At 70.3% G+C, this 113257-nt stretch carries 112 protein-coding genes, 1 tRNA gene, 1 other RNA gene and 1 pseudogene (1 of these 115 only partly in view); 63 read left to right on the forward strand and 52 right to left on the reverse strand.

Features of this window, described 5'->3' with window-relative positions; all coding sequences use genetic code 11:
- Window positions 1-237: 237 nt before the first annotated feature.
- Window positions 238-1029 carry a DddA-like double-stranded DNA deaminase toxin gene (locus LX16_RS13180; RefSeq protein WP_158645586.1) on the forward strand — a complete coding sequence of 264 codons (792 nt, stop codon included), beginning with the start codon at window positions 238-240 and terminating at the stop codon, window positions 1027-1029.
- Window positions 1026-1289, forward strand: coding sequence for a hypothetical protein (locus LX16_RS13185; RefSeq protein ID WP_147138642.1), 264 nt, complete (start codon window positions 1026-1028; stop codon window positions 1287-1289). Before LX16_RS13180 ends, LX16_RS13185 begins: the two co-directional genes overlap by 4 nt.
- Window positions 1290-1564: 275 nt before the next feature.
- Here the strand turns inward: LX16_RS13185 and LX16_RS13190 are convergent, their stop codons facing one another.
- Window positions 1565-1960 carry a hypothetical protein gene (locus LX16_RS13190; RefSeq protein WP_147138643.1) on the reverse strand — a complete coding sequence of 132 codons (396 nt, stop codon included), beginning with the start codon at window positions 1958-1960 and terminating at the stop codon, window positions 1565-1567.
- Window positions 1961-2286: 326 nt separating this feature from the next.
- Here LX16_RS13190 and LX16_RS13195 point away from each other — a divergent pair, with 326 nt between their 5' ends.
- The 4 genes from LX16_RS13195 to LX16_RS13210 are packed head-to-tail and all read left to right on the forward strand — an operon-like array spanning window position 2287 to window position 5114.
- Window positions 2287-2820, forward strand: coding sequence for a DUF1772 domain-containing protein (locus LX16_RS13195; RefSeq protein ID WP_147138645.1), 534 nt, complete (start codon window positions 2287-2289; stop codon window positions 2818-2820).
- On the forward strand, window positions 2801-3256 hold the full coding sequence (locus tag LX16_RS13200; RefSeq protein ID WP_211354494.1) for a hypothetical protein: 456 nt from the start codon (window positions 2801-2803) through the stop codon (window positions 3254-3256). Before LX16_RS13195 ends, LX16_RS13200 begins: the two co-directional genes overlap by 20 nt.
- Window positions 3253-4434, forward strand: coding sequence for a sensor histidine kinase (locus LX16_RS13205; RefSeq protein ID WP_147138647.1), 1182 nt, complete (start codon window positions 3253-3255; stop codon window positions 4432-4434). Before LX16_RS13200 ends, LX16_RS13205 begins: the two co-directional genes overlap by 4 nt.
- The gene (locus tag LX16_RS13210; protein ID WP_147138649.1) at window positions 4431-5114 is read left to right on the forward strand and encodes a response regulator transcription factor; all 684 of its coding nucleotides are present in this window, start codon (window positions 4431-4433) and stop codon (window positions 5112-5114) included. The genes LX16_RS13205 and LX16_RS13210 overlap by 4 nt, the downstream gene beginning before the upstream one ends.
- On the opposite strand, the gene LX16_RS13215 is transcribed toward LX16_RS13210, so the two are convergent.
- Entirely contained in the window at window positions 5075-5746 is a 672-nt protein-coding gene (locus LX16_RS13215) for a flavin reductase family protein (protein WP_147138652.1), read from the reverse strand. The two genes, LX16_RS13210 and LX16_RS13215, sit on opposite strands and share 40 nt — an antisense overlap.
- A 109-nt stretch (window positions 5747-5855) precedes the next feature.
- Between LX16_RS13215 and LX16_RS13220 the strand changes: the two genes are divergently transcribed.
- Together LX16_RS13220 and LX16_RS13225 are read left to right on the forward strand one after the other, a co-directional pair.
- Window positions 5856-6824, forward strand: coding sequence for a hypothetical protein (locus LX16_RS13220; RefSeq protein ID WP_147138654.1), 969 nt, complete (start codon window positions 5856-5858; stop codon window positions 6822-6824).
- Between the two features lie 75 nt (window positions 6825-6899).
- Complete coding sequence (locus LX16_RS13225; RefSeq protein WP_147138656.1) at window positions 6900-7865, forward strand: hypothetical protein; 966 nt, start codon at window positions 6900-6902, stop codon at window positions 7863-7865.
- 26 nt (window positions 7866-7891) lie between these two features.
- Here the strand turns inward: LX16_RS13225 and LX16_RS13230 are convergent, their stop codons facing one another.
- Window positions 7892-8668 carry a hypothetical protein gene (locus tag LX16_RS13230; protein ID WP_147138658.1) on the reverse strand — a complete coding sequence of 259 codons (777 nt, stop codon included), beginning with the start codon at window positions 8666-8668 and terminating at the stop codon, window positions 7892-7894.
- 234 nt (window positions 8669-8902) lie between these two features.
- Here LX16_RS13230 and LX16_RS13235 point away from each other — a divergent pair, with 234 nt between their 5' ends.
- A complete protein-coding gene (locus LX16_RS13235; protein ID WP_147138660.1) occupies window positions 8903-9577 on the forward strand; it encodes a TetR/AcrR family transcriptional regulator in 675 nt (224 codons plus the stop codon).
- Between the two features lie 42 nt (window positions 9578-9619).
- Here the strand turns inward: LX16_RS13235 and LX16_RS27600 are convergent.
- Window positions 9620-10648 (reverse strand): annotated as a pseudogene (locus LX16_RS27600) (serine hydrolase domain-containing protein); the annotation flags it as partial.
- A gap of 150 nt (window positions 10649-10798) precedes the next feature.
- Window positions 10799-11503, reverse strand: coding sequence for a YqeB family protein (locus LX16_RS13245; protein WP_211354495.1), 705 nt, complete (start codon window positions 11501-11503; stop codon window positions 10799-10801).
- A gap of 108 nt (window positions 11504-11611) precedes the next feature.
- On the opposite strand from LX16_RS13245, the gene LX16_RS13250 reads away from it, so the two are divergent.
- A complete protein-coding gene (locus LX16_RS13250; RefSeq protein WP_147138662.1) occupies window positions 11612-11989 on the forward strand; it encodes a YbaB/EbfC family nucleoid-associated protein in 378 nt (125 codons plus the stop codon).
- Window positions 11990-11999: 10 nt separating this feature from the next.
- The gene (locus LX16_RS13255) at window positions 12000-13283 is read left to right on the forward strand and encodes a hypothetical protein (protein WP_147138663.1); all 1284 of its coding nucleotides are present in this window, start codon (window positions 12000-12002) and stop codon (window positions 13281-13283) included.
- 2 nt (window positions 13284-13285) lie between these two features.
- Here the strand turns inward: LX16_RS13255 and LX16_RS26900 are convergent, their stop codons facing one another.
- Entirely contained in the window at window positions 13286-13456 is a 171-nt protein-coding gene (locus tag LX16_RS26900; protein ID WP_170283858.1) for a hypothetical protein, read from the reverse strand.
- Window positions 13457-13481: 25 nt separating this feature from the next.
- Here LX16_RS26900 and LX16_RS13260 point away from each other — a divergent pair, with 25 nt between their 5' ends.
- From LX16_RS13260 to LX16_RS13275, 4 genes are all read left to right on the forward strand, one after another.
- Window positions 13482-14012, forward strand: a complete 531-nt coding sequence (locus LX16_RS13260) for a CGNR zinc finger domain-containing protein (protein WP_147138665.1) — start codon at window positions 13482-13484, stop codon at window positions 14010-14012.
- 103 nt (window positions 14013-14115) lie between these two features.
- Window positions 14116-14946, forward strand: a complete 831-nt coding sequence (locus LX16_RS13265; protein WP_147138668.1) for an SAM-dependent methyltransferase — start codon at window positions 14116-14118, stop codon at window positions 14944-14946.
- 45 nt (window positions 14947-14991) lie between these two features.
- A complete protein-coding gene (locus tag LX16_RS13270) occupies window positions 14992-15312 on the forward strand; it encodes a hypothetical protein (RefSeq protein WP_147138669.1) in 321 nt (106 codons plus the stop codon).
- Window positions 15313-15513: 201 nt separating this feature from the next.
- Window positions 15514-16449 carry a hypothetical protein gene (locus LX16_RS13275; RefSeq protein WP_147138672.1) on the forward strand — a complete coding sequence of 312 codons (936 nt, stop codon included), beginning with the start codon at window positions 15514-15516 and terminating at the stop codon, window positions 16447-16449.
- 10 nt (window positions 16450-16459) lie between these two features.
- Here LX16_RS13275 and LX16_RS13280 read toward each other — a convergent pair whose 3' ends face one another.
- The gene (locus tag LX16_RS13280; protein WP_147138674.1) at window positions 16460-17005 is read right to left on the reverse strand and encodes a DUF488 domain-containing protein; all 546 of its coding nucleotides are present in this window, start codon (window positions 17003-17005) and stop codon (window positions 16460-16462) included.
- A gap of 115 nt (window positions 17006-17120) precedes the next feature.
- Here LX16_RS13280 and LX16_RS13285 point away from each other — a divergent pair, with 115 nt between their 5' ends.
- From LX16_RS13285 to LX16_RS13295, 3 genes are read left to right on the forward strand one after another with little or no spacing between them, the layout of a single operon-like run.
- Window positions 17121-17702, forward strand: a complete 582-nt coding sequence (locus LX16_RS13285) for a TetR/AcrR family transcriptional regulator (RefSeq protein WP_211354496.1) — start codon at window positions 17121-17123, stop codon at window positions 17700-17702.
- Window positions 17703-17706: 4 nt separating this feature from the next.
- Window positions 17707-19440, forward strand: coding sequence for an ABC transporter ATP-binding protein (locus LX16_RS13290; RefSeq protein ID WP_147138676.1), 1734 nt, complete (start codon window positions 17707-17709; stop codon window positions 19438-19440).
- Window positions 19437-21350 (forward strand): ABC transporter ATP-binding protein, encoded by a 1914-nt coding sequence (locus LX16_RS13295; protein ID WP_147138678.1) that lies wholly within the window; start codon window positions 19437-19439, stop codon window positions 21348-21350. Before LX16_RS13290 ends, LX16_RS13295 begins: the two co-directional genes overlap by 4 nt.
- Window positions 21351-21491: 141 nt before the next feature.
- On the opposite strand, the gene LX16_RS13300 is transcribed toward LX16_RS13295, so the two are convergent.
- Entirely contained in the window at window positions 21492-21947 is a 456-nt protein-coding gene (locus LX16_RS13300; RefSeq protein WP_147138680.1) for a GNAT family N-acetyltransferase, read from the reverse strand.
- Window positions 21948-22131: 184 nt separating this feature from the next.
- On the opposite strand from LX16_RS13300, the gene LX16_RS13305 reads away from it, so the two are divergent.
- From LX16_RS13305 to LX16_RS13320, 4 genes are all read left to right on the forward strand, one after another.
- Window positions 22132-23367: an MFS transporter gene (locus tag LX16_RS13305; protein ID WP_158645587.1), complete on the forward strand. Its 1236-nt coding sequence runs from the start codon at window positions 22132-22134 to the stop codon at window positions 23365-23367.
- 112 nt (window positions 23368-23479) lie between these two features.
- Entirely contained in the window at window positions 23480-24127 is a 648-nt protein-coding gene (locus LX16_RS13310; RefSeq protein ID WP_147138684.1) for a PadR family transcriptional regulator, read from the forward strand.
- Between the two features lie 222 nt (window positions 24128-24349).
- On the forward strand, window positions 24350-25546 hold the full coding sequence (locus tag LX16_RS13315) for an FAD-dependent oxidoreductase (RefSeq protein ID WP_147138687.1): 1197 nt from the start codon (window positions 24350-24352) through the stop codon (window positions 25544-25546).
- Between the two features lie 255 nt (window positions 25547-25801).
- Entirely contained in the window at window positions 25802-27028 is a 1227-nt protein-coding gene (locus tag LX16_RS13320; protein WP_425304433.1) for a magnesium and cobalt transport protein CorA, read from the forward strand.
- A 4-nt stretch (window positions 27029-27032) separates the two neighbouring features.
- Here LX16_RS13320 and LX16_RS13325 read toward each other — a convergent pair whose 3' ends face one another.
- The 3 genes from LX16_RS13325 to LX16_RS13335 all read right to left on the reverse strand — a co-directional run bounded on the left by LX16_RS13325 (window position 27033) and on the right by LX16_RS13335 (window position 29411).
- Entirely contained in the window at window positions 27033-27500 is a 468-nt protein-coding gene (locus LX16_RS13325) for a DUF805 domain-containing protein (protein WP_147138689.1), read from the reverse strand.
- Window positions 27501-28419: 919 nt separating this feature from the next.
- On the reverse strand, window positions 28420-28698 hold the full coding sequence (locus LX16_RS13330) for a hypothetical protein (protein ID WP_147138690.1): 279 nt from the start codon (window positions 28696-28698) through the stop codon (window positions 28420-28422).
- Window positions 28695-29411: a hypothetical protein gene (locus tag LX16_RS13335; protein ID WP_147138692.1), complete on the reverse strand. Its 717-nt coding sequence runs from the start codon at window positions 29409-29411 to the stop codon at window positions 28695-28697. The genes LX16_RS13330 and LX16_RS13335 overlap by 4 nt, the downstream gene beginning before the upstream one ends.
- A 564-nt stretch (window positions 29412-29975) precedes the next feature.
- Between LX16_RS13335 and LX16_RS13340 the strand changes: the two genes are divergently transcribed.
- Window positions 29976-30836, forward strand: coding sequence for a helix-turn-helix domain-containing protein (locus LX16_RS13340; protein WP_147138694.1), 861 nt, complete (start codon window positions 29976-29978; stop codon window positions 30834-30836).
- Window positions 30833-31108 carry a DUF397 domain-containing protein gene (locus tag LX16_RS13345; RefSeq protein WP_147138695.1) on the forward strand — a complete coding sequence of 92 codons (276 nt, stop codon included), beginning with the start codon at window positions 30833-30835 and terminating at the stop codon, window positions 31106-31108. The genes LX16_RS13340 and LX16_RS13345 overlap by 4 nt, the downstream gene beginning before the upstream one ends.
- Before the next feature lie 98 nt (window positions 31109-31206).
- On the opposite strand, the gene LX16_RS13350 is transcribed toward LX16_RS13345, so the two are convergent.
- The 8 genes from LX16_RS13350 to LX16_RS13385 all read right to left on the reverse strand — a co-directional run bounded on the left by LX16_RS13350 (window position 31207) and on the right by LX16_RS13385 (window position 36789).
- Window positions 31207-31644, reverse strand: coding sequence for a hypothetical protein (locus LX16_RS13350; protein WP_147138697.1), 438 nt, complete (start codon window positions 31642-31644; stop codon window positions 31207-31209).
- The gene (locus LX16_RS13355; RefSeq protein ID WP_147138701.1) at window positions 31631-32284 is read right to left on the reverse strand and encodes a hypothetical protein; all 654 of its coding nucleotides are present in this window, start codon (window positions 32282-32284) and stop codon (window positions 31631-31633) included. Before LX16_RS13355 ends, LX16_RS13350 begins: the two co-directional genes overlap by 14 nt.
- 29 nt (window positions 32285-32313) lie before the next feature.
- Window positions 32314-32571, reverse strand: a complete 258-nt coding sequence (locus LX16_RS13360) for a hypothetical protein (RefSeq protein WP_147138703.1) — start codon at window positions 32569-32571, stop codon at window positions 32314-32316.
- Window positions 32572-32719: 148 nt separating this feature from the next.
- Window positions 32720-34747 carry a protein kinase domain-containing protein gene (locus LX16_RS13365; protein WP_147138705.1) on the reverse strand — a complete coding sequence of 676 codons (2028 nt, stop codon included), beginning with the start codon at window positions 34745-34747 and terminating at the stop codon, window positions 32720-32722.
- Between the two features lie 201 nt (window positions 34748-34948).
- Entirely contained in the window at window positions 34949-35668 is a 720-nt protein-coding gene (locus LX16_RS13370) for a hypothetical protein (RefSeq protein WP_147138707.1), read from the reverse strand.
- 18 nt (window positions 35669-35686) lie between these two features.
- Window positions 35687-36151, reverse strand: a complete 465-nt coding sequence (locus LX16_RS13375; RefSeq protein ID WP_147138709.1) for a hypothetical protein — start codon at window positions 36149-36151, stop codon at window positions 35687-35689.
- Window positions 36148-36477 carry a hypothetical protein gene (locus LX16_RS13380; RefSeq protein ID WP_147138711.1) on the reverse strand — a complete coding sequence of 110 codons (330 nt, stop codon included), beginning with the start codon at window positions 36475-36477 and terminating at the stop codon, window positions 36148-36150. The genes LX16_RS13375 and LX16_RS13380 overlap by 4 nt, the downstream gene beginning before the upstream one ends.
- Before the next feature lie 6 nt (window positions 36478-36483).
- Window positions 36484-36789 carry a YbaB/EbfC family nucleoid-associated protein gene (locus LX16_RS13385; protein WP_158645588.1) on the reverse strand — a complete coding sequence of 102 codons (306 nt, stop codon included), beginning with the start codon at window positions 36787-36789 and terminating at the stop codon, window positions 36484-36486.
- A 127-nt stretch (window positions 36790-36916) separates the two neighbouring features.
- Between LX16_RS13385 and LX16_RS13390 the strand changes: the two genes are divergently transcribed.
- Window positions 36917-39970: an ATP-binding protein gene (locus LX16_RS13390; RefSeq protein ID WP_147138715.1), complete on the forward strand. Its 3054-nt coding sequence runs from the start codon at window positions 36917-36919 to the stop codon at window positions 39968-39970.
- On the opposite strand, the gene LX16_RS13395 is transcribed toward LX16_RS13390, so the two are convergent.
- The 3 genes from LX16_RS13395 to LX16_RS13405 all read right to left on the reverse strand — a co-directional run bounded on the left by LX16_RS13395 (window position 39936) and on the right by LX16_RS13405 (window position 43240).
- On the reverse strand, window positions 39936-40562 hold the full coding sequence (locus tag LX16_RS13395) for a hypothetical protein (protein WP_147138717.1): 627 nt from the start codon (window positions 40560-40562) through the stop codon (window positions 39936-39938). The two genes, LX16_RS13390 and LX16_RS13395, sit on opposite strands and share 35 nt — an antisense overlap.
- A 99-nt stretch (window positions 40563-40661) precedes the next feature.
- Complete coding sequence (locus LX16_RS13400; protein ID WP_147138719.1) at window positions 40662-42851, reverse strand: alpha/beta hydrolase; 2190 nt, start codon at window positions 42849-42851, stop codon at window positions 40662-40664.
- A gap of 131 nt (window positions 42852-42982) precedes the next feature.
- Complete coding sequence (locus LX16_RS13405) at window positions 42983-43240, reverse strand: hypothetical protein (RefSeq protein WP_147138721.1); 258 nt, start codon at window positions 43238-43240, stop codon at window positions 42983-42985.
- A gap of 120 nt (window positions 43241-43360) precedes the next feature.
- On the opposite strand from LX16_RS13405, the gene LX16_RS13410 reads away from it, so the two are divergent.
- The 3 genes from LX16_RS13410 (at window position 43361) to LX16_RS13420 (ending at window position 45186) form a co-directional block, all read left to right on the forward strand.
- Entirely contained in the window at window positions 43361-44287 is a 927-nt protein-coding gene (locus LX16_RS13410; RefSeq protein ID WP_147138723.1) for a GNAT family N-acetyltransferase, read from the forward strand.
- A gap of 90 nt (window positions 44288-44377) precedes the next feature.
- Entirely contained in the window at window positions 44378-44713 is a 336-nt protein-coding gene (locus tag LX16_RS13415; RefSeq protein WP_147138725.1) for an ArsR/SmtB family transcription factor, read from the forward strand.
- The gene (locus LX16_RS13420) at window positions 44710-45186 is read left to right on the forward strand and encodes an SRPBCC domain-containing protein (RefSeq protein ID WP_147138728.1); all 477 of its coding nucleotides are present in this window, start codon (window positions 44710-44712) and stop codon (window positions 45184-45186) included. Before LX16_RS13415 ends, LX16_RS13420 begins: the two co-directional genes overlap by 4 nt.
- An 82-nt stretch (window positions 45187-45268) precedes the next feature.
- On the opposite strand, the gene LX16_RS13425 is transcribed toward LX16_RS13420, so the two are convergent.
- From LX16_RS13425 to LX16_RS13445, 5 genes are all read right to left on the reverse strand, one after another.
- The gene (locus LX16_RS13425) at window positions 45269-45856 is read right to left on the reverse strand and encodes a hypothetical protein (protein WP_147138730.1); all 588 of its coding nucleotides are present in this window, start codon (window positions 45854-45856) and stop codon (window positions 45269-45271) included.
- Window positions 45857-45940: 84 nt separating this feature from the next.
- Window positions 45941-46441: a hypothetical protein gene (locus LX16_RS13430; RefSeq protein WP_147138732.1), complete on the reverse strand. Its 501-nt coding sequence runs from the start codon at window positions 46439-46441 to the stop codon at window positions 45941-45943.
- Window positions 46442-46528: 87 nt separating this feature from the next.
- The gene (locus tag LX16_RS13435; RefSeq protein ID WP_147138734.1) at window positions 46529-46984 is read right to left on the reverse strand and encodes a nitroreductase/quinone reductase family protein; all 456 of its coding nucleotides are present in this window, start codon (window positions 46982-46984) and stop codon (window positions 46529-46531) included.
- A 447-nt stretch (window positions 46985-47431) separates the two neighbouring features.
- A tRNA-Ala gene (locus tag LX16_RS13440) sits at window positions 47432-47504 on the reverse strand.
- Window positions 47505-47880: 376 nt separating this feature from the next.
- Complete coding sequence (locus LX16_RS13445; RefSeq protein ID WP_147138737.1) at window positions 47881-49416, reverse strand: dolichyl-phosphate-mannose--protein mannosyltransferase; 1536 nt, start codon at window positions 49414-49416, stop codon at window positions 47881-47883.
- A 239-nt stretch (window positions 49417-49655) separates the two neighbouring features.
- Between LX16_RS13445 and LX16_RS13450 the strand changes: the two genes are divergently transcribed.
- Window positions 49656-52832, forward strand: a complete 3177-nt coding sequence (locus LX16_RS13450; RefSeq protein ID WP_147138739.1) for an AfsR/SARP family transcriptional regulator — start codon at window positions 49656-49658, stop codon at window positions 52830-52832.
- Window positions 52833-52902: 70 nt separating this feature from the next.
- On the opposite strand, the gene LX16_RS13455 is transcribed toward LX16_RS13450, so the two are convergent.
- From LX16_RS13455 to LX16_RS13470, 4 genes are all read right to left on the reverse strand, one after another.
- On the reverse strand, window positions 52903-53826 hold the full coding sequence (locus tag LX16_RS13455) for a hypothetical protein (RefSeq protein ID WP_147138740.1): 924 nt from the start codon (window positions 53824-53826) through the stop codon (window positions 52903-52905).
- A 13-nt stretch (window positions 53827-53839) separates the two neighbouring features.
- Complete coding sequence (locus LX16_RS13460) at window positions 53840-54256, reverse strand: hypothetical protein (protein WP_147138742.1); 417 nt, start codon at window positions 54254-54256, stop codon at window positions 53840-53842.
- Window positions 54257-54282: 26 nt separating this feature from the next.
- Window positions 54283-54777 (reverse strand): hypothetical protein, encoded by a 495-nt coding sequence (locus tag LX16_RS13465; RefSeq protein WP_147138744.1) that lies wholly within the window; start codon window positions 54775-54777, stop codon window positions 54283-54285.
- Between the two features lie 142 nt (window positions 54778-54919).
- Window positions 54920-55261, reverse strand: a complete 342-nt coding sequence (locus LX16_RS13470) for a hypothetical protein (RefSeq protein WP_147138745.1) — start codon at window positions 55259-55261, stop codon at window positions 54920-54922.
- 329 nt (window positions 55262-55590) lie between these two features.
- Between LX16_RS13470 and LX16_RS13475 the strand changes: the two genes are divergently transcribed.
- Window positions 55591-56871 (forward strand): AfsR/SARP family transcriptional regulator, encoded by a 1281-nt coding sequence (locus LX16_RS13475; RefSeq protein WP_147138747.1) that lies wholly within the window; start codon window positions 55591-55593, stop codon window positions 56869-56871.
- Window positions 56872-57330: 459 nt separating this feature from the next.
- On the opposite strand, the gene LX16_RS13480 is transcribed toward LX16_RS13475, so the two are convergent.
- From LX16_RS13480 to LX16_RS13490, 3 genes are read right to left on the reverse strand one after another with little or no spacing between them, the layout of a single operon-like run.
- Window positions 57331-57609, reverse strand: a complete 279-nt coding sequence (locus LX16_RS13480) for a hypothetical protein (protein ID WP_147138749.1) — start codon at window positions 57607-57609, stop codon at window positions 57331-57333.
- 2 nt (window positions 57610-57611) lie between these two features.
- Window positions 57612-58589: a class E sortase gene (locus tag LX16_RS13485; protein WP_147138751.1), complete on the reverse strand. Its 978-nt coding sequence runs from the start codon at window positions 58587-58589 to the stop codon at window positions 57612-57614.
- Window positions 58586-59416: a DUF881 domain-containing protein gene (locus LX16_RS13490; RefSeq protein WP_147138753.1), complete on the reverse strand. Its 831-nt coding sequence runs from the start codon at window positions 59414-59416 to the stop codon at window positions 58586-58588. Before LX16_RS13490 ends, LX16_RS13485 begins: the two co-directional genes overlap by 4 nt.
- Window positions 59417-59626: 210 nt before the next feature.
- Between LX16_RS13490 and LX16_RS13495 the strand changes: the two genes are divergently transcribed.
- A complete protein-coding gene (locus LX16_RS13495) occupies window positions 59627-59890 on the forward strand; it encodes a cell division protein CrgA (RefSeq protein ID WP_147138755.1) in 264 nt (87 codons plus the stop codon).
- Window positions 59891-60072: 182 nt separating this feature from the next.
- Here the strand turns inward: LX16_RS13495 and LX16_RS13500 are convergent, their stop codons facing one another.
- Window positions 60073-61245: a thiolase family protein gene (locus tag LX16_RS13500; protein WP_147138757.1), complete on the reverse strand. Its 1173-nt coding sequence runs from the start codon at window positions 61243-61245 to the stop codon at window positions 60073-60075.
- Window positions 61246-61293: 48 nt separating this feature from the next.
- Here LX16_RS13500 and LX16_RS13505 point away from each other — a divergent pair, with 48 nt between their 5' ends.
- Together LX16_RS13505 and metG are read left to right on the forward strand one after the other, a co-directional pair.
- Complete coding sequence (locus LX16_RS13505; protein WP_211354497.1) at window positions 61294-61764, forward strand: PH domain-containing protein; 471 nt, start codon at window positions 61294-61296, stop codon at window positions 61762-61764.
- A 300-nt stretch (window positions 61765-62064) separates the two neighbouring features.
- A complete protein-coding gene (metG, locus tag LX16_RS13510) occupies window positions 62065-63858 on the forward strand; it encodes a methionine--tRNA ligase (RefSeq protein ID WP_147138759.1) in 1794 nt (597 codons plus the stop codon).
- 93 nt (window positions 63859-63951) lie between these two features.
- Here metG and LX16_RS27955 read toward each other — a convergent pair whose 3' ends face one another.
- Window positions 63952-67125 (reverse strand): AfsR/SARP family transcriptional regulator, encoded by a 3174-nt coding sequence (locus LX16_RS27955; RefSeq protein WP_147138761.1) that lies wholly within the window; start codon window positions 67123-67125, stop codon window positions 63952-63954.
- 143 nt (window positions 67126-67268) lie between these two features.
- On the opposite strand from LX16_RS27955, the gene LX16_RS13520 reads away from it, so the two are divergent.
- From LX16_RS13520 to LX16_RS13530, 3 genes are all read left to right on the forward strand, one after another.
- Entirely contained in the window at window positions 67269-68390 is a 1122-nt protein-coding gene (locus LX16_RS13520; RefSeq protein ID WP_147138763.1) for an alkene reductase, read from the forward strand.
- A gap of 40 nt (window positions 68391-68430) precedes the next feature.
- On the forward strand, window positions 68431-68988 hold the full coding sequence (locus LX16_RS13525; RefSeq protein ID WP_147138765.1) for an NAD(P)H oxidoreductase: 558 nt from the start codon (window positions 68431-68433) through the stop codon (window positions 68986-68988).
- Between the two features lie 123 nt (window positions 68989-69111).
- The gene (locus LX16_RS13530) at window positions 69112-69753 is read left to right on the forward strand and encodes a class I SAM-dependent DNA methyltransferase (RefSeq protein ID WP_147138767.1); all 642 of its coding nucleotides are present in this window, start codon (window positions 69112-69114) and stop codon (window positions 69751-69753) included.
- A 27-nt stretch (window positions 69754-69780) separates the two neighbouring features.
- Here the strand turns inward: LX16_RS13530 and LX16_RS13535 are convergent, their stop codons facing one another.
- Both LX16_RS13535 and LX16_RS13540 read right to left on the reverse strand, forming a co-directional pair.
- Window positions 69781-70950: a hypothetical protein gene (locus LX16_RS13535; protein ID WP_147138768.1), complete on the reverse strand. Its 1170-nt coding sequence runs from the start codon at window positions 70948-70950 to the stop codon at window positions 69781-69783.
- Window positions 70951-71002: 52 nt separating this feature from the next.
- Window positions 71003-71380: a DUF4267 domain-containing protein gene (locus LX16_RS13540; protein WP_147138771.1), complete on the reverse strand. Its 378-nt coding sequence runs from the start codon at window positions 71378-71380 to the stop codon at window positions 71003-71005.
- A 96-nt stretch (window positions 71381-71476) separates the two neighbouring features.
- On the opposite strand from LX16_RS13540, the gene LX16_RS13545 reads away from it, so the two are divergent.
- A complete protein-coding gene (locus tag LX16_RS13545; RefSeq protein WP_147138773.1) occupies window positions 71477-72052 on the forward strand; it encodes a TetR/AcrR family transcriptional regulator in 576 nt (191 codons plus the stop codon).
- A 58-nt stretch (window positions 72053-72110) separates the two neighbouring features.
- Here LX16_RS13545 and LX16_RS13550 read toward each other — a convergent pair whose 3' ends face one another.
- A complete protein-coding gene (locus LX16_RS13550; RefSeq protein WP_147138776.1) occupies window positions 72111-73397 on the reverse strand; it encodes a M20/M25/M40 family metallo-hydrolase in 1287 nt (428 codons plus the stop codon).
- 266 nt (window positions 73398-73663) lie between these two features.
- Between LX16_RS13550 and LX16_RS13555 the strand changes: the two genes are divergently transcribed.
- The 8 genes from LX16_RS13555 (at window position 73664) to LX16_RS13590 (ending at window position 80112) form a co-directional block, all read left to right on the forward strand.
- Window positions 73664-73960, forward strand: a complete 297-nt coding sequence (locus LX16_RS13555) for a hypothetical protein (protein WP_147138778.1) — start codon at window positions 73664-73666, stop codon at window positions 73958-73960.
- Window positions 73957-74643, forward strand: coding sequence for a hypothetical protein (locus tag LX16_RS13560; RefSeq protein ID WP_147138780.1), 687 nt, complete (start codon window positions 73957-73959; stop codon window positions 74641-74643). Before LX16_RS13555 ends, LX16_RS13560 begins: the two co-directional genes overlap by 4 nt.
- Before the next feature lie 122 nt (window positions 74644-74765).
- On the forward strand, window positions 74766-75068 hold the full coding sequence (locus tag LX16_RS13565; RefSeq protein WP_147138782.1) for a hypothetical protein: 303 nt from the start codon (window positions 74766-74768) through the stop codon (window positions 75066-75068).
- Between the two features lie 16 nt (window positions 75069-75084).
- On the forward strand, window positions 75085-76689 hold the full coding sequence (locus LX16_RS13570) for an alpha/beta hydrolase (RefSeq protein ID WP_147138784.1): 1605 nt from the start codon (window positions 75085-75087) through the stop codon (window positions 76687-76689).
- 156 nt (window positions 76690-76845) lie between these two features.
- Window positions 76846-77337 (forward strand): hypothetical protein, encoded by a 492-nt coding sequence (locus tag LX16_RS13575; protein WP_147138786.1) that lies wholly within the window; start codon window positions 76846-76848, stop codon window positions 77335-77337.
- 149 nt (window positions 77338-77486) lie between these two features.
- Window positions 77487-78194 carry a purine-nucleoside phosphorylase gene (deoD, locus tag LX16_RS13580; protein WP_147138787.1) on the forward strand — a complete coding sequence of 236 codons (708 nt, stop codon included), beginning with the start codon at window positions 77487-77489 and terminating at the stop codon, window positions 78192-78194.
- Between the two features lie 35 nt (window positions 78195-78229).
- Window positions 78230-79078, forward strand: a complete 849-nt coding sequence (locus LX16_RS13585) for a hypothetical protein (protein WP_147138789.1) — start codon at window positions 78230-78232, stop codon at window positions 79076-79078.
- Between the two features lie 80 nt (window positions 79079-79158).
- Complete coding sequence (locus tag LX16_RS13590; RefSeq protein ID WP_147138791.1) at window positions 79159-80112, forward strand: hypothetical protein; 954 nt, start codon at window positions 79159-79161, stop codon at window positions 80110-80112.
- A gap of 37 nt (window positions 80113-80149) precedes the next feature.
- Here the strand turns inward: LX16_RS13590 and purM are convergent, their stop codons facing one another.
- From purM to LX16_RS13605, 3 genes are read right to left on the reverse strand one after another with little or no spacing between them, the layout of a single operon-like run.
- The gene (gene purM, locus LX16_RS13595; protein WP_147138793.1) at window positions 80150-81235 is read right to left on the reverse strand and encodes a phosphoribosylformylglycinamidine cyclo-ligase; all 1086 of its coding nucleotides are present in this window, start codon (window positions 81233-81235) and stop codon (window positions 80150-80152) included.
- On the reverse strand, window positions 81232-82731 hold the full coding sequence (gene purF, locus LX16_RS13600; protein ID WP_147138795.1) for an amidophosphoribosyltransferase: 1500 nt from the start codon (window positions 82729-82731) through the stop codon (window positions 81232-81234). Before purF ends, purM begins: the two co-directional genes overlap by 4 nt.
- A 12-nt stretch (window positions 82732-82743) precedes the next feature.
- A complete protein-coding gene (locus LX16_RS13605; protein ID WP_147138797.1) occupies window positions 82744-84735 on the reverse strand; it encodes a carboxypeptidase-like regulatory domain-containing protein in 1992 nt (663 codons plus the stop codon).
- 174 nt (window positions 84736-84909) lie between these two features.
- Here LX16_RS13605 and LX16_RS13610 point away from each other — a divergent pair, with 174 nt between their 5' ends.
- The 11 genes from LX16_RS13610 to LX16_RS13660 all read left to right on the forward strand — a co-directional run bounded on the left by LX16_RS13610 (window position 84910) and on the right by LX16_RS13660 (window position 95950).
- Window positions 84910-85275: a sterol carrier family protein gene (locus tag LX16_RS13610; protein WP_170283859.1), complete on the forward strand. Its 366-nt coding sequence runs from the start codon at window positions 84910-84912 to the stop codon at window positions 85273-85275.
- Between the two features lie 33 nt (window positions 85276-85308).
- Window positions 85309-85402, forward strand: an RNA gene (ffs, locus tag LX16_RS13615) — signal recognition particle sRNA small type.
- A gap of 91 nt (window positions 85403-85493) precedes the next feature.
- On the forward strand, window positions 85494-86726 hold the full coding sequence (gene purD, locus LX16_RS13620; protein ID WP_147138800.1) for a phosphoribosylamine--glycine ligase: 1233 nt from the start codon (window positions 85494-85496) through the stop codon (window positions 86724-86726).
- Between the two features lie 208 nt (window positions 86727-86934).
- Window positions 86935-88872: a DNA polymerase III subunit gamma and tau gene (locus LX16_RS13625; protein WP_345740762.1), complete on the forward strand. Its 1938-nt coding sequence runs from the start codon at window positions 86935-86937 to the stop codon at window positions 88870-88872.
- Between the two features lie 112 nt (window positions 88873-88984).
- Window positions 88985-89329: a YbaB/EbfC family nucleoid-associated protein gene (locus LX16_RS13630; RefSeq protein WP_147138804.1), complete on the forward strand. Its 345-nt coding sequence runs from the start codon at window positions 88985-88987 to the stop codon at window positions 89327-89329.
- Window positions 89330-89335: 6 nt separating this feature from the next.
- Window positions 89336-89932 (forward strand): recombination mediator RecR, encoded by a 597-nt coding sequence (gene recR, locus LX16_RS13635; RefSeq protein ID WP_147138806.1) that lies wholly within the window; start codon window positions 89336-89338, stop codon window positions 89930-89932.
- A gap of 217 nt (window positions 89933-90149) precedes the next feature.
- Window positions 90150-91817 carry an ABC transporter substrate-binding protein gene (locus tag LX16_RS13640; protein ID WP_147138808.1) on the forward strand — a complete coding sequence of 556 codons (1668 nt, stop codon included), beginning with the start codon at window positions 90150-90152 and terminating at the stop codon, window positions 91815-91817.
- A gap of 93 nt (window positions 91818-91910) precedes the next feature.
- On the forward strand, window positions 91911-92915 hold the full coding sequence (locus LX16_RS13645) for an ABC transporter permease (protein ID WP_147138810.1): 1005 nt from the start codon (window positions 91911-91913) through the stop codon (window positions 92913-92915).
- Window positions 92915-93871, forward strand: coding sequence for an ABC transporter permease (locus tag LX16_RS13650; protein ID WP_147138811.1), 957 nt, complete (start codon window positions 92915-92917; stop codon window positions 93869-93871). Before LX16_RS13645 ends, LX16_RS13650 begins: the two co-directional genes overlap by 1 nt.
- Window positions 93872-93875: 4 nt before the next feature.
- Window positions 93876-94886: an ABC transporter ATP-binding protein gene (locus tag LX16_RS13655; protein WP_147138813.1), complete on the forward strand. Its 1011-nt coding sequence runs from the start codon at window positions 93876-93878 to the stop codon at window positions 94884-94886.
- Window positions 94883-95950, forward strand: coding sequence for an ABC transporter ATP-binding protein (locus LX16_RS13660; protein ID WP_147138815.1), 1068 nt, complete (start codon window positions 94883-94885; stop codon window positions 95948-95950). Before LX16_RS13655 ends, LX16_RS13660 begins: the two co-directional genes overlap by 4 nt.
- Before the next feature lie 212 nt (window positions 95951-96162).
- On the opposite strand, the gene LX16_RS13665 is transcribed toward LX16_RS13660, so the two are convergent.
- The gene (locus LX16_RS13665; RefSeq protein WP_147138817.1) at window positions 96163-96999 is read right to left on the reverse strand and encodes an alpha/beta fold hydrolase; all 837 of its coding nucleotides are present in this window, start codon (window positions 96997-96999) and stop codon (window positions 96163-96165) included.
- A gap of 57 nt (window positions 97000-97056) precedes the next feature.
- Here LX16_RS13665 and LX16_RS13670 point away from each other — a divergent pair, with 57 nt between their 5' ends.
- The 3 genes from LX16_RS13670 to LX16_RS13680 all read left to right on the forward strand — a co-directional run bounded on the left by LX16_RS13670 (window position 97057) and on the right by LX16_RS13680 (window position 99110).
- A complete protein-coding gene (locus LX16_RS13670) occupies window positions 97057-97299 on the forward strand; it encodes a DivIVA domain-containing protein (RefSeq protein ID WP_147138818.1) in 243 nt (80 codons plus the stop codon).
- 124 nt (window positions 97300-97423) lie between these two features.
- A complete protein-coding gene (locus tag LX16_RS13675; RefSeq protein WP_147138821.1) occupies window positions 97424-98785 on the forward strand; it encodes an AAA family ATPase in 1362 nt (453 codons plus the stop codon).
- Window positions 98739-99110, forward strand: coding sequence for an RloB family protein (locus tag LX16_RS13680; protein ID WP_158645589.1), 372 nt, complete (start codon window positions 98739-98741; stop codon window positions 99108-99110). Before LX16_RS13675 ends, LX16_RS13680 begins: the two co-directional genes overlap by 47 nt.
- Before the next feature lie 350 nt (window positions 99111-99460).
- On the opposite strand, the gene leuA is transcribed toward LX16_RS13680, so the two are convergent.
- From leuA to LX16_RS13700, 4 genes are all read right to left on the reverse strand, one after another.
- The gene (leuA, locus tag LX16_RS13685; protein ID WP_147138824.1) at window positions 99461-101167 is read right to left on the reverse strand and encodes a 2-isopropylmalate synthase; all 1707 of its coding nucleotides are present in this window, start codon (window positions 101165-101167) and stop codon (window positions 99461-99463) included.
- A gap of 306 nt (window positions 101168-101473) precedes the next feature.
- Window positions 101474-101923: a GNAT family N-acetyltransferase gene (locus LX16_RS13690; protein ID WP_211354498.1), complete on the reverse strand. Its 450-nt coding sequence runs from the start codon at window positions 101921-101923 to the stop codon at window positions 101474-101476.
- 68 nt (window positions 101924-101991) lie between these two features.
- Entirely contained in the window at window positions 101992-103119 is a 1128-nt protein-coding gene (locus tag LX16_RS13695; protein WP_147138828.1) for an MBL fold metallo-hydrolase, read from the reverse strand.
- 189 nt (window positions 103120-103308) lie between these two features.
- Entirely contained in the window at window positions 103309-103965 is a 657-nt protein-coding gene (locus LX16_RS13700) for an HAD family hydrolase (protein ID WP_147138830.1), read from the reverse strand.
- Between the two features lie 403 nt (window positions 103966-104368).
- Between LX16_RS13700 and LX16_RS13705 the strand changes: the two genes are divergently transcribed.
- Window positions 104369-104557, forward strand: a complete 189-nt coding sequence (locus LX16_RS13705) for a hypothetical protein (RefSeq protein ID WP_147138832.1) — start codon at window positions 104369-104371, stop codon at window positions 104555-104557.
- 331 nt (window positions 104558-104888) lie between these two features.
- Here the strand turns inward: LX16_RS13705 and LX16_RS13710 are convergent, their stop codons facing one another.
- Both LX16_RS13710 and LX16_RS13715 read right to left on the reverse strand, forming a co-directional pair.
- Window positions 104889-105461, reverse strand: a complete 573-nt coding sequence (locus LX16_RS13710) for a nitroreductase family protein (RefSeq protein WP_158645590.1) — start codon at window positions 105459-105461, stop codon at window positions 104889-104891.
- 103 nt (window positions 105462-105564) lie between these two features.
- Window positions 105565-106380, reverse strand: a complete 816-nt coding sequence (locus tag LX16_RS13715) for a hypothetical protein (RefSeq protein WP_147138837.1) — start codon at window positions 106378-106380, stop codon at window positions 105565-105567.
- Between the two features lie 279 nt (window positions 106381-106659).
- Here LX16_RS13715 and LX16_RS13720 point away from each other — a divergent pair, with 279 nt between their 5' ends.
- From LX16_RS13720 to LX16_RS13730, 3 genes are all read left to right on the forward strand, one after another.
- Window positions 106660-107925: an aspartate kinase gene (locus tag LX16_RS13720; RefSeq protein ID WP_147138839.1), complete on the forward strand. Its 1266-nt coding sequence runs from the start codon at window positions 106660-106662 to the stop codon at window positions 107923-107925.
- A gap of 5 nt (window positions 107926-107930) precedes the next feature.
- Entirely contained in the window at window positions 107931-108986 is a 1056-nt protein-coding gene (locus LX16_RS13725) for an aspartate-semialdehyde dehydrogenase (RefSeq protein ID WP_147138842.1), read from the forward strand.
- Window positions 108987-109276: 290 nt separating this feature from the next.
- Window positions 109277-109663: a hypothetical protein gene (locus LX16_RS13730; RefSeq protein ID WP_147138844.1), complete on the forward strand. Its 387-nt coding sequence runs from the start codon at window positions 109277-109279 to the stop codon at window positions 109661-109663.
- Window positions 109664-109813: 150 nt separating this feature from the next.
- Here LX16_RS13730 and LX16_RS13735 read toward each other — a convergent pair whose 3' ends face one another.
- From LX16_RS13735 to topA, 3 genes are all read right to left on the reverse strand, one after another.
- Window positions 109814-110887, reverse strand: a complete 1074-nt coding sequence (locus LX16_RS13735) for a DUF5685 family protein (protein WP_170283860.1) — start codon at window positions 110885-110887, stop codon at window positions 109814-109816.
- A gap of 138 nt (window positions 110888-111025) precedes the next feature.
- Window positions 111026-111808 carry a CPBP family intramembrane glutamic endopeptidase gene (locus LX16_RS13740; RefSeq protein ID WP_147138848.1) on the reverse strand — a complete coding sequence of 261 codons (783 nt, stop codon included), beginning with the start codon at window positions 111806-111808 and terminating at the stop codon, window positions 111026-111028.
- A gap of 151 nt (window positions 111809-111959) precedes the next feature.
- Window positions 111960-113257, reverse strand: partial view of a type I DNA topoisomerase gene (gene topA / locus LX16_RS13745; RefSeq protein WP_211354500.1) — the final stretch only. The gene runs 1492 nt beyond the window's last position; the window shows 1298 of its 2790 coding nt (coding positions 1493-2790); the start codon falls outside the window, past its right edge — the gene reads right to left on this strand; its stop codon occupies window positions 111960-111962.

Here is a 113257-nt window from a genome sequence, read left to right on the forward strand (position 1 = left end):
CCACAGGTAGGCCAGCAGGGCGACGAGCAGCACGACCGCGACAAACGTAATCATGTCTGTCCATATACCCGTGGGCCGTCGCGCGGGAACTCCGCCGCCGGACCGACCACGATGGTCACCGGTGCGGCCGGCGGCCGACACCGACCGCTGCGCTTCGGGGTGTGACCGCCAGTTCCCATGCCATCACCCGTCCTGCCATGATGTGCCGGTGACGGTTGGGCGATGAGGAGTGCGTGCGTGGCGGGCATTGAAGACTTCACCGCCGCCATCGCCATCGCCTTCGACCGGCTGAACGACGCCATCGCGGGCATGGAGTCGGCCCGATCGGCCGCCGGGGAATCCGCCACGTCGTTGCAGGCGGCGGGCGCATACGGCGCGGCCGACATCATGGCTCGGGTCGCCGAGGTCATCGGCGAGGCCGTCGACACCCTGGCCACTGGGAAGACGAACACCGAGGAAGCCGCCGCCATCGCACGCGCCGCCATGGAAACCACCGACGGCGGCGATACACCGGCAGGAACGACACCACCACCAGACGGTGGACCACCTGCACCGACACCGACCCGGCCGCATCCCAACGCCGCCGACACGCGGCATGTCGCAGCGGTCCGGCGTATCGGATGGCCCAAGAACGCCCAGGGGCGGACCAACGCGCGGGCGTTGGTGTTCGACAAGAACGGCGAACAAGTCGGCGACGTCTGGAAAGCGACACCCGACGGCGAGGCCAACGACCCCCGCCACTACCGCGAACCCTGGCGCTCCGATGTGCGGTATACGATCCGGTACCACGTGGAAGGCCAGGTGGCGGCCATGATGCGACGAACCGGCATCACCGAGGCAGAGGTGTACCTCAACATTCCCCCGTGCGGTACCCGCGACGATGATTGGTCATACCAGTGTCATGACAACATCAAGAAGATTCTTCCCAAGGGCTACACGATGACGGTGTGGGCGGTGCGGGAACGGGAGGCGCCTACATGGTCGCCGCAGAAGTACACCTACAAAGGCAATGGAGAGGCCCTGGCATGAACGAGGACACCGACTACGCCGTCGTTACGACCGACCCCGAAACGCAGGCGATCATGCGCGCACAGGATCTCGATTCCATCGACCTGGCCCGTTGGGCGGTTTCGCACGGCATGACCCCGCCCGGGTACCGGGAGGGGCAACGAATCCCCGCCATCATCGAGGTATTTCCCCCTGAGAACCCCGAAGGGGTCTACGCCTGGGATGTTCACGAGCTCGACGACGCCGAACTCGGTGAAGGTCTCCCACCCTACGACGACTGACCGGCCGCAACCATCCACATGCGATGTACGCGGTGCCGAAACCCGTACATGATCCGAGACCCCTATGATCTGCCGTGGCGGGTGTCCGCCCTGGCCTCGGGTATGTCGATCGACGTACCGGGTCGTTTCAAGACGGACGCGTGGCCCCGCGCTCGCCGCCCACATGCGTGAGGCATCGAATAACGGCCCCGCGTCCGACTCCGACGGCGTCAGGAACACCGTCTCGGATCGATACCACATGAGCCGTTCTCGGCCGTCGCGTCCGGTCGGGGCATCTATGTAGATCTCCCAGTCCGGCGATTCGTCCGGGGGGGGGCGACGTTCTGGGACTCCGCGAATCTCGCGATGTCCTCCGCGGACTCCATTCGTTGGGCGGCGGCCCAGACCCTGTCATAGACCGCCTGGTCCACCGTCATGACGGGTGGCGGAGGCGTCGGCCCGTCATCGCCGCTGGCCGGTTCGATGACGACACGAAGCGCACGGTCCCAGGCCAGGAGTTGACGGCCTTCGGGGGTGTAGTAGAAGACGACGTCCCAGCCGGTGCCGTCGGGTGGCTCGATGCCGAGTTCGACGGCCAGCGCGTTGGCCTCTCTCGTGCTGAGGTCTTCGACGGCTTGCCACAGGCGCGAGAAGACGTCGCGGTCGGTCTGCATCGCTGAGTCCTCGTCCATTGCCGGTGAACTTCCTTGGCGTCACACCACCGCAGCGGCGAGATCGTCGATGGAGGCCATGCCACACCGTTCCCTCACTGAAGGTGAACGAACCATAGCGGAGTCAGGCTCCGATGTGTACCTCTGTGTCACAATGCCGACACCAGCCACTCGTGGTTCGGTGATCGGGCGCACCGGACGTTCTCCGTCTCCCTCCGCAGGTTGTGGCCGGGCGTCCGCCACGGGTACGTCGATTGACGTACCCGGATCGCGCGCCGACGCCGATGGCGTGGGGCTCGGATCTCCGTAGCGTCGGAACCCTGAACACGCAGCGAAGGGAGTCCGACATGAACACGATCGCCGAACGGGCCGGTTTCACCGCCCCGGCGGTGTTCACCTGGGTGGCGATGCTCGGCTTCGGCGGCATCGCCGTCGAGACCATCGTCATCTATCCGAACGTCTTCCACGACGCGCCCGCGTCGTTGACCCTCGCGACCGAGTTCTTCTCGGTCACCGGCCCGGCGGACTTCTTCCCGCCGATGGGGGCCGCCACCATCGTGGCGTGCCTGGTCGCACTGGTGGCGGCGTGGCGGGTGGCACCGGCGCGGTACTGGCTGCTGGCCGCCCTGGGGAGCCTGGTCGTCGGGGAGTTCCTGTTCTCGATGGTCTACTTCTGGCCGCGCAACGACATCATGTTCGAGGAGGGCATCGCGGTGCACACGGCCGCCTTTCTGCAGGCGACCGCCGACGAGTTCCAGACCGGCCACTGGTTCCGGTTGGCGATGAGCGGCTTCACCGCGACCGCGGGCTTCGTCGCGGCGTTGAAGGCGCACCGCCGTCTCGTGGAGAAGGGGGCCGAACGTGTCGCGCAGGCTGTCTGACCGGCTGGGGATGCCGCTGCTCGGTGTGGTGGGGCTCGCCGCGCTCGCCGCACCCAGGGTGGTCGCCCACGACCTGGACCTGGTGTCGCCGGCGGTGAACTCCGTACTGGTGTTCGCCCCGCTGCTGGCCTGGATCGGGGTGGTGTGGTGGCGGCGGGTTCCGAACCCGTTCGTGACGTTGCTGGCGGTCGGCGTCGTCTACGGTGTCATGCTCGCGGTGATCCACCAGCTGTTGTGGTCCCGGTCGTTCGACGGGGCGCCGCCGGAACTGGGCGGGAACCTGGCGGGGGTGTTGGCGCCCGCCGTGGAGTCGGGCGTGATCCGGGTGTTCGCCTTCGGCGGCAGCCTCGTCACGGGCACACTTGTGGGCGCCGCCACCGGTGCGGTCGCGTGGTTGTTGGCCAAGGCGACGCGCCGGGGCACCGGACCGGAATGAGGAGGGCACCGCTGACCACGCCCGCGGACCACCGTCCGACCACCAGGCGCGACCTGGTGGTGGACGTGGTCCTGGCCGCGCTGGTGTTGGGTGTGGTTACCGCCGCCATCACCGCCGACGTCGCCGACTCGGCGGGCCCGCAACCGGCCGCGTACGCGTTCGGTGCCGGGTTCGCGGCGCTGGTGTTCGCGCGGCACCGCCTGCCGGTGGTCGCGTTGCTGGCGACGGCGGCGCTGCTGGTCCTGTACTACACACAGGACTATCCGGCGATCGGCCTGGCGGTGCCGGTGTCGGTCGTGTTGTACTCGGCGGCCGAGCACGGCCGCCTGTGGTGGGCGGTCGGTACCGCCGCGGTGTTGCAACTGTTGTCGACGGGTTTCCGGATCGCGGAGGGTGACGACCTGGCGTACCTGTTCGGGTTCGAGTTCGCGGGTACCGGCGGCCTGATGGCGGCCGTGATCGCCTTGGGCGACAGTGTCCGGTCACGGCGCGGCTGGCGGGCGGAACTGGTCAAGCAGGCCAACGCCGCCGAACTGGAACGGCGCCGGGAGACCGCGCGACGCATCGAGCAGGAGCGGCTGCGTATCGCCCGCGATCTGCACGACCTGCTGGGGCACACCGTCTCGGTGATCGCCCTGCACACCGATGTGGCACGTGAGGCGTTGCGCGACGACCCGGACACCGCCGAGCGGTCGCTGGCGGCGGCGCGGACGGCGGCGAGTGAGGTGGTCGGGGAGTTGCGGGCGACGTTGCAGGCACTGCGTGGCAGAGACGGCGACGAGGGGCCGGTCCCGGGTCTGAACCGGTTGCCCGAGTTGGTGGAGACGGTCCGCAATGCCGGGATCGAGGTCGAGGTGCGTGTGGAGGGTGAGGCGTCGGCCTTGCCGGCCGTCGCCGACGCGACGGCGTACCGGGTGGTGCAGGAGGCGTTCAGCAACGTGCTGCGGCACTCCGGGGCGCGGCACGTCACGGTGTCGGTCCGGCACCGTCCCTCCGATGTGGAGATAAGGGTCGCCGACGACGGCGTCGGTGCCGATCCGTCGGCGGAGGGCCGGGGCTGGGGGGTCATCGGGATGTCGGAGCGGTTGGCGCTGCTGGGCGGCGGCCTCACCGTCGAGAGCCCCGCAGGGGGCGGGTACACGGTGACCGCCGTCGTGCCCAGAAGGGAGCCGGAGTGACGTCGGTCGATTCCCCTGGGGTCAGGGTCGTCATCGTCGACGACCAGTCACTCGTGCGGGAGGGGCTGCGTGCCCTGCTGGAACGCGCCGAGGACATCACCGTGGTGGGTGAGGCCGGCGACGGCCGGGACGGCGTGGCGGTGGTGTCGGCGGAACGTCCCGACGTGGTGTTGATGGACATCCGGATGCCGGGGACGGACGGGATCGCCGCCACCCGGCAGATCGTCGCCGATCCCGCGCTGGCCGGGGTGAAGGTGGTCGTACTGACCACCTTCGACACCGACCGGCACATCATCGACGCGGTACGGGCCGGCGCGTGCGGGTTCCTGCTGAAGGACGTCACGCCCGACCGGCTCCGCGAGGCGGTGAGGATCGTCGCGGCCGGTGACGCCCTGCTGTCGCCGGCGGTGACGCGGCGGGTGATGCGGGCGGCGGCGGTGGCGCCGACGGGCCTGGCGGCCGAACGCCTGTCGGTGTTGACCGACCGGGAACGGGAGGTGCTGGCCGAGTTGGGCGCCGGCCGCAACAACGAGGAGATCGGGGCGCGGCTGCACATGAGCCCGGCCACGGCCCGCACCCACATCGGCAGGCTGCTGAGCAAACTCGGTGCCCGTGACCGGGCCCAACTCGTCGTGGCCGCCTACGAGACCGGACTGGTGAGGCCGGGCGATCCGGCGTGATCACCGGTGAGCCGGTGCGGCATCCGCCAGCTCTCGGACAACCGTGACGCGTGGAGACTGGTGCCGCCCCCGAAGTACTCGGTGAACTTCATTATCAACGGGTCCCACGCGACGGGGTCGATGTGCCGGGTGCCGGGGATGACGAGGTCGGGGTCGGCGTGCGCCGCCAGGACGCGCAGTTCGAACGCGGTGGCACCCGGCCCCGACAGGGAGTGGGCGGCCACCAGGGCGGTCTCCAGCAGGATCGGGCACTCGGCCACCGCCGCGGCGGCCACCTCGGTGGACGGCCGGGGCGTCAACCCGGCCGCGGTGAACTTGTCGTGGACGTGCCGGTAGCCCTGGGCGGACTTGGTGTCGGGGACCGGGGAGCGACCGGTGGTCATGGCGAGCCGGTCGACGGCCGCGACGAGCCCGGAGGGGACGAGGTTGAGGACGCACCGCCGGGTGCGGTGCAGGTTGACGGCGGTCTGCGACCGGTTCCCCATCCCGATGACGGCGGTGTCACCCAGCCACCACGCCGACGACATCGGCGCCAGGTTGGTGGTGCCGTCGGGGTTCTCGGTGGACAGCAGGATGACGGGGGTGCCGAAGTACAGCACCTTCAGGTCGATGCGGCGGTGTTCGTTTCGCATCCGGCCAGCGTTGCCGCTCGCGGGGCCGTCGGCTGGCGGGAAAACGGCACGGCGTCCGGGTGGACGCGGATTGGCATCCTGGGTGTCCCGTGACGTGAGGAGGACCGGTATGCGTACGACCAGGCCACGGCCGTTCGACATGGAGGAGCGGTATCCGTTCCTGGCGGCGTACCGGCGGACGGCTGTCCGGTTGCATCCGCGCCCCGGGAATCCGGGCGTCACCGACAGTTCCGTGGGCGGTCCGCTGCTGTGGCCGGCCGACGAGCCGTGGCCGGTGTGTGAGGACACCGACCACGACGAGACCCCGTACGCGACGATCGCCGACGTACGGCGGGAACGTCTGCTGATCGCGACGCGGAATCTGGAGCAGGCGCGCGGCGGGGACGGCGCCGCCCACCACGAGGCGTTCCTGGCCCTGCGGCGGTCCAGCCGTGCCCGGGTCCCCGAGGGGTCCGGCGGCGGGTTCATCGGTGTGGCGCAGTTGTTCGCGCGGGACGTCCCGGACCTGCCGCGCCCGGCGGGCACCGACCTGTTGCAGGTGTTGTGGTGCCCGTACACGCATGAGCGGGAGGAGTACCTGCCGTCGGTCCGCCTGGTGTGGCGGGATTCGGCGGCGGTGACCACGCCGATCGAGGACCCGAGCCCCACGGTCTGGGCCGGGGAGCCCGGTTACGTTCCCGAGTCGTGTGTCGTGCACCCGGAACCGGTCCCGGAGTACCCGTTGGCGATGTGGGCCGGCACGCCGACACTCGACGGCCTGGAGGACTACGACGACGAGTGGGCGGTCACGCACGGTTGGAAGGTCGGCGGTTGGGGCGGCTACTGCGGCTACACCGACATCGACCTCCCCGAGTGCGGTTGCGGTGCCGTCACCGAGCCGTTGTTGACGGTGGGCAACGGTGAATGGAGCACCCATGACGGGCGGTGGCGGCCGGTCGAGGACGACGAGTTCACGCCGACGCTCGCGCACCCCACCGACTGGGAGCCGGTACGCACCCACATAGGACGGGCCTACATGATGCAGATCTTCCGTTGCGGCGCCGGATTCGACTGCGCCCCGACGGTACTCATGACCTGACCGGTGGTCGCTCCGATGCGGGGTGGACGGTCCGGGGCATCCTGGGGTGGATCCATCGCTGCGAGGAGGACCGGTATGCGCACGACCAGGCCACGACCGTTCGACATGGAGGAGCGGTACCCGTTCCTGGCGGCGCGCCGGCGGACGGCGACCCGGTTGCATCCACGACCGGGGAATCCGGGCGTGACCGACAGTTCCGTCGGTGGCCCGCTGTTGTGGCCGGCCGACGAAGCGTGGCCGGTGTGCGAGGACACCGACCACTACGACGATCCGCACATGACGGTGGCCGACGTGCGGCGGGAACGGCTCGTGGAGGCGACACGGAGCCTCGGGGCGAAACGCGGTGACGACGTCGCCGCCCTTGAGGCGGAACTCAAGACGTTCTGGGAGAAACGCGGAAAACTCCCGGCGGAGACCCCGCAGCGGTTCGTCGGTGTGGCGCAGTTGTTCGCGCGGGACGTCCCGGACCTGCCGCGCCCGGCGGGCACCGACCTGTTGCAGGTGTTGTGGTGCCCGTACATGCACGCCGACGCGGTCTTCCTGCCGTCGGTCCGGGTGGTGTGGCGGGATTCGGCCGCCGTGGGTGAGGTGATCGACGACCCGACCCCGCAGGTGGTCGTGGGCGACGAGGGTTTCGTGCCGGAATCCTGCACCGTGTGGCCCGAGACCGTCGTGGAGTACCCGCCGGCCGAGTGGTGGGGCGAGACGCTGGCCGCCGATCTCGATGACGACGAGCACGAGGCGGCGATCGCGGACGGCTGGAAGGTCGGCGGCTGGGGCGGGTACTGCGGTGTCACGGACCCCGTCATCCCGGATTGCGCGTGCGGTGCGCCCACCGAGCCGCTGTTCACGGTGGGGAACGGCGAATGGAGCAACGGCTATCCGCTGTGGCGTCCGGTCGAGGACGACGCGTTCACCCGCACACCGGAGCACTTCACCGACTGGGACCCGGTGCGCACCTACATCGGCCGGGGGTACCTGCTGCAGGTGTTCCGCTGCACGACCGGCTTCGACTGCCCGCCCACTGTCGCCATGACGTGACCGGCGCCCTGCGGGTGCCCCGGGGCTCAGCCGACCGCGAACGCGACCCCGGACAGTTCGCCGTGCCACTGGTCGTTGCCTGCGCCGACGCCCTTGCCGCCCAAGGTCACCGGGCAGGTGTTGGTGATGTCCATCGTGGCGTCGTCGGGCGACACGTACACGCGGTCGCCCACGGTGAGTAGGAGGCGCCCGTCGCGTCGCGCGCACCGCACCGGCACCGGCCCGTCGTCCGCTATGGACTCGGTTGCGAAGGCGAGCGCGTTCACCGGCGCGCCGTCGCGGATTCCGGCGATCCGGCAGCTCGGTACACCCCGGTCGGTCTGTAGTTTCCACTGGCCGCCAGGAGTGTCGAAAAGTCCCTTCTGGATGACGTTGGAGTTCGGGGTGACGCCTTCGCCGGTGACCGCGATCCGCGCCGTGAGCTGGAAGTCCGCAGTGCCGGGATTCACCGACGCGGTGTGCGGGAACAGGATCACCGCCTTCCCGCCGTCGGTGTGCGGGAACCGCAGCGCCCGGTCACCGGCCGGGCGCAGTGCCCCGTCCCCGTCGACGGTGATGCAGCCGGAACCGCCCGCCGAGCCGATGTTGCCGAAACAACCGGTGCGCCACGTGCTGCCGGACTGTCCCGCCGGCGCGCCGGAGAAGTCGAAGGCGAGAACGGGCGCGGTGGTCTCGGCCCGGTCGGGGCGGGCCGGTGCCGGGACGTCGGGCCGGGCGGGTGGCGCGAATCCGCCGCCGGTGAGCAGCATTCCGGCCAGCGCGGCGACCGCGACGCGGCGTGCGGTACGGGTACGGTCGAGCATCAGGGCGCTCCCTTCACACCGGGGGATGTGACAGGCCCTTCATCGTGCCGGTGACGGCGGCCGAGTGCCGGGATTTCGCGGGCGTGTCGTGCCCGGCCGGTGACGTGCGGTGGTGTGGCGGGGTACTGTTCCGCCCGGTGATCCGGCGCGGGGAGACGATCACGGCCACCCGTCGTGGCACCCGGTTCGGGGAGGCCGCCCCGGGTACAGTGGCCGCGGATCCGAGGAGGTGGCATGGCGGACACGCCCGCGCCGATCTGGTCGCGGCCGGAACGTGCCGCCACCGGCCGCCCGCCCGAGCACAGCCGCGACGAGATCGCGGCCGCCGCGACGGTGATCGCCGACCGTGAGGGCGTCGAAGCCGTCTCTATGCGGCGGGTCGCGGCGGAACTGGGCACCGGGGCGGCGACCCTCTACCGGTACGTGGTGAGCCGGGACGAACTGCTCGACCTCATGGTCGACGCCGCCGCCTCGGGCTACCGTTTCGCGCCCCCCACCGGCGACTGGGTCGCGGACCTGTTGGACGTCGCCGACCAGTCGCGCCGGATCATGCGCGCCCACCCGTGGCTGCCGGCCCTGACGACACGTCCCCTCTCGCCGGGTCCTCACGGTGTCGCGCTACTGGAACACGCCATGGCGGTCCTCGCCGGCCATCCCGCGACCGCGTCCCGGAAGTTGTCGGGATTCGCGGTGTTCAACGGGGCGGTCGCGATGTTGGTGCGTTACGAGCTGGACGACCGGCCGCAGGACGCGGCGCGCCGGGGGGCGTACCTGCGGGACGCCGTGGCGGCCGGTGACCGTCCCCATCTGGCGGCGGTGCTCGCCGCCGCTGACCCGGCCGACTCCGCCGACCGGTTCCACGACGTCCTCAGGGGCATCCTGCACGGCCTGCTGGGAGTGGCCGGGTAACCGGATCGCGCGGACGGCGTCCAGTACCGACGCCACCAGCCGGTCGTTCTCGGCGGCGCCACCGCCGCCCGGCGGCATCGGGAACCTGCGGCGGACGTATCCGTAGGCGATACCGGTGGCGGGGTCGGCGAACGCCTGCGAACCGGCCGCACCGGAGTGACCGAACGCGGTGTCGCCCAGTCCCGGGTAGCGGGCCGCCGGTGGCCGCTCGAACCCGAGTCCGAAGTGGTCTGTCTCCTCGGTCACCAGGTCGGTTCCGGGCGTGGCGAGCCGGGCGAACCGTGCCACGGTCTCGGGGGCCAGCAGTCCCGGCCGCCCGGGGGCTCCCAGGGCCACCGCGTACATGCCGGCGGCACCTCGCGCGTTCCCGACCGCGCCCGCGGAGGACTGGCCGAGTGCGCGGGTCCGCCGCCGGTTCGCGAACTCCGACAGGTCGGTCGCGGTGGGACCGTTGGCGTTGAACGCGACACCGAGCAGGGTCTCCAGTGGACGCGGCGGTGGGGCCTGCCGGTTCACCGGCAGCATCGGCCGTACCGGCACGAACCGGTGTTCCCGGTCCTCGGGAAGCCCGAGGTGGAGGTCGAGTCCGTACGGGGCCCTCACCCGCGCCTCAAACCACTCCTGTATGGAGCGTCCGGTGGCGCGCCGCACCACCTCCCCGGTCAGCGCGCCGATCGTGAAGGCGTGGTAGCCGTATCCGGTGCCCGGCCGCCAGAACGGGCGTTGCCGGGCCAGGCGCTCGGCGATGACGCGGTCGTCGGCGAGTTCGTCCATGCTGAAGCCACCGGTGACACCGATCAGGCCGGCCCGGTGTTCCAGCAGTTGCCGCAGTGTCAGTTCCGCCTTGCCGTGTGCGGCGAACTCAGGCCAGTGGTCGGTGACGCGCCGGTCGAGTGCCAGGACGCCGTCCTGCACCAGCAGCGCGACCACCAGATGCGCGGCGCCCTTCCCGATGGAGAAGACGCCGGTCAGCGAGTCGCCGCGCAGTGCCCCGGCGGCGAGGTCGACGACCAGCGCTCCCCGGTGGTACACCGCCAGTTGGGCGCCGGCGTCGTGTGTCTCCTCCGCCATGGCGGCGGCGAACTCGGCGCGCACGCCGGCGAATTCGGGGGTGGTGGTCCCGTGGATCTCGAAGGGCGGGTTCACGGCGGCTCCTCTGCTGTCGCGTGCCTCAACCCGCCCGGTGCCCGCCGTGATTCCCGGGGTGTCGCCCGGCACGGCTCAGTCCCCGGCCGGGATCCGCCGGTACTCCTGGCGGCCGTCCCGGTCGCGCACGATCAGGCCGAGCCCCTGTAGTTCGTCGAGGAGGTCGGCGGCGGTGCCCTCGCGGTCGTCGGTGAGTGCCCGGGAACGGCGGCGCAGCAACGTGTTCGCCCGGTCGTCGAGGCCGGGCATCCCGTCGACCCAGCGCCGGAAGTCGGCGGCGTAGGGGTCTCCGCCGTCCCGCCACGGGTAACCGAACCGGGTGAACGCCCGCCGCAGTCGTTCCGCGCTCAGGTCGGCGGCGTCGCCGTGCCCGAGTCGCCGGGTCGCGGCGTCGAGGAACACCAGTTCGCGGCCGTCCTTGAAGACGGCGCCGACGGCGTCGCGGGCGATGTGCCGCTCGTTCTTCTTCTGCGACAACCTGACCGCCGACGGTGTGACGGTGACCTTCAGGGTGTCGTGGACCGTCGCGTGTGCGAGCCACAGGCCGACGAGGACGCCCAGGACCGTGGTCGCGGCGACCGCCCAGCCGGTGGGGAGCTGCGCGAGCAGCCGCAACGGCCCGGGTGCGCCGCCCAGCGCGTCCACCGCCCAGTCCACCAGCGGTCGTACCGTGAATCCGAGCCCCACACCGATGACGGCCGCGCCGAGGCCCAGCAGCCACGGCCACACCGCGGGTATGCGGATCGTCTCGGATTCGGGCTCGGTGGCGTCGCCGGTCATGTGTCTCCCCTTCCGCGCGTGAGGTTATCGGGTGAGGTGGACGACGCGCGGCGCGGAGGCTAGCCGAGAACTAGCGCGGACCTATCCGGCCGTTTCTAGCGTGGTGGCATGTCACAGGATCCGTTGGCCGACGTGGAGGCCATGCTCATGGAGGCCCGCAAACGGGCCGAGGCACAGGACGACGCGAACCGTCGCTTCGACGAGGAGCTGGCGGAGTTGCGGGTCGTCGGCGAGAACGACACGGGGACCGTGAAGGTCGAGGTGGACGTGAACGGGGCGTTGCGCCGCATGTTCATCCACGACCGCGCGATGAAGCAGTCCGGCGACAAGCTGCGGGACGAGATCATGCGCGGTGTCGTCGCGGCGCAGCAGCACATCGCCGTGAAGGTCGAGGAGATCACCGTCCGCGAGTTCGGGGCCGGTTCGGCGACCGCGCAACACTTCACCGCCTTCTACGCCGACCGGTTCGGCAAGGCGAAGCGGTGAGGGGACGGCCGTGACGAACACCCTGAACATCCGTCCCGGTGACCTGTCGGCGCACGGCGACGCGATCCACTACCTGGCCGGCGAGTACGACAAGCCGGTGTCGGCGGCGCGGCAGGCCGCGGAAGCCGCGACCACCGACGCCTTCGAGTTGAGCCCGATCGCCCGGAGTGCCCTGACCCTGGTGTTGCAGGGTGCCCCGAAGGCGACAGCCGACGCGGTGAGTCTGACGCAACTGGGCGTGCGGCGTTACGCGATCGCCGCCAAGGCCGTGTCGAAGGGCCTGTCGGCCGAAGATGAGAACGCGTCGGCCGTCATCGCCGGCAGCCTCGCGCATTCGGTGCTTCCGTTCGGGACGTCGGGCTCGTTGAGCGCCGAACGCACTGGCGCGCAACTGGGATTGGACTCCAAGGTGCCCACCGACCTCACCGTGGAGGTCGATTACGGACACCTGTTGTCCCAGGACGACGCCAAACGCATCGGGCCGGACTGGATGGACAAGGTCATCGACCTCTTGCCGGGCGACTACATGCCGGGCGTCCGCAAGAACGGCAGCTGGCTCAACGGTTCGGGCATCGTCGAGACGATCGCCACCGCTCTGGGAACCGCGCAGGATCCCTCGGTGGTCGGGTTGCTGACCGACATGGGCGATGTCGCCAGCGACATCAAGGGGGCGTTCGATTCACCGGTCAACACCGTGCTGACGGCGGCGATCGGTTGGATATACGAGCACATCGAGCCGTTGCCGTCGCAGCTCGACATGGTGGCGGGCAGCGGCATGGTGTGGGAGGCGCACGCCAAGACCTGGAAGAACATCGGTTGGTCGGTCTGGACTTTGGGGGAACAGGTGGAGACCCGGCTGACCACTGATCTTCGGGGGCAACAGTCCGAGGCGGTGCAGGCGTACTTCCGGTCGTTCGGTTCGGGCAGGCAGGCGATCGCCCGGCTCGGTGAGAACTGCAACCAGATGGCGGGGGTCATGAGCGACTGCGCGCTGTTGACCGACGCGTTGCGGGACTTCGTCCGGGGAGTGCTCACCCAGGTGATCGCCGACATCATCCAGTACTTCCTGCGAATCAAGGGATTCATGAAGTTCCCCGGGGTCGGTGGCAACGAGGACGCCATGGTCCGCTCCTACGCCAGGCAGCTGGCGGGGAACTACGGCATGCTGATCGAGAAGTTCATCCGCCGGGCGGTCGTGGTCTATAAGCAACTGGCCGGAAAGCTTGAGACGGTCAGGGCGGAGACGCAGGAGATCACCCGGTTGTGGCAGCAGGCGTCGCCGCAGCTGGCGTGAGATCAGGCCGCCGTGCCGAACCGGGGGCCCGGGTCCTCCCGCCCCGATTCGGCCCGGAGGGTGGCCACCGCGACGCGGCGGTGGCCGCATTCACACCGCTGGTATGCGACCAGGCCGTCGCTGGTGTGGTGTGCGGATTCGACGAACCATTCGTGTTGATGTCTTCCGGCCATGCCCGCAGTATGTTGTAATCCTTCAATGCATCTCAACCCTTACGGCAAGGACGCGGTGGTGTTGGCGGTCGGGTTGGTCAACGACCCGCCCGCCGACGTGGCCGGACTCGTGGACCGCTGTACCGGGGCCGGTCTCGTGTTGGAACGTACCGCGACCGGCGGCGACCTCGCCGCCGTACGGGACTTCCTGGCCGACTGGTGCGAGGTCGTCGACACCTCGGAGGCCGCCGCGCGGGCACGCCTGCTGAACCGGTTGCTGGCCGAGTACGCCGCCGCGCCCAGACTGACCGACCACGTCGGGACCGGTTGGCACCTGCACTTCCGCTCGGAGGACCTGCCGGTGCGCGGCCAGCTCGCCGCGTTGATCTCGGTGGGCACCGCCCTGCACCTGGCCGGCCGTGGCATGGACCGGCTCGGCCGGTGCGCCGCCGAGGGCTGCGACCGGGTGTTCGCCGACGTCTCCCGCAACGGCCGGCAACGGTACTGTTCCCCTGCCTGCGGCAACCGGGACGCCGTCCGGCGGCACCGCGCCCGGACCCGGGCCGAGACCGGTTGACGGACGACGGTGTTGCCCACCGGTGGCCGAACCGATACGCTGCGATGTGGACGCCGCCGGAACCGTTGCCCGGCAGGCATTTCACGGATCGAGGGGAGCGCCGATGACCGTTTCGGACCAGGCGGGGGCCGTACCACCCGGGGTGGACCCGACGGTGCCGACCACCGCGCGGCTGTACGACGCCCTGCTGGGCGGCACAGACAACTTCGAGGTGGACCGGGCCGCGGCGGAGGTGTTCGCCGCGCACATCCCACAGGCGACCGAGTGCGCCTGGGACAACCGCAACGCCCTCATCCGGGGTGTCCGCTACCTGGTGCGGGAGGCGGGCATCGACCAGCTCCTCGACATCGGTTGCGGACTGCCCACCAACCAGAACACCCACCAGGTCGCCCAGGAGATCAACCCGGCCGCGCGAGTAGCCTATGTGGACCATGACCCGATGGTGCGTGAACACGTGAAGGTGCTGCTCCCCGACGACGGCACGACCACGGTGGTGACGGCGGACCTACGTGAGCCGCAGGTGATCCTCGACCACCCCGATATAACGTCCTTCCTGGACTTCGACCGCCCGGTCGGCCTCATGATCATCGGCATGATCATGCAGATCAGCGACGAGGAACGGCCGAACGACATCATCGCGACGCTCATGGACGCCCTGCCGTCCGGGAGCCACCTGTTCATCACGTCCTGGCCCGACACCGGCCTGCCGTCGCAGGCGGCCCTGTCCCGGGCCTGTATCGAGACGCTCGGGAACGGCTGGATGCGGCCGGTGGAGGACCTGAAGGCCCACTTCCTGGGCATGGAACTGGTGCCGCCGGGCCTGGAGTACCTCGCCCGGTGGTTCCCGGAGACGCCCGACGCCCCGAAACGGGATCTGTCCGAACTGGAGCCGCACGAACTGACCCAGATGGCCGGGATCGCCCGCAAGGCGTGACGCGCTCCATCCCTGTCGGGTGCGGGATGACGAAGGTGGGAGCGGATGTCCGAGTACGATCCCGTCGGCTGGGACGACGACGAGGCGTCTACAGAGGATTCGGATCGGCGTCGCACGGTCGGCGGGCGTCGCGGTGCCGCCCCGGGGTCGAAGGAGGAGACGGTCATGATCGTGTCGGCCGACCCGGGATGGCGGGTGCGCATCGACGGGGACGGGGACACCGTGGTTCTCGCGGTCGGTGCGTGGCTCTACGAGGACGAGGAGGCTTGGCCGCTGGTCGTCCAGCCACATCGCAAGACGCTCGACGAACCGCCCGGCGAGTACGTCATCCTGCAACCCGGTGAACCGGACGACGCCGAGTTCTGACCCGAGTGGTGCGGGGAGGGGTGGGGGTGTGGATTCCGATTCGGATCCCGAGCGCCGCCGGGGATCGTCCTACCCACCCCTCCTGACCGCGAGCGTCCGCTGTAGACGGCTCAGGCCGGCCCACTCCCGGAGAATCATACACGTGTTCGAATGACGGGATGGCGGGGTACCGCCGTCGCACCCGATGGGTAGCGTCGCGGCATGCCCACCACCACACCACTTCTGGCCGGTATCGAGGAGGCCGTCCCCGAACTGGCCGCCCACCGTCGCACCGCCACCCGCCTGCACCCCCGGCCGGGTAGCCCGGCCGCGACGGCGAGCTCGGTCGCCGGGCCGCTGCTGTGGCCGGCGGACGAACCGTGGCCGGTGTGCGCCGACCCCCACCGTGAATACGTGCAGGCGGCCCGGTTCCACGACCACCTCCGCCCCCGCCGGTTCGGTGACCGGTCGCCGGCACCGGTGAAGCCGTTGTCGTTCACGCCGTGGCAGGACGTGCGGATCACCGCGTTGATCGCCGCCGGGCCGATTCCGATGGTGCCGGTGGCGCAGTTGTACCGGCGGGACGTCCCCGACCTGCCGGGGCCGGACTGGGCGGACCTGTGCCAGGTGTTGTGGTGTCCGATGGACCACGACGACTGGTGGCTCCCGGCCGCCCACGTCCGGTGGCGGGACTCCGCGTCGGTCACCGAGACGCTGACCGAGGTTCCGGTTCCGCGGTACGTCGGCCATCACGACTACGTTCCGCAGCCGTGTGCCGTCCACCCCGAGCGGGTCACCGAGTACGAGTACGACGCCCTGCTTCCCGAGGAACTGGCCATGCGGGTCGCCGAATGGGAGGAGCGCAACGGGATCCACTACGGCGGGGGACGGTCGATCGCTGCCGGCTGGAAGGTGGGCGGCTACGCGTCCTGGACGTACATGGGACCGGAACCGATGGTGTGCGACTGCGGTCGGGACCTGGCACCGCTGCTGTCGGCGGCCGAGACGGAGTGGGACGACGGCCCGTGGTGGAAGCCGGACGACGCCGACACGGCCGACCCCGCCCCGACCGGGATCGCCGTCCCATGCGGCGAGGGCCTGTGGATCTGGTACTGCCCGGCCGACGTGTCACACCCGGTACGGGTGACCATGCAGTGAGGACGGCGGGTCACGCCGGTTCGGCGTCCCACACGACCGATCCGTCGGGCAGCGCCCGCGCCCCCGCCGCGGGTGGGTGATCACGGAGTTCACCGGTCGGCATGACGTGCCGGACCGGCAGCCCGTGACCGAGGACGACGACGTCGGCGATGAGCCGGCGATGGCACCGCCACCACAGGCTCTCCGCGCACATGACCGCGACGGTGTGCCGCCGCGACTCCTCGACCACGGCCGCCAACGCGGTGCGGAACGGCGCCGTCCTGGTGTATGCGGCGTACGCCTGGAACTGCGCCACCCGCCACCAGACGTCACGCGGCGGCACGTCGGGATCGAGGCGTCGCCGCCCGCCGAGCGGTTCGCACCACCGGTAGGTGACGCCCACGGTCGGCAGCCATTCGGCCAGCGCCTCCCGGGCGACGTCGGGGTTGCGGCGGCTCCCGGGGAACCGGCGGACGTCGACGAGTGAGGCCACTCCCGCGCCGGTGAGCAGTTCGCCGAGCGCGGCCCGGCCGTGCGGACCGTGGCCGACGGTCAGTAGAGGGCGTGTCCCGGTCATGTCCCCATCGTGGACCGGGTGACCGGGCCGCACGGGCGGAACGGGACATGTGATCCGCGCGTCAAAACGTCTCCGCGACTGGTTGAGTGAGTGCTCACTCATTACCGTGGTGGAAATGTCGAGTCGTGAGGGCCGAGCGCGGCCCATGCCCCCCGACGCCAGGCAGGCGGAGATCATCGCCGCCGTGACGCCGCTGGTCGTTGCGCACGGCCGCGACGTCACCTCCCGGCAACTCGCCGAGGCCGCCGGGGTCGCCGAGGGCACGGTGTTCCGCGCGTTCGGCGACAAGGAGACGCTGCTGCGCCGCGTGGTCGAGGCGTACTTCGACCCCGAGCCCTTCCGGCGCGACCTGCGCGCCGTCGACCGCGACCGGCCGCTGATCGACGTGCTCACCGACGTGATCTCGTTGCTGCGGGAACGCTTCGCGCACATGTTCCGGATGGTGGCCGCCATGGGGGAACGCCCCGCGCCGCCCAGCAGCCTCGACGACTTCATCGCGATCCTCACCGAACTGCTGGGCGACGACACCCGGCGGCTCCGGCTACCGGTGTCCGAAGTGGCGCAGGTGATCCGGATGGTCAGCTTCTCATCCGTACTGCCCGGTGTCGCCACGGAACAGACCCAAGACCCCCGTCGGCTCGCCGAGATCGTCCTCTACGGCGTCGCGAACCGGCCCGACCCCACCGAACCGGAGTAGACGAATGCTCGGCAGAGTTCTCCGCCGCTTCCTGGCACCGCACTGGCCGCTGCTGGCGGCCGTCGTGGTGTTCCAGCTGATCCAGACCGTGGCGTCCCTGTACCTGCCCACGCTCAACGCCGACATCATCGACAAGGGCGTGGCGGTGGGCGACACCGACTACATCATGCGGGTCGGCGCGGTGATGCTCGGCGTCACGCTGCTGCAGATCGCCGCCGCCATCGTCGCCGTCTACTTCGGAGCGAAGGCGGCGATGGCGTTGGGACGTGACATGCGCGCCGCGGTGTTCGACCGGGTGACGGCGTTCTCCGAACGCGAGGTCACCCGGTTCGGCGCGCCGTCGCTGATCACCCGCAGCACCAACGACGTCCAACAGGTGCAGATGCTGGTCCTGATGACCTGCACCATGCTGGTCGGGGCGCCGATCCTCGCCGTGGGCGGCGTCGTGATGGCGCTGCAACAGGACGTCGGGCTGTCGTGGCTCATGGCGGTCAGCGTTCCCGTGCTGCTGATCGTGGTGGGGCTCATCGTCATCCGGATGGTGCCGCAGTTCCGCCGGATGCAGACCCGCATCGACGCGGTGAACCAGGTGCTGCGCGAGCAGATCACCGGAATCCGGGTGGTGCGGGCGTTCGTGCGGGAACGGCACGAGGCCGACCGGTTCCGCACCGCCAACGCCGAGCTCACCGACACCGCGTTGCGGGTCGGCCGCCTGATGGCGTTGATGTTCCCGACGGTGATGCTGGTCCTCAACGTCACCAGCGTCGCCGTGCTGTGGTTCGGCGCGTTCCGCATCGACGCCGGTGAGATGCAGGTGGGCGCGCTCACCGCGTTCCTGAACTACCTGATCCAGATCCTGATGGCGGTCATGATGGCGACCTTCATGGCGGTGCTGATCCCGCGCGCCGCCGCGTGCGCCGACCGGATCGGGGAGGTGCTGGACACCGAGTCCTCGGTGACACCGCCCGCCGCGCCGGTGCGGGAGTTCCCGACCTCGGGCGCCGTGGAGTTCCGCGACGTGGAGTTCAGTTACCCCGGCGCCGAACTGCCGGTGCTGACCGGGTTGAACTTCACCGTCCCGCCCGGCAGCACCACCGCCGTCATCGGCAGCATGGGCACCGGGAAGACGACCCTGGTCCACCTGCTGCCCCGGCTGTTCGACGCCACCGGGGGCGCCGTCCTCGTCGACGGCGTGGACGTGCGGAACGCCGACCCCGAGGCGCTGTGGGCGCGGATCGGTCTGGTGCCGCAGAAGGCGTACCTGTTCTCCGGGACCGTCGCCGACAACCTCCGGTACGGGCGGCCCGACGCCACCGACGCCGAACTGTGGGACGCCCTGGAGACGGCGCAGGCCGCCGACTTCGTCCGGGCGATGCCCGAGGGCCTGGAGTCGTCGATCGCGCAGGGCGGCACCAACGTGTCCGGTGGGCAGCGGCAGCGGCTCGCGATCGCCAGGGCACTCGTGAAACGGCCGCCGATCCTGGTGTTCGACGACTCGTTCTCCGCCCTGGACCTGTCCACCGACGCCCGGTTGCGTGCCGCGCTCGCCGACCGGTTCGACGACACCACCTTCATCATCGTCGCGCAACGGATATCCACGATCCTCAACGCCGACCAGATCCTCGTCCTGGACGACGGCCGCCTCGTCGGTGCCGGCCGGCACACCGAGCTGTTGGCCGACAACGAGGTCTACCAGGCGATCGTCGCCTCACAACGCACCCCGGAGGAAGCGGTATGAGCCAGCGAGGCCCGATGGGCGCCCAGGGCGCGCCCGGCAGCAAGCCCATGAACTTCGGGCCCTCCGCGGTCCGGTTGTCGAAGCGGCTGCGCCCCGAGGGTGGCCGGCTGGTCGCCGTGATCGCGATGGGCGTCATCAGTGTGGCGCTCATGGTGATCGGCCCGTACCTGCTGGGTGAGGCCACCAACGTCATCTTCGACGGCGTCATCAGTTCCGGCCTGCCCGCCGGCGTGAGCCAGCAGGAGGTCGTCGAGGGATTGCGCGCCGCTGGCGACGACGCGCAGGCCGACCTGCTCAGCGGGATGAACCTGACGCCCGGCCAGGGCATCGACTTCACCGCGTTGAGCCGCATCCTGACGTTCACGCTGATCCTGTACATCGTGTCGGCGTTGTTCGGTTGGCTCCAGGCGTACCTCCTGAACGGGGTGACGCAGCGGACCGTGTTCCGGCTCCGCGACGACGTGGAGGCGAAGCTCAACCGGCTGCCGCTGTCCTACTTCGACGACATGCCGCGCGGTGAGGTGCTGAGCCGCGTCACCAACGACATCGACAACATCCAGCAGACGCTCCAGCAGTCGATGAGCCAGATCCTGACCTCGCTGCTGACCGTGCTCGGTGTGCTGGTCATGATGTTCGTGACCTCGCCGCTGCTGGCGGTGGTCGCGCTGGTGACGATCCCGGCGACCGTGGGCGTCACCGTCGTCATCGCGAAACGCTCCCAGAAGCTCTTCGTATCACAGTGGACGACCACAGGGAAGCTCAACGCCCGCATCGAGGAGGCGTACACCGGCCACGCGCTGGTGAAGGTCTTCGGGCGGCAGAAGGAGGTGCGGGAACTGTTCGACACCGAGAACGACGAACTGTACCGCTCCAGCTTCGGCGCCCAGTTCGTCTCGGGCATCATCATGCCCGCGATGATGTTCATCGGAAACCTGGTGTACGTGGTCATCGCGGTGGTCGGCGGCCTGCAGGTCGCGTCGGGAACGATGTCGCTGGGCGCGGTGCAGGCGTTCATCCAGTACTCGCGCCAGTTCACGCAACCGTTGAGCCAGTTGGGTTCCATGGCGAACGTCCTCCAGTCGGGCGTCGCGTCGAGCGAACGGGTCCACGAACTGCTGGACGCCGAGGAGCAGTCGCCCGACCCGGCCGCACCGACGCGCCCCGAACGGGTCGCGGGCCGGTTGACCTTCGAGGACGTCCGGTTCGGGTACCGGCCCGACGCGCCGCTCATCACCGACATGAACCTGTCGGTGTCACCCGGTCAGACCATCGCGATCGTCGGGCCGACCGGCGCGGGCAAGACCACCCTGGTGAACCTGATCATGCGGTTCTACGAGCTCGACGGCGGCCGGATCAGGCTGGACGGCGTCGACATCACCGACATGACCCGCGACGAACTGCGCGGCAACACCGGCATGGTGTTGCAGGACGCGTGGCTGTTCTCCGGGACGATCCGCGAGAACATCCGGTACGGCAGGCTGACGGCCACCGACGAGGAGGTGGAGGCCGCCGCCAGGGCGACCTTCGTCGACCGGTTCGTGCGGTCGCTGCCGGACGGCTACGACACCGTCCTCGACGACGAGGGGTCCAACATCAGTGTCGGTGAGAAACAGCTCCTCACCATCGCGCGGGCGTTCCTGGCGCAACCCAACGTGCTGATCCTGGACGAGGCGACCAGTTCGGTGGACACCCGCACGGAGGTGCTGGTGCAGCAGGCCATGAACGCGTTGCGCGCCGACCGGACCAGCTTCGTCATCGCGCACCGGCTCAGCACCATCCGCAACGCCGACCGGATCCTGGTGATGCGCGACGGCGGCATCGTCGAGCAGGGCGACCACGAGGAACTGTTGGCCGCCCGCGGCGCGTACTTCGACCTGTACACCACCCAGCTCACCGCGGCGGTGGACTGACGCGCGAGGGAACACGATGGAACGGGCGGTCCGGTGGGCCGCCCGTTCCGCCGTGCCCGGCCGGTTCACCGGTGTGAAGGGGCGCCACCGGCTGGGCCGTTCCCGGGATCGGTGGCGTTGATCGTCACGTACCCGGGCCGGTCACAGTTCCAGTTCGCCGAGGTGCTGGTCGGCGACGACCTCGCCGGTCGGCCGGAAACCCATCCGCAGGTAGAACTCCTCCGGGCCGCCCTCGCCGCGTGCCCACAGCACGGTCAGCGTCTTCTCGCCCCGGCGGCGCGCCTCCGCCGCGACGGCCTCGACGGCGAACCGGCCGACGCCCTTCTTCTGGTGTCCGGGTGAGACGTTGAGCCGCCAGATCCCGCACCGGAACGCCCGTACCGGTGAATCAGGGTCGAAGCCCGCCATCAGGAAACCGGCCGGGACGCCGTCGGCGTAGACCAGCCGGGGCCAGGCGGTCTCGGGGTTCACGTACGCCTCCGCGAGCGACTGCGTGACGGGTGCGACGAACGCCTCCTGTGCGGGGGTGACGTGGACGCCGAAGGCGTCGGCGATGTTGTCGCGGGTGATGACGCGCAGTTCCAGTGTCGGTGACATCCGGGGAGGCTAACGACCCGGTGTGACACCTTCGCGCCGAAGGAGCGCCCGCCACAGACCTCACTCCACAATGGATGGCAGCGGGGTTGGTCTTGACGTCGTACCCTGGTGCGTCACCGCACGGGAACCGGGGATCACGGCGATCGGCGACCGCGCGTGCCCGAATCACGTCTGTGGAGCCGATATGTCCGCCACACCCCTCGACCCGTCAGCGCCGGTGCCCTCGGTCCCGTTGCGCCTCAACCGGGGCTTCAGTGTCCTGTGTGCGCACCGCGTCGTGTCGGCTCTCACCAGGTCGGTGGCCGACGTCGCCTGTCCCATCGTGGTGTTCGACCTGACCGGTTCGATGGCGTACGCGGGAATGCTGGCGGCGGCCCAGCTCCTCGTCACGGCGGGCATGATGCTGCCCGCCGGGACCATGGCCGGCCGAGGTGGCTGGCGGTGGATCGCGACGACGGCGGACATGGCGCGGGGCGGGATGTTCGTCGGCGTAGCGGTGTCGTTGACCACCGGTGTCGGCGACGCGTGGTTCGTGTCAGCTGCCGCACTCGTCAACGCCGTGGCCGGTGCACTGCTTCGGCCGTACCTGGACGACGCGGTCACGACGTCGGTGCCCACGTCCCAGGCGTCGGTCGCCCGCGCCCGGATCAGGTCGCGGGTCCTCGCGGCGGCGCTGGCGGGGATGCCGTTGGGCGGCGCGTTGCTGGTGTGGGGCGGGGCGGTGCCGTTCCTGTTCGCGGGGGTCGCATACCTGGTGGCCGCTTCGGCGTTGGCGTCCGTCCGCCGGCCGGTGGCCGCCACGGGACGGGCCCGGCCCGGGTTCCGCGACGTGAGGGCGGGCGTGCGGCTCCTGCTGTCGTCGAGTTATCCGGCGAGCATGTTCGGGTACGCGATGTTCGTCAACGTCACACTCGCGAGCCTGCCGTTGGCGCTCATCGCGGCACTTCACGGGTACGGGGCCGGGCCGGCGCTGATCGGTGTGCTCCTGGTGCCGTCCGGTGTGGCGGGCATCTGTGGGTCGCTCGCAGGACCGCGCATCGTGGCGCGGGTGCGGCCGGAACGGGTGATGTTGTCGACGGCGTTCACGCTGCCGTTGCTGGCCGCGTTGATCGGTGTGCTGCCCGGCAGGTATCCGACCGCGGCGATGGTGGCGGTGCTGGTCTTCGCCGTCGCACCGTTCAACGTGCTGTTCCTGACGTTCGTCACGGGCGCGGTCCCGCCCGAGTTGCGGGCCGAGGTATCGGTGGCGACCCGGTTCGTCGCTCGACTGACGCAGCCGCTCGGTCCGTTGCTCGCCGGTTTCGGCGTGGCGATCTTCGGGGACCTGTGGACGTTCCTGTTCATCGCCGCGGCCGGTCTGCTCGCCGCGCCCATGCTGTTGAGCCGCCACATCGGGTTCATCCGCACGGTCGCCAGGTGAGTCACTTCCGCACTGGTCTCCGTCGTTGGGGAGTCGTTGCGGATCGGCGGGCGAACGGTTATGCTCGTACACGTATACTCGTCCACGAATATACGGAAGCGAGGTGGTTGAGGTGGCGAAGCGGCGCAAGGTCGCGAACCTGCTGGGCCTGGCGGTGCTGTCGGTACTCGTCCACCGCCCGATGCACCCGTACGAGATAGCGGGCGCACTACGCGGCTGGGGCAAGGAGTCCGACATCCCGGTCAAGTGGGGCTCGCTGTACTCCGTGGTGCAGAACCTCGCCAAACACGGTTTCATCGAGGTCGCCGGCACCACCCGGGAGGGCAACCGGCCGGAACGCACCAGTTACCGCATCACCGACGCCGGCATGGCCGAGATGTCCGACTGGACCCGCGAACTGCTCTCCACCGCCGAGCGGGAGGCGCCCCGGTTCCGGGTCGGCCTGTCGGTCATGGCGGCGCTGCCACCCGACGAGGTCGCCACACTGCTCACCGACCGGATCACCGCGCTCGACGCGCAGATCACCGCCCTCCGGGAGGAACTCGACACCAATCGCGAAGCCGTGCCCCGGCTGTTCCTCATCGAGAACGAGTACGACCTCGCGAGATTCGAGGCCGAGGCGGACTGGATGCGCCGACTGCGCGACGAACTCACCACCGGAACCTTCCCCGGCCTGGCCGACTGGCGGGCCTTCCACGGAGACAACACCATGCCGCAGGCATACCGGGAACTCGCGGAAAGGAACATCGCACCCGAATGACGGCCCGGCGGGGGTGCGGCAACACCCACCGCCGAGCCCTACCCCGAACCGGCGACCACGCGGACGCGACCCCGGCCCGAAGGCGACAATCACGAGGATAACCGGGTCGACGCCGCGGGGGATCACGCGACGACGACCGGGCCACGCGTTCCGTGCGTGCCCGTCGGCGTCCGGGATCCCTCCGCCGGTTCGTGTCACCACCGACACGAACAGGAGACAACCATGGCGAAGAAGATCCGGACCGCCGCCGTCATCGGCGGCGGCATCGCGGGACCCGTCACCGCGGCCGCACTGTGCCGCGCGGGCATCGAGGCCACCGTCTACGACGCCTACCCGGGACCCGCCGAGGGGCTCGGCGGCACACTCGCCCTCGCCCCGAACGGGCTCGCGGCACTCGACATCGTCGGCGCCGCAGAAGGAGTACGACGTATCGGCCTGCCGCTCGGCCGTATGGCGATGAGCATCGGCGAACGCAGACGGTTCACCCTGCCCCACCCCGACGACATCGGGCCGCTGCAACTGGTCCACCGCGCCGAACTGCACGAGGTGTTGCGGGACGCCGCGACCGCCGCCGGAGTCCGGTTCGTATACGGGAAGCGCCTCACCGGCGCCTCCGAAGAACCCGACCGGGTCACCGCGCGGTTCGCCGACGGCACCACCGCGACCGCCGCCGTCCTGATCGGGGCGGACGGTGTCCACTCCACCGTGCGCGGGCTCATCGACCCCGCCGCGCCCACCGCCGACTACACCGGCTACCTCGGATTCGAGGCGGTGTCCGATCACGAGGTGCCGGACGAACCCGGCACCATGACCTTCGCGTTCGGCAGCCGGGCGTACTACCTGTACTGGCGGGAACCTGGCGGCGGCACCCGCTGGGGCATGAACCTGCCGTGGCCCACCGCCATGTCGAGTGTGGAGGCACGGGCGAAGGGGGACGCCGAGTGGCTGCGGATCCTCCGCGACGTCTACGGGGACGAGTCGCCCGGCGGGGCACTGGTCCGCAGCATCCGGCCCGGCTCACTGCACGGCGTCGGCGGCGTGCACATCCTCATGCGGGTGCCCCGTTGGCATCGGGGACGCATGGTGCTGGTCGGGGACGCGGTTCACGTGCCGTCCAACAGTTCCGGGCAGGGCGCGTCCCTGGCGATCGAGAGCGGCGTCCAGGTGGCGCGGTGCCTGCGGGACATCGACGACGTGGGCGAGGCGTTCCGGGTGTACGAGCGGCTGCGACGCTCCCGTGTGGAGGGTGTCGCGGCGCGGGCGGCGCGGATCAACCGGCGCAAGGCACCCGGCCGGGTCGCCAGGGCGATGATGCCCCTGCTGATGCCGATGCTGGTGCGGACCGCGATGAACCCGGAGAAGACCACCGCACCCGAACAGCGCTACCGCATCGACTGGGCCACCCCCGTCACCACCTGACCCTCCCCCTCTTCTTGCCGCCTTGGGTGGCCTGGGGCCCATCGACATGCCTCGAATCGGGCGGTATGTCCGATTTTTCCCGGGCTCCTGGCCACCCAAGCCGGGCCTCAGACCACCCAAGCCGGAATGGGTGGTGCGGCCGGGGGCCGGTGGCGTGCGGGCGGTCTGTGCCGCGGGTGCGGGGCGGCGCTAACGTCTCGGATGTCACCGGAACACCGGCCGGTGCGGTGTGAGCGGAGAGAACGGCACATGGGCATGTTCGACAAGGTGAGTGCGTGGTGGCGGGAGCGCGACGCGCCGGAAGTGGTGTCACGGCTGACCCGCAGGCGATCCGCCGCCGACGAGCCGTCACCGGCCGCGATGGCCCGCGCCCGGCTCGCCCACCTCCCGGAACCACCGGCCACTGTGGAAGCACATGCGGACGACGACGCGGTCGTGGACAACGCCGTCTACGCCGACGGCACCCGGATCGACCCGGAGACACTGGAGCAGACCTACGAACTGGTCCGGGAACGTCACGGCTTCGGCTGGATCGGCCTCTACCGGCCCGACCGCGCCGACGTCGAGTCCATCGCCGCCGAGTTCGGCCTCCACGAACTCGCCGTGGAGGACGCCCTCGAGGCGCACCAACGCCCGAAACTCGAACGCTACGGCGACACACTGTTCATCGTGCTGCGGCCCGCCCGCTACGTCGATCCCACCGAGGTGGTCGAGGTCGGTGAACTGCACGTGTTCGTGGGCCGCGACTTCGTCGTCACCATCCGGCACTCCGAGACCCCCGACCTGCGGCCGGTCCGCCGCCGCCTGGAGGAGTCGCCCGACCTACTGCGCCTCGGCCCGGAATCGGTGCTGTACGCCGTACTCGACCAGATCGTCGACGACTACGCGCCCGTCCTGCGCGGTGTCGCCGACGACATCGACGAGATCGAGACCCAGGTGTTCGAGGGCGACGCCGAGGTGTCCCGGCGGATCTACCAACTCGGCCGGGAGGTCATCGAGTTCCGGCGGGCCGTCGTCCCGCTCACCGACGTGTTCGCCGCCCTGCGTTCCGGCTTCGACAAGTACAAGGTGGACCTCGAACTGCAACGGCTGCTGCGGGACGTTGAGGACCACACGGTCCGGGTGGTCGAACGACTCGACGCCTTCCGGGAACTGTTGAACAACATGCTCACCGTCAACGCGGCCGTCGTCGGGCAGCGCCAGAACGAGGAGATGCGCCGGCTCACCGAGGCCAGTCTCGCCCAGAACGAGGAGATGCGGCGCTTGTCGGAGGCGAGCCTGGCGCAGAACGAGGAGGTCAAGAAGATCTCGGCGTGGGCGGCGATCCTGTTCGCGCCGACACTGGTCGGCACCGTGTACGGCATGAACTTCGACCACATGCCGGAACTCCACTGGGTGGTCGGTTACCCGCTGGCCCTGGTCCTCATGGTCGGCGTCTCCGTCGGACTGCACCGCTTCATGAAGTGGCGCCGCTGGCTGTGACGGTTCACCTGCCGGGGTTGCGGTCGAACCGGACACCGGCGGGCCTGGTCGGCTGCAGCGTCAGGATGAGCATGATGAAGCCGCCGCAACCGGGGACCATCCCCAGCAGGATGAACCAGCCGGACAGGTCGGCGTCGTGCAACCGGCGGAACCCCAAGGCCAGGTTCGGCACGATGGTCCCCAGCAGGTAGAGCATGAGCAGGAACATCAACAGCCCGGCGGGGAAGGTCAACTCGTCGTCGACACCGCCGTACCGGTTCGTCCCGGCGGTGGCGGCCTGAATGATCGTGGCCAGGATGGATCCACCGACGAGGATCAGGCCGTTGAGCAACGCGACCCACCAGTATTCGCTCCGGCTGGCGCGTCCGGAGAAGGTGGCGTACTTCTTGAAGAACCGTTTCACGGCGGTACCGAATGAGGCACCGGGGTGGGGCAGGTGAAGCGGAACCTCATGGGCATGAGGGAAAGTCACCCCGCGATGCTAGTGCCCCCGTGGTGACCGCGCAACGCCTGACACCCTCCACAGTCACCACGCGGGACGGTGCCCGGTCGGTAGTGGGTATGGCCGGTGCGTGGGTCGGTACGGCGGGGTGGTGGTTCGGGCGGGCGGTGCGACGGTGCCGGTGGCCGTTCGGGCGAGCCGCTGGATCGTGGCGGTGGCCGGGAAGGCGGCACTGGTCCTGACGGGCCGGGCGGGTGTCGGCGTGGTGGCCCCCGCATTCGCCGGGGTGGTGGGTCTGGTGAGTTCGTGCAGGGCTTTGGTGGCGTGGCGGAGTGTGCGGGTGTAGGTGGGTCGGTGTCTGCCTGCCGGGCGTTTGGGCGCGCGTGGGTAGACGACTCGGGAGAGGCTGGACAGGTAGTCGGTGGCCCAGAGGTAGGGGGCGCAGCCTCTTGTGCGGTGCCAGTGTTGGCCGCATTCGGTGCAGTGGCGGCGGAATGCGCGGCGGGCTGTTCGTTTGCCTGGTCCGTGGAGTGCGCGGATGCGTTCGGCCCGGGCGATCCGCGTGGTCTGTTGGTTACTGGTTATGCTGCACCATGACATGGCGAGAACCTCTAGCTTCTCGTTGTGTGGCGGCCCGGCTGCTCCAACAGCCCGGGTCGCCGTTTTCGTTACGTGGGTGTTGTGCGATGTCGTTCCGTGCTGTGGGTTCGGAGTCGGTCCGCTTGGTCCCCGCCCGGTGCCGCTTGGTCCCCGCCGTCTTGGTCCTCGTCGTCTTGGTCCCCGCCCGATGGCACTTGGTCCTCGTCCGGTGGACGGATGGCCGTCGTTTTAGGCGTTTTATGCCTGTTTGGTCTTACCGGTCGTGGACCAAGCACGACGTAGCAGGGACCAAGCGCACGATGGCGGGGACCAAGCACGACGTAGCGGGGACCAAGCGGGTCGGGTGGGTTCAGCCGTCGCAGGTGCGCCAGGTGACCGTGGCGTTGTGGTCGTGTTGCCAGGCGGCGAGTGCGGTGGCGGTGTGTTGCTGTAGTTCTTCGGTGAGTGCGTGTGCGATGCGTTGGCGTGCGGCGCTCGTGAGGGCGTTGTCGTGGGTGCGGCGGTCCCAGATCGCTTCGTGGCGGAGGATGTCGTCGCGGGTGAACCGGTGACCGCATACGAGTGCGTCGCCGTAGGAGTCGATCCAGTCCACATCGGCGGGTGTCACGACGGGTGGTCTGGCGTTCATCGCTTCGCCTCCGGTGCCGTGGTCCCGGATACGGGTGCGGCGTCGCTCTCCGGTTCGGTGGTGATGGGTTGTGCGGTGGGTTCGGTGGCTGCGGCTGTGGTGCGTTCGGGTGTGATGTGGTGTTCGCCGTGGTGGTAGGGCGAGAGGGTGCAGCCGGGTTCGGGGCAGTAGAGGGTGAGGAAGCTGGTGGACCTGGTGGCGTCGAAGATCCCCGCCGATTCGGCCAGCATCCCCGGGACGGTGTCTTGCAGGCAGGCCAGGACGTCGAGTGCTCTTGCGCGGGCGTCGGCGAGTCCGAGTGCGGCGAACGGTAGGGCCATGAGGTAGATGTCGATGTCTTGGGCGGCGGCTTTGGCCTCGGCTTCGGTGAGTAGGTCGGGGTCGCGTTCGGGGTCGAGCCACACCAGGTACATGTCCGGTAGCGGCATCCGGGCGTGTGCGGAGTCCACGGTGGTGAACCACCCGAACGGGTGCCCGTCCTTGGCCAGGACCACGGCGGTGCCGTCGGGGTTCTCCACCCCGTGAATGATCAGGCCCGTGTCGACCCGCTCTTCGGTGACGCGGGTCTGCACGAACGCGAACCGCCTGGTCCGGGCCGCGCGTGCCACCGCGGTGAGTACCACGTTGACGTGCGGGTCGGGGTGAACGGGTGCCGGTGGTGCCGGGTCGGTACCGGGTATCAGGATCTCGTAGCTACACGAACGAATCGCCATGGCAAGCCCCCCAAGGGCGAAAACGAGTGAACAGTGGACAGACGAAGCAGAACGGGCGGGCACCCGCGCCGGCGCCCCGGTCGCGCGGGATGGCACGACAGGACGACACCGGGTATGCGGAAAAGTCGCGGGCACCCGCCCGGCGTGGGTGGTGATATCGGCGCAAGACCAACCACACGCAAAGGGAAAGCTTTAGGAAGGAACCGGTCCGGGCGGTCGAATGGACGCGCCCTGAGTACTCGGCTCGGCGTGCGTTGACGCACGTGGATGGGACGTGTGCCCCGATCCGGTGATCACACCTGGCCGCTACACGACCGGGTGTGACAGACTAATGACCGCGCGGACTCCTTTCGCGAGTTCCGTTTGTTGAAGGACCGGGACGGGAAGAGTCGCCAAACTTCAGACCCGTCCCGGTCTTCTCCCTCCCCACTCACCGCCCGAAGACGGAAACCGGGAAGCCTCCACAACCACTCAGATCACTCCAAGTTGCTGTAGTAACACGATTACGTTAGCATGCATGCCGGATAGGCACAATGCCTGTCTGTCACATTCGGAGGACCGCTGATGACCAAGAATCCGGCGATCTCGTTGCGTTCGCGGTGGCTGAGTGAACGTCTACGGGAAGCGCGGCATCGAGCTGGTTACACATTGGCCGACGCTGGTGAATACCTACAGCTGGATCAGACGTCGCTCGGCAGATTCGAGCGTGGAACCCACCGAATCAGGCGCTCCTACGTCAAGGACCTGTTGGACTACTACGGGGTTTCCAGCACGCAGGAGCGGGACTTCCTTCTGAGGTTGTCTGAAGATGCATGGCGCAAAGACTGGTCCGATCTGGACGTCACCGGACTGGACACCGAGTTCATCGACTACACCTGGTTCGAATCGCAGGCGGTCCAGATCAGAATCTTTGAACCGCTCCTGATCCACGGACTCCTACAGACGTCCGCGTATACCGAAGCCCTCACTCGGCGCGAACTCGGAGGGACAGCTACCGACGCCGAGGTTCAGCGAGTGGTTGAAGTGCGACAAGCCAGGCAACGCATCGTCACGTCCGACATGCCTACTCCGATGAGCGTCATCGTCGAAGAGCCGGCACTTCGACGGCCGATAGGCGGTCCAGAGACGTTGCAGGCACAACTCGAATCGCTACTGCAACTCTGCGACGCCGGAGCTGTACGGCTGCGTGTCCTGCCTATGGATGCACCGACAGATCCCGGACACCACGGTCCCTTCACCCTCTTCGGGATGCCGGATCCCTACCCCGAGGTCGCATACGTCGAGAATCTGGCCGGACGCACGTTCTTCGAAGAAGAGACCCGCGTGAGTAAGTTCGTGCACGTGTTCAACGAGCTTGAACGATCCGCTCTCTCCCTGGGAGAATCGCGATCGATGATCGTCGACATTGTGAAGGAACTCGAATGACCAACGCGCCACCCCCTGCCGCGCTCCAGTGGCGGCGCAGCCTCCGAAGCGCCAGCGGCGGCAATGCCAACTGCGTCGAGGTCGCGGCATGGACCAAGCGCAGGCGTAGCGGTAGCGGCGCGAACGGTGCCAACTGCGTCGAGGTCGGCGTGATGCTTACCGGTGTCGCCGTTCGTGACTCCAAGGCCCCCTCCGGCCCGGTCCTTACCACCTCGGCCGCAAACTGGCGGGGCATGCTCACTGCCATCAAGAACAGCGACGTTGATTCCTGAACCGGATCACGCCCTGTACCGAAGAAGCCAAAGGATATTGACCCTGAACACGCCGTTTTGAGACCAATGTCCTTTGACTTTGCGCAAGCGATCGTTGGTCAGTTAGACCAGCGGTCCGCTAGCTCGCTGGCATCGGCCAACAGCTCGTCGATCTGCTCGGTGGACAGGTTGGCGTCGCTGACGAGCTTGTACGCGATCGCTGTCTGCGTCGGAATCGCTTCGACCTTGTCGATCTCGCGGTAGAGCTCGTCTTCACCGAGGACCGACCGGATCAAGCCTTCGGCCATCAACGGCTTCAGCGGCGGATCCGCTGTGCTGTAGTCGTCGAGAAGCTGGCGAACGAACGCCCGGATATCGTCGCGGTCAGCGTCATCGTCGAACTTGTCTTGAACAGTCAGAGTGAACAGCGCGTTCACCAGTACGCCCGAGTCCTGCCACGACACCTCACCCAGTTCGGCACCGTACCGTTCGGCAGTGTCGTAGTCGCCCACCAGACCGGCACGAAGCATCTGCCGGTACTTGTCACGTTTGCTCATCGTCTCGCTTCCTACGCCGTCGCTTCCGGAGTTCTACCACGCCCAGCACCGCTGTAACACCGGTGAACAGCACACTGGAAACGATGTCACCGTGCGGTGTCTTCATCTGCGGCTGGACAACCGGGTCAGGCACGGCCGTATGCGTGACTGTCTGCGCCGGATCTGGCCCCTTGAAATCGCGGAAGATCTTGGCCGTCTGATTCGTGACGTCCTTCGTTGACTTCTGAAGGTCGTCCGCGTTCTTACTCATCGACCGCATCGCCCGATCGAGCCGCGACCGCCGCTTCCGCTCAGGATCCGTCAGTTCACCGCCGTCGGTTGGTCGTTCCCAGGTGGTGGGGTCGTCGGTTTGGGTGCCGGATTTGGGGACGGTGTAGCCGCCGGTGCCGTTGCTGTACAGGCCGGTGATGGCGGACATGGCGATGAAGCGGCACTTCTCCAGATGCCCGTCAAGGTGTTCCGCCTCCGACAGCGCCTCACCCAGCAACTCCACCGCCCGCATCGTCTCGGCACCGGCGGCGCTACCACCGATCCCCGCCGCGCCCAGGCGGTCCAGCGCCTCCCCACCCGTGGCGACACTGCCGGCGATCCCGTCCCGCACCCGCCCCGCCGCATCACGCGCCGCGGCGATCAACGCCACCAGATCCCGGACACTCAGATTCCCACCGCTCATATCGTCCTGGCCAACTCCGCAGCCGCCCGCGCCTCCTCAAGCTTCGCCACCAGAGCCTGCTGCAACCCCAACGCCGCCTCCAACTCCCGCCGACACAGATCCACCTGCGCCGCCACCCCCTCCACCGCCAGGCCCATCAACACACCCGTCAACTGCTCCGCCATCGCCCGCGACGCCTCGACCTGACCCGCCAACCCGTTCCCCGCAGCGACATCACCATCGATCGACGCCACCAGATCATCAATAGACGCCATACCACCCCACACCTTCCACACAAGAGAAACCCGTCACCGACACCGTACAAACCACACGCCGCCCCGCCAACCCCCAGGGCGCGAGCCGAAGTAGCGGTTGAGTTTCCGCGCTGCGGTCGGTGGCGCGGGTCTCCGAGTCGGCTCCGGGTCAGCCGTAGCAGGTGTCCCATAGGTCGTCACGGTCGCCGGTCCACACCTCTCGCCAGTGGGCGTAGCTGGCATTGTCCTGGTACGCGAGTGCAGTGGCGAGGCGTTCGGAGTCGTCGGCGAGGATGTCGATGCTGAGCGCGACGAGGTCGTCGTTCGCGAGCAGCGCGTCGTACCTCAACTGGTTCGCCATGCTCTGGAACGCGTCGACGGCGCCCGCGTTGTCCCCCACCTCCATCGCCGCGTTGGCCCGGTCTACATAGATGCTCACCGTGTCGGCGGCCTCGGAACATCCGGCGGTGGGGTCGGGCGCCTCCGAGGTGGGCGGGTCGTATTCGACCTCGTCGTCGGCGACGTCGTTGTAGTCGGTGTCGTAATCGGTGTCCGGCTCATAGCTCGACGTATCCGTGGTCGAGGTTTCGCCAGAGGTGTCGTCGGACGACTCGTCGGACGCCTGATCGATCAGGAAGGCGACGAGGATGATGGCGCCGATGACGCCGAGTATCGCCCCCCAGTTGGTGTCCTCCTGCTTCTTGGACCCGGAGGACGCTGACGACCCGGACGACCCGGACGACGCTGACGAGCCGGACGACCCGGAGGACGCTGACGACCCGGATGACCCGGAGAACGCTGACGCCCCGGACGACCCGGACGGCGGTGTCGAGGACGGCGTGGTGCCGGTCTTCTTCGGGGCGGTCCCGGCACCGCCGCCGGCCGCCCGGGGCGGCCTGTCACTTGTGGACTTGCTTGCGGCGCCGCCGCCGGTGGCCTTCGGAGCCGTACGACCTTGGTGCCGTTGCGCGGTTTCGGCCCTGCGCTTCGCCTCGGCCTTCCGCGCCGCCTCGGCCTTGCGTTTCGCCTCGGCGCGTTCGCGGGCGCGCCGGGCGGCGCGCGCGGCCTCGTCGGCGGTCCGGACGTCGGTGGCCCGGATGGCACCGCCGGGGCCGGTCCCACGGATCACCGACAGGTCGACGCCCAGCTTCTCCGCCATGTCCCGCACGTACGGCGTCACGTCGGGCGTCTTCGAGGAGTCGCCCGTCCCGTCCGATGGCGGCTGCCGCACCCGGGAACCGGCCGACGCGGCGTCCACGACGGTCTCGCCGGGATCGACGACGGTGTCGGTGACATGGGTGCGATCGACGCACGCGGCGACGTCGGCGCGCTGTGCGGAGATCAGCCGGTGTACCGCCGCGCCCCACAGGCGCGGCGTCTCGCCGGGCGCCTCCGAAAGGTCCGGCGGGACGGCCGCCATCAGGTCAGCCGGTTTCGGCCGGTCGCCGGGAGCCTTGGCCAGGCACGGTGCTATCAGGCCGCGCAGGTCGGCGCCGATGCCGTCGAGCCGTGGTTCGTCGTTGAGGATGCGGTGCGTGATGGCGGGGACCGAGGTCGCGTGGAACGGACCGGTTCCGGTGGCGGCGAAGCCCAGTACGGCGCCGAGCGCGAACACGTCGCTGGCGGGTTCGGCCTTGTCGGCCAGGATCTGTTCGGGCGCCATGAAGGCGTAGGAACCCATGACGGTTCCGGTGCCGGTCAACGTGCTCGCGTCGACGGCTCGGGCGATTCCGAAGTCGATGACCTTCACGCCGTCGTCGGTGAGCAGGATGTTGGAGGGCTTCAGGTCCCGGTGGATCAGTCCCGCCCGGTGGACGTCCATTAGGGCGGCCGCGAGCCACGCGGCGAGCCGGAACACGGCGGTCTCGTCGAGCGGTCCGCCCGTGTCGACCGCGTTCTGCAGGGTCGGGCCGTCGACGTACTCGGACGCCATCCACGGCACCCGCGCGTCGGTGTCGTCGGCCACGACGCTCGCGGTGTACCGGCCGCGGACCCGGCGCGAGGCGATGACCTCACGACGGAACCGGGCCCGGAAGCCGTCGTCCTCACTGAACTGGGCGTGGACACGTTTGACCGCGACGAGCGTCCCCTCAGCGTCGCGGCCCAGCAGCACCCGCCCCATCGCGCCGCTGCCCAGCACGGCCAGCGTCCGGTACGGCCCCACCTTCGCCGGATCCGAGGAGTCGAGTGGCTTCACGTTGACCTCCCCGGTGATGTGTTGTCCACCAAGGAGTCTAGAGGCCCCCGGCACATGACGGGGCGTCGCGGACCCGTGCGGGGCTCGGTGGGGCGCATGTACTGCTTGGTCGGGCCACCAGGCGTGGGGAAACGGCAAGCAGGCCGCGCATGGGGCGCCGTCAGGGGGTGGTGACCGGGCCGACGTCGCCGACGAGGACGGTCAGATTCCGGCGAGCCGGTTCCTGTCGGTGGGTCCGAGTTTCAACGCCGGTGTGTTGATGCGTGGACCCGCATCGTTCTTCATCAACGCGCCATGGGTCCGCAGCACCTCCGAGTTGGTGCGGGCGTGTTCGGCCTCATCGACCGCGGCCGAGTAGAACTGCCCGATCGACTGGAGCACGGCGTCCTGGCGTGAACCGGCCAACCCGACGGTGAGGATGATCTTCCCCGCCTCCCGCCACAGGCGTCCGTTCAGGCCCTTGATGGTCTCGTTGCACACGCCGGCCATCGCCTCCTGCCGCGCGCCGAGTTCGGTGATGAAGTTCTCGGCGGCCTTCGCGTGGGCCTTGGCCTTCGCCACCACGTCGTTGATGTACGCCTGCAACGAGTACTCGCCGCCGCCGCGCCCGACCGCGTACCTGGCCAGTCCGGTGGCGGTCTCCCCGGTCCAGTGTTCCATCGTGTTGTTGAACGTGGGGGCGCCGAAGATGTCCTCGTACGGGTTCTTCCCGTCGGTGCCCAGTTCGTCGATGATCTTCCAACGCCTGCGGAGGGCGTCGGTGTCGATGGCCGCGAACCAACCGATGATGGTGCTCGGCAGGTAGGTCGCGGCATCCTTGCCCGAGGGCACGATGTACTGCCGTACCAGGTCGTCCGCGGTTTCGATGTCGTCGGCGTGGTTCTTCTGGAAGGCGATCAGGTCGTCACGTCCCTTGCCCATGCCTCTTCCCCTCTCGTCTCATTCGGGCTTCAGGTTGGAAAGCCAGTCCAGACGTACCTTCTTGCCGTGGTCGGTGAGTTTGACGCCCAGTTCGGAGTCGGCGGACTCGGTCTCGTTGAGGAACCGCACCATGATGGCGTTGAGCCGGATCAGTTGATCGGACACCGTTATGGCGTCGGCGGCACGTCCGTGGACGGCGTTGTTCCAGTCAGCGGTCATACCGGCGGCCCAGGGTGCCGGCGGTCCGGAGGCGATACGTACCGCGCCGGCCGGCGTCGAGGGCGTGCCACCGAATTCGCCCGGGTCCGCCACGGCGTGTTCCCCTTCGAATATCGGCCGGACGTTGAGCCTGGCGCCTTCGGTGTAGGCCGTCGCCGCGTTGCCCAGCATCGGAAGGATGTCCTGGAGTTGCAGCACGTGATCGTCGAAATGGGATCGCAATCCGTTGATCCACTGGCCGCGTGCACTGAACGGCTGGTTCACTTCTCCTCCTCCGTGCGGTCGGGGCGGAAGTCCCGGTCGATGTCCCTCTCACGCTGGTCGAAGGCGTGACGGCGACCGTCGTTGTAGAGGCGGGTCAGCAGTGAGGCCAGTTCGGTGGCCGAGTAGTGGTCGACCGCCGGTGGCTTGATGTCGAAACCCCGCAGCCTCAACGCGCCGTCGAATCGCACCCGCGCCATCCGGTCGTCCGAGATCAGCGAGTACTCGGCGGCGACCGCGTTCTCCCTGGCGGAACGGAGCCGGTCGTGAGCCTGGTCGGTCGCCGACCGCAACGCCGAGACCCATTCGGTGACATCGGGTGTGGTCATGTCTCCCTACCTCCTCACCATGGCGATCGACTCTTCGACCACCTCTTCGGTACGCCGGATCAGCGCGGTGACGGCTTTGGCGATCGTCGCAGGAGAACGTTCCCGCAGCAGACCGGGCTTGAACGTCAACGACTCCAGTTCGCCCGTCGCGTTCATGCGGCAACTCACGGAACCGTCCGGCAGGCTCACGTCGACGTGGGCCTTCGCGAGTTCGGCGACCAGCGCCGGATGACGATCGTGGGTGGGGTCGACGAAGGGCTCGTGCCCCCGTCTCAACCTGTTCACGAGTGTGGTGATCTTCGGATCCGCCACGGCTACTCCTTTCCCCTCGCAGGAGCCAACACGGTATGCCACCGCCGACTAGGTGCGAGCTAGGTCGCGGCCCCCGAACGTGGCCTCGACCCGGCGGCCGGGGCGGCGGGGTGGGCACACTTGCGGCATGCGTGTACTCCTGCTCGGCCCGTTCCGGCTGCATGACGACGAGGACCGGCCGGTCGAGATCACCGGAACCCGGTTGCGGGCGCTGCTGGCGCGGCTGGCCATGTCCCCCGGGCGGGAGGTGCCGGTGGACAGCCTCACCGACGCCATCTGGGGTGACGAGCCACCGAGCCCCAACGCGTTGCAGGCGTTGGTGTCTCGGGTCCGGCGAGTGATCGGCGGAAGGCGGCTGGTGCACGGGCCGGCCGGTTACCGGCTCGACGTCGGTGCCGACGACGTGGACGTGGCCAGGTTCGAACGGCTTTGCGAGACCGGACGGCGGCACGGTGACCTGGCGGCGCTGCGGGAGGCCGCCGCGTTGTGGCGGGGGCCGGCGCTGACCGACCTGCTGGAGTACCGGTTCGCCGAGGCCGCCGGGATACGGCTGGAGGGCCTGCGGCGGGAGGCGGCCCGTGACCGGATCGCCCGGGAGATCGCCTCGGGTGTGGACGTCCTCACGGAGCTGGAACCGTTGGCGGCGGCGCATCCACTCGACGAGCGTTGGCAGGCACTGCTGATCCGGGCGTGGTACGCGGCGGGCCGCCAAGCCGACGCCTTGTCGATGTACGAGCAGGTGAGGGAACGCCTGGCCGACGAACTCGGTGTCGATCCGTCGCCGGAACTGGCGGAACTCCATCTACAGATCCTGCGGCGGGAACAGGCGACGGCGACGCCCGTGCGTGGTCGCAGGACCAACCTGAAAGCCCACCTCACCAGTTTCATCGGCCGGGAGGACGACCTGGCCGCCGTCGCCGCCGCGTTGTCGGCGGGCCGGTTGGTCACGGTGACCGGGCCGGGCGGTGCCGGAAAGACCCGGCTCGTCACGGAGTTGGCGGCGCGCGCCGATTCCACTGCCCCCGACGGGACCTGGCTGGTCGAGCTGGTGGGGGTCGCCGAGCCGGGGGATGTCGCGCCGGCGATCCTGCGGGCGATCGGGGCTCGGGAGGCCGGTCTGCTGGAGCCGTCGGCCCTCGACGCGGCCGGTCGACTGGTGGAGTACTTCGCCGACCAGCGGGCGCTGTTGATCCTCGACAACTGTGAGCACCAGGTGGCGGCGGTCGCGGAATCGGCGGTCCGGTTGCTGCGCGAATGTCCCGGACTGCGGATACTGGCCACCAGCCGGGCGGCGTTGACCGTGGACGGTGAACGGCTGTATCCGTTGCCGGCGTTGCCAGGGGACGGTGCCGACGCCGCCGCGGTCCGGTTGTTCCGTGAGCGCGCCGCGGCGGTGCGGCCCGGTTTCACCCTTGATGAGGCGAGCACACCGGTCGTGGTGGAGATCTGCCGGCGGTTGGACGGCATCCCGTTGGCCATCGAGCTCGCGGCCTCGCGGATGCGGGCTCTGGACGCGGCGCAGATCGCCGCCAGGCTCGATGACCGGTTCGCGCTGTTGGCCGGTGGTAACCGGGCCGCGCCGGAACGACACCGCACGTTGCGTGCCGTCATCGAGTGGAGCTGGGAACTGCTGTCACCGGCCGAACGCGACCTCGCGACGACCTTGTCGGTCTTCCCGGGCGGTGTGACGCTCGACCGGGTCGGTGACTTCGACGTGCTGGCCGGACTCATCGACAAGTCCTTCATGGAGCGTGACGGTGACCGGTACCGGATGTCGGAGACGATCCGTTCCTACGCGCGTGAACAGCTCGCCGCCGCCGGGAACGCCGAGACCGTCGCCCTCGACCGGATGGTGCGCTACTGCCTGGAACTCGTCGAGACCTCCGACACCGAGCTGCGCGGCGCCGGCCAACTCGGCGCACTGTCTCGATTGGACGCCGAACACGACAACCTGTTGGCGGCGTTGCGCGTCGCACACGACGGGACAGACCCGGAACTCGGTGTCCGGTTGGCGGTCGCGCTGTTCTGGTACTGGCATCTGCGTGGCCTACACACCGAACGGTTGCACTGGACCGGCGCGACGGTGATGCGTTCGCCCGGCCTGCCGCCACGATGGCGACCCGCCGTGCTGGCCCTGACCGGCATGGCACGGTGCGAGACCGGCGACTTCAGCGGCGGCGCACGGCTCGTCACCGAGGCATTCGCCGCCGCCCGGACCGTCGACGACCCACCCGGCCGGATTCCGCTCGCCGTCGCGCCGGCCTTCCTCACCGATCCCGGGATCGTCGACACCGACGGCCGGCCTGGTTGGGAACGCGGTATGGCGCTGCTGTTGTCGGTCGACACCGGAGTCACCGGAAGCGACGCCATGGACCGTGTCATGCGTGCCCGCGACGAGTTCGACAGGCTCGGCGACCGATGGGGAATGGCGAACACGCTGCGCATCTGGGCCGAGCACCGGTCCCGGCACGGTGACCGGGAAGCCGCCCGGGACGCGTTGTCGCGGGCGGCACGTCACCTCGACGAGTTGGGAACCGCCGCCGACGCCGCCGAGACCTACGCCGAACTGGCGGTCGAGGAGGCGCGCGCCGGCGCGCGCGATCCGGCTGCGCGGGCATTGGCGCTGGCCGCCGAACGCGCCGACACCGACCGGGAACGACGCACGCTCGCCTATGTCGGGTGGGCCGATGCCCAGGTCCGGTGGTACGCGGGCGAGCACGAGGAGGCACTGCGCCGACTCGACACCGTCGAGCCCGGTTTCGACGGCACCGCTCTGGAACCCCGGATCCGGGTGTGGTGTGCCGCGTGGCGCTCGTTCGCCGCGGTGCTGCGGGGCGATACCGCGCGGGCACGGCGGCAGTGGCACCGGCTCCCGACCCGTCACATCGAGGCCGCGGCCGGCCCGGACCTGGCCGTCGCGGCCCGGCTGCACGCCGCGATCGCGGTCGCCGACGGGGAACCGGAAACGGCGGCGTACCTGCTGGGGGTCGCCGCCGCTCTGCTCGGTACCGACGACCGGCGGGGCTATGACGCGGCACTGCGGACACCGGAGCGGACCCGGGCGGCCATGCGTCCGGAGGCGTTCCAGGCGGCATACGATCGCGGCGCCGCGAGGGAACGCGGCACCGCGATCGCGTTGCTGACCGTCACTTCCGGCGGAAGAACAGCCGAGACGGTTTGAGTGCCAACAGGACGACCGCGCCGACACAGCCGCCCACGATCACGACCGACCATGCCGCCTCCAGGATGGACAGCCACTCGGGATAGGCGGAGTAGGCGGCCGCCAGCAACGCGGTGGCGTCCAGGCCCGACAGCGCGGGGTCGCTCGAAGCGTCGAAGAACGCCTGAAGGGTGTCGGCCGCGGCCGCGTTGCTCGCCATGATCATCACATTGCCGATCAGGACCAGCGGCAACACGACCCACGAAAGGATTCTGCCCCTACCGGCCAGGTTCAGGGCGGCGGGCAACGCGACGAGCACGGCCACGATGAACGGTGCCCAGATCGCGACGCCGGTCTCGTCGAACCGCAACCCGGCGTCGGTGAGGATGCCCGGATCCCGGCCCTGCCGGGCCGCCTCGGCTTCGGCAGCGGCCTGGACGTCGGCGCCGAACATCAGGCGGACGACCGGGATGCTCGCGAACCCGACCGCGACCGCGAACTGCAGGATCGCGGCGACGGTGACGACGCGGGGACGGCCGGTGGTGGTGTGTCGTGTGGTGGTGGGGTGGGTGTTGTCGAGTGCTGCCGGGAATCGGCTGGTGCTCATGTCCATGCCCGTCACGTTCACACCCGGCGCTGACAGCGCACTGACACCGTCTCGCGCCAAGGGCCTTCCGGTCGTGGCGCGAAGGTGGTGGTACCCGGGGCCGGGTCACGGGGTGGTGTTCAGGCCGACGTCGTCGACCAGGACCGTGCCGCCGACCGAGTCGTCGAACGACAGCGTCACCGTGACGACGCGGGAGGGATCGAACTCCGGGTTCGCGTCGGTGAAGGCGGTCAGCGGGATCCGGTGCGTCTGCAGCACCGGCGCGGTCAACGGATCGGTGTGCATCCACGCCGCCTTGAGGTACTGCCCGTTCACCAGGTGCGGCAACGGCATTTCCGGTGGGACGGTGGCACGGTCACCGGAGTCGTCGGTGAGCTCGACGGTGATCGCGTCGGCGAGGGCGTCGTCGCCGGTCATCGCCACGGCGTCGAACACGACGTGGGTGGCTTCGGGTTCGGGAGCCGTCTCCACCGCCAACGCCGCCGCGGTGCCCGATTCCCAGGTCAGCGACCGCACTTCGTCCTCGCCCGGCCCGTTGCGCAGCTGCAGCGGGATCGTCTCGGCGGCGGTGAATCCCTGCGGGATGACGGCCGACTCCTCGGCGGAGGTCATCCCGGAGTCGCGGAACTGGCTGACGTATCCGGTGTCGGGAAGCCAGTCGGCGGCCGCCCGGGGGTCGCGCAGCACGTCGAGCAGCCGGGTGTCGTCGGTGAGGGTGCCGCGCAGGAACGACACCGCGTAGACCTGGGCGACGCGGCGCTGTTCCTCGGCGGCCAACAGGGCGCCGGTGTCTATGAAGTGCTTGGGGAGTCCGTTGCCGACGTCCCGGTTCCCCCACCGGGTGTTGAACTGGCCGTGGTTGGCCCGTTCCACGAACAGGGCGGACTTGACGGCGGGTTCCCTTCCGGTGAAAGAGATCCGCTCGTACTGGTCGAGTCCTTCGAAGCCGGTGACGTCGGCGTCGTGCGAACCCTGCACGGTGAGGTAGTTGACGTCGGTGAGGGTGATCGGCGCGTCGTCGGGCCGGTACTGGCCGTCGGAGGGCGCGAACGCCAGCAGGGAACGAATCCCGAAGTCGTAGTCCAATGTGACCGAATGGTCCTCGGGAAGCCGGTCGAGCGTCTGGAGATGCGCGGCGACGGCGATGGCCTCACCACCCCGGGAGTGCCCGACGAGACCCACGTCGTCCAGGTTCACCTTCCCCGCGAAGCCGGAATCCGGGTCCTCGTTCCATTCCCGCCACGCCCGCAGGTGTTCCAGTAGCAACCAGCCGCGCGCGATGTTGGCGCCGGTCAGGCCGCCGGAACGGTCGAGCGGTCCCGTGTTGAGGAAGTTCTGGTCCACGGACGCGACGATGAATCCGTGGCTTGCCAGCAGTTCCGCCAGGTAACGGTAGCCGGCCTCGGATTCGGTGGCGCTGCTCTTGTTGCCGTGCGCGATGAGTACCAGCGGGAACGGTCCGTCCCCCTTCGGGTACCAGACCATTCCGTTGACCGGCAGCGCGTCCGCGTCGAACCCCCAGAGTTCCCGGCGGTCCGCGTTCCATCCCTTGAGAATGCGTGAACCGTCCACAGGGGTGGAACGGAGGTCGGCGGACTCCCCGTACTCCTCCCGCCGGTCGCTACCGCTGCCGTAGGTGAGGAACCCGGTCCGGAATCCACCCGGCGCCGCGGGGTCGTCCTTCACGGCCGACGGCACCGGCGCGACGTCGGGTCCCGTCGGTGGCCCCTGGGTGGCGGTCGTCAGCCACACCGCCGGTACCAGCAGGATCACCACCGCCACGGCCGGCATCACTACCCGGGCGTCCCGCAGGCTCACGGGCCGGCGGCCGGAGTGGGGGAGCAGACCTCCCACGGCCGCGCCCAGAAGCGAACCGCCGACGAACAACACGGCCGCGGCGGCCAGCCACGCGGTGAGACTCGCGCCGGTACCGAGGGTCACCAGCAGCACCACACAGGTGACCGACGTCCACACGTACCACCACGGGAGCGCCGCGAACCGGCCCACCGTGACGAACAACAGGCCGGTCAGGACCGCCGCCGCGCCCGCCGCGATCGCCAGATTCAGGAGCGCCTGAGTCGCCAGGACGCCACCCGTGCCGGGCACGAGCTGATCGAGGTAGTTCCAGGTGACGATGGCGGCGGTGCCCACCGCGACCGCGATCGCCGCGCCCCACCACGCCGGGCGGGGTCGTTCCGAGATCCTGCCCCATCGGCGCAGCCCGCGCCGTCGCTTCGTCTCATGGCCCTTCGGATCTGCCGGTGTCGTCAAGGCGTGCCCTTCCGGTGACGGCATTCGATGGTAACAAGACGGAATTTGCGTTCGGGAACGTATCGGGCGGGGCGGCCCGTGGACCGCGGTACCGTTGCGGCGCCCGGGATCGGGAGCCGAAGGCGTTCAGGTGTACCGGAGTCCGCGGTGGTGCGTCACTCCCAACTCGCGGTTGCCTTCGGCGCGTCCTTCGTCTTCTCCGCCGCGTACAGCGTCGAAAGCCCCAGGAAGTGGGCCAGCCCGCCCACGACGAGCCCGACCGGGACCGCCAGCAGCCACCAGAACTCGCCACGGAACGCCTGGAGCGCCGCCACCACCGGACCGGCGATCGCGATGACCGGCCCCGCCAGGAAGAGTCCCGTGCCCATCGCCTTCATGACCGTCCCCTCTCGCAGCCCGTACCAGGATGCCACCCGCCGCCACCGGATGGTGACACCGCACACGTCCGGGTTCCAAATGGTGTGCCGAATCCGCACGTCCGTGAGAGGGTGAGCCCGCCGCCAACCGCGGCGAGCCATGACACGAGGAGTTCCATGACCGTCGTACGTCCCGCCCACCCCCACGAGTTCCCGGTGATCACCGGGGAAACCGACCGCGACGCCTCCCGGGCCGCCTATCTGGCCGACCTGCTCGACAAGGGCTGCACCCGCCCGGAGTGGTGCCTGGTCGCGGACACCGGAGAGGGGGTCATCGGGGGAGTCGCGCTGTGGTCGATGCCGGGCGCCGACACTCCCAGCGACATCGTGTTGCTCGAAGCCCCCTGGGACGAGCCGGGACTCACGACCGGACACCTGCTTCTGGAACGGGCCGGACACCTCGCCGCCGAACTGGGCGCGACCACGCAGGGCCACGTTCTCGACTCGCCCGCTCAGGCGCCGCAGGAGCAGACCCATCCCGAGGCGCGCGTCGAACTGCTGCGTGCCAACGGGTTCGCATTGGCACGGGACGGCTACCGGTACCGGTGGACCCCCGAGGCCGGCCTGCCCGAGGGAGAGGACCGGCTCACCTGGCGGTCGCTGGCCGAACTCGGTCGTGAACCCTTCCTCGATCTGCTCACCGATCTGCTGCCGCACACCGGTGACGCGTTGTTGCAGTCCGAAGTGGATGAACTGGGTGCCCGTGGCGCGGCCGAGCAGCTGTGGAACGACATGCTGGGCTTCACGTACCGGGACGAGTGGTACGAGATCGGTTACGCGCCGGACGGTGGCGCGGCGGCGATCAGTCTCCCCGCCCGCAACGCCTCGTACGCGATCATCGGTTTCGTCGGGGTCGCGCCGGCCCACCGTGGCAACGGTTACGCCTCCTCCGTCGTGGCCAGGGGAACCCGGTTGCTGGCCGCCGCCGGGGCCGACGAGATCCGGGGGGACTGCGACGCCGGCAACCCCGGCATGGTCAAGGGCTTCGAACGCGCCGGATACACCCGGTTCGCCACCCGCCGGCAGTACGGCCGCAGCCTCTAGCGCGGAGAGTGAGCCACCGTGACATGGCTCACTCGAACCGAAAACACTTAGCCCTTGCGCTAAGTGTTTTCTGCCGCAATACTTAGCCTTATGGCACAGTATTCGGTGGAGCTCGACGGCGTGTTCGTCGCACTGGCCGACCCGACCCGACGCGACGTCATCCGCCGCCTCGGGCGCGGGCCGCTGAGCGTCGGCGACCTCGCCCGCGAATTCCCGATGACCTTGCCGTCCTTCATGAAGCACGTGCGGGTGTTGGAGGCCAACGGCCTGATCCGCACGGCCAAGTCCGGCCGGGTACGCACCTGCGAACTCGTACGGGAACGCCTCGCCGTCGTCGACGGCTGGCTCGCCCAACAGCGCCGGATCTGGGACGAACGCACCGACCGGCTGGAACGCCTGGTCACCGATACCAAGGAGGAGCAATGAATCCCGACCTCGACCTCACGCTCGACCGGGTGATCCGCGCGCCGCGCGCGAAGGTCTGGAACGCGTGGACCGACCCGGCCCGCTTCGCGCAGTGGTGGCTTCCCGCTCCGACCGTCTGCCGCGTCGACCGGCTCGAAGTTCGGCCCGGCGGCGCCCTGGTCACCGGCATGAGCGACGACGGTTCCGCGTTCGTCCCACACATGGACGCCAGCTTCCTCGTCGTCGACGAGATGGAACGGATCGTGTTCACCAACGCCATCGACAGCGCGTGGCGTCCCGCGAACCCCGAACCGGTGACGATGACCGCGGAGATCACGCTGCGAGACCACGCCGACGGCACCCACTACCAGGTCGTCGTGCGCCACGGCGACCCCGCCGCCCGCGCCCGCCACGCCGACCTGGGCTTCGCCGACGGCTGGGGCGCCACCACCGGGCAGCTCGCCGCGGTCGCGGAGGGGCGGCCGATCGGATGAAGCCGGCGACCGGGCGGGGCGGCCCCCGTCCGGTCGCCGCAGACGACTCGCGACACCGCCTCGTGACACGCGGGGGTCGGAGTCAGGGGCGCGGCGAATCCGGAAGGGTCGCGCGCATCCTCCCGAGCGTCCTCAGCAGCGCCGGACGGTGCTTGGCCGACTTGATCCACGCCGGGAGCCGGCTCGCCAACGTCGAGTTACCGGGGCTCTGCTCACGGACACCGGCGGCGACATAACGTTCGAGGAAGTCGAGATGGGCCTCGTTCACCGCCCACAGCAGCCGCCCCCGGAACTCCGACCGCAGCCACAACGGAAGGCCGGTGCGCGGTTCCTGGCCCCGGTACAGGGATCCCATCGGCACCGCGGTCATGTCGAACCGGCGTGACCAGCCGCAGCGGCACCGCATCAGTCTCACACCACTGGCGTTGCGGGTTCCCCACCAGGTGAGCCACTGACCGCAGTCCCCGCACCGCGTGGAGATCCGGTTCGCCGTACGCATGACGCGGTCCGGTGCGGGGACGCCGTTGTAGCCGCATCCACCGCAATACGCCCGCCCACATCGGACGGTCGCGAGGCCGTCGCAGCGGTGGCACCGCACCAGCGCCGGGCAGATCCGCAGGTACCGCATCGGATCGTCCGCGTCACTGAACCGCCCCAACCCACGGCCCATGCCACAACCCCTCTCACGACGGAGGACCAGGCTAACCGAGAACCCCCGACCACCGCCTCCGCGAAAACCACCGCCCGGGGCGGCTCACCCGCGAGGCGACCTGCCCGGGCAGGCGGGACAACCGTCGGTCATCGCGACGGCCCGTTCCCGGAACGCCCGCTCGGCAGCCTCCGGAGACCCGAACCCGTCGCCGTACTCGGGGACGTCACGCCACAGCTGTAGGGCCAGCATCCCGTCACAACACCGGTAGCCGACACCCTCGTCGCGGTACCGGGCGAAGTGGTCGAGGATGTCGGACAGGGCCGCCGCGAAATCGCGCTCCCCGGCCAGGTATGCCGCCGCGGCCTCGCGGGCGCGGCGCGCGACGAGCTCCCGCAGCGACGGTATCTCCAGGCCGAGTTGTTCGGCGACCGCCGGGATCAGCTCCCGGATCTCGACCCGGTCCGCCGCCGTGAGCCCCGCCAGTTCGGCGAGGGCGGGGGAGTCGAGTCCGTCGGCCAGCGCGAAGGCGGCCTCCATCGGCACGTCGACATGCGGGTCGAGGTCGTGGACGAAGTCCTCAAGGACCCGCTGTAGTCGCCGCATCCGTCGAGGATGCCCGACCGGCCCGAGAGCGTGCGCCGTGCCGGGGCGTCACGGCGAGCCGTCGGCCGCCGTGGGGCCACGACCGGTCTACGCGGCGGGTTCGAGGACGACGATCGCGGTCTCACGGGAACGCATGGCCGTGTAGGCGTCGAAGTCGTCGTCGGTCTCCCGCCACCGGTCCAGGAGACGGTCTCGCTCGGCGCCGACAGCGGGGCGGGCCCGGATCCGTCTCGTCCCGCCCGGGAGCCGCACCGTCGCCTCCGGATGCGCCTGAAGATTGAGCCACCAGGCCGGATCGGCGTCGGCCCAGCCGTTCATGGCCATGCAGACCAGGTTCCGGCCGTCCTCCAGGTAGGCGATGATCACGTTGCGTTCCGCGCCGGTGCGTCGCCCGACGGTGGTCAGCCGCAGCATCCCCCAGCGGCGTCCCTTCGGCCGGCGGAGCCCGAACCGGCCGCCGGTGACCCGGTACATCCCGCGATGGACCGACCAGGCCAGCCGGATGAACCAGCGCGGCGGAACCTTGGCGGTGTGCTCGGCCATCGGCGGGCTCCTCAGGATCGTCCTATGGTGAGCGTAACGGCGGCATCACCACGGGGCAACGGGATCTGGGCGTCTCAAGCCGATCGGCCGGGGCGCGCCACCGGGTCGGATGAGAGGTGACGGATTCCGGTGGCGATGTCCGATGACCGGCTCCGGTCATGGCGCGGTTGCCAGACGGTCACCGCCGCCGGCTCGGCGTTTCGCTGCGGGTTGCGGACTGTTCCCGTGCATCGACGGGGCTGACGGGCGCACCGCCGCCTCGGTGGGCCGGTCTCGTGGGGCTCCGCACATATTCGCGGCGGCGACACCGGGTGTACCGGTGACCGCGCCGGGGGCCGGCCCGTGGAGCCGGCGACGGGCGGACATGCGAAACGGCGCCTTCCGAATGGAAGACGCCGTCATGTTGTCTCAACCAACAACGCCTGGGTCCGCGTGACGGACCCGGAGTGGAGCTGAGGGGATTCGAACCCCTGGCCTCTTCGTTGCGAACGAAGCGCGCTACCAACTGCGCCACAGCCCCTGGTGGTCGGGTGACCGGCGATCACATTAACACACGGGCCCGAACCCGCTCACTCCAGTATTGCCCGCCTCGGGCGAACCCGCCCTCACCGCGCGCCGACGTCCGACCGGTGGCGTGCCCCGCCCCACCGCCGCCCCTCTTTTCCGCCTTGGGTGGCCGCAGGCCCATCGATGTGCCTCGAATAAGACGTTATGTCCGATTTCGGGCGGGCCTCAGACCACCCAAGGCGGGCCTCAGACCACCCAAGGCGGGCCTTAGACCACCCAAGGCGGGCCTCAGACCACCCAAGGCGGGCCTTAGACCACCCAAGGCGGGCCTTAGACCACCCAAGGCGGGCCTTAGACCACCCAAGGCGCAGTGGAGGGGGTGGTAGCGGTCAGATCCAGTTGTTGCCCAGCCACATCCGGGCGTGCCAGTCCTCGTACGTCATCACCTGACCGGTGTACAGCGGCCAGAAGTACGCGAAGCACAACGCGATCAACACCATGAAACCCCCGGCGATCAACGCGCCGGTGAGACGGCGTTCCGGTGACGCGGTCGCGGGACCGATCACCATCCCCATCGCGAACACGACCGCCAGGACCAGGAACGGCTGCGCAGGGATCGCGTAGAAGAAGAACATCGTGCGGTCCGGGTACAGCAGCCACGGCGCGATACCCGCCGCCGCGCCGCCGAGCACCGCCCACGCCCGCCAGTCGCGGCGCGACGCCGCCCACCACAGCAACGCGACCAGCGCCGGAATGAACACCCACCACAGCAGCGGGGTCCCCAGCAGCAGCACCTCCGAGGCGCACCGCTCGGCACCGCAGTCGACGTCGGACGACCAGTAGAAGACCACCGGCCGCGCGTCCAGCATCCACTGCCACGGCCACGACTGGTAGGTGTGCTCGGTGTTGAGTCCCTCGTGGAACTCCAACACGCTGACGTGGTACTCCCACAGGTTGTGCAGCGCCCCCAGCACCGGCGGCTCCGACATGCCCTGTTCGGCACGCCAGTGCCGGTAGGAGCCCGCGTCGGAAGCGAACCAGCCGGTCCAGGTGGCCACGTACGTGAGGATCGACGTGATCCCGAACGCGAACACCCAGCCCGTCTCGTCCAGCAGCGTGTCCCGGGCCGGGCTCGCGGCGCGGACCTCACGCCGCAGCCGGTACTCCCACGCGTACAGCAACACGATGAACAGCAGGATGAACCACAGCGCGCTCCACTTGACGCCCATCGCCATGCCGGCCAGCACCCCGGCCGCGATCCGCCACCACGGGACGGCGAACGCGGGCCGGAACCCGGCTCTCGGGTCCACACCCGCGTCCATGGCGGTCAGCCACCGCCGCCGCCGGGCGTCCCGGTCGAGGACCAGGCAGTAGAACGCCCCGAGCAGGAACACCATGAGGAAGATGTCGAGCAGCGCCGTCCGGGACAGCACCAGGTGGAGGCCGTCCATCGCCATCAGCAGACCGGCGGCCCCGCCGAGCATCGTGGAACCGGTGAGCCGTCTCGCCAGCATCGTCAGCAGCGCCACCGAGACGATGCCCGCCACCGCCGCCGAGATGCGCCAACCGAACTCGTTGTAGCCGAACAGCCATTCGCCGAGCGCGATGCACCACTTGCCCAACGGCGGGTGGGCGACGTAGGAGCCGGTGGCGTCGTCGATGTTCCATTCGACGCCGTGTTGCAGCAGTTGCCGCGCGTCCTGGGCGTAGTAGACCTCGTCGAAGACGAGCCCCTTCGGGTGGGTCAGCCCGGTGAGTCGCAGGACCGCCGCGAACCCGGTGACGACGGCGACCGTGATCCAGCCGCGCAGTCGGTCGCCCGGGGGCCCGCCGCTGAGCCGGCGGCGCAGTTCCTCGGTCACCGGCGGGGTGGCCTTGGAACCGCGCAGGCCGGACGGTTGCGTGTCGAGCGCTGCGGCGTTCATCCTGGGGATTTTAGTGAGTGTCCGGTAGTCGCCGAGGTGGTGTCTCCGGCCGGTCGCGACGGCGGACCGGCCGACCGCCCGGGCGATGGAGGCCACTCGGGTCGATCGGTGGTGTCGGACGGCCCGGTGTCCTGTCTATTCTGGCGATCCGTGGAGCGGCGGGCCGTCCGACGAGACCGGGGCCGGTCGAGAGCGGGGCCGGCCGGTGGCGCGGTGACCGGCCCCCGAGGGGAGCTGTGTTGCGCATCAGGCTGCTTGGTGAGGTGGCGGTCCGCGATGACCGGGGCTGGGTGAGGGCGGGACCGGCGCACCGGTCGGCGGTCCTGGCGAGCCTGGCGATGTCGCCGGGCCGAGTGGTTCCCAGAGGACTCCTGGTGCGGCAGGTGTGGGGCGACCCGCCGCCCGCAGGTGTCCACGACAGCCTCTACGGTCACGTCGCGCGGTTGAGGCGCCTCCTGAAGGACGTCCCCGGAACCGGGATCGTGCGCGGCGGCAGGGACGGCTACCTCCTCACCGCACCGGCCGACACCGTGGACCTGTTCCGGTGGCGGGCCGTGACAGAGGACGCCCGGCGGCGACGCGACGGCGGGGACCACGCCGCCGCCCTGGAACTGTGGCGGCAGGCGGTCGACGGCTGGGGTGAGTCCGTCCCGTTGGCCGGTATCGACACGGAGTGGGCGCGCGGCGTCCGCACCGCGCTGCGCCGGGAACACCGGGACATGCTGTTCGGCCTGTTCGAGGCGGCGTTGGAGACGGGCGCCCACGAGTCGGTGCGGGATCGGCTCACCGCAGCCTGCCGGGCGCACCCGCACGACGAACCCTTCCACGGGCAGCTCATGCGGGCCCACCACGCGGCCGGCCGCCGCGCCGAGGCACTCGCCGTATTCGACGCGCTCACCGTTCGTCTACGTGACGACCTCGGCCTGGAACCGGGCGCCGCCGTGCGCGAGCAACACGACCGGATCCGGCGTGGCGCCCCGGCGCGGGCCGCCGAACCCGAACGCGCCCGGCCGCGTCAACTTCCCGCCCCGCCCGCCGGGATCGTCGGCCGTGGCCCGGCCCGCGACCGGTTGGACGCCCTGCTGGCCGAGTCCGCGCAGCCGGTGCCGATCCTGTTGATCACCGGGATGGCGGGCGTCGGAAAGACGAGTGTCGCCCTGCAGTGGGCGCATCACGTCGCGGACCGGTTCCCCGATGGACAGTTGTACTGCGAGATGCGCGGTTTCGACGACCGGCCGCCGAGGACCGGGCACGATGTGCTGGCGTCGCTGCTGTCGTCGCTGGGCGTGTCCGGCCGGGACGTTCCCGCCGACACGGCCGCCCGCGCCGGGCTCTGGCGGTCGCTGACGGCGGACCGGCGAATACTGTTGACATTGGACAGCGTCGCGGATCCCGAGCCGGTGCGGGAACTGCTGCCCGCCGGGCCGGGCAGTTGCGTCCTGGTGACCAGCCGCCACCGCATGCCCGGATTGACGGCGTGGCAGGGCGCCGGCGCGCTCTCGTTGGAGGTGCTGGACGACGAGTCGGCCCGTCGGCTGCTGGCCGACGTCGTCGGACCGCGACGCTGCGAGGCCGAACCCGAGGCGGTGGACCAGCTGGTCACGTTGTGCGGCGGCCTGCCTCTGGCGTTGCGGATCGCGGCGGCGAACCTCGCCGACCGGCCGTCCGACACGATCGCCGAGTACGTCGCCGACCTGACCGGACCGGAACGGCTGCGGTCACTCGCCGTGCCCGGCGACCCCGGCGCCGCCGTCCGGTACGCCTTCGACCGTTCCTACCGGGCACTCCCCGAACCGGTGAAGTCGGTGTTCCACTGCCTCGGCGTGTCACCCGGCCCCACGGTCCCGGCCACCGCGGCGGCGGCCATGACGGGCCTGTCACCGGTGGAGGTGGAGTCCGCGTTGCGGACGTTGACGGCGGCCCACCTGGTGGAGCCGGCGGGAACCGGCCGGGTGAGACTCCACGACCTGCTGGGCCAGTACGCGCGAGAACTGTGCACGGCGACGGAACTGGCCGCGACCTCGGCGCGACTCCACGACTGGTACGCACACGCCGCGCGCGCCGCCTCGGAGGCCGTGAGCACCGACACCATCGAGATCCAGGCGAGCCCCGGCGACACGGCGCCGTTCCTGCCGGTCTTCGGCGACGACGCCGAGGCCGCCGCCTGGTACACCGCCGAGTACCCGAACCTGGCGGCGGTGGTGCGGGAGGCCGCGGCCTCGGGCCTTCCGGCCGCCTGGCTGATCCCCGAGGCACTGCGGATCCACCAGGCCCGCTCCATGAACGTGACCGACTGGCGCGAGTTCGCCGAACTGGGCCTGGCCGCGGCGTCCCGGGCGGGCGTACCCGACGCGGTGGCCGGCATGAGTTACCTACTGTCGTTGCACGCCAAGATCATGGGCGACTCCGGTACCGCCGCCGACCTGCTGGGCAAGGCACTGTCGGCCGCGACCGAGGCGGGCAACCTGCGGCAGGTCGCCACGGTCCACGCGAGCCTGGCCGACATGCACCACCGCAACGGCGACCTGCCGGCGGCGGCCGAGTCGGCGCGGCGGGCGTTGACCGTGGTGACACCACCCTCGGAGCGGCAGGCCATGATCGCCGGCAACGTCCTGGGCGTGGTCCACCTGGAACAGGGGGATCCGCGCCAGGCGGTGGCGGTGTTGGAACGCAACCTGCGGTTGTTGGAGAACTCACCGAACAAACGGGTACCGACCTGGTTCGGGTTGGCGCTGGCCCGGTTGTGGTGCGGCGACCTGTCGGGGGCGTGGACGGCGGCGAGCCGGAGCCTGGCGGCGGCGACGGTGCCCGACGACGCCGGCCAGGCCCGCACCGGTCTCGCCAGGGTCCACGTGGAACGCGGCGAGCAGGCGCAGGCGTGGCGGACGGCGCGGGAGGCCCACGCCGTCATGACCGAACGCAAGGGGACGGTCCGGGAACCGGTGGCGCTGGTGGCGCTGGCGTGGAGCGCCCCGGACCACGCCACCGCGGAACCGATCGCCGAACGCTGCATCCGGGTGGCGACCGAACTGTCGATGCCGTACGAGGTGATCGAGGCGCGGCTCGTGCTGGCCAAGTCGCGGCTCACGGTGGACGCCGCGGCGGCGGCGGATGCCGCCGTCCACGCCGCCGAGGACGCCGACGCGCGCGGGTTCCGGCTGCTGTCGGCGTCGGCGCGGCTGGCGGAGGCGGCGGCCCGGTACCGGCTCGGTGAGGCCGACACGGCGCGGGAACTGGTGTCGGGAGCGGTCGAGGAGTTCCGGCTGCGGGGCGCGCTAACCGAACTGGCGCGGGGGTTGTCGCTGTCGGCGGAACTGTCGCCGGAGCGCCGGGCCGAACTGGCCGGGGAGTCGGACGGCCTGTTGGCGGCGACCGGCGCGGTGTTGCGTCCCGGCCCGGCCCCGGCGGCCCGGTGACCCGGCGTCGTTGCGGGGTCACCGGGGCGCCGGGTTTGCGACACCGGAGGATGCCAGATCGGCGGCGCGTTCAGTCCGACGGCGGGACGAAGTCGTCCTGGATGGCGGTGTGGTCGCCGTCGGTGACCCGGGGCGGTCCCCCGTCCGGGTCGGGTTCGTGGGGCAGCAGGAACGGGACGGTGCCGCTGGAACGGTCGTGCATGAGCTGGCCCTCGATGACGCCCACGCTCTCGTTCAGCAGCGACGCCAGGTCGCTCACCTTGTCCTTCACGGCCTGGTCGATGTTGTCGAGGGTCTTCTCCAGTGACCTCAGCAGACCCTCCGGGCTGGGGCCCTCGATGTACTGCTTGACGGCGACGCCGGTGGACAGGGCCGTGGCGCCGGCCGACATGATGGGCAGGGCGGCGGCGAGGGTGGCGCCCCCTGTCGGGACCGCCGCGGCGACGGCGACGATGGTGCCGACGACCGCCAGTTCCACCGAATCCTGGGCACCGCCGCAGCCCACGGCGGCGTCGACGGCCGCGGTGGTGGTCGTGACCGCCTGGATGTAGTCGCGGCGCCGGTCCTTCAACAGTTCTATGTAGGTGAGCGTCGCCGAGTTGAGTTCCTGGATCGCCGCTATCTGGTTGTCACGGCAGTTGTCGAACGGCTCCACATAGTACTTGCTGAAGTTGCCGGCGGTCTCCCCGTGCCACTGGCCGTCCTCGGTGCCGATGAAGCTCGCGAGACCGCTGACGGCGCCGACCTCACCGGCGCCCAGCCCTTCTTCGAGGCACGCCTTGTCGAGGAAGTCCGACATGGACTTCGCGGTGTCGTAGTGGGGCGTGGTGGCCTCCAGGATGCGTTCCCGGATTTGCGCGTAGTCGTCGGTGCTGATCTCGCGGCGGGGTACGCCCTCCTTGTTGGCGGTGGCCTGTTCCAGGGCTGCCTGGTACACCGCGTTCACCAGGTCTTCGGCGGCCTGGGTGATCGCGCCGTCGGAAATGTCGGTCACTGTGTCCTCCGCCTCAATCCGTCCACGGTGGTGGGTCGTCGCTGGTCGCCGGTTCGGTCACCTCGACGGGTGGCCGGTTGCCCACCACCGGGTCGTTCGCCAGGTCCTCCTTCACCGAGTCGAGGAGTTCCCCGTTGCCGGTGTCGGTCTCGGCGATGTGTTCGGCGAGTTCGGTCAGGGCGGTCCCCGCCGCGATCAGGTTCTGGTTGGTCTGCCACACCACCTCGTCCTGGATCAGGTTCCGGTAGGCGATCCAGGCGTTCTTGAGGTCGCCGAGGCCGTCCATCCCGCTGAACGCGGTGTCCTGGTACGCGGAGGTGGTGTGCAGCCAGTTCCCGGCGAGCCCGAAGCAGTGCGCCGCCTGCGGCAGCGTCACTCCGCCCATCTGCCACAGCCGTATCTCGTCTACCTGGAACCGTTCGTCGGTCATCGGCTTCGCTCCTGTCGGTGGGTGTCTCAGGCGGCCTGTTTGAGTTCCGCGACCTGCGTGTCGAAGTCGCGTTTCACGACGGCGACCACGTCGAGCAGTTCGGCGAGGAACCCGGACTCGTCGAGGACGGCGAGGGCGCCGGGACGTATCCGCACCCGCCACAGCCGCATCGCCACACTGTGGACCTTGATCAGGTCGTTGTGGGAACGCGCCGCGACCTCGATCCGGTCACGGGCGTGCAGGAACTCGCTCAAGCCCTGCCCGAGGTGCCGGTCGGCCGGGTCGGGGACCGTCATTCCGGCGTCCTCGATGATCCGCACGTACGCCCGTTGGTATCCCGACCAGGCGGCGGTTCCGAGCCGGGACAGTTGGCCAGCCAGTTCCTCCTCGCCGTACTGGGCGTAAGCGCCCGTGCGGAACCGCACCGACAGTTCCTGCCGCCGCAGCGCCGCCTGTATCCGGCCGTCCGGGGAGTCGCACCGCACGGTCAGTCGTTCCAGGGCTTCCCTGACTGCGCCCATGTCGTCTCCGTGGCCTTCCGGTGGGGGTGGTGTTGCAGTTGCGAACGATAGACGCGCCCCGGTGCGGGGACCTTGCACGTTTCGGGTGGAAGGCGGAACCGGCCGCCGCCCGGTGGGACGACGGCCGGTTCCCGTACGAACGTCAGCCTGCCAGCCCCGTGACGAGAACGGCGAGACCGCCCACGGCCAGCAGGACGTAGACGACCCACAGGAACCGCATCGGGATCCAGAACAGGCTGTCGCGGCGCACCACGACGACCTGTTGACCGGTGCGGGGGTCGACGAGCTGCCGGGCGGGCGACCGCTTCTCGCGCCAACCGTCGAACCAGCGCGTCCACACCGCGCCGACCGCCCCGGTGAGGGCGAGGGCGACACCGATCCCGGGTTCGCCCGTGACGCCCACGGCGTCGAGTGTCCCCGCGAAGACGGCGATCAGGGGCAGTGGAAGCAGAGCGGCGAGGCCCCAACCGGACCAGATGAGCATGTCGATCCTCAATGCATGGAAACGCCATGGACCCGGTCGTCACCGGGTCCATGGACTGTGAAGGGTGCGGAATGCGGACCGGCCGTGGCGGGGGATGGGACCGCCAAGGTGGTCCGCGCGCCGAACCCTACCGGCCGGATTCTGCGGGAACCTTGCACGAATCTGGCCCGGATGACGTCCCGGAAATCGTGCAGCCGGGCGATGTGCCCGAAACCACTCGACGGGTGTGACCGGCGGTTCCGTCCCGCCCTACGGACGGCTTCGACGGTTCCGAGCCGGTAACCAGGCATAATTCCCCCGACGACCCCTCGACCGGCAGGAGGCGCACCGTGCACGTGCGGTTGCTCGGCAACGTGGAGGTCGCCACCGCGGACGGTTGGCGGCGGGCGGGCCCTGCTAAGCAGTCGGCGGTGCTCGCGGTGCTGGCGGTGTCACTGAACCGGCCGGTGAACCAGCGGACGCTCCTGGAGCGGGTGTGGGGAGACGCCCCGCCGCCGTCGGGATACAGCGCCCTCTACAGCAACCTCGCCCGGCTGCGCCGGTTGATCGCGGACGTCCCGGGCGTGTCGATCGAGCGCGGTGGTGACGGCTACCGGTTGACGGCCGAGCCGGAGGCGGTCGACCTGTTCCGGATGCGTTCACTGGCGGAGGCGGCCCGCCGGGCCACCGCCGAGGGACGACACTCCGAGGCCGCCGGACTGTGGCGTGCCGCCAAGGCATGCCGACACGGACGCCCTCTGAACAACGTGGAGGGTGGCTGGGTCGACGAGACGCGCCGGGAACTGCAACGGGAGTGGTCGTCGCTGCTGCACGACCACTTCGCCGCCGAACTCGAATGCGGCCGCCACACCGAGGTGGTCGCGGAACTCACCGAGGCGGTGCTCGCCCATCCACTCGACGAACGCCTGACGGCGGTCCTGATGCGCGCCCTATACCGGGACGGCCGGCAGTCCGAGGCACTGGAACAGTTCCAGCGGATCAGCCGCCTCACCCGCACCGGACCCGAACTGCGCGACCTCTACCGGCGCATCCTGCAACAGGAACCGGGGCTGCGCGGCGCGGCATCGGCCGACCCGGTGCCCCGGCAGCTTCCCCGGCCGCCCGGCGGGACGGGACGCGACGAGGAGCTGCGGCGACTGTCGGGCCTTCACGACGGCGAGAGCCGGCACGGTGGCGTGCCGCTGCTGATCGTCACCGGGGCGGCCGGTACCGGCAAGACCGACCTGGTGCTCAGATGGGCCGCCGACGCCGCCGTCGACTTCCCCGACGGGCAACTGTTTCACCACATGGGACAGACCGGGGTGTCGGACCCGCAGGACGTGCTGACGGGATTCCTGTGTGCCCTCGGGGTGGCGGCGGAGGAGATACCGCGGGACGCCGACGAGCGGATCGCGCTCTACCGGTCGACCACCGCCGACCGCCGCATCCTGGTGGTGTTGGACGACGTCGCCGACCCGGCGATGGTGCGCCCGCTGCTGCCTGGCGGCCCCGGCAGCCTCGTGCTGGTGACGTCCCGGAACGGCCTGTCGGGACTGGTGGCGTTGAACGGGGCTAGGCGGCTGACCCTGGCGGCAGACGGCGACGAGGCCCTGTCCCACGCCGACGGTTGAGCCGGGCCGCGTGGCACTTCGGCGGTGGCCGCGGTCGGTCGGCAGGTCACGGGGGTTTTCCACAACCGGGTGGTTATCCACAGGGCGGTGTCCGGCGACTGGACCGGGGGGCCGAAACCGTTCTACGCTCCACATATGGGGCGGAGGTTGGAGGCCCCCTCGCCGCGCCGAGTGGGATGTTCGGGGCCACCGCGTTGCGACACGCGGCCGGTCGGGGGCCGTTTCCAATGAAGGCTCCACCGGGCACCCGACACCGGACCACCTCGTGAACCGCCGGCCTTCCGGCACTCCACACGGTGAACCGCCACCGGGCACCGGGCCACCTCGTGACCCGCCGACCTTCCGGCACTCCCCGCGGCGGACCACCACCGGCGATCGCCGCCGGCCCGGCCACCGGCCACCGCCGGCACGCCACACCGCTCCGGCCGCCACCGAACGCTCACCGCGCCCGCCCGGCGGTCAGCCCTCCGAGCTGGCCGAATCGGTGGGGGACTCCTCCAGTTCGAAGTCGCTGGGGTCGTAGGACGGCACCCGGCCGGGATCGTCGCCACCGCCGTCACCGTCACCACCACCGCCACCGTCGTCGTCCACGGTGACCTGACCGAACGGCAGCAGCGGCGCCAGGTTCGGGAACGCCACGTACCACAGCAGCGCGACCACCCCCGTCACCAGCAGCACCGAACCGACGAGTTTGCCGGGCAGCCCGAACGGCAGCTTGCGCCAGATCCATCCATACATGGTTATCCCAGTGCCTCCGGTGGCAGTTCGTCGCCGCGTTCCCGGGTGTCGAGCAGATTCCCCCACACGAAGTAGCGTTCGTAGTTGTCCCACCAGGGGTGGCAGGTCATCAGGGTCAGCCAGCGGTCGTCCTCACCGGGTTCGACACCGGGTTGGTTGGGGACCGGCGCGACCGCCTCCAGCGCCGTGGGACTCAGGATCGCGCTCTCGGTGATCTCGTAGATGTAGAAGTTGCTCATCGTCTCGACGACGACCACGTCGCCCGCCTTCAGCACGTCGATGTGCCGGAAGATGGCCGGGACGTTGTGACCGGCGAGCGCGAAGTTGCCCGTCTCGCCGGGCATCGCGCTGTCCTCGAAGTGGCCGGGCGCGGTCTCGATGTCGTCGAGGTCGGTGCCCTCGACGATGATCCACGGTTCGGGCCGGATCTGCGGCATGTACAACCGGGCGATCGCCTCACCGGGCAACGGGTCGAGGGTGGGGTCTTCCTCGGCGTCCGCCCAGTCCTCGATGAGCTCGGTCTCCTTCTCGTCCTGTGCCGCGGTGATCTCGGCGCTGGTCCCCCAGATCATGTAGGCCGAGAACAGCAGCACCACCGCGCCGAGGGTCACGAACACCTCCGCGAACACCCGGACCGCGCGGCGTCCGCCCGCGCCCGACGCCGCCGGGTCGTCGCGGTGCCGCCGGATGGCGCGCCGCCTGCGGGCCTCGGGGACCTCCGGGTCCGGTTCGGGGCCGCGTTCGCCGCGTCCCGGGAGCCGGGGAAGGAGTGTGGTCTCGTCGGGACCGGGGATGAGGCTCAGTGGATCGGATTCGTCGACGGGTTCACGTGGGGGACGGGGCGGTATCGGCTCCGGTGGCACCCTCGCGACGCCTCGCGCGGGCGGCGGCGGGGGTGGGCGCTGGTCGTCGTATCCGTAACCGAAGTCGTAGTCGTCGTCGAACCCGTCGTCATATCGCGGGTCGTAGCGGTCGCTCACCTGGGTACCTCCGCGTCAATCAGGTTCAACGGCCCGTCGTACGCCGGCATCCGGCGGTCCTCGAACTCCTCGGTGGAATATCCGAGTCCAAAATCCGCCGCGGCGGCGCGGAAGGCACGCACACCCGGTGCGTCGTCCAGCGACTCCATCATGGCATCGCGGTCACCGATGGCGGCGATCACGAACGGAGGGGAGTACACCTGCCCGTGGAGGAGCAGTGTGTTCCCGACGCAGCGCACCGCGCTGGTGGAGACGACCCGCACCCCCATGATGGTCATGGCCTCGGCGCCGCCCGCCCACAACGCGTTGACCACCGCCTGCACGTCCTGTTGGTGTACGACGACGTCGTCGACGGTGGCGCCGTGCGGCAGCCGCCCGTCCACCCGGGGCGCGTCGTCCAGCGACACCTGGACGCCCGGCCCGTGGACGGCGGTGAGTCCCGCCGCCGCCAGCCACTCGGAGGCGCGTTCCTCCTCGGCGGTGACCCCGGAGTCGTCGGTGAGTCCTTCGGCGAGTTCCTCGACCTCGGTGCCCAGCGCCTCGTACTGCTCGGTGAGGTCCTGGACCTGCGCGTTGCGTTCGGGGATCAACTCCCGCAGTTCGACGTCCTGCTCGGCGCGGAGGCTGGTGCCCCCGGCGGCGGAGGCGGTGGCGCTGAGCAGCGCGCCCGCCGCGAACAGCACCAGGACGGTGACGGCCGACCAGCGCCGTTCGCCGGAACGGTAGTCGCGCCACGCCCGGCGGACCCGGTCGCGGGCGCGCCGCGGCGCCGGGGAGTCGCTCGGCGCGGTGCCCTCACCGGCCGGGGTGTCCTCACTCACCGTCATCCCTTTCGTCACACCGCGCGGGGTCGGCGGGAACCGACCGCGACCACGTGCCGCGACAGCGGGTAATGTGCGTCATGCGTCACCCCGCCCAACAACAAGCCTATCCGCAGGAACGAACCTTTCCAGGCGGCGCACGAAGGCGCATCGTGTCAGCACGGTGATTCCCGGCTACGCTGTTTGTCTGGTCTTCCCTCAACAGGAGTTTCATCAATGCCCAAGTCGCGCGTTCGGAAGAAGAAGGTCTACACGGCTCCCGCCGAGCTGCGCCCGAAGACCGCCGAATCATCCCACCAACCCAGTCCGACCTGGGTGCCGGTGTTGGCGGTGTTCTTCATCGTGCTGGGAATCGGCTGGCTGGTCTCCTACTACCTGTCGAACGGAACGTTCCCGGTCGCGGTGTGGGGCCTGTGGAACCTCGGTATCGGTTTCGCCTGCCTGATCGTCAGCCTGCTGGTGCTGTCCCGCTGGCGGTAGCCACCGCCGCGACCGGGTTTTCCACAGCCTGTGGATAACTCCCGGTTCAGGTGTTTCTGCTGGTCAATGCCCTTATCTTGTCCACACGCGACGCCGGGGAGGCCCGGTTGTCCACAGGCTGTGGACAACCGGATTCCTCCGGCCGCAGGTCCCGGCCGCGTGAACCGGCCGGTTGTGGATAACTACACCGGTGTGATCAGTTCGAAGACGGTCGCGTTGGCCATGCCGCCGCCTTCGCACATCGTCTGCATGCCGTAGCCGATGCCCTCGGCGCGCATGTGGTGCAGCAACGTCGTGGCGAGGCGCGCACCGGTCGCCCCGAGCGGGTGGCCCAGGGCGATCGCCCCTCCGAGCGGGTTGAGGCGCTCGGCGGCGGCGCCCGTCTCCGCCAGCCACGCCAACGGCACGGGCGCGAACGCCTCGTTCACCTCGAACGCGCCGATGTCCGATACCGACAGCCCGGCCCGCGTGAGCGCCTTCTCGGTCGCCGGGATCGGCCCGGTCAACATCTCGACCGGGTCGGAACCGACGACGACCGCCGTGTGGACCCGCGCCCACGGCGTCAGGCCCAGCCGCGCCGCCGTCTCCGACGTGGTGACGAGCAGTGCCGCCGCGCCGTCGGAGATCTGCGAGGCCGAACCCGCCGTGACGACGCCCTCCGGGTCGAACGCCGGCTTCAGGCCCGCCAGGACCTCCCGTGTGGTGTCGCGGCGGATGCCCTCGTCGGCGGTGAAGTCCTTCACCGGGGTGATCTCGGCGTCGAACCTCCCGGCGTCCTGCGCGGCGGCGGCCTTGTGGTGCGAGGTCAGGGCGTACTCGTCGAGCGCCGCCCGGTCGAGTCCCCACTTGCGGGCGATGAGCTCCGCGCCGACGCCCTGACTGAACGGGATCGGTGCCTCGGTCTGGAAACCGAGCCGGCCGTCGTAGCGGCGCCGCACCTCCTCGCCGTAGGGGGCGCCGACACCGTCGCTCACCGACGAACCCATCGGCACCCGGCTCATCACCTCGACACCGCCCGCCACCACGACGTCGTGGAAGCCCGCGATGACGGCGGCCGCGGCGTTGTGCAGCGCCTGCTGGCTCGACCCGCACTGCCGGTCGACGGTGGTGCCGGGGACGTGCTCGGGCCAGCCCGCCGCCAGCACCGCGTTGCGCCCGACGTTCCAGGACTGTTCACCGACCTGCGACACGCAGCCGAACTGGACGTCCTCGACCAGGCCGGGGTCGATGCCGGTGCGTTCGGCCAGGGCCGTCAACACGGTCGCGGCCAGGTCGACCGGATGGGTCTCCTTCAGTGCGCCCTTACGGCGTCCCACTGGGGTGCGCACGGCACCCACGATCACTGCATCACGCATTACCCAAGAGTAATGAGACCGGCGGTCGGGTGCCGGGATCGTCGGAGGATGGTGGCAGACTTGTCACCCGTGGACACCAACAGGCGGCAATGGCGGGTACCCCGCAAGGTGATGGGCGCGAAGTTCGCCGCTGCGGGCGTGTTCCTGGTGGCGGCGCTGTGGTTCAGCGACGACCCCGCGCGGCTGTTGGTGGCGGCGGTCGCCGCCGTCGTGTTGGCGGGTTACGGCGCGCGCGACCTGAAGTTCCCGGTGCGGTTGTCGGTGGGGGCCGACGGGGTGGCGGTGTCGCGCGGTTACCTGGTCCGGCGTGAGATCGCCTGGGGCGAGATCGAGCGGATCCGGGTCGATCGGCGTAAGCGGCTGGGCACGGCCACCGAACTGTTGGAGATCGACATCGACTCCACGCTGTTCCTGTTCAGCCGGTACGACCTCGACGCGGCGCCGGAGGAGGTGCGGGACGAGCTGCTGCGGTGGCGCGACGACTCCCGGCACCGCGACTCGGCCCCGAAGCGGACCTGACCCGCCCGTTCCGCCTCGCCTCCCGCGCTCGGCCGCTGCCCGTTCCGACCCCGCTCTCGCTCCCATTCGCCCCCTCGTTCCGCTTGGTCCCCGCCATTGCGCGCTTGGTCCTCGCCGAATGGGGATGAAAGGTGCGAAACGGTCAGGGGTGCCGACCGGGCGGGGACCAGGCGCCACCGGACGGGGACCAAGCGCCACCAGGCGGGGACCAAGCGGTCAAGGGAGTGGGGCCGGAACCGGGCGGGGAGGCGGGCAAACGCGGATGCAGGGGTCTCACGTACCCGACTAGGATCGGCTGCTATGAGTCACGTTCTCTCCGCGGTCGCCTGGCCTTATGCCAACGGCCCGCGCCACATCGGTCACGTATCAGGCTTCGGGGTTCCCGCCGACATCTTCAGCCGGTACATGCGCATGGCCGGTCACGACGTACTCATGGTCTCCGGAACCGACGAACACGGCACCCCGATCCTGGTCCAGGCCGACGAGGAGGGCCTGAAGCCGCGCGAGGCGGCCGACAAGTACAACAGGATCATCGTCGAGGACCTCAACGCCCTCGGAATGTCCTACGACCTGTTCACCCGGACCACGACCGGAAACCACTACGCCACCGTCCAGCAGATCTTCACCGCCCTGTACGACAACGGGTACATCCTGGCCAAGACCACGATGGGCGCCATCTCACCGTCCACCGGCCGTACCCTGCCCGACCGCTACATCGAGGGCACCTGCCCGATCTGCGGTTACGCCGGTGCGCGCGGCGACCAGTGCGACAACTGCGGCAACCAGCTCGACCCGGAGGACCTGATCGAGCCGAGGTCGCGGATCAACGGCGAGACGCCGAAGTTCGTGGAGGAAGAGCACTTCTTCCTCGACCTGCCCGCGTTCGCCGACGCGCTCAACGCGTGGCTGGACACCCGCTCCGGGTGGCGGCCCAACGTCGTACGGTTCACGCGCAACCTGCTGGACGACCTGAAGCCTCGCGCGATCTCCCGCGACCTCGACTGGGGTGTCCCGGTGCCGCTGGAGGGCTGGATCGAACGGCCCGACAAGCGGCTGTACGTGTGGTTCGACGCCGTCATCGGCTACCTGTCCGCCTCCATCGAGTGGGCGCGCCGCAGTGGCGACCCGGAGGCGTGGCGCAACTGGTGGCAGAACCCGGACGCCCTGTCGTACTACTTCATGGGCAAGGACAACATCGTCTTCCACTCCGAGATCTGGCCCGCGATCCTGTTGGGCCACAACGGTGAGGGCGCCAAGGGCGGCAAGCCGGGCGAGCTGGGCGCGCTGAACCTGCCGACCGAGGTCGTCTCCAGCGAGTTCCTGACCATGGAGGGTAAGAAGTTCTCGTCGTCGCGCCGGGTGGTCATCTTCGTGCGGGACTTCCTGTCCCGCTACGACGCCGACGCGCTGCGGTACTTCATCGCCGTCGCCGGGCCGGAGACCCAGGACACCGACTTCACGTGGGCGGAGTTCGTCCGCCGCAACAACGACGAACTGGTCGCCGGGTGGGGCAACCTGGTGAACCGTTCCGTCGCGATGGCCGCCAAGAACTTCGGTGCGATCCCGGAGGCCGGTGAGCTCACCGACGTCGACCGGGCGCTGCTCGCCGAGACCCGGGCGGCGTTCGACACGGTCGGGGAACTGTTGGGCGGCAACCGGATCAAGGCCGCGGTCGGTGAGGCGATGAAGACGGTCGCCGCCGTCAACAAGTACCTCGCCGACACCGCGCCGTGGAAGCTGAAGGACGACCTCGACCGGATGGGCACCGTCCTGCACGTCGCGCTGCAGGCGGTGGACGACTGCAAGACGCTGCTCGCGCCGTTCCTGCCGTTCTCGGCGCAGAAGATCCACGAACTGCTCGGCGGTGAGGGCGTGTTCGCGCCGATGCCCCGGATCGAGGAGGTCCCCGACCTCGACGGCACCGGTCCGCTCCAGGACGGCACGTACCCGATCCTGGTCGGCGACTACACGAACGTCCCCAAGTGGGAGTCCCGGCCGATCAAGACCGGGCACCCGTTGCAGAAGCCGACGCCGATCTTCGCGAAGCTCGACCCGTCGGTGATCGAGGAGGAGCTGGAACGGCTCGGTTCCTGAGTCGACGCGCAGACCGGCGGCACCGGTACCCGTGAGGACACCGGTGCCGCCGGTCTGCTGTGGACTGATGCCGGATCGCCGGCGTCGCGCCGGTCAGGCGGGTACGGGGCACTCGGACCGCGCGCCCTCCTCGAACGCGGCCCGGAACGCCGTCGCGTCGAGTGTGGACATTATCGCGGCGGTGATCCGGTCCACGTCACCGCGTTCCCCCTCCGGCAGCGGCGCGCCGGACGCCTCCCGTGCCGCGGCGGCGGCACCCAGCAGGCGCGCGGCGCCGTGGGGGTCACCGGCGAGCACCCGGGCGCCCGCCAGGCCCTCCCGGGCCAGCGCGACCGCGCGCCGGTCACCGAGACCTTCGGCCACGGCCAGGCCCTCCCGGTGCAGGCGTTCGGCGGCGACGGCGTCACCGCGCAGTTCCGCGATGAATCCGAGCTCGGCCAACGCCAACGCGACACCGGGACCGTCGTTGGCCTTGCCGCACCAGCCCTTGATCCGGATCCATCGTTCCTCTGCCGCGTCGAGCCTGCCCCGTCGCCGTTCCAGCATCGCCAGGCCGCTCTCCGCGAACACCCCGCACTGCGGGTGTGAATGGGTGGTGGCGAGCGCCAGGCTCCGGCGGTGGTAGTCCTCGGCGGCGTCGAGATCGCCGGTGAGCAGTGCGATCCGGCCCAGCCCGGACAACCGGTCGGCGACCTCGGGCCAGATGTGCAGTTCCTCGGCGGACTCCAGGGCGGAGCGGCGGCTGCGTGCCGCCTCCGCGTAGTCGCCGCGGATCTCGGCCAACGCGCTGGCGACCGCGGTAGCACGCAGTTGGCCCCACCGGTCGTCGAGCGCCGTGAACGCCGACAGCGCGGCCTCGGCGTCGGCGGCGGCCGCCGCCAGTTCGCTGCGCAACAGCAGGTGGTTCGCGCGCACCGTGCGCATCGCCGCGGCGCCCCAGTGGTCGCCGTGGTGTTCCAGCACCGACAGCGCCCCGTCGATGTGGTCGACCGGGGTCGAGAAGTCGCCCAGGGTGGTGTGCACGTATTCGAGGAACCACTGGAACCTGGCCCGTTCGGCGGGGTGGAACCCGTCGAGGCCACGCAGCGCGGCCTCGACGCGCGCCCGGCTGTCGGTGCCGTCTCCGGCGAGGACCGCCATGCCGGTCCGCCACGCGCGCGCCCGTGCGTGGTGGACGGTCCCGGTGCCGCCGTGCCGTTCGGCGCACTCCAGTGCCGCCGCCAGCGACCGGTCGGCCTCCCGGTACCGGCCGCGCAGGAACTTGTACCAGCTCAGTCCGGCGGCCAGCCGCAGCGCCGTCTCCGCGTCGCCCTCGGCCACCGCGACGTCCAGGACGGCGCGCACGTTGAGGGTCTCGGTGTCGAGCATCGCCAGGTACGCCACCTGACCGGTGCCGCACAGCGCCGTCTCCGCCCGTTCGGTGAGCCGGAGGTAGTGGTCGCGGGCGCGGCGGCGCAGCGCGGCCGCCTCGGCGGGGTCGTCCAGGCGTTCCGTCGCGTACGCGGCCACCGACTCCAGCAGCCGGTATCGCAGCCGGTCGGTCCCGCCGACCGACACGAGGCTGCGGTCGACCAGCCGTGCCAGCAGGTCCGCGACCCGGCCGGGCGGCAGGTCGTCGCCGCCGCACACCGCCTCGGCGGCGTCGAGGGTGCAGCCGTCGGGGAAGACCGTCAACCGGCGGAGGACCCGTCGCTCGTCGGGTTCCAGCAACTGCCAGCTCCAGTCGATCACCGCCCGGAGGGTGCGTTGCCTGGCGGGGCCGCCCCGGTTCCCCGCCGACAGCAGGGCGAAGCGGTCGTCGAGCCGGGTGGCGAGTTCGTGTACGCCCAGACCCCTCACCCGGGTCGCGGCCAGTTCCAGGGCCAGTGGCATACCGTCCAGTCGGCGGCAGATCGCGGCCACCGCCTCGGCGTTCCCGGCGCGCAACGCGAAACCGGGCGACGCGGCGGCGGCACGGGCGACGAACAGCGCGACGGCGCCGGTGTGCCGTAGCTCCACCGGGTCCGTCGAGTCGGTGACGGTCAACGCCGGTACCGGCCACACCTGTTCACCCGGCACCCGCAGTGGTTCCCGGCTGGTCGCGACCAGCCGCAGCCCCGGTGCGGCCGACAGGAGCCCGGCCGCCAGTGCTGCCGCGGCCTCCACCAGGTGCTCGCAGTTGTCGAGTACGACCAGGACCCGCCTGTCCCGCAGTGACGCGGCCATGCGGGCGACGATGGGAAGTCGCCGGTCGCCGTCGTCGCGGACTCCGAGCACCGCCGCGGCGACGTCCGGGACGATGGACGGGTCGTCGATACCGGCGAGTTCGACCAGCCACACCCCGTCGGGGAACCGGTCCCGGACGTCGGCGGCCAACCGGGTCGCCAGCCTGGTCTTGCCGACACCGCCCGGCCCGGTCAGGGTGAGCAGCCTCGCCGTGTCGAGGCGGCCGGCCAGTTCGGTGAGCGCGTCGTCCCGGCCGATCAGGTCGTCCGGTGCCGCCGGGAGGTTCCCGGGCCGGGCTTGGGCGGGCGCCGCGGCCAGTGCCGGATCCTGCCGCAGTACCCGGCGGTGCAGGTCGGCCAGTTCCGGGCCGGGATCGACGCCGAGTTCCGCGGTGAGCGTGTCCCGCAGCAGTCGGTAACCCTCCAGCGCCTCGGCCTGTCGTCCGCTGCCGTACAGGGCGCGGATGTGGGCGGCGCGCAGCCGTTCCCGGCGGGGATGGGCGGCGACCGCCTCGGCCAGTTCGCCGCTCACGGCGGTGTACTCGCCGAGTTCCAGCCGTGCCTCCGCGCGATCCTCCACGGTGGCCAGTCGTTGTTCGGTGAGCCGGGTGACGACCGGTCGTGCGGAGGAGGCGTCGTCCAGTTCGGGGAACGGTTCGCCACGCCACAGGGCCAGCGCCTCGCCCAACAGTGCGGCCCGGTCGGCGGGGTCGGCGGCCCGCCGGGCGGCCTCCCGCAACCGCGCGAACCGGCCGGTGTCGACGTCGTCGGCGGGAACGTCCAGCAGGTAGCCGGTCGGGTGGGACACGACGAGGTCCCGGGCGCCGGGTTCGGCGGTGTCCAGGGCACGGCGCAGCTGGGAGACCTTGGCGCGCAACGCGGGCAACGGTTTCGCGGGAGGATTGTCGCCCCACAGGTCCGCGACCAGCCGGTCGGTGGAGACCGGGCGCCCGGCGTCGGTGAGCAGTGTCGCCAGCAGCATCCGCACCTTGGCCTCGGGGACCCGCACCGGTTCCCCGGCGGACGTCCACACCGCCAACGGACCCAGCACCCCGAAACGCATGACGGCCAGGTTAGATCGCGGCCGGCCGCCCGGCAAACCGGTGGTCACGGGGGCGGCCCGTGAATAGCCCGGCCACCAGCGGTTATGGTCCACCGCAACCGGAACCGAAGCTTTCCGTAACCGGTGTTCCGCACGCTCGTCCCATGACCGACACACACGTCTCGAAGGCAGCACTGGAACCCGTCGCCCTGGGCGACATGACCCTCCCGAACCGGCTCGTCATGGCTCCCATGACGCGCGCCCGCGCCGCCGACGGCGGCCTGGTCACCGCGCTGACCGCCGAGTACTACGCGCAACGGGCCTCCGCGGGACTGATCATCACCGAGTCCGTCGCCGTCAACCGGGTCGGCGTGGGCTTCGTGTCCATCCCCGGACTGCACGACCCCGCGCAGGTCGCGGCGTGGCGGACGACGACCGAGGCGGTGCACGCCGCCGGCGGCCGGATCTTCGCGCAGCTCAACCACGCCGGCCGGATCGGGCACCCGAGCCTCCACCCGGCGGGAGCGCCACTGCTGGCGCCCTCGCCGGTGGCGTACGGGGAGACCTACACGCCGCAGGGGATGCTGGAGAACCCCGAACCACGGGAGATGACCCTCGCCGACGTCGAGGCCGCCGTCACCGACTTCGCCCGCGCCGCCCGCAACGCGGTGGACGCGGGGTTCGACGGGGTGCAACTGCAGGCCGGCAACGGATTCCTCATCCACCAGTTCCTGTCCGACAACGCGAACCTGCGCACCGACGCGTACGGCGGCACGGTCACCGGCCGGATCAGGTTCGCCGTCGAGGTGACCGAGGCGGTGGCGGGCGCGATCGGTGCGCACCGGGTGGCGGTGCGGTTGACGCCGGCCAACCCGTACAACGGCGTCGCGGAGCCGGCCCCGGAGCGGTCGTACCGGGAGCTTGCGACGGCGTTGCCGCGTGGGCTGGCGTTCGTGGAGGTGTCCGAGGCGGGCACCGCCGACCACACCGACATGATCCGCCGCGCCTGGGGTGGCGGATTCGTGGTGAACCCGCAGGCCGCCCCCGGGGACGCGCCCGCCGACCCGGCGCGGGGCCTGACGGTGCTGCGGGACGGCCGGGCCGACGCGGTCACCCTGGCCAAGCCGTGGCTGGCCAACCCGGACCTGGTGGCGCGGATCGCCGCCGGCGGCCCGTACAACACGCCGGACTTCCAGACCATGTACGGCGGAGCCGGGGCGGCCGGATACACGGATTACCCGACGCGGGAAGCGGCCGAGACCTCGCTCGCCGGCGCCGGTTCGTGACCGGGCGGGCGGATCCGCTCGTGAGGAAGGGAGAAGGCGCATGAGCGCACTGGTGGTCACGGGGCATCCCCGTACCGGTTCACTGACGGGACGGGCCGCCCGGGCCGCCGCCGACCGGTACGGTGCCGATCTGCTCGACCTGTACGCCGAGAAGTTCGACCCGGCGCTGACCGAGGCCGACGAACCCGACTGGCACGACCCCGGGAAGTCCTACAGCGCCGAGGTACACGCCCACATGGAGCGGATCGAGGCCGCGACGGAGATCGCGGTGGTGTTCCCGGTGTGGTGGTTCTCGCCGCCGGCGATCGTGAAGGGCTGGATCGACCGGGTGTGGAACCACGGTTTCGCCTACGGGGCCGACCGGCCGCGGCTGGCCGGGAAACGGATGCTGTGGTTGGGCCTGGCGGGTGGACCCGAGGGGTACTTCACCGCGAACGGTTTCCACACCGCGATGGACCGGCAGCTGCGGATCGGGGTGTCCCGGTTCTGCGGGATTCCGGATGCCGCGCTGCACCTGGTGTACGACACGGAGCACCGTTCCGGGGACGACGTGCTCGCCGAGGCGGCGGCCGCGCTGGACGGTCTTCTGGCGGGATGAGGAGCGGGCGGCGGGCCGACCGGCCGCCGCCCGGCCCGCCCGTCTTCATCCATAGTGGAATGCGCTGCCGGGGGCGTCCGCGCCGCCCGCATCGATGGACGCCGCCGCCGCTAGGTTCGGGGGATGACCCACACCTCCCATCTGGCCGAGACCGCGGCCGCCTACGACGCGGTCGCCGAGCTGTACACCGAACTGACCTGGGACGAACTGCGCGGGCAGCCGCTCGACCGTGCCATGTTCGCGGCGTTCGCCGAGCTCACCCGCGACACGGGACCGGTGCTGGAGGTGGGGTGCGGTCCCGGCCGGATCGTCGCCCACCTCCATGACCTGGGGCTGGAGGTATCCGGTGTGGACCTGTCACCGGCGATGATCGACATCGCCCGCCGCACCCGTCCCGGCCTGCGGTTCGAGGTGGGGTCGATGGACGCCCTGGAGACCGCCGACGGCGGCCTGGCGGGTCTCGTCTCGTGGTACTCGGTCATCCACAGCCCACCGGAGACGCTGCCGGGGTACTTCGCGGAGTTCCGGCGGGTGTTGCGGCCCGGCGGCCACCTCCTGCTCGGTTTCTTCGAGGCGGAGGCGCGGGAGGTGACGGCGTTCGACCACCGGGTCGTCACCGCCTACCGGTGGCCGATCGACGGGTTGAGGGAGCACGCGCGTGAAGCCGGATTCACCGAGATCGGCCGGATGTCGCGGGAACCGCACGGCGACGAACGGCCGTTCCGGCACGGGCGCCTGCTGCTGCGACTGGGCGGCCCGGCGTAACCGCTTCGCCGCCGTACCGACCGGTGTCTAGTCCGGCCAGGTGACGGCGAACGGCAGCAGCAGGCACAGCAGCCGTTCACGTGAGTCCATACCGGACGGTCCTGTCCATCGCAGTGCCGTCCCGTTCCACTCGGCGAGGACCCGTCCGGCCGGGTCGAGGACGACGGTCGGCCGGGCGTGCTGGTCGGGGCAGTGGCCGACGAGTCCGTGGGGGCCGCGCAGTTCGTATCCGCGCGTGACGAATCCGGTGCTGCGCAGTTCCCCGACGGCGTCGCCGTACCGGTCGGTGACCAGGAACCGGCGTCGTACCGCGTCGGCGGGTTTGAACACGGTCACCAGGGTTCCGGCGGCCGGGTCGGTGACCGTGAAGTCGCGTCGTTCCCGGTGGGGTGCGCGGCTGAGCCGCCACGCCGACCACCGCCAGGGCGACGGCGGCACCTGGCTGATCCGCGCGTATGTCGCCGTCCCGTCGCCGAGGTCGCCGGTGACCGGGTCGTAGTGGACCGGCGCGGACTCGGGCGGCAGCGCCGCCGCCAGGACCTCCGGACCGGACGGCGCCGCGGTGCCGGTCTCGGCGTGCAGTCGGCGCCACTGTCGGGGCGGGACGGTGTCGGCGGGATCGAGCGACCACAGGACGGTGTGGTCGCCTGCCGGGTGGACGCTCCCGAAGCCGGGGGTTTCGCGCGGTTCCCGCAACCACAGCGCCAGTCGGGGCCTGCGGACCGGTGGGCTGCCGTACCGGTGGGCGGCGTGTGTGACTTCGCGGTCGTCGGGGGCGACGCCGATGTGCCGGACGTCGCCGCGCGGCACGGTCAGTGACCGGAACCGCCTGCGGACGGTCACGCTGTCGGAGTGGACGGTGAGGCGGGTGCCGTCGAGGACCGCGAAGGCGGCGACGACCAGCGCCGCCGCCGTGACCACGCCGCACATGATCGCCGGTTGCCACAGTTCGCGGCCTCCCAATGCCAGTCCGGTCGCGGCGACGGCCGCCGGGACCGCCGCCACCGTCAGCCAGAAGGGCAGATGCCTCGTGCCGCCGTGCAGCCGGATCGGGTACCGGACGGGCGACGGACGTGACGGGTGGGAGTGGGTGGCTCCGGAACCGGGGGACCGGCGGCGGTGCCGGAGCAGTTGCAGGGCCGCCACCGCGCCGGCGAGGGCCACGGCCGTCAGGGTGACGACGGTCGGGATGTCCATGGCCTGAGCGTAGAGCCGTCGTCCCACCGCCGTCCCGCCCGCGGCGGCGTGGTCACGCCAGCAGCAGGAGCAGTCCGATCGCCAGCATCACGACGGCCGTCGCCCCGTGGACGCCGTAGACGGCCGTCTTGGGGCCGCCGCTGCGCGCCACGATCACCGCGTCGGCGACGGGTGTGGCGGCGACGGCGCAGATGTACCAGCCGAGTAGTTGCGGGGTCGCGCCGGCCAGCAGGATCAGGAGGGAGACGCCGTAGACGATGTCGCGCACCGATTTGACGGCCAGCCAGGACCGGAAGCGGTGGTCCTCCGTCGGGGTGTCGGGGATCCCGAAGCCGGCGGCGTTCCGGGGCGCCCAGATCGCGGACGTCCCCATGAGGATGAGGCCCACGCCGAGGAGGCCGGTGAGGGCGTTGGCGATGTGGATGAGCATGAGGGGTCTCCTACCTTGGATTGGCTAGCGATGCTAGGAACGATAGCGACGATACATTGTCGTCGGTAGGATGTCTAGCGTTGCTATCATCACGACATGTCCGCCGTCAGTGAACGCCGTGAACGTGAACGCGCCCAACGCCACCGACTGATCGTCACCGCCGCCCGCGAACTCGCCGAATCCGAGGGCTGGGACGCGGTGACCACCCGGCGGCTCGCCGAGCGCGTCGAGTACAGCCAACCGGTGCTGTACAGCCATTTCGCCGGCAAGGAGGCCATCGTCGGCGCCGTCGCCCTGGAGGGGTTCGGTGAACTCGCCGCCCGGCTGGGCGGGGCACGGCGGGAGGCCCCCGAACCGGGCCGGGCCGCCCTGCACGCCGTCTGCGGCGCGTACCTGGACTTCGCGGAAGCGCACCCCGCGCTCTACCAGGCGATGTTCCACCTGCCCAACGATCTGAGATTCGCCAGCGACGAGACCCCGGCGCCGATGCGGGCGTGCTTCGACGAGTTCGTCCACTGTTTCCGGCCGGACGGGCGGCCCGAACTGTTCGCCGAGGTCACATGGAGTGCCCTGCACGGCATGGCGGTCCTGTCCGACACGGCACGCGTCCGCCGGGAGGAGCAGGCGGAACGGCTCGACCTGCTCGTCGCCCGGCTCGCCGACGCCCCGTGAGAGGCCGCGCCGGCGGAACGGTCGCGACGTCGCCGCCGGGACCGTTCCGCCGCACGGCTCACAGGGTGAGCCGCCAGGAGTCGATCCGGCCGGTGTCGCCGGGTCCGTGGTCCTGCACCGACAACCGCCACGAACCGTCGGCGGTCTCACCCGACAGGTTCACGCGGTAGGTGGCGTGGACGTCGTCGGCGCTGTCGTAGTCGTTGAAGTCGGCCACCGGGTAGGCGGTGCCGTCGGGGGCGAGCAGCCTGATCACGAGGTCGCCACGCCAGGTGTGGGTGATGTCGACGGTGACCGAGGCGGTGGCGGAACCGGAACGGCCGCAGGCCGACACGGTGGCGGGGGAGTACACGGTGGTGTGGTCGACGATGTTCACCGGTCCGGCGGACACGGCGGTGCACGGGTCGGCCGGCGGGGTCCCGTCGTCGTCCACCGCGAGCGTCCAGACGGCGTGCGCGGTCGCGTCCGTCATCCGGTCGAGCGCGGTGACGTTGATGTTGCCCGGCAGGGAGTCGCAGGACGAGTGGTAGCAGGGGTCGAAGGACCTGCCCGCGGTGCCGCCCCACTTCGCGGCCTGCGCGGTCGTCTTACGGGCGGAGGCGCCGGTCGACAGGAAACTCGTGGGCACGCCGGCGTTGCGGAACGGCCCGTCGTCGCTGCAGCACTCGGTCATCTCCTCGGGGGCGGCGCCGACCGAGGTGAGGTATTCCCGGAACGGCGCGCTGTAGGCGCCGTTGATGTTGTCCACGAAGTACCCGGCGTTGGAGCTGCCGACCATGTCGAGGTTCAGGTACGCCTCGATGCCGGAGACGCCGGTCGTGCGCACGTAGTGGTTGGAGCCGCGCAGGCCGGACTCCTCGTCCGCCCACCAGGCGAACCGCAGGTGCCTGGTGACGGTCGGGTCCTGCGCGGCGAGGGTCAGGGCGACCTCCAGCAGCGCGGCCGAACCCGAGGCGTTGTCGTTGATGCCGGGACCCGACCTCACCCCGTCCAGGTGCGCGCCGAGCATGATGGTCTGGGAGGTGTCACCGCCCGGCCAGTCGGCGATGATGTTCTGATCCTGTCCGTAGCAGCCGGTGCAGGTCTGCCGGGTGACGTCGAATCCGGCGGCCGTCAGTTCGGCGGCGACGTAGTCGGCGGACCGGTCGTATCCGGTGGTCCCGGCGGCGCGGTTGCCGCCGTTGGCGTCGGCGATCGACTGGAAGCGGGTCAGGTGGGCCTGTACCGCCGCCACGTCGATGTCGGGTGCGGCGGTGGTCGTCGCGGCGCTCGCCGCGCCGGCGGTGAGCAGTGAGGCGGCGAGTGCGACGGCGCCGGTGACGGCGAGGAGTGGTCGTCTGGACATTGACGCTCCATGATGGTGAGTCGCTGTGCGCGTCACCGCTGTGACGCGCCGTGGCCGCAGAATACCGCTCTCCGTTATTGATTTACATATATAAATAAGGCAGTAGTTCGGCGAATGTCCGTCCGTGATTCACCACGGTGGACCCCGCACTCTCAGGGCAGAAATCCGCAAGGCCGTGGGCGCCGTCGCCGCCGCCGGGCCGCTACCTTCGAAACGGACGCCGGACACCACCCGTGCGACACGGCGACCCCGGAAGGAGAGCCGACGTGAGACTTTCAGCCGAGGAGATAGACGCGCTGGCGGACCTCGCCGACGCCGCCGCCGACGAGGTACGCGCCGCAGGCCGGTCCCTCGCCGCCGACCGGGCCGCACCACCACCCGGTCTCCACCTCACCGACGCCCTCACCGAGGTGACCGCACTGTGGGAGACCAAGGTCGCCCGCTGCGCGGCCGACTGGGACGCCTACCGCGACGCCCTGCGGTTCACCGCCGACCACGTCGTCGCCACCGACGAGGCCAACTCCTTCCGCTTCCCCACTCCGGAACAACTGGTGATCCGGTGATGGACTTCCCCCGGCTGCGCGACTGCGACCTCCAGGCTCTCGGCCGCGTCGTCGACCGGTGGACGACCGCCGTTCACCGGCTCCACGGCGCCCGCACCGACGGCGGCGACGTCGCCGTGGCCGTCACCCGCGCCACCTGGGAGGGCGAGGCCGCCGAGGTCGCGCAACGGCGCGTCGCCGCGCACGACGCGCAACTCGACGCCGCCGTCACCGAGGCCACCGCCGTCCGCGACGTCCTCGCCGACACGCTGTCACTGCTGGAGAAGGCGAAGGCCGGACTGACCGCCGTACTCGACGAGGTCGCCGCCGAACCGGCCCTCACCGTCACCGACACCGGCGAGGTCCGGCACCTCCCGCCTCCCGGCACCCCGACCACCCCGCACCACGAACTGCTCGCCGAACGCGCCGCACGACTCACCGAACTCGTCGCCGAGGCCGTCACCGAGGCCACCGAGGCCGACGACAACGCCGCGATCGCCCTACGATGGACGGTCGGAATCGGCGTACCCGGCGACGGATTCCGTTCCGCGCCGGTCGGCCTCGCCGCCGCCGACCTGCTCAGGCGCCACGGCGCCGACCCCGCCGCGATCGGCGACACCCCGCTCACCACGGCGGAACTGGCGGCCCTGCGCGCCATCGCGGTCCGCGACCACGTCGGTGACGTCGCCACCGGGACCGGCTGACCACGACACCCGCCGATGTCACGCCGCGTCACCTCCCGTGGCCGCATTCGGATCTGGACCGGGGTGGCGCGGGTCTGATTGAATCGCCGCGACAGTGGTGCCCTCTACTGCGGAAGTGCCCGATGGAAAACGACCTACCCCTCATGCGCCGGTGCGGCGGCGACGTCGCCGACTGCGGCGGCCGTATCCGACGACACCTCGAAGACAACACCGACAGACTCGACATCACCGACAACCCCGGCTTCGACACGGTCACCGCCCTCTCGACCGTGAGCGAGGAATGGCGCAACCAGGTGACCGGATTCGGGCGGCGACTCGGCGACATCGGCCGCGTCGTCCGCCTCACGGCGGACGAACTCGACGGCCAGGACGTCGACAACGGAGCCGCCATCGACCGGCACGCCTCACCACCCCCCATCGTCTGATCCCAGGAGCCCGCCCGTGGTCAGCTTCACCGATCTCAAATCCGCCGTACCCGAAAGGATCCGCGACGCCGCCACCGCGTTCAGCGGACTGTCCGGCAACCTCGACCAGCAGCTCGACCCGCTGCGCACCGCCGGAACCGGCATCCGCGACGCCTGGACCGGGCCGGACGAGGTGGGCGGCACCGCCGCCGTCTCCGTCCTGCGCGACCAGCACCGCCGCGCCTCCATCGCCCAGGCCGACCTGGCCAGTATCTCCGGAGAACTGTCCACACTGGCCGACACGGTCGAACTCGCCAAGTCGGACCTCCTCCAGGCGTTGGAGGACGCGAAGGGGTTCGCGCTGGTGGCCGAGGACGGTTCCTCCATCCGCCTCGACATGGCGCGGCTGCGCGCCGACGGTGTGGACCCCTCCGACGTCAAGCACTACATGACGTCGCTGCGCGGCATCGCCGACCGGATCGCCGACGCGGTACGCAAGGCCACCGAGGCCGACCAGACCGCGAAGGCGCGTATCGCGCTGCTCGTGCCCACCCTGACCGGTCAGCCACCGGACGCGGCGGACGTGCCGGAGCCCGAATCCGACTGGACACCGCAGGAGGTCCACGACTGGTGGCTCGGCCTGACGGCGGCGCAACGCCAGAGCCTGCTGATGCACCGGCCCGAACTGATCGGCCCGCTCGACGGCGTGCCCACCGTCTACCGCGACGTCGCCAACCGCTCCCTACTGCTGGACCAGATCGCCGACGTCCAGTCCCAGCTCGCCGCCGACCCCGACGACAAGCGCCTCCAGGGCATCCTCGAAGGACTCCAAGAGATACAGGACCGGCTGGACCGCGATTCCGGCGGCGCCGGATACGACGACCGGGCGTACCTGCTGCTGATCGACTCCTCCGGCGACGGTCAGGCGGTGGTCGCGGTCGGCAACCCCGACGAGGCCGACAACGTCGTGACCATGGTCCCCGGCACCGGCACCGACCTGTCCAACGTCACGGGCAACATCTCCCGGGTCGACCGGATGGTGTCGGACGCCAACCTGCGGGACCCGGACTCCACGGCCGGGATCCTGTGGTTCGGGTACGACGCGCCCGACACCATCGCGCACGCCGCGCTCCCCGGCTACGCCGAGGACGCCGAGACCGCGTTGCGACGTTTCACCGAGGGGATGGAGGCCGTCCAGGGCGGCCCCGACGAGGTCCGCAACACGATGCTCGGCCACTCCTACGGCAGCACCGTCGTCGGCCACGCCGCTGAGGGCGGCGACGGGGTCCGCACCGACCAGATCATCCTGGTCGCCAGCCCCGGAGTCGGTACCCCGCACGCCTCCGACCTCCAGATCGGCGCCGAGAACGTGTACGCGACCACCGCGCCGAACGACCTCATCCACGTCGTCCCGGACGCGTCGTGGGCGCACGACACCGCACCGGTGATGGAGAGCTTCGGCGCCCAGGTGTTCGAGTCGCCCCCGCACGAGGACGGCCGGATCGCGGCGCACAGCGGCTACTGGGACGACGGCAATCCGGCCAGGGACGCGTTCGCGATGATCGTCACCGGTGACGGCGACGACGTCCCCCGCGTCGACTACCACGAACGCTGGTACCAGAAGTGGCCGTGGGAGTGGTGACCCGCGCGGGGCGTGCCACGCGGGCGGGTTGTCCACCGACGGCCCGGAACGGGTAACACCGGACGGTACCCGTGTCGTCACCGATGACGGGCGGCGCCGGTCCGAGCCGTGACGGCCCCGGACCGGCGCCCCCACCGCACCGCCGAAGGGAACACCATGAGCGAGCCGACGTCCGACCTCGACGAACGACAGGCATACGACCGGGCCGAAGAGCACCTGCGCCTGGTCGCCGACGTACTGCGACCGCCGTTCGGCGTCACGCCGGGACTGCGGAACTCGCTGGCCTACCACGACGTGAACGGCAGGCCGACCGATCTGACCAACGTGGAGGTCAACTACCTGCTGGTGCATCCCGGTGAGGCCGCCGCGGACCGGATCGACGACGCGGTCGCGGCCGACCGCGCCGCCGCGCTGCTCGCGGACAACTCCCGGGTCTTCGGCCAGTTGGAGGCGCTGTGGCTGGAACGCGGCTACGAGGTGGTGACCCGTACCGTCGACCAGCCCCACCGGGTGCTCCGGGTCAGGCACCCCGACGACGGCTTCACCGTGGCGCTCAAACAGGGGAGACAGGGGAACCTGTGGCTCACCGCGTCGTCGCCACCGGTCACGCGGACGGGCGGGCCGCCGCCGGCACCGGCGCTGACGTGACACGTCACGCGGCATGAACCCGCCCGCCCGCCGGTGCGTCCACAGTGCCCGTCCGGGGCGCGACGCCGGTCCACCCGGCCCCGGGCTCCCGTGCCGGGCCGTGACCGGGACGTCGCCGGACGCGGCGCCGCGCGTGCGATGATCACCGCGTGACAGCTCATATCTCCGCCCAGCCGGGCGACATCGCAGAGACCGTGCTCATGCCCGGTGACCCGTTGCGCGCCAAGTGGATCGCCGAGACCTACCTGACCGACCCGGTCTGCTACTCCTCGGTGCGCAACATGTACGGCTTCACCGGTGACTACCGGGGGCACCGGATCTCGGTGCAGGGATCGGGCATGGGCATGCCGTCCGCCTCGATCTACACGCACGAGCTGCTCGCCGAGTACGGCGTCAAGACGGTCGTACGGGTCGGAAGCGCCGGCGCCATCACCGAGCGGCTCGCGCTGCGCGACGTGGTCGCGGGCATCGGTGCCGCCAGCGACTCCAACATGAACCGCATCCGCTTCGACGGGATCGTCGACTACGCCCCGGTGGCGGACTTCGGCCTGCTCCGCGACGCCGTGGACGTCGCCGCCGAGCAGGGCGTGACCGCGCACGTCGGCCAACTGCTCTCCTCCGACGTGTTCTACACCGACCGTCCCGACATGTACCAGCGTCTCGCCGGGTACGGCGTGCTGGCCGTGGAGATGGAGGCGGCGGCGATGTACACCCTGGCCGCGAAGTTCGGCGCCCGGGCACTGGCGCTGGTCACGATCAGCGACCACCTCGTCCACGAGACCCACCTGTCCAGTGAGGAACGCCAGAGTTCCTTCGCGGAGATGGTGGAGATCGCCCTGGCGGCCGTCACCCGTTGACGTCCCGGGGTGGACGGCGTCCATATCCTGCTGACGTGACCCACCCCGCTTCCGCCCCTCCCGCTCCACCCGCCGCCACGCGCCGGTCGGGGCGGGGGATCGCCGCCGGCCTCGCCCTCGCCGTCGCGGCCGGTGTCGTCGGCTACGGCCTGTTCACCGTTTCCCCGGCACCGGCCGTCGGTGCCCTGACCCCACCGCCGATGGACGAGGGCATCACCGGTCACGACTTCACGAACGCGACCCTTCAGCCGTTCGGCTCGCCGGATCCGGTCACGCTGGTGGACGGTGTCGCGTTGAACCCGGGTATGGAGGAGATCGGCGTCGGCTACCACATCGCGCAGGGGCCGGTGTTCGCCGACATCGACGCGGACGCCGACCTGGACGCCGCGATGCTGATGATGTGGTCACCGGCCGCGGGAGCCACCACATACTCCCTGTACGTGTGGACATGGGACGACGGCGCCGTCGCCCAGGTGCCGCGGCAGCTCGATCCGGGTTACCGGGGGCTGCTGACCGACCTGGCGGCGACCGGCACGGCGTTCACCGTCGCGCGCACCATGCACGCGGACCTGTCGGGCCACGAGCAGACCGACACCGTGACGGTGGGGCTGTCCGGCGAGGACCTGGTCCTGACCGATCCGATGTCGGCCGTCGCACCGTGCCTGACCGACCCGGCGGGGCCTCCCGGTGCGGCCGTCGCCGAGAACGTGCCGCCGTTGACCGCTCCGCACGCCGAGGCCGCTCCCGCCGACGTGCCGCGCGACGCCGCGGTGACCACTGTGGAGTCGGATTACGACGGTGACGGCTGGGTCGTCGCGGCGATCCGGTCGGGCGACGTCGTCCACGCCTGCGGCTGGGTGCCGATCGCGGCCGTCGGAAACTAGCCGAGCAGGTCCCTTGAGGACCGGTCGGTCTGGCCGTGAAGGGCGGTCGGCGGTGGCGTCCGCTCGATAGATTGGCGGGCATGGAGTCCCGACGCCCACCTGATCCGGACCGGATGCGCGACGTGGTCGTCGCCACCAACATCGGCGTCTCCACGGCCGCCACCGCCGGTGCCGCGGCGGCCTCGGCCGTGCTCGCCGCCAAGACGACCACCACCACCGCCACCGGCGGCCTGTGGTTCAAGGTCCTCGCGGGGGCGGTCGGTGTCGTCGTGACCGGTGCCGCCGTGACGGCGGTGATCGCCCTCTCCGGGGGCGGTGCCGGCCAGACCGCGGTGTTGACGGTGACGCCGATGGACGAGGGCATCCGGGACTTCGAGTTCGTCGGTGCCGAGTTCCGGTCGGTCGACGGCAGGACCACGGAACTGATCACCGAACAGGAGGTCATGGAGGGCAACACCGGCACCGCGACCGACATCCCCTACTTCGTGCGGGGCGAACCGCAGTACGTGGACATCGACTCCGACAACGACCTGGACGCCGCGATCCTCATCTCCGTCGTCGCCGGCGGCTCCACGCCACAGCTGTACGTGTGGCTTTGGGAGGACGGGAAGGCCGTGCAGGCGAAGTACCCGGCGGCCGTCACCGAGGACTGCGGCGACCACGTCGAGGCGTTCCGGCCGGTCGTCGGCGCGCTGGAGGTCGACCTGACGACCGGCGCGCGGTGCGAACCGGATGCCCGGTTGCAGTCGCAGACGTACCGGGTCACCGTCGTCGACGGGTACCCGGTGAGGACCACACCCGGGTTCGGATCCGTCGACACCTGCGATCCCGCGATTCGGCCGGTCGTCGGCGACTGGGAGGGCGAACCGCCGCTGGTCGCGCCCGCCACCGACGCCCCCGGGGTCGCCGAGGCCGCCGACATCCAGCGGGTCGAACTGCTCAGCCGGCAGCCTCATTACGCCCCGGACTGGCAGCTCGCCCGGGTCACCCTCACCGACGGCGCACAGTCCTGCGGTTGGGTCCGACCGGGCTGAGGCGCCCGTTCACGCCGTGGTGGCCGCCCGACGCCCGTCAGGCCGACCGGTACTCGCCGACCATCCGGACCTCGCCGCGACCCCCGACGATCTCACCCGCGACCCACGCGGTCACGTCGCGCGCCGTCAGCAACGCCAGCGTCCGGTCCACCTGGTCTCCCGGGACCACGGCGGCCATGCCCATGCCCATGTTGAAGGTGCGTTCCATCTCCTCGCCGGCGATGCGGCCGGTCTCGGCGACCAGGTCGAACACCGGCTGCGGCCGCCAACTCGCCCGGTCCACGACCGCGTCCAGGTGCGACGGGAGGACCCTGACGATGTTGCCGGGCACGCCGCCACCGGTGATGTGCGCGAGCGCGTGCACGTCGCACTCGGCGATCATCGCGAGGCAGTCCTTGGCGTAGATCTTGGTCGGGGTGAGCAGTTCCTCCCCCAGGGTGCGCTGCCGGCCGAACTCGGGGACCTCGGTGTCCAGGGTCAGCCGCGGCGCGCCCAACAGCACGTGGCGCACCAGCGAGTAGCCGTTGGAGTGCAGCCCCGACGAGGCCAGGCCGATCACGACGTCCCCCGCCTCGACCTTCTCCGGCCCCAGCAGTGCGTCGGCCTCGACCACGCCGACACCGGTCGCGGACACGTCGTAGTCGTCGGGGCGCATGACACCGGGGTGCTCGGCGATCTCGCCGCCGACCAGGGCGCAGCCCGCGTAACGGCACCCGTCGGTGATTCCCGCGCCGATGTCGGCGATGCGTTCGGGCACCACCTGTCCGCAGGCGATGTAGTCGAGCAGGAACAGCGGCTCCGCGCCACAGACGACCAGGTCGTCGACGACCATGGCCACCAGGTCGATGCCGACGGTGTCGTGGATGTCGAGCTGCTGGGCGATCACGAGCTTCGTGCCGACGCCGTCGGTGGAGGACGCCAGCAGCGGCTGACGGTACTTGTTGACGTCGAGGGCGAACAGGCCCGCGAACCCGCCGATCCCGCCGACGACCTCCGGACGGGTCGTCTTGCGGATCTTGCCCTTGAGGGCCTCGACCGCCCGGTCGCCCGCGTCGATGTCGACACCGGCGTCCTTGTAGGACGAGCCGCCGCGCCACGGCGTGACTTTCCGTTCGGTGGTCATGTGTTCGCCTCTTCCTTCGCAGTCTTGCCGCGGCCGTCGGCCCGCCGGTCGAGCCCTTCCAGGAGGTGCTTTCCGATCACGTCGCCCTCGGGCAGCGGAATCGGGTAGTCGCCGTCGAAACAGGCCCGGCACAGCCGGGTCTTGGGCTGTTCGGTGGCCGAGATGAGACCGTCGAGCGAGACGAAGCCGAGCGAGTCCGCGCCGATCGACCGGCGGATCCCCTCGATGTCGAGGTTGTCGGCGATGAGTTCGGCCTTGGTGGCGAAGTCGATGCCGTAGAAGCAGGGCCACTTCACCGGCGGCGAGGAGATCCGCACGTGGACCTCGAGCGCACCCGCCTCCCGCAGCATGCGGATCTGGGCGCGTTGCGTGTTGCCTCGGACGATCGAGTCGTCCACCACCACGACGCGCTTGCCCTTGACCTGCTCCCGCAACGGGTTCAGCTTCAACTGGATACCCAACTGCCGCAGCGTCTGCGACGGCTGGATGAAGGTCCGGCCCACGTAGGAGTTCTTCGTGAAGCCCAGGCCGTACGGCACCTTGGACTCCTCGGCGTAACCGATCGCCGCCGGAATCCCGGACTCGGGGACCGGGATGACGATGTCTGCCTCGGCGGGGAACTCCCGGGCGAGCCGCCGGCCGATCTCGACGCGCGCGGAGTACAGGTTGCGCCCGGAGATCACCGAGTCGGGGCGGGCGAGGTAGACGTACTCGAACAGGCAGCCCTTGGGTTCCGGTGCCGCGAAACGGGCACTGCGCAGGCCGTGCTCGTCGATGGCGATCAGCTCACCGGGCTCGACCTCGCGGACCGTCGAGGCGCCGACGGTGTCGAGCGCGGCGGTCTCACTCGCGATGACCCAGCCGCGTTCCAGCCGTCCCAGCACCAGCGGCCGCACCCCCTGCGGGTCGCGGGCCGCGTAGAGGGTGTCCTCGTCCATGAAGACGAAACTGAACGCGCCCCGCAGCTTCGGGAACACCTTCAACGCCGCCGACTCGACCGACTCGTCGGGGTACGCCGACAGGAGCCCGGTGACGAGCGCGGTGTCGGAGGTGGTGCCCTCCGCGTCGATCCCGAGCCGCTGGCACTCGGCCGCCAGTTCCGCGGTGTTGGTGAGGTTGCCGTTGTGGCCGAGCGCGATCGTCGTGCCGGTCGTGGTCGACCGGAGCGTCGGCTGGGCGTTCTCCCAGGTGGGGGAACCGGTGGTGGAGTACCTGGCGTGCCCGATCGCCACATGGCCGGTGAGCGGGGCGAGAGTGGGTTCGTCGAAGACCTGCGCCACCAGGCCGAGATCCTTGTAGACGGTCACCGAGGCGCCGTCCGAGACGGCGATACCCGCCGCCTCCTGGCCGCGATGCTGGAGGGCGTAGAGCCCGAAATAGGTCAGTTTGGCGACTTCATCCCCGGGTGCCCACACGCCGAACACGCCACAGGCGTCCTGTGGTCCGGCGTCGTGGGGATCCAGTTCGTGGGTGAGCCGCCCGTCACCTCGGGCCACTGGTGCTCCTCGTCAGCGGTTTTGCCGTGTCGCGGGCGTTCCGCTCACGGCGGTGGCTTGTGGTCGAGGTCGCCGCCGTCGGCCGGCGAAACGACAGAGGCCGCATCGGAACGAACCGTGCCACCTCGGTCCCGAGTCTAGCGACTCGTTCCCGCCGCTGCTCACGCCCGTGGGCGCGTCACCAGGACTGCGGGCGGTCGTCGTAACCCTCGTCACCGTACCGGCGTTGCCGGGGCTGGCGGTCGTCCCCGCCGCGTCCCCACTCGTCCTGACGCCGGTCACCCCAGTCGCCTTGCGGCCCTTGGTCTTGCGGACGGTCGTTCCGGGCGCCGAAGCGACTCCAGTCGTCGTCCTGGCCGCCCTGGCCCTGCGCCTGGCCGCCGTACGAGGCCGGCTCGTCGTACCCGCGGCCCCAACCGCCGTCATGACGCTGATCACCCTGCGGCGCACCCCAGCCGCCCTGCTGTGCGGGGGGCGAGGGGTCACGGCGGTCGCCCCAGGAACCGCCGGGCGCGCCGACGTCGGGTAGCCGCCCTGACCGGCACCGGAGGTGGGATAGCCCGCACCGGGTCCCGAGGTGGGATAGCCGGCGCCGGGTCCGGACGTCGGGTGGCCGCTCTGCCCCGCGCCGGAGGTGGGGTACATCCGGGTGGCGTCCGCGCCCTGACCGGCACCGGAGGTGGGATAGCCCGCACCGGGTCCGGAGGTGGGGTAACCCACGCCGGGGCCCGAGGTCGGGTAGCCGGCGCCGGGTCCGGAGGTCGGGTGGCCGCTCTGGCCCGCACCCGAGGTGGGGTACATCCGGGTGGCGTCCGCGCCGCCCGGATCCATCTGCCGGGTGGCCCGGTCGTCGTAGGACGGGCCGAATCCGGAGCCGGGTTCCTGCCCGTAACGGGCGAGGTCGTCGTCGTTCACCAACGGGCCGCTGTGGATCATCGTCGGTGCGTCCATCCCGGGTCGCCGGGGTGCCGCGTCGTACACGCCGAGCCGGCCGGTCTGGGTCGCGGTCGGCCGGTGAACGGACGGGACGTCGGGCAGCGGGGGCAGGTCGTCGTCATCGTCGTCGCGCTTGCCCTTGCGGACCAGCATCACGATCGCGACGATGCCGCCGATCACGAGCAGTGCGCCGAGGATGATCAGGACCCACATGAGCGTCCCGAATCCGCCGTCCTCCTCGGCGGCCACCTCCTCGGGGGTCGGCGACGGTGACTCCTCCGCCGGGGACTCCTCGTCGGAGGCCGCCGTGGTCAACCGGGCGTCGGCGTTGAGCGCCAGGCCCGCGACGGCGGTCTTGGTCTCCTCCCTGGTCTCGAAACCCTCCTTGGTGTAGGTGAGTTTCACCTCGCCCGCCGCGATCTGCTGGTTGATCGTGAACATGCCGCCGGAGTCGGTGGTGGCCTCGAATGACGCGCCCTTGGAGTCGACGGCGGTGACCTTGACACCCTCGACCGGGTCGCCGGACTCGATGTCGACGACCTTGCCGCTGATGCTGGGCGCGGTCTGCGCGGCCCCGATGATCGTGACGGTGCCGCTGCCGTTGCCGCTGTTCGGCGGGGAGATCGAGACGGAGAGGGTGCCGTTGGCGGTCTGGTCGGGGGCGAGCGTGCTGTTGGAACGCGCCACGACGTCGACGGTGAAGGAGATGGCCGCGCGCGGCTGGAGCGCGCCGCAGCTGACGGAGTTGCCCTGGACCGACTGGCAGCTTCCCTGGTTGACGGTGAAGTCGGCGTGCTGCTCGACACCGGTGAGACCGACCTGCGCCTGGACGTTGTCCGAGGGCTTGTCGTTACTGGTGTTGGTGAGCGTGATGGTCACCGAGGTGCCGCTCTGCCCCACCTTGGCCTGCGCCGGGTTGGGGCTGATCGTCACCTGGATCCCGACCGGGTCCGCGTGAGCCGGAACGGCGGTCACCGGTGCCACGGCGGCCACCAGGCCGGCCAGCGTCACCGCCGCCACCCGAAGCCATCGGCGCGGCCGGGCGCGGTGCTGAGTCGTCGTATTCACTGCTCACTGCTCCTCGGCACGTGGTCGCGGGGAGCGGGCCACGTCGTCGTCCATCGCAACGGCCACTATGCCCTGCCGCCGCTCGCGGCCGCCAGCGCAGGCCACGTCTTCAGGTGATTGTACGAAAATCGTTATCCGTCAGGCGGTCGGTGATACCGGCTATCGTCTGGCCTCGTGGCTCGTGATGTGAATTCGGACGCGGTCCGCCGGGCGGTGGCGGAGTTGGACTCCGCGGACGGCCCCGGGAAAGAGGTATTGCGCGACGCGGTGCGGGCGCTGCTGTCCGAGTTGGCGGCCAAGGCGCCCGGCCGGACCGTGGAGGTCCGGGTGCCGCCGTACGGTGCGGTGCAGTGTGTTCCGGGTCCCCGCCATACGCGGGGGACCCCGCCCAACGTGGTCGAGACCGACCCTGTGACGTTTCTCGCGTTGGCGGCGGGCCGGGTCGGGTTCGCAGACGCCGTCGCCGACGGCCGGATCTCGGCGAGCGGTACCCGCGCGGACCTGTCGGAACTCCTCCCACTGGCGTCGGCGGTGGCCTGAGCACCGGTTCGGGGCGGCGGTGTGTAAGGTGGGGATGCCTCTCACGCGGCGTTACCCCGTGAACCTCCCCAGGGCCGGAAGGCAGCAAGGATAAGCGGGCTCTTGCGGGTGCGTGGGAGGCCCTTTTCATGTCCGGGGCCGGATCCCGGGGCGTTTCACCAGTTCACCCGCACGCCGGTGTCCTCCGGCGCGGTGCCGCCCCATAGACTCTGCAGACCGTGCGAGTCCTTCTCATCGGCACGGGCGGGCGGGAACACGCCCTGGCCGCGTCCCTGGCTTCCGATCCCGCCGTCGACACCCTCATCTGCGCGCCCGGTAATCCGGGCATGGCCGCGTCGGGGGAGATCCGTCCCGTAGACGCGACCGATCCGGCGGCGGTCGCCGCCCTGGCGGTGGAGACCCGCGCGGACCTGGTGGTGGTGGGACCGGAGGCCCCGTTGGTCGCCGGTGTCGCCGACGCGGTCCGCGCCAAGGGGATCGCCTGCTTCGGCCCGGACGCGGGTGCCGCCCGGATCGAGGGTTCCAAGGCGTTCGCCAAGGAGGTCATGTCCGCCGCGGGCGTGCCCACGGCCGACGCCCGGCTGTGCCGGACGCCCGAGGAGGCGGCCGCCGCGCTCGACGAGTTCGGCGCGCCGTACGTCGTCAAGGACGACGGGCTGGCCGCGGGTAAGGGCGTGCTCGTCACGGAGGACCGGCAGGCGGCGCTCGACCACGCCGCCGCGTGCGGGACCGTGATCGTGGAGGAGTACCTGGCGGGTCCCGAGGTGTCGCTGTTCGTGGTGACCGACGGGCGTACGGCGGTGCCGCTGCTTCCGGCGCAGGACTTCAAACGGCTCGGTGACGGCGACGCCGGCCCCAACACCGGTGGCATGGGCGCGTACACGCCGCTGCCGTGGGCCGACCCGGGTCTGGTCGAGGAGATCATGACGAAGGTCGCGCACCCGACGCTGGCGGAGCTGGCGCGCCGGGGCGACGGCTTCGTCGGGGCGTTGTACTGCGGTCTGGCGTTGACGCCGCGTGGCCTGCGCGTCATCGAGTTCAACTGCCGGTTCGGGGATCCGGAGATCCAGGCGGTACTGGCGTTGTTGCGGACCCCGCTGGCGGGGCTGCTGGACGCCGCCGCGCGCGGGCGGCTCGCCGAGCATCCGCCGCTGGAGTGGCGGGATGGCGCGGCGGTCACCGTCGTCATGGCCTCGGCGGGTTACCCGGAGGCGCCGCGCACCGGTGAGCCCGTCCACGGCGGGGACCTGCCGGGGGTGTTCCACGCGGGCACGGCCCTGGACGCGGACGGGGTCCTGGTGACGGCGGGCGGCCGGGTGCTGGCCTGTACCGCCACCGGCACGGACCTCGCCGACGCCCGGCGGGCCGCGTACGACCTGTGCGGCCGGGCGGGTTTCCCGGGCGCGGCGTTCCGTACCGACATCGCCGAGGCCGCCGCGCAGGGCGGGTGAGTCGCGACACCCGTCGCGTCGGAAACGCCGGCCGGGGACGGCGGCAGGCGGCGCGGCGTCATACGGTCGCCCTATCCTGGTTAGCGACCGGGGCGACGGTGGACGACGGCCGGTGATCACACCGTCCGTGGCCCGCGCGGCCGGGCGTATCGACGGCCGTCGGCCTGACGACCGGGTTTCAGGAGCCGAGGAGGTAGGCGCGGTGGCGTTGGCGCTGTATCGCAAGTATCGGCCGCAGAGTTTCGCCGAGGTGATCGGCCAGGACCACGTCACCGGGCCGTTGATCGCCGCCATCGACAACGGCAGGCTCAACCACGCGTACCTGTTCTCGGGCCCCCGGGGTTGCGGGAAGACGTCCAGTGCCCGGATCCTCGCCCGGTCGCTGAACTGCAAGCAGGGGCCGACGTCGACCCCGTGCGGCGAGTGCGACTCGTGTGTGGCGCTGGCGATCGGCGGGCCCGGTTCCATCGACGTCATCGAGATCGACGCGGCGAGCCACGGTGGTGTGGACGACGCCCGGGATCTGCGGGAGCGGGCGGTGTTCGCGCCGGTGAACTCCCGTTTCAAGGTGTACGTGATCGACGAGGCGCACATGGTGTCGTCGGCGGGGTTCAACGCCCTGCTGAAGCTGGTGGAGGAACCGCCGGACTACGTCATGTTCATCTTCGCGACCACCGAGCCGGAGAAGGTGCTGCCGACGATCCGGTCCCGGACGCACCACTACCCGTTCCGGTTGATGCCGCCGGTGGCCATGCGGGGGCTGTGCGAGCAGTTGTGCGAGGCGGAGGGCGTCACCGTCGCACCGGAGGTGTACCCGCTGGTGATCCGGGCGGGTGCCGGGTCGGCGCGGGACACCCTGTCGGTGCTGGACCAGTTGATCGCCGGTGCCGGGCCGGAGGGCGTGACGTACCGGCACGCGGTGTCGCTGCTGGGCGTCACCGACGGCGGGCTGCTGGACGAGATGTGTGACGCGCTCGCCGATCTCGACGGCGCCGCCGCCATCGCGACGGTGGACAGGGTGTTGGGCGCCGGGCACGATCCGCGCCGGTTCGCCACCGACCTGTTGGAGCGGTTGCGGGACCTGATCGTCCTGAACCAGGTCCCCGACGCCAAGGCCCAGGGCCTCATCGACGTCCCGTCGGAGGTGTTGGAGCGGATGACGGGGCAGGCGCTGCGGATGGGGACGGCGACCCTGACCCGGATGGCCGAGATCGTGCACGACACCCTGGCGGCGATGCGCGGCACGACGGCGCCCCGGCTGCTGCTGGAACTCGCCTGCGCCCGCGCGATACTGCCCACTGTGGATGATTCGAGCGCGGGTCTGCTGCAGCGGTTGGAACAGTTGGAGCGCGGCGTCGCGGCCATGCCGCCGCCGGTCGCCCCCGCCGCCTCACCGCAGCCCGCGCCCGCCGTGCAGGCGCCCCCGGCCGCTCCGGAGCCGGCCCCGCCGACCTCCGCACCGGTGTCCGCCGCGCCACCGGCACCCGCGACGCCGCAGGCGTCACCACCGCCGACCGCGCCGCCGACACCTCCCGCCGCACCACCGCGACCGGAGCCCGCTCCGGCCGCGGCCCCCGAGCCACCACCCGCCGCACCGCCGGCGGGGGACGGCGACCGGTTCGGACTGGTCCGTTCCCGGTGGGAGCAGGTCAAGCAGGCGGTGCGGGCGCAGAAGAAGACCGTGGCCGCGTACCTCATGGAGGCCACCGTCACCGGTGTGGAGGGCGACACGCTGGTGTTGACGTTCCGCCACCAGTTCCACGCCAACGCGCTCCAGGGCGACGCCGCGTTGCGGATCTTCACCGGTGCGCTGGCGGAGGTCCTGGGCGGCAAGTGGCGGGTCAGGTGCGAGGTGGGCGAGGCGAGGCCCGCCGCCCGGCCGCCGGCCGCCGCCCCCGCGCCCCCGGCACCGGTTCCCCAGCCGGTGGCGGCCCCGCCCGTCGCACCGGCGCCACCGCCACGTCCGGCGGCGGCGCCACCGCCCGCCGACGACCCGCCGTGGCCGGACGAGGAACCCTTCGACGAGGAGGAGCCGCCGATGGCGGCGGCACCGCCTCCGCCTCCGCCGGCCGCCGCGCGCAAGTCGGTCAGCATGGACCAGGCGGTGGAGTTGTTCGCCAACAAGGTCGGCGCGAAACGGTTGTGACGGCCGGCCGGTCGCGGTGATTCCCGGCGGCACCGCACCGACCTCGCGGTATCCCGGCACACGACCTAGGGTTGATCTGATTCGTAGTAGTCGTTGAAGCGAGGAGATCCGTATGTTTCCCGGTGGTGGCGCCGACATGCAGCAGCTTCTGCAGCAGGCGCAGCAGATGCAGGCCGATTACCTGGCGGCTCAGCAGGAGTTGGCGGTGGCGGAGGTGACCGCGTCGGCCGGCGGCGGCCTGGTGTCGGCGACCGTCAACGGCGCCGGTGAGCTCAAGGCCGTCAAGATCGACCCGAAGGCGGTCGACCCGGAGGACGTCGAGACGCTGGAGGACCTGGTGGTCGCGGCGGTGCACGCCGCCAACGAGGACGCCAGGGCGATGGCGGAGGCGAAGCTCGGCCCGATCACCGAGGCGATGACCGGCTTCAGCGGCGGCCTCGGCCTGCCGGGAATGTGAGCCGGGGTGTACGAGGGCGCACTCGCCGACCTGGTGGACGAGCTGGGTCGGCTTCCGGGGATCGGTCCCAAGAGCGCACAGCGGATCGCGTTCCACGTGTTGGGCAGTGACAAGGCGGACGTGGACCGGTTGGCCGACGTGTTGCGCACCGTGAAGGAGCAGGTGCGGTTCTGCACGGTGTGCGGGAACGTCGCGACCGAGGAGCAGTGCCGGATCTGCCGGGATCCGCGGCGGGGCGACGAGTTGATCTGTGTGGTCGAGGAGCCCAAGGACATCATCGCGGTGGAGCGGACCGGGGAGTTCCGGGGCCGTTACCACGTGCTGGGCGGGGCGATCAATCCGCTCGACGGGGTGGGGCCGGACGACCTGCGGATCCGTGAGCTGATGATGCGGTTGCAGGCGGGGGCGACCAAGGAGGTCATCATCGCCACCGATCCCAACACCGAGGGTGAGGCGACCGCGACGTATCTGGCCCTGATGATCGGGCCGATGGGCTTGGCGGTGTCCCGGTTGGCCTCGGGTCTGCCGGTGGGTGGCGACCTGGAGTACGCCGACGAGGTGACCTTGGGGCGTGCGTTCGAGGGGCGCCGGCTGATTCAATAGGGGACAAGGGAACCCGCATCCCATAAATCAGTGGATATAAATTCGCGGATTTGCCGGGATATGTCGGACTTCTATCCGGCAGTAGGCGGGACGGTAACGGTTGGGCACAATTCGGTATCAACCGCGGGTGGCGACGTTCACAAGCCGTGACGACGGTAATAGGGTCTGGGTCACAGAGTTCTGTGGAGAACCCACCAAACCCCCTTGAGGTGGACGAATGCGAACCAAGAGAATCAGAGGCGCCGTGGCGCTGACGGCCGCTGCGGTCGTCGCGGTCGCCACCGCAGGGTGCGCCAGCGAACGAGGAGAAGACGGCGGCGGTGACGAGAACAAGCCGTTCATCTTCGCCGGGGCCGGCGACCCCGAGTCGCTCGACCCGAGCCTGTCGACCGACGGCGAGACCTTCCGGGTCACCCGGCAGGTCCTCGAGACACTGCTGACCCACGAGGTCGGGGGCACCGAGATCGTCGGTGGCCTCGCCGAGACCTGGGAGCAGTCCGAGGACGGCACGGTCTGGACCTTCCACCTCCGTGAGGGCGTCAAGTTCCACGACGGTGAGGCCCTGACCGCCGAGGTCGTCTGTGCGAACTTCGACCGCTGGTTCAACTGGGAGGGCACCTACCAGAGCTCGAACTTCTCGGCCTACTGGCAGGACACCTTCGGTGGTTTCGCCGCGAACGAGAACGAGCAGACCCCGGCCCCGAACTACAAGTCCTGCACCGCGCAGGACGAGTTGACCCCCGTCATCGAGGTCAACGAGTACTCGGCCAAGCTGCCCGGTGGTTTCACCCTCGCCTCCATGGGCATCCACAGCCCCAAGTCGCTCGAGGCGTACGCCGCCGCCGAACCGCCGGCGGAGGGCGACAGCCTGACCTACCCGACCTACAGCCAGGAGGTCGGTACGGTCGCGGGCACCGGACCGTTCAAGTACGCGGAGTGGAACAAGGGCAACCGTGAGGTCACCCTCGAACGCAACGACGAGTACTGGGGCGAGAAGGCCGGCGTCAAGACCGTGATCGTCCGGACCATCTCCGACGAGAACGCGCGCAAGCAGGCGTTGGAGGCCGGTGACATCCACGGCTACGACCTGGTCGCCCCGCAGGACGTCCAGCCGCTGCTGGACGCCGGATTCCAGGTGCCGACCCGTGGCGTGTTCAACCTGATGTACCTGGGAATCACCCAGGAACAGAACCCGGCGCTCGAGAAGCTCGAGGTCCGCCAGGCGCTCGCGCACGCCCTCGACCGGCAGAAGATCGTCGACACGATCCTCCCCGAGGGCGGCACCGTCGCGACCCAGTTCCTCGCCCCCACCCTCGACGGCTGGGCCGAGGACGTGCCGACCTACGACTACAACGCCGACACCGCCAAGGGCCTGCTCGCCGACGCCGGTGAAGAGGACCTGACGATCGACTTCTGCTACCCGACCGAGGTGACCCGGCCCTACATGCCGGCTCCCAAGGACATCTTCGAGTCGCTGAAGGCCGACCTGGAGGCGGTCGGCATCACCGTCAACGCCAAGGCGATGAAGTGGTCCCCCGACTACCTGACCGCCGTGGACGCCAGCGAGTGCGGCATCTACCTGCTGGGCTGGACCGGTGACTACAACGAGGCGTACAACTTCATGGGCACCTGGTTCGCCAACTACCAGGGCGCCTGGGGCTTCGAGAACGAGGAGATCTTCGACGCCCTCGCCGAGGTCAACACCGAACCGGACCCGGCCACCCGCGTGGAGATGTACAAGGAGATCAACGCCCTCATCATGGAGTACGTGCCGGGTGTCCCGATCTCGCACTCCCCGCCGTCCATCGCGTTCTCCCCGGACGTGAACCCGCCAACGACCTCGGCCCTGACTCAGGAGCAGTTCGCCGAGATCTCCTGGAAGTAACCGAAGACCAGCGGCGCCCGGCTGCCCAGATCCACTCTGGTCGGCCGGGCTGCCTGGTCTCTGGTTCCGATCACCGGAAGGCGTGAGATCGAAGTGTTGCGCTTCATCGTGCGGCGGCTGCTGCAATTGATACCGACGCTGTTCGGCCTGTCGATCCTGTTGTTCGTCTGGCTGCACCGGCTCCCCGGCGGCCCCGAGGCCGCGATCCTCGGCGACCGCGGCACCGCCCAACAGCGGGCGGAGATCCGGACGACCCTCGGACTCGACGAGCCGATCTGGGTACAGTACGGCCGATTCATGAAACGGCTGGCCTCCCTGGACCTCGGCACCTCCATCCAGTCGGGCCGGCCGGTGACCGAGGAGTTCTTCACCCGGTTCCCCGCCACGGTGGAACTGGCCCTGACGGCGATGGTCATCGCCACGGTCGTCGGCATCCCGCTGGGATACCTGGCGGCGCGCCGCCGCGGCGGACTGCTGGACTTCGGTGCCGTCACCAGTTCACTCGTCGGCATCTGCGTCCCGGTGTTCTTCCTGGCGTACCTGTTCAAGGTCATATTCGCGGTGAACCTGGGTCTGCTGCCCTCCAGCGGACGCCAGACGCCCGGCATCGACGCCACCCATCCCACCGGCTTCTACGTCCTGGACGGCCTGTTGACCGGGGAGTTCGACGCCTCCTGGGACGCCTTCGCGCACCTGATCCTGCCGGGGCTGGCGCTGTCGAGCATCCCGCTGGCGATCATCGTGCGGATGACCCGCGCCAGTGTCCTGGAGGTGCTGGGCGAGGACTACGTCCGCACCGCCGAAGCCAAGGGGTTGCAGGAGAACACGGTGCGGGTCCGGCACGTGTTGCGTAACGCGATGCTCCCGGTGGTGACCGCCATCGGCCTGCTCACCGGCGGGCTGCTGTCGGGCGCGGTCCTCACCGAGTCGGTGTTCGCCTTCGGCGGCATCGGTTCGTTCATCCGCACCGCCATCGACTTCCGCGACTATCCGGTGCTGATGGGCTTCATCATGCTCATCGCCACGACATACGTGCTGATCAACCTGCTGGTGGACATCTCCTACAGTGTCCTGGACCCGAGAGTGCGGGTGCGCTGATGACGACCAAGACGGACAAGATCGACCGGCTCGCCGAACTCACGGCGGCACGCGCCGAACCCGAACACGGCCTCGGACTGTGGCGGGAGGCGTTCCGTCGGCTCAAGCGGAACCCGATGGCGGTCTCCGGTGCCGTCATCGTGCTGCTGTTCCTGGTCATCGCGATCCTGGCGCCCTGGCTCGCCCCCTACGACCCGGAGGCCCGCACCTGGGACCACGAGGTCTTCCAGAACCAGAACATCTTCGTCGGGCCGCGCGCCGAGAACTGGCTCGGCCTCGACAACGCCGGCCGGGACGAGCTGTCCCGCATCATCGTGGGCGCCCGCCAGTCGTTGCTGGTCGGCGTCGTGGCCACCGGGCTCGGATTCGCGGTGGGCGCGCTACTGGGCGGGCTCGCCGGTGCCGCGGTCGGCCTCGGCGGCCGGGTCGGGCAGCGCGTGGACGCGGTCATCATGCGCGTGGTCGACATGCTGCTGGCGATGCCGTCGCTGCTGCTGGCGGTGAGCGTCGCCGCGATCCTCGGTCCGAGCCTGCTGACCGTCATGGTGGCCGTGGGTGTCACACAGGTGCCGATCTTCGCGCGACTGCTACGGGGATCGATGCTGGCGCAGTCGCACTCGGACTACGTGTTGGCCGCCAACGCGTTGGGCGTCAAGCGACGACGGATCGTGTTGGGCCACATCGTGCCCAACTCGCTGGGACCGGTGTTGGTGCAGGGGACCCTGAGCCTGGCGACCGCGATCATCGAGGCGGCGGCGTTGTCGTACCTCGGTCTGGGCAACCCCGACACGTCCTACCCGGAGTGGGGCAGCATGCTCGCCGACGCCCAGCGGTTCCTCAGCGGGGCACCACAGTTGGCGATCTACCCCGCGATCGTCATCATCATCACCGCGCTCGGTTTCACACTACTGGGCGAGGCGATGCGCGAATCCCTCGATCCGAAGCTGCGGAAGTGATGCCATGTCTCTGCTTACAGTGGACGAACTGACGGTGACGTTCACCCAACGCGGCAAGCCCGACGTGCGGGCCGTGGACGGGGTATCGTTCACCGTCGACCAGGGCGAGGTCGTGGGCCTGGTCGGCGAATCCGGTTGCGGCAAGAGCGTCACGTCGCTGGCGTTGATGCGGCTGTTGTCGGGGCGCAACGTCAAGATCGGCGGCTCCGTCGTGTTCGACGGCATCGAGCTTTTGAAGCTGCGGTCCGAGGAGATGCGGGACCTGCGCGGATCGCAGCTCGCCATGATCTTCCAGGACCCGTTGTCCTCACTGAACCCGGTCGTGCCGATCGGCGTCCAGGTGACCGAGATCCTCACCCGGCACCGGAAGCTGCGGGGCGAGGCGGCCCGTAAGGAGGCGGCGGTCCTGCTGGAGAAGGTCGGCATCCCCGACCCGACCCGGCGGCTCCGCGAATACCCGCACCAGATGTCGGGCGGCATGCGGCAGCGCGCGCTCATCGCCATGGCGGTCGCGTGCGCCCCCCGGCTGTTGATCGCCGACGAACCGACCACCGCGTTGGACGTCACGATCCAGGCGCAGATCCTGGAACTCCTCAAGGAACTGGTCGACTCCCAGGGCACCGCGCTGCTCATGATCACGCACGACCTCGGTGTCGTCGCGGGACTGTGCGACGACATCAACGTGCTGTACGCGGGGAAGGTCGTGGAGGCCGCCGCCCGGCGTCCGCTGTTCGCCGCGCCCACCCACCCGTACTCGGTGGGTCTGTTGAACTCCATCCCCCGGCTGGACGCCCCGCGCGGCGAGCCGTTGAAGCCGATCCGGGGTTCGGTGAACGACAACATCGCGTGGGCCGACGGATGCGCCTTCGCGCCCCGCTGCGACCACTACACCATCGAGTGTCTACAGGGGCCGCCCGCGTTGACGGAGGCCCTCACCGGTCACCGGTACCGCTGCGTGAACCCGGTGACGACGCACGAACCGCCCGCGGTGATAGCGACGGAGGACGGCCGATGAGCCTGCTGGAACTGCACGATCTCAAGGTCCACTTCCCGATCCGGCGCGGCATCGTCTTCGACCGGACGGTGGGCCACGTGTACGCCGTCGACGGCGTGTCGCTGAGCATAGAGTCCGGCCAGACCTACGGCCTGGTGGGCGAGTCCGGTTGCGGCAAGACCACCCTCGGCCGGGCGGTGCTGCGGTTGAACGAGATCACCGCCGGCAAGGTCGTCTTCGACGGCACCGACCTGGCGCAACTGTCCGAGAAGGAGATGCGGCGGCGCCGCAACCGGCTCCAGATGGTGTTCCAGGACCCGCTCGGCAGCCTCGACCCGCGCCAGAACGTGGAGTCGATCCTGGTGGAGGGCCTCGCCGCCCACGACATCGGCAAGACCCGGGACGAACGCCGCAAACGTGTCCTCAAGACACTCGACGCGGTCGGCCTGCCCGGCAACGCGCTGTCCCGTTACCCGCACGAGTTCTCCGGCGGGCAGCGGCAGCGGATCGGCATCGCCAGGGCGCTCGTCCTGGAACCCGACCTCATCATCTGCGACGAACCGGTGTCCGCGCTCGACGTGTCGATCCAGGCGCAGGTGCTGAACCTGCTGGAGGGCATCCAACAGGAGCTCGGCCTCACGTACCTGGTGATCGCGCACGACCTCGCCGTGGTGCGGCACATCTCCGACACCATCGGTGTGATGTACCTGGGCAACCTGGTGGAGGAGGCGTCGAGCGACGACCTGTACGCCGCGCCGCGTCACCCGTACACGAAGGCGCTCATGTCGGCGGTGCCGGTGCCGGACCCGCTGGTCGAGGAGACCAGGGAACGCATCCTGTTGACGGGCGACCTGCCGTCCCCGGCGAACCCGCCCGCCGGCTGCAGGTTCCACACCCGGTGCCCGTGGCGACAGGAGACCCGTTGCGACACCGAGCGGCCGGAGCTGCGGCAGATCGGCACCGGCCACCGGGTCGCCTGCCACTTCGCCGAGCAGATCGAGTCCGGCGAGATCCGGCCGACCTCGGAACTGGCGGCGGCGATCCTCCCCGACGCCGAGGTCCAGACCGAGGTGCCCAACGCCTGACCCGCCCCCTGACCCCCCACCGCTGACTGCGCTTGGTCCCCGCCGGGTCGCGCTTGGTCCCGGCCCGGCGGTGCTTTTCGATCTCCCGTGCCCGTTTTCGGCCTGAATGTCCCATTCGGCGGGGACCAAGCGCGCAATGCCGGGGACCAAGCCGAAGGGGACCAAGCGGGACGGCGGGGTGGCCGTACGGGAGGGAGCAGGGTGGTGACGGGTCAGCGGGTCAGGGCCGCCAACCGGTCCAGGGCCGCGGTGGCGCCCGACAGCACCGATATGTGCCCCTCGCCGGGCAGGATCATCCGGTGCCCCGACGGAAGTCGTTCGGCGAGCCACTCGGCGTGGCCCACCGGGACGATCCGGTCGGCGTCGCCGTGCAGCAGGATCACCGGTGCGGCGATGGCCGCGACGTCGAAGCCCCACGGCGACACGTAGGCGACGTCGTCGTCGATCATGCCGTCGAGGCCGGAGTCGAGTCCGTGCCCGGCGACGTGGTTGAGCCAGTCCCAGTCGCCCTCCAGTGCCGCGTGATCGGACGGGGTGAACTGCTCGGGATCGAACTTCGACGCGGCCAGCTTCTCCCGCAGCGCCTCTCGTCCCCGCTGCGCCGCCCGCAACTCGGCGGCACCGGCGGGCGCCATTCCGGCGAACCAGTCGAGTCCCGCCGCGTCGAAGGGCGCCAGGCCCGCGCCGCACACGACACCGGTGACCCGGTCGGGCAGCAACGCGGCGGCGGCCAGGGCGTGCGGGCCGCCGCCGGAGTGCCCCATGACGGCGAACCGCTCGGCCCCGGCGGCGTCGGCGACCCGCGCGATGTCCTCGGCGGCCGAGGCGATGTCGCGGCCCGGCGTCGGCGTCGATCCGCCGTAGCCGGGGCGGTCGTAGGACACCCACCGAAGGCCGAGCGCGGCGGCGGCGGCGAACAGCGGCGCGGGTGGTTCGCCGAGATTGGGGGTGCCGTGACACCACACGATCACGTCCGAGCCGCCGGAGTCCGCGTGATACGTCCGCAGCGTACGGGCGTCGGAAGGTCTAAGATCGACGTGCGTCACCATGCCGCGAGCCTAGACCCCGGGGCCGACAGCGGCGGCTCCGACGAACGAGAGGCAGTCGTGTCGAACCCCTATCAGTTCCCCGTCGTGCTGCGCGGGTACGACCCGGTCAAGGTGGACGAGTTCCTGGCGGCGGTGGAGGCCAACCACGCCGGGGGAGGCGAACCGTTGCCACCCCCGCAGCTCGACATCGTGCTGCGCGGTTACGACAGGACACAGGTCGACGACGTATTCCAGCGCCACGGCGGTGTGGCCACCCCGCCCCGCAAGCCGGGTCTGCTGTCCCGTCTCTTCAAGTCCTGACCCACCTCACCCCCCCACCCTTCGACCACAGACTCGCGGCTCTCACGTCACTTTTATCGGTGATTTTCGTTGAACTTCGACGTAATCAGGCGATAAAGTGCAATGTCGGTCGAGGAGGTGTCATATGTTGTTGCGATTTCGAGTGGCCAACCATGCGTCGCTCCGTGACGAACAGGAACTCAGCCTCATCGCCGACAAGCCCCGTGCGGAACGCGCCGAAGGCGAGGTACCGAGAAGCGCGTACCGTACCGTGCCAGCGACCGCGATATACGGCCCGAACGCCTCCGGAAAGTCCAACGTCATCGACGCGATCGCGTGGATGAGATTCGCCGTCCTGTCTTCCTTCCGGCAATGGGATCCATCCGGAGGCGTGCCGCGAGCCCCGTTCGGACTCCGGCCGGACAAGGCGGCACACCTCACCGAGGTCGAAGCCGAGTTCGTACTACAGGGAGTTCGTTACCAGTACGGCTTCGCCTGCGACGACGAACGAATCACCTCCGAATGGCTGTACGACTATCCGCAGGGAAGAATCCGTCGGCTGTTCGAACGCTCCGGTGACGGTTCCCCGAAATTCGGGCGATCTCTCACCGGCCGCGTCAAAATGATCGGTGACCTTCTCCGGCCGAACAGCCTCTATCTGTCGGTCGCCGCCGCCCAGGGGCACCGGTTGTTGGGCGCCATTCGCCACTGGTTCGATCGCGGCCTGATCGTGGCCACTGATTTCGACTTCTCCGCTCGCCTCGACGACACCATCGAGCGGTATCTGGCATCGAACCGCAGGGAACGCGCCGACCTGTTGTTGCCGTTGTTGCGATTGGCCGACGTCGGAGTCGCGGGAGTGCAGGTCGATGAGGCGGAGGCGGACGACGGTCTTCGTTCCGCTCTGGAGAGAATGCAGCAGTTCTTTCAGGAGAGCGTGGGCGGAAGGATCGTATTTCAGGGCAGTCTCTCTCACCGCGTGAAAACCGTCCACGAAGTCGAGTCCGGGCGCTATGCCTTGGCCCTCCGAGAGGAATCCAGCGGAACGCAGACCTGGATCGGTATGCTGGGACCGGTGTTCGAGGCCCTGGCGCACGGCGCGACCCTCTGCGTCGACGAACTCGACGCCCGGCTCCACCCCTATCTCTCGGCCGTCCTCGTCTCCCTGTTCCAGGATCCCGAGGTCAACCCGCACCGTGCCCAGATCGTGTTCACGGCACATGACACCTCGTTGTTGGGGCGGAACACCACGCTGAAACTGGAACGGGATCAGGTGTGGTTCACGGAGAAGGATCATCGGACCGGAGCGACGACCCTGTTCCCGCTGAGCGACTTCCAGGAACGTGACTCGGCGAGCCTTGAGAAGAGATATCTGGTGGGGCGCTTCGGAGCGGTCCCATTCCTCGATGACGACGCGCGGGCCGCGCTGGCGGCCGCGATCAAGCAGCACAGGAACCTCGGTGAAGCGGCAGAAGAACCTCGGTCGGGCGCGACGGCAACGGCCTGAGAATCGGCGATTCCTGATCTACTGCGAAGACGAGTACGCGAGTAGGCACTACATCGAAGCTCTTAAGCGACGACTCCACTCCATTCCGATCACGGTGAAGGTCGCGTCGGGTCGAGGGGAACCGCTGGATCTGGTCCGTGAGGCTGCGACACACCAGGCGCGAGCACCCCACTGCAGTGAGGACCGCTATACCGCGTACGACGAGGTGTGGTGCGTGCTCGACGTCGAGGCTCCGCATCCGCACCCGGCGTTGCCGGCGGCGCTGAAGTCGGCGAAGGAGTGTGGACTTCGAGTCGCCCTCGCCAATCCGTGTTTCGAACTCTGACTGTGTATGCATTTCAATGACGTGAGCAGAGAACACACGAGCAAGTCCGTGCAACGCGCATTGGCGGCCGTACCCGGCTCGGGATATTCGATGGCGACGAAACAGCTCGATTGCGACGGGCTCATGGATCTGCGCGATGCCGCCGCCGACCGCGCCCGGCTGCTTCGACGCCGACATGTCGGTGATCCCGTCGCGTGTAACCCGTGGACCAACATGGACATATTGATGGCCGTGCTCGCGGATCCCGGGTTGGAGGTCGTGGTGGGGGGCCACCGGAGGTGCGTTCCGGTGGCCACCACGGGCCGGAGGCCGTGACCCGGCGGCGGCCTCCACCGCCGCCGGATCGGGCGTCAGGCGGCGCGGTTGACGGCGCTGGCGATGGCGCGCATGGACGCGGTGACGATGTTCTCGTGTACTCCCGCCCCCCACAGCACCTGGTCACCCACCTGGCATTCGACGTAGGCGGCGGCCTTGGCGGTCTCGCCGGCGGTCAGGGCGTGCTCGGAGTAGTCGCACACACTCACCTTAACGTCCACATCGGCCAGTGCGGCGATGAACGCCGACAGTGGACCGTTGGCCTCGCCGGAGACCTTCCGTTCGCGTCCGTCCACGGTGATCAGCGCGTCGATGGTGACGACGCCGTCGGCCGACGCCGAGGAGGTGTGCTCCCCGATGACGATGCGGCGGCCGGTCTGCTCGTCCACCGAGTACTCGCGCTGGAAGATGCCGAACATCTCCGACGCGGTGACCTCGCCGCCCGCGGTGTCGGTGTGCGCCTGCACCACGTGCGAGAACTCGATCTGCATCCGGCGCGGCAGTTCCATGCCGTACTCGGTCTTGAGCAGGTACGCGACACCGCCCTTGCCGGACTGCGAGTTGACCCGGATGACCGCCTCGTAGGAGCGTCCGACGTCCTTGGGGTCGATCGGCAGGTACGGAACCTGCCACGTGAAGTCGTCCAACGGGACCCCGGCGGCGGCGGCGTCGGCCCGCATCGCCGCGAAGCCCTTGTTGATGGCGTCCTGGTGGGAGCCGGAGAACGCCGTGTACACCAGGTCGCCCGCGTAGGGGTGCCGTTCGTGCACCGGCAGCCGGTTGCAGTGCTCGACGGTCCGTTTGATCGAGTCGATGTGGGAGAAGTCGACGCGGGGGTCCACGCCCTGGCTGAACAGGTTCAGGCCCAGCGTCACCAGGTCCACGTTGCCGGTGCGTTCGCCGTTGCCGAACAGGCAGCCCTCCACCCGGTCGGCTCCCGCCATTAGGCCCAGTTCGGCGGCGGCGACCCCGGTGCCGCGGTCGTTGTGCGGGTGCAGCGACAGGATCAGGCTGTCCCGCCGGGGCAGGTGGCGGTTCATCCACTCGATCGAGTCGGCGTACACGTTGGGGGTCGCCATCTCCACCGTCGCGGGCAGGTTCACGATGAGCGGCCGGTCGGGTGTGGGGTCGATGACCTCGGTGACGGCACCGCACACCTCGACGGCGTACTCCAGCTCCGTGCCGGTGTAGGACTCGGGCGAGTACTCGTAACGGATGTCGGTGTCGGGCGTGTGGATCTCGGCGTACTTCATGCTCAGCCGGGCGCCCTGTGTCGCGATGTCGGTGATGGCGTCGCGGTCCATCCCGAACACCACCCGCCGCTGCAGGGTCGAGGTCGAGTTGTAGAAGTGGACGATCGCGCGGGGCGCCCCGCGCAGTGACTCGAACGTCCGGTCGATCAGGTGCTCACGGCACTGCACCAGGACCTGGATGGTCACGTCGTCGGGTATCGCGTCGGTCTCGATCAGGCTGCGCACGAAGTCGAAGTCGGTCTGGCTCGCCGCCGGGAAACCGACCTCGATCTCCTTGTATCCCATTCCCACCAGCAGGTCGAACATGCGTCGCTTCCGGTCCGGCGACATCGGGTCGATGAGCGCCTGGTTGCCGTCCCGCAGGTCCACCGCGCACCACGCCGGCGCCGACGTCAACCGCCGGGCGGGCCAGGTGCGGTCGGGCAGGTCTACGGCGAACTGTTCGTGGTAGGGACGGTACCGGGCGGTCTTGGCGGCGAACTGGGACATGTGCGACGGCTCCTCGGCGGAATCGGAATCAGCGGCGTAAGCGATTCTGGAGGCGACCCGGTGGGATCGGGTTCCGCGACGCGCGGTCGGCGTCTGTGAGCCGCGGCATTGCGGCGAGCTCCAGTGGCGTTGGCGCACGGCCGACTCCGCGGCGGGGAGCCAGCTCGCTATCGAGCCCCGCCGCGGCAGACAAGGAGCTGCAGGTGCCGCATGACGTGCGAAACCCTACGGCATTTCACCGCAATCCGCCGCAATCTCCCACATGATGAGAGCAGGGCCACGCGGCCGCCGGGTGCCCGCCCGAGGTCACAGGTGCCGGCCGAAGCACCGCGAGGACGGCTCGTCGGCGTACGCGCCGAACGCCGGGACCGGACGGTATCCGCATCGGCGGTAGAACCGGATCGCCGCGGGTTGACGGTCGCCGGTCTCCAGCCACAGGGCGCGCCAGCCCCGCGACCGCGCCCACGACTCCAGCGCGGTCAACACCTCCCGGGCCACGCCGGTCCCACGTCGCGACGGGACGACGTACATGCGTTTGACCTCGCCGACCCCGCCGCCGAGGTCCCGGAGGCCGCCGCAGCCGACCGGGTCGCCGTCCTCCGCGTATGCGACCACGAACACCGCGATGTCGGCGGCGGACGGCGGGGTGCCCGGTTCACTGTCCGGGGTGCCGTAGGTCTCGGCGATCTCGGCGCGCTGCGCGGCGCGGAGCGTCGCCGTCGCGGTGTCGTCCCAGGTCACCTCGTCGATCCGCATGACGGTGATCATGGCTCGGAGATGTTTCGGGCCGATGTCGCGGCCGATTCGGCCCGGTCACGCCCGCGTCAGGTCGGGTTGATCGTCTGCCACCAACCGTCGACCGGGGGCGGCTGGGCGACGTCCACGACCTCCCCGGGACGCGGCACCACCGCCGTCACGTCGCGTTCCTTGGCCTCCCGCCACAACCGGTCGACCGGCTCGCCCCACGGGTGCATCGCGAGTGTGAACGTCGCCCAGTGCACCGGCAGCAGGACCCGGCCGCTCAGGTCGAGGTGCGCCGCGACCGCCTCCTCCGGAGTCATGTGGATGTCGGGCCACGACTCGTGGTACGCCCCGACCGGCAGGACCGTCAGGTCGAACGGCCCGTACCGGGTGCCGATGTCGCGGAACTCCTTGAAGTAGCCGGTGTCGCCGCCGTAGAAGACGCGGTGGTCGCGTCCCGCGATCACCCAGGACGCCCACAGGGTGTCGTTGCGCGTGAACCAGCGCCCGGAGAAGTGCCGCGCGGCGGTCGCGGTCACGGTCACGCCGTCGACGTCGACCGACTCGTTCCAGTCCAGTTCGGTGTAACGGTCGGCGGGGACACCCCACCGGTCGAGGTGGGCGCCGACGCCCAGCGGCACGATGAACCGGGTCTCTCCGGCCTCCACCAGCGCCAGGACGGTGTCGCGGTCGAGGTGGTCGTAGTGGTCGTGGGAGATGACGACCGCGTCGACCGGCGGCAGGGCGGCCAGGCCGATCGGGGCCTCGTGCAGTCGGCGCGGACCGACCAGCCGGGACGGCGACACCCGCCGGCTCCACACCGGGTCCAGCAGGATCCGCCGGCCCTCGATGTCGATCAGGACGGTGGAGTGCCCGAACCAGGCGGCACGGAGCCCCTCGCCGGGCGACTCCAGCCCGACGGGTGTCACGAGTGGCACGACGCCCTGCGGGCGGCGTTGATGCCGGTGACCGGTCAGTTCCTTGAGGATGCTCACCGGCGGCGTCGCCACCGCCTCGCTCGCGGGCATCGGGTTGACGAAGCTGTCGCGGTCGAACTGCCGCGACCGCCGGATGCGTGCGGCGCGGGGGCCGCCGCGCGACAGGGGACGGTGCCCCACCTGGGACGGGATGTCGTGGAGCAGCCAGCCCGCGGCGGCGGCCCCCGCCGCCACCGCGGCCCCGATCGCAAGTCCTCGCCAGGTCCGTGCCATGTGCCTCACACCTTCACGTCATCGCTTCGGCGGTCTCGATCGACCGGATGGGCGTCGTCGGGCGGTGGTCACCGTGCCGGGTCGGGGGCCGTGCCGGATGACGGCCACGACCCGCCGCCCGGCCGGAGCGTGTCGTGGCGCCGTACCGGTGCGGCCCCGCCATTGTAGATAGAACCGGGCCCGGGCCTCTCAAATACCCAGAAGTGGCGGGACCTGCGTCATTCCCGTGACGACGTGGTCGGCCCCGGCCTCGGCGAGCCGACCGGCGGGCAACAGCGCCGCGTGTCCGATGACCGTCGCGCCCGCCGCCTTCGCGCCGACGACACCGGGCGGGGAGTCCTCGACCACGACGGCGGCACCGGGGGCGACGCCCATCCGGTCGGCCGCGTACTCGAAGAGGTCCGGCGCGGGTTTGCCCCGCGCGACCATGCTCCCGGAGTAGACGCGGTCGCCGAACCGGTCGGCCAGGCCGGTCACCGCCAGGCGCAACGCGATCTCGTCCGGGGTGCCGGACGAGGCGATGCAGTAGGGCACTCCCGCCGCGTCGAGCCGGTCGAGGACGTCGACCACGCCGTCGACGGCGGTGAGTTCGGCGCGGAGCGTCTCGGCGCACCGCGCCTCGTAGGCGCCGACGAACCCGGGGTCGAGCGGCCGGCCGAGCTGTGCCTCTATGTCGGCGACGCAGTCGGTGGTACGGCGGCCCATGTACCGCTCCACCGCCTCGGTGAAGGTGGTGGGGAGCCCGTGCGAGGTGATGAGTTCGGCGAAGATCCGGTTGGACAGGCGTTCGGAGTCGACTAGGACGCCGTCGTTGTCGAAGATGACGAGGGCTGGTGGCGTGGTCATGGGTCTCCCGGTGCGAGGCGCGACGGACCCCTCCATGATTCACGGCGGGCGGCACGGTGACCGGTGGTGTGGATGTGAATCCGGGCACGCCGCGCCGGTGGCCCCCGCCGGGCGAGTTCCGGTGTGGAATGTCGGTGTCGCGGGCGGTGTCGCCCGCCGGTTCGGGACCCGCCGCCCGGATAGGTGCTGGTCAATGTCGTTGTGGCGGGTGAGAGTGGAGTGCCGTGCGGTGCCGGGCCTCGTCCCCCGGCGTGCCGCCCGGGGTTCCCGGTGCCCGCCGGCGAGGTCCGTGATTCGCCTGCGGGACGGCGATCCGTGGCTAAGCTGAACCCGGCCGAGGTGTTAACCGCCGGTGGCTCACCACGTAACACCGCGCTCATATTCCGGGGGGACGATTCCGATCATGCAGACTCTGTCGCGCGCTCCACAGCCCGTTCCCGTGTCACCGGCGGCGGCACCGCCGACCGCGGTGGCGGGCCGGATCGCCACACACGTGTTGCAGTCCGCGGGCTCCTACGGCCGCCGGGCGGGCGCGACCATGTTCCTGTGGCTGCTGGCCACTCGGGACACCCCGCCGCAGTCCGACTGGTGATCGGCGGGACCTCAGTTCGACCATCCGGCCGACTTCGGCCAACTCCTCACTATGCCGACCCGGCTGCGACAGCACGCGGTCGGGTAGCGCGCTGTCGGCGCGCATGCATGCGGTGACCTCCGCGACGTCCGGGTTCAGTTCCTCGTGAAGGACCTCCAGCTCGCCGGGTCCACTGTAGGGGCCACTCCGGAAGATCGGCCGACCCCCGGGCTCGAAGTCGGGTGACCTCGACAGCGAGACGGGCGTGGGCGAGCACTGTCCACACCCGATTGCGCACCGGGGGCGCCGATGCCGGAAGTCTTGGGCAGCAAGGGTTCCGTCCGTCGGGTCGTCAGTCCCGGGCCAGTGTGAGGTCGTCCAGCGGCAGCCGGGTCCGGGGGGAGTCGTCGGGGCCGCGCAGGTCGTCCGGCAGTGTCGCCGGGTCCCCCGCAAGTCCGATGGCCGCCACCGCGACCGGCTGCAGGTTCGCGGCGAGCGAGAACTCGGCGGTGATCCGGTCGGGCGCGAATCCGGCCATCTGCCGCACCGTCAGCCCCTCCGCGAGCGCCTGGAACGTCAGGTGGGCCATCGCCTGGCCGAGGTCGTAGGCGGAGGTGCGCAGTTCCCCCCTGTTGTTGCTCACCACCCGCACCGCGACCACCAGGACGGCGGCGTGTCGCGCCCACCCCTGGTTCCCCGGATTGAGCGTGTCCAGCACCTTGGCGAAGACGTCACCGCCCCGCCGCCCCACGATGTAGCGGCCCGGCTGGGAGTTCCCCGCCGAGGGGGCCCAGCGGGCGGCCTCCAGGATCGCGGTGAGCTGCGCGTCGGTGACGTCGTACTCGGCGTCGAAGGCCCGGGTGGAGTGCCGGGCGGCCAGCAGCGGATGAAGCGGGACCGAGGTGACGGCGTGGCGAGATGACAAGACGAGACCTTTCATGCGGGCGAGTGGGGCCGATCGAGACCATACGCCCCGGCCGGCGCCGACGGCCGGACCCGGCCCGACGTGCACGCGGCCGGCGGTCGCGTCAACCCGACCGGTCGTCGTCCTCGGGCGACCGGGACGACTTCGCCGAGGCGTCCGGCGTCGGCGTCGGTTTCGGCGGCGGTGACGTGGCCAGTGGCGTGGCGTCCACGACGTCACCCGGCAACCGGGTCCGCTCGTCGGGTTCACCGACCGGGCCGGTCAACCGCAACGTCCCGAACGAGGACTCGATCCACGTGATGACACCGTCCTCACGCAGGCAGTACACGGTCGGCGGAATCGGCGCCGCCACGGTGACCGCGTTGCGTTCCACCGAGAAGCACGCGCCGGGCTCGTCCACGTCCTCGGGCGCGTCGACGGCCGCGATCGAGAACGGATTGCGGCGGTCGAGGAGCAGATCCAGCCAATCAGTGAATGGGTGCTGCACGAGCGGGTCGGCGGCGGACGGTACCGGTTCACCGGCCGCGGCCACCGCGACGCACTCCCGGCGTTCCCCCAGCTCACACTGGAAGACGCCCCGTTTGTTGCCGATCATGGTGACGTCTCTCCGGCCGCCGTGCGCGCCACCGGGGACGTCCACCCGCCAGGAGCCGTCGAGCGCGACCGACACCGTGATCTCGACGGCCTCCCGACGGGCCGGCGCCCACTCGTAGGCGGCGGTGTAGTGGAGGTCCTTGGCCGTGGCGGCCCGCCCGGACAGCTCGGCGGCGGCGTCGGCGCTGGTGGTGGCGGTGGAGTCGGGCGGCGCGGGCGGCGGCCCGGTGGGCGGTGCCGAGTCGCCGGTGGCGCTTCCGGTGCAGCCGGACATCGCCAGGCCCACCCCGAGCCCGGCGAGGATGGAAGTGATTCGGCGGCGCACGGTGTTATTTTCCGCACGCGGTGACGTAACCGGCGCCACGCCGCGCCGTGTGTAACGATAAGCTCTCGCTCAAGCCCGCCACGCCGACGTGGCCCCCAGTGACCGAACGAGCCCGTCGTGGAGCCGGTTCCCGGCCGCGTGACGTATTCGCCGGCGCACCGCAGCGCGGTCGGATGGCCTGGCGCCCGCCCGGCCGTTCCGTTCGCCGCGGTCCGTCGCACGCGCCGCGCCGCCCGTTCCGGGTCCACCGGCTCTAGAGCAGAAAGCGGTGCTTCACACGTGGCGCTCGTCGTCCAGAAATACGGTGGATCCTCAGTCCAAGACGCCGAACGGATCAAGCGCGTCGCCGAGCGGATCGTCTCGGCGCGAAAACGCGGGGACGACGTGGTCGTGGTGGTCTCGGCGATGGGGGACACCACCGACGAACTCCTCGACCTGGCCGGGCAGGTGTCGCCCCTGCCGCACCCCCGCGAACTCGACATGCTGCTGACCGCCGGGGAACGGATCTCCATGGCGCTGCTGGCGATGGCGATCAACAACCTCGGATACGAGGCGCGGTCGTTCACGGGGTCCCAGGCGGGGATGATCACGACGTCCGCGCACGGCAAGGCGCGCATCATCGACGTCACGCCCGGCCGGATCCGGGGCTCGCTCGACGAGGGGGCCGTGGCGATCGTCGCCGGTTTCCAAGGCATCTCGCAGGACACCAAGGACATCACCACGCTCGGCCGGGGCGGATCGGACACGACCGCCGTCGCGCTGGCCGCCGCCATGGCCGCCGACGCGTGCGAGATCTACACCGACGTCGACGGTGTGTACAGCGCCGACCCCCGCATCGTCCCCGACGCCAAACGCATCGACCAGATCACCTACGAGGAGATGCTGGAACTGGCCGCCTGCGGTGCCAAGATCCTGCACCTGCGCGCGGTGGAGTACGCGCGCCGGTCCGGCATCCCGCTGCGTGTCCGCTCCTCGTACTCGAACAAGCCCGGAACCCTCATCTCGGGGTCAATGGAGGACCTACCCGTGGAACAAGCTCTCATCACCGGTGTCGCGCACGACCGCAGCGAAGCCAAGATCACCGTGTTGTCGGTGCCGGACGAGCCGGGCCAGGCCGCCGCGCTCTTCCAGGTGGTGGCCGAGGCCGAGATCAACATCGACATGATCGTGCAGAACATCTCCACGAAGGACTCCGGCCGCACCGACATCTCCTTCACGCTCCCCAAGGACGACGGCCCGACCGCGATGGCGGCCTTGCAGAAGTCCCGCGACACGATCGGTTTCACGGGCCTGCTGTACGACGACCACATCGGCAAGGTCTCGCTGGTGGGCGCCGGGATGCGGTCCCACCCCGGGGTCACCGCGACGTTCTGCCGGGCGTTGGCCTCGGCGGGCGTCAACATCGAGATCATCTCCACCTCCGAGATCCGCATCTCGGTGGTGTGCCGCGACACCGAACTCGACTCGGCGGTCTCCGCCGTCCACGAGGCGTTCGAGTTGGGTGGCCAGGAGGAAGCGATCGTCTACGCCGGAACCGGAAGGTGAATCCGATGCGCAAACCAGTACTCGCGATCGTGGGGGCCACCGGCGCGGTCGGCTCCGTCATGCGCGACGTCATCTCACGCCGCGACGACGTGTGGGGGGAGATCCGGTTGATCGCCTCGCCGCGCTCGGCCGGGCGGCGACTGTCGATCCGCGGTGAGGAGGTGGTGGTGCGGGCCATCTCCGAGGACGTGTTCGACGGCGTGGACGTCGCCCACTTCGACCTCCCCGACGAGGTGTCGGCGCACTGGGTGCCCATCGCGGCCGCCCGCGGCGCGATCGTCATCGACAAGTCGAACAGTTTCCGGATGGACCCGCAGGTGCCGCTCGTGGTGCCGGAGGCCAACCCCGAGGCGGTGCGCGACCGGCCCAAGGGCGTCATCGCCAACGCCAACTGCACGACACTCGCCCTCATCCCGTCGCTGGCGGCGCTGCACCGGCAGTTCGGCCTGCGGTCGATGACCGTGGCGTCGTACCAGGCGGCGTCGGGTTCCGGCCAGGAGGGATTCGACACGCTGTACCGGCAGATCGACGCGGTCGCCGGGAACCCCGGGCTGGGCACCGTCCCCGGTGACGTGCGGCGGTTGCTGGGTGACCGTGCCGACGACACCTTCGGTGCGCCGCTGGCGCTCAACGTGGTCCCGAAGGTGGGCGGCTGGAAGGCCGACGGCTGGACGTCGGAGGAGCTGAAGGTCCGCAACGAGACCCGCAAGATCCTCGACATCCCGGACCTGGCGGTGTCCTCGACCTGCGTGCGGGTACCGGTCGCGCAGGGGCACTCGCAGGCGGTCCACGCGACGTTCGCGACGGCCGTCGACGCCGAGGCGGCCCGCAAGGTGTTGGCCGACGCGCCCGGCGTCGTCGTGGTGGACGACCCCGAGAACGGCCGGTACCCGACTCCGTTGGACGCCGCCGGCACCGACGAGACCTACATCGGACGGATCCGCACCTCCATCGACTTCCCGAACTCGCTGGACTTCTTCGTCGTCGGCGACAACCTGCTCAAGGGCGCGGCGTTGAACTCGGCGCAGATCGCCGAACTGTTGCTGCCGGAATTCCGGTGACACCGCCGGGCCGGGTCCACAGCGGACCCGGCCCGGTCCGGTCACCTCGGTTCCTCCTCGGGCATCACCGGTATGCGGTACGTACGGTCGAGGTGGGGACGCCGGTTTTCTGTGACGCTGGGCGGGAGCCGCCGTCCATCGGTGCCCGGGACGCCCTGACGGGCTCCGCCGCACCCGGAGACACGCCCGGTGGCGCCGACGGCTCCGTGGCCCCTTCCTCGCTGCCCGGCCCGGCATGGGGCCGTGGGCGCCGCCGGGCGCCAGGGCCTCGACACGGATGTGGAGCCGCTATGCGAGTACGTCAGTCTTCCCGTGCCCGAAAACCGTTCGACCCGCGCGCCCTCGCGGTGGCCCTGGCGTTGTGCCTGGGCGTCATCGCCGTTCCGGGGGCCGCTCACGCCGACGTCCGCCCGATGACGGTGTGCGGTCAGGAGATGGACGTCGAGATCGACGGTGGCCTGGCCTACTGGCGGGCGAGTTGCCGGGGCACCACCATGACGGTGTCCGGCTGGGTGCGCGACACCGACGCCGACGGCATGTGCGCCCGGGTCAAGGCGCTCATCGGCACGAGGTGGCATTACAGCGCCAGGGCCTGCCCGGAGGGTGATCAGGAGTCGTTCTCCTTCTCCGGCACCGACAACGACGCCCAGGTGTACCTCTACGTGGAAGCCGCCTGACCCCTCCCAATGCGGCTTGGTTGGCCGTACGACCATCGACATGCCTCGAATAGGCCCCTATGTCCGATTTTTCGGCGTCGTATGACCAACCAAGCCGACATTCCGGCCAACCAAGCCGAATTCTCGGGGTCGTTCGTCGTGGACGACGGGTCAGTCGCAGGGGCAGCAGTCGCCGCAGCTGCAACAGTTGCAGTCGCAGCAGTCGCACTTGTGGCAGCAGCCCTGCCGGCTTCTGCGGGACCACGGCCCCTCGAACTTCTCCGAGCAGCAGCACTGACACGTGCACGCGACGACGATCGCCATGCCGCAACCGGCCCAGAAGCCGCGCGGCGCCGGGCGTCCGTGGTCGTGCGGGTGCCCGTGGTGGTGGTGCGTGCCGGGGTACGACTGACGCAACGTGTGTTCGGCGTGGTCGACCAGCAGCGACCGGGCCAGGCCGTCGCCGCCGACTTCGGCGTCGGCCAGCGCCGCGTCGATGTCGGCGATCGCGGCGTGACACAGCCGGTGTGCCTCGGCGGCCGAGGTCTCGGTGACCGTGAGCGGGTTCCACGCTCCGCGCGCGGTGTCACCGTCCAGGTCGGAGACGGCGTCGACCAGGTGCGCCAGACGGCCGAACGCCCGGCCCGCGCGGCTCATCGGGTCCACGTTGCCGGGTCGTCCGGCGATGACCGCGGTCTGGGCGAACAACGCCGCCGTCGCCTCCTCGGTGGGCGCGGTGACGGCCGTCAACGCGGTCGAGGCCGTCGCCCGAGCCTCCACGAGTCCCTGCCGCCGCACGCCGGCCAGCAGTCCGGCGGAGTCGAAGCCGATGTCGTCCCCGACCCGCAGCGCCCTGGTCTCCAGTCGCCGTGACACCCGTCGGCCGATCCCGGCGACGCTCGGCCGGCGCGCCGGCCCGTCGCCGTCCACGATGTGGTCCTCGATCTTGGCACTGGCCAGCAGTACCGAGGCGACCGCGGCGAGCCGGGCGGCCGTGCCGTGCACCACGGACTTGGTGCGCATGCCCCGCAGTGGGCACGGCCCGGCGGTGCGGCGGTGTGGGTCGGCCTCGGTCTGGGCCTCCACCAGCGCGGACAGTACGAGGCTGTCGTAGTTCGTCGCCAGCCTCGCCGACTGCCCGAAGTCGTCGCGGAGTGCGAGGCACAGGCCGCAGAAGTGGGACATCCACTCCTGCCGCATCGGCTCGTCCATCAGCCGGGAACACGGTCGTAGTAGTCCGAACACCGGCGCCTCCGCGTCGAGGGGGGTCGAGGGGGTGGCGAGTATACGCAGTGGACGCCACGGGCGCCGATGGCCGGAAAGGGCGTAGCCGGGATACGCCGCGGCACCGTCCCGGGGGAGGGTGCCGTGACGGTCCGGGCGTTACAGGACGCCCGTCATGATGGCGATCGGGCCGAGTCCTCCCATCAGCGCGGTGGTGCCCACGTGCATCCAGATGGACAGCCGGATGTCCCGGTACCGCCACGCGAGCAGGAACCCCGGGAAGGTGAAGATCAGGCGTGAGACCACGACCCAGGGCGACCAGAAGTGGTAGACCGAGAACAGGACGGTGCTGAGGATCGGTGCGCCGACGCGCAGGTGTGCGAGGCGGGGCATCAGGAAGCCGCGGAAGTAGATCTCCTCGATGAGCGGCAGGGTGACACCGGTGAACGGCAGGCTGATCAACAGGGTCGTGACCATGGTGTCGCGCCCGTTGCCCTCCAGGTAGGTCATGGGGTCCTCACCGATGTCGGCGTAGGGCAGCCAGGTGAAGAACCCGAACAGGAACTCGTCGATCGGCGGCGTCACGGCGCTGGCGACGATGAGCATCCACAGCAGCAACGGGACGCCCATGGCGATCACCCTGCCACGGGACAGCGGTCGATCGGTGTACTTCAGGACGCCCCGCAGGCCGAACCTGCCGGTCTGCCTGCGGCCCAGCCACATCAACCCGAGCAGCAGCGGGTACAGGACGACGACGAGGGCGATCGCCCAGGCCAGGAAGGTCGGGTATCCGACGGCATCGACGACGGGCACGCCTATGACGAAGTAGGCGGCGACGATCAGCAGGCCGGGGACGAGGTGCAGGGCGATGGACAGCGGCAGCGAGTGCCGGTCGGCCAGCAGGCGCCCGACGATTCCGTGGGGCTTGTGAGTGGTCTCCATGCCCACGACGATGGCCGGGCACGCCGCCACCGCACTGACAGGAGACTGACAGCGCGTGTAAGCGTCACGCGGTGCGGGCTGTCCCACCCCGGAGGGCGGCGGGTCGGAGCGTTACGCCCAGGACCGTCCACTCACGACGGTGTGGTGGGGCTCAGCCGTCCTTGCGCGGGTCGCCGGTCTTCTTCTTCGCCGTCTTCTTGGCCGCCGCCTTCTTGACCGTCCGGGTGGTGGTCTGCTTCGCCGACTTGCCGGCGGCCGCGGTCTTCTTGGCGGCCTTCTTCGCCGCGGTCTTCTTGGTCGTCTTCTTCGCCGCGGCCTTGGTGGCCTTCTTCGCGGTGGCCTTCTTGGCAGCCTTCTTCGGCGCGGGCGCCTTCGATCGGCGTTCCGCCAGCAGTTCTGAGGCGCGGTCGATCGTGATGTCCTCGATGGTGTCGGTCTTCTTCAACGAGGCGTTGGTCTCCCCGTCGGTCGCGTAGGGCCCGAACCGGCCGTCCTTGATCACGACGTGCAGTTTGGTGGCGGGGTCCTCACCGAGCTCCTTGAGCGGCGGGCGCGCCCGGCCGCGCTGCTTGGGCTGGGCCAACAGCCGCCTGGCCTCGTCCATCGTGAGTGTGAAGAGCTGGCTCTCGTCGGTGAGCGACCGGTAGTCGCGCTTCTTGACCACGTAGGGGCCGTGCGGTCCCTGACCGGTGCGGATCTCCTCGCCGTCGTCGTCGACGCCGACCAACCGGGGCAGCGTCAGCAGCCTGACCGCGTCCTCCAGGGTGATCTCGGGGAGCTTCATGTCGGACAGCAACGACGCGGACTTCTCACCGCTGACGACGTAGGGGCCGTACCGGCCGGACTTGGCGTACACCGGTTCCCCGGTGTCGGGGTGGTCGCCCAGTTCCCGTTCCCCCGAGCCGATCTCGTACAGCTCCTCCACCTTCTCCGGTGTCACCTCGTCGGGGGCCATCGACTCCGGAATGGACACCCGTTCGCCGGGTTCGTCGGCGGGGGCGTCGGGCGCGAACCGTTCGAGATACGGACCGTACTGGCCCACCCTGGCAACCACCCGGCGGTCCTGGTCGTCGGTGAACAACGGGATCGAGTTGACGCCGCGGGCGTCGATGCGTCCCAACTCCTCGGCGACCAGGTGCTTCAGCCCGCCGGCGGCGGCGACCGAGCCCTCGCCTCCGGCACCGCCGAAGTAGAAGTCCCGTAGGAAGTTCAGCGCCCGCGCCTCACCGGCGGCGATGTTGTCCAGTTCGGACTCCATGCCGGCGGTGAAGTCGTAGTCCACGAGACGGCCGAAGTGGTTCTCCATCAACCCGACCACCGCGAACGCCAGGAACGCGGGAATCAGGGCCTGGCCGCGTTTGAACACGTAGCCGCGGTCCTGGATGGTCTGCATGATGGACGCGTAGGTGGACGGCCGTCCGATGCCGCGTTCCTCCAGCGCCTTCACCA

The sequence above is a fragment of the Stackebrandtia albiflava genome (genome assembly GCF_007994225.1).
Taxonomy (GTDB): Bacteria; Actinomycetota; Actinomycetes; order Mycobacteriales; family Micromonosporaceae; genus Stackebrandtia; species Stackebrandtia albiflava.

Bases quoted from the DNA above. Each gene is read 5' to 3' on its own strand.
- LX16_RS13330 (WP_147138690.1), bottom strand. From the start codon at position 28,698: ATGAACGCCAGACCACCCGTCGTGACACCCGCCGATGTGGACTGGATC.
- metG (WP_147138759.1), top strand. From the start codon at position 62,065: ATGAGTCACGTTCTCTCCGCGGTCGCCTGGCCTTATGCCAACGGCCCG.
- LX16_RS13195 (WP_147138645.1), top strand. From the start codon at position 2,287: ATGAACACGATCGCCGAACGGGCCGGTTTCACCGCCCCGGCGGTGTTC.
- LX16_RS13250 (WP_147138662.1), top strand. From the start codon at position 11,612: ATGTCACAGGATCCGTTGGCCGACGTGGAGGCCATGCTCATGGAGGCC.
- LX16_RS13245 (WP_211354495.1), bottom strand. From the start codon at position 11,503: ATGACCGGCGACGCCACCGAGCCCGAATCCGAGACGATCCGCATACCC.
- LX16_RS13305 (WP_158645587.1), top strand. From the start codon at position 22,132: ATGTCCGCCACACCCCTCGACCCGTCAGCGCCGGTGCCCTCGGTCCCG.
- LX16_RS13415 (WP_147138725.1), top strand. From the start codon at position 44,378: ATGGCACAGTATTCGGTGGAGCTCGACGGCGTGTTCGTCGCACTGGCC.
- LX16_RS13500 (WP_147138757.1), bottom strand. From the start codon at position 61,245: ATGCGTGATGCAGTGATCGTGGGTGCCGTGCGCACCCCAGTGGGACGC.
- LX16_RS13590 (WP_147138791.1), top strand. From the start codon at position 79,159: ATGGAGTCCCGACGCCCACCTGATCCGGACCGGATGCGCGACGTGGTC.
- LX16_RS13640 (WP_147138808.1), top strand. From the start codon at position 90,150: ATGCGAACCAAGAGAATCAGAGGCGCCGTGGCGCTGACGGCCGCTGCG.
- LX16_RS13360 (WP_147138703.1), bottom strand. From the start codon at position 32,571: ATGGCGTCTATTGATGATCTGGTGGCGTCGATCGATGGTGATGTCGCT.
- LX16_RS13270 (WP_147138669.1), top strand. From the start codon at position 14,992: ATGTCCGAGTACGATCCCGTCGGCTGGGACGACGACGAGGCGTCTACA.
- LX16_RS13230 (WP_147138658.1), bottom strand. From the start codon at position 8,668: ATGCTCGACCGTACCCGTACCGCACGCCGCGTCGCGGTCGCCGCGCTG.
- LX16_RS13575 (WP_147138786.1), top strand. From the start codon at position 76,846: ATGAGCGAGCCGACGTCCGACCTCGACGAACGACAGGCATACGACCGG.
- LX16_RS13540 (WP_147138771.1), bottom strand. From the start codon at position 71,380: ATGCTCATCCACATCGCCAACGCCCTCACCGGCCTCCTCGGCGTGGGC.
- LX16_RS13280 (WP_147138674.1), bottom strand. From the start codon at position 17,005: ATGACCGGGACACGCCCTCTACTGACCGTCGGCCACGGTCCGCACGGC.
- LX16_RS13740 (WP_147138848.1), bottom strand. From the start codon at position 111,808: ATGGAGACCACTCACAAGCCCCACGGAATCGTCGGGCGCCTGCTGGCC.
- LX16_RS13460 (WP_147138742.1), bottom strand. From the start codon at position 54,256: ATGACCGACGAACGGTTCCAGGTAGACGAGATACGGCTGTGGCAGATG.
- LX16_RS13380 (WP_147138711.1), bottom strand. From the start codon at position 36,477: ATGACCACACCCGATGTCACCGAATGGGTCTCGGCGTTGCGGTCGGCG.
- LX16_RS13300 (WP_147138680.1), bottom strand. From the start codon at position 21,947: ATGTCACCGACACTGGAACTGCGCGTCATCACCCGCGACAACATCGCC.
- LX16_RS13220 (WP_147138654.1), top strand. From the start codon at position 5,856: ATGCGTACGACCAGGCCACGGCCGTTCGACATGGAGGAGCGGTATCCG.
- LX16_RS13295 (WP_147138678.1), top strand. From the start codon at position 19,437: ATGAGCCAGCGAGGCCCGATGGGCGCCCAGGGCGCGCCCGGCAGCAAG.
- LX16_RS13705 (WP_147138832.1), top strand. From the start codon at position 104,369: ATGCAGACTCTGTCGCGCGCTCCACAGCCCGTTCCCGTGTCACCGGCG.
- LX16_RS13655 (WP_147138813.1), top strand. From the start codon at position 93,876: ATGTCTCTGCTTACAGTGGACGAACTGACGGTGACGTTCACCCAACGC.
- LX16_RS13470 (WP_147138745.1), bottom strand. From the start codon at position 55,261: ATGCTCATCTGGTCCGGTTGGGGCCTCGCCGCTCTGCTTCCACTGCCC.
- LX16_RS13675 (WP_147138821.1), top strand. From the start codon at position 97,424: ATGTTGTTGCGATTTCGAGTGGCCAACCATGCGTCGCTCCGTGACGAA.
- LX16_RS13430 (WP_147138732.1), bottom strand. From the start codon at position 46,441: ATGCGGCGACTACAGCGGGTCCTTGAGGACTTCGTCCACGACCTCGAC.
- LX16_RS13315 (WP_147138687.1), top strand. From the start codon at position 24,350: ATGGCGAAGAAGATCCGGACCGCCGCCGTCATCGGCGGCGGCATCGCG.
- LX16_RS13690 (WP_211354498.1), bottom strand. From the start codon at position 101,923: ATGCGGATCGACGAGGTGACCTGGGACGACACCGCGACGGCGACGCTC.
- LX16_RS13215 (WP_147138652.1), bottom strand. From the start codon at position 5,746: ATGCGAAACGAACACCGCCGCATCGACCTGAAGGTGCTGTACTTCGGC.
- LX16_RS13665 (WP_147138817.1), bottom strand. From the start codon at position 96,999: ATGGTGACGCACGTCGATCTTAGACCTTCCGACGCCCGTACGCTGCGG.
- LX16_RS13495 (WP_147138755.1), top strand. From the start codon at position 59,627: ATGCCCAAGTCGCGCGTTCGGAAGAAGAAGGTCTACACGGCTCCCGCC.
- LX16_RS26900 (WP_170283858.1), bottom strand. From the start codon at position 13,456: ATGGCCGGAAGACATCAACACGAATGGTTCGTCGAATCCGCACACCAC.
- LX16_RS13410 (WP_147138723.1), top strand. From the start codon at position 43,361: ATGACCGTCGTACGTCCCGCCCACCCCCACGAGTTCCCGGTGATCACC.
- LX16_RS13650 (WP_147138811.1), top strand. From the start codon at position 92,915: ATGACGACCAAGACGGACAAGATCGACCGGCTCGCCGAACTCACGGCG.
- leuA (WP_147138824.1), bottom strand. From the start codon at position 101,167: ATGTCCCAGTTCGCCGCCAAGACCGCCCGGTACCGTCCCTACCACGAA.
- LX16_RS13445 (WP_147138737.1), bottom strand. From the start codon at position 49,416: ATGAACGCCGCAGCGCTCGACACGCAACCGTCCGGCCTGCGCGGTTCC.
- LX16_RS13285 (WP_211354496.1), top strand. From the start codon at position 17,121: ATGTCGAGTCGTGAGGGCCGAGCGCGGCCCATGCCCCCCGACGCCAGG.
- LX16_RS13425 (WP_147138730.1), bottom strand. From the start codon at position 45,856: ATGGGCCGTGGGTTGGGGCGGTTCAGTGACGCGGACGATCCGATGCGG.
- LX16_RS13395 (WP_147138717.1), bottom strand. From the start codon at position 40,562: ATGGACATGAGCACCAGCCGATTCCCGGCAGCACTCGACAACACCCAC.
- LX16_RS13345 (WP_147138695.1), top strand. From the start codon at position 30,833: ATGACCAACGCGCCACCCCCTGCCGCGCTCCAGTGGCGGCGCAGCCTC.
- LX16_RS13290 (WP_147138676.1), top strand. From the start codon at position 17,707: ATGCTCGGCAGAGTTCTCCGCCGCTTCCTGGCACCGCACTGGCCGCTG.
- purM (WP_147138793.1), bottom strand. From the start codon at position 81,235: ATGACCACCGAACGGAAAGTCACGCCGTGGCGCGGCGGCTCGTCCTAC.
- LX16_RS13370 (WP_147138707.1), bottom strand. From the start codon at position 35,668: ATGGGCAAGGGACGTGACGACCTGATCGCCTTCCAGAAGAACCACGCC.
- LX16_RS13695 (WP_147138828.1), bottom strand. From the start codon at position 103,119: ATGGCACGGACCTGGCGAGGACTTGCGATCGGGGCCGCGGTGGCGGCG.
- LX16_RS13205 (WP_147138647.1), top strand. From the start codon at position 3,253: ATGAGGAGGGCACCGCTGACCACGCCCGCGGACCACCGTCCGACCACC.
- LX16_RS13265 (WP_147138668.1), top strand. From the start codon at position 14,116: ATGACCGTTTCGGACCAGGCGGGGGCCGTACCACCCGGGGTGGACCCG.
- LX16_RS13550 (WP_147138776.1), bottom strand. From the start codon at position 73,397: ATGTCCAGACGACCACTCCTCGCCGTCACCGGCGCCGTCGCACTCGCC.
- LX16_RS13525 (WP_147138765.1), top strand. From the start codon at position 68,431: ATGAGCGCACTGGTGGTCACGGGGCATCCCCGTACCGGTTCACTGACG.
- LX16_RS13520 (WP_147138763.1), top strand. From the start codon at position 67,269: ATGACCGACACACACGTCTCGAAGGCAGCACTGGAACCCGTCGCCCTG.
- LX16_RS13700 (WP_147138830.1), bottom strand. From the start codon at position 103,965: ATGACCACGCCACCAGCCCTCGTCATCTTCGACAACGACGGCGTCCTA.
- LX16_RS13565 (WP_147138782.1), top strand. From the start codon at position 74,766: ATGGAAAACGACCTACCCCTCATGCGCCGGTGCGGCGGCGACGTCGCC.
- LX16_RS13400 (WP_147138719.1), bottom strand. From the start codon at position 42,851: ATGCCGTCACCGGAAGGGCACGCCTTGACGACACCGGCAGATCCGAAG.
- LX16_RS13660 (WP_147138815.1), top strand. From the start codon at position 94,883: ATGAGCCTGCTGGAACTGCACGATCTCAAGGTCCACTTCCCGATCCGG.
- LX16_RS13390 (WP_147138715.1), top strand. From the start codon at position 36,917: ATGCGTGTACTCCTGCTCGGCCCGTTCCGGCTGCATGACGACGAGGAC.
- LX16_RS13530 (WP_147138767.1), top strand. From the start codon at position 69,112: ATGACCCACACCTCCCATCTGGCCGAGACCGCGGCCGCCTACGACGCG.
- LX16_RS27955 (WP_147138761.1), bottom strand. From the start codon at position 67,125: ATGCGTTTCGGGGTGCTGGGTCCGTTGGCGGTGTGGACGTCCGCCGGG.
- LX16_RS13185 (WP_147138642.1), top strand. From the start codon at position 1,026: ATGAACGAGGACACCGACTACGCCGTCGTTACGACCGACCCCGAAACG.
- LX16_RS13725 (WP_147138842.1), top strand. From the start codon at position 107,931: ATGCGCAAACCAGTACTCGCGATCGTGGGGGCCACCGGCGCGGTCGGC.
- LX16_RS13340 (WP_147138694.1), top strand. From the start codon at position 29,976: ATGACCAAGAATCCGGCGATCTCGTTGCGTTCGCGGTGGCTGAGTGAA.
- LX16_RS13545 (WP_147138773.1), top strand. From the start codon at position 71,477: ATGTCCGCCGTCAGTGAACGCCGTGAACGTGAACGCGCCCAACGCCAC.
- LX16_RS13335 (WP_147138692.1), bottom strand. From the start codon at position 29,411: ATGGCGATTCGTTCGTGTAGCTACGAGATCCTGATACCCGGTACCGAC.
- LX16_RS13490 (WP_147138753.1), bottom strand. From the start codon at position 59,416: ATGACGGTGAGTGAGGACACCCCGGCCGGTGAGGGCACCGCGCCGAGC.
- LX16_RS13535 (WP_147138768.1), bottom strand. From the start codon at position 70,950: ATGGACATCCCGACCGTCGTCACCCTGACGGCCGTGGCCCTCGCCGGC.
- LX16_RS13505 (WP_211354497.1), top strand. From the start codon at position 61,294: ATGGTGGCAGACTTGTCACCCGTGGACACCAACAGGCGGCAATGGCGG.
- LX16_RS13730 (WP_147138844.1), top strand. From the start codon at position 109,277: ATGCGAGTACGTCAGTCTTCCCGTGCCCGAAAACCGTTCGACCCGCGC.
- LX16_RS13235 (WP_147138660.1), top strand. From the start codon at position 8,903: ATGGCGGACACGCCCGCGCCGATCTGGTCGCGGCCGGAACGTGCCGCC.
- LX16_RS13465 (WP_147138744.1), bottom strand. From the start codon at position 54,777: ATGGGCGCAGTCAGGGAAGCCCTGGAACGACTGACCGTGCGGTGCGAC.
- LX16_RS13630 (WP_147138804.1), top strand. From the start codon at position 88,985: ATGTTTCCCGGTGGTGGCGCCGACATGCAGCAGCTTCTGCAGCAGGCG.
- LX16_RS13260 (WP_147138665.1), top strand. From the start codon at position 13,482: ATGCATCTCAACCCTTACGGCAAGGACGCGGTGGTGTTGGCGGTCGGG.
- LX16_RS13225 (WP_147138656.1), top strand. From the start codon at position 6,900: ATGCGCACGACCAGGCCACGACCGTTCGACATGGAGGAGCGGTACCCG.
- LX16_RS13190 (WP_147138643.1), bottom strand. From the start codon at position 1,960: ATGGACGAGGACTCAGCGATGCAGACCGACCGCGACGTCTTCTCGCGC.
- LX16_RS13435 (WP_147138734.1), bottom strand. From the start codon at position 46,984: ATGGCCGAGCACACCGCCAAGGTTCCGCCGCGCTGGTTCATCCGGCTG.
- LX16_RS13480 (WP_147138749.1), bottom strand. From the start codon at position 57,609: ATGTATGGATGGATCTGGCGCAAGCTGCCGTTCGGGCTGCCCGGCAAA.
- LX16_RS13350 (WP_147138697.1), bottom strand. From the start codon at position 31,644: ATGAGCAAACGTGACAAGTACCGGCAGATGCTTCGTGCCGGTCTGGTG.
- LX16_RS13420 (WP_147138728.1), top strand. From the start codon at position 44,710: ATGAATCCCGACCTCGACCTCACGCTCGACCGGGTGATCCGCGCGCCG.
- LX16_RS13320 (WP_425304433.1), top strand. From the start codon at position 25,802: ATGTTCGACAAGGTGAGTGCGTGGTGGCGGGAGCGCGACGCGCCGGAA.
- LX16_RS13275 (WP_147138672.1), top strand. From the start codon at position 15,514: ATGCCCACCACCACACCACTTCTGGCCGGTATCGAGGAGGCCGTCCCC.